The following is a 115,343-nucleotide window of genomic DNA, read 5'->3' as shown; positions in this document are numbered from 1 at the left end:
GATGCGCCGGTAGCCCTGCTCAAGCAGGTGGCGGGTGGCGCGGTAGCCGCCGGCCCGGTCGTCGAGCACCACCGCGTTCACGTCGTGGTCCTCCAGAATGCGGTCGAAGAACACCAGCGGAATGTCGCGCTTGCGTATTTTCTCGAAGTGCTTGAACTCGCGCGTGGTGCGCGAAACCGACACCAGAATCCCCTCCACCTGCGCGTTCATCAGCGTGTCCAGGTTAGTGCGCTCGTGCGCCTGGTTTTCGTTTGACTGGCAGATGAGCACGTGGTAGCCGGCCTTGCTGGCGGCGGCCTCAATGCCCTTAACTACCTGCGAAAAAAAGTTGCCGTCGATGTGCGGCACCACCACCCCCAGCATGTTGCTGCGGCCCTTGCGCAGGCCCGAAGCCAGGCTATTGGGCTGGTAGCCCAGCTCTTTGGCCAGGGCCGCCACCCGCTTAGCCGTAGCTTCGCTGATGGCGCTGTGCCCGCTGAGGGCGCGCGAAACCGTTGAGACGGAGACGTTAAGCTGCCGGGCCAGGTCGGTAATAGAAGCGCGTTTTTTAGCCACAAAGGAAGGTAAAAGACTGGTTGCTACCGTTGACGAATGCGCCTTTTGCCGCAAAAAATTGTGCAAAGGGTGGCGCAAAGGTTGCACAGGATAAGCATAGTTGCTTGTCGGTAAAATGAAAATTTAACTTACCCACCCGTTTGTGCTAGGCAAGCTATTGCTGCTGCCCTGCGGACCCGGCCGGCCCATGCGGTAGCCAAGCAGTAGGAAAGTTGACGCCTAGGGCGAGCTTGCCGCAACTGGCTGACTGACTTAACTTGCGCTCCTTGCTAAATCGTTTAACCAAAGTTAGGGTAGTCTCTTTCAGTTTTAACGCTGGCGCCACTTAGCCTACCACTAGCTTTTCCACCTTTTTCCCACCTGATGTCAAAAACCCGTTATGCCCTGCTGCTGGCCAGCTTGTCGGCCGCGCCGGCCCTGGCCCAGTCTACCCCGGCGCTGCGCCCGCCGGCCTACCCGCTCATCACGCACACGCCCTATTTCAGCGTATGGAGCTTCCAGGATGAGCTGGCCGCTGCGCCCACCCGCCACTGGACCAGCGCCCCCCAGAGCCTGGAGGGCGTGGTGCGCGTCGATGGCCAGGCGTATCAGTTTATGGGCCAGGCCGCGCCCCAGTATCGGGCCATTATCCCGACGGCGCTGGAGCAGCCCTACCAGGTGCGCTACACCTTTCAGCAGCCGGCGGCGGGCTGGGAAAAAACCAGCTTCGCGGCCGCCAGCAGCTGGCAGCAGGGCGCCGCGCCCTTTACCGACAACCAGAGCCAGCGCGGCACTTCCTGGAAAACTAAGGACGTGTGGGCGCGCCGCACCATCCGCCTGGCCAACGCCCACCCCACCGGCGAGCTGCGGGTGCTGATGCAGCACGACGACGACGCCGAAGTGTACCTCAACGGCACGCTGCTGACCAAGCAGGCCGGCGCTAATGGGGCCTACGAGTTCTTTACCATTCCGGCGGCGGCCCGCCAAAGCCTGCACGCCGGCGACAACGTGCTGGCCATGCACGCCGTCAACCCCCAGGGCGGGGCCTACCTCGATGCCGGCCTCTACGAGACGCTGCCCGCTCCGCCCGCGCTGCCCCTGGCCCGCCAAACCAGCGTCGCGGTTACGGCCACCCAAACCACCTACACCTTCTCCGCCGGGCCGGTCACGCTGAAAGTCAACTTCTTGTCGCCGCTGCTGCTCGATGAGCTGGAAACCGTGGCCCGGCCCGTGAGCTACATCACCTACACCGCCACCGCCACCGACGGCAAGGCCCACCCCACCCAGGTGCTGCTGACCGAGGCCGGCACCCTGGCCACTAACACGCCCTACCAGACCGTGGCGGCCAAGCCTGGCCAGGGCGGCAGCCTGCGCTGGTCGGCCCTGGGCACCACCGAGCAGCCCGTGCTAGCCAAGGCCGGCGACGGCCAGCGCATCGACTGGGGCTACGCCTACCTGGCGGCCCCCAGCGCGGCCAAGCTCGGCGTTGGCAACCCCGAAACGCTGAAAACCTCCTTCGCCAAGACCGGGGCCCTAGGGGCTGCCGCGCCCACCCAAACGGGCCAGGCGCAGCGCGTGGCGCAGGCCGCCGTGCTCGACCTAGGCCGCGTGGCTGCCCAGCCCGCCGAACAGCACCTGCTGCTGGGTTACGACGAGCAGTACGCCGTACAGTACTTCGGCCAGAATCTGCGGCCCTGGTGGCGCCGCGACCCGGCCATGACCATGGACAAGGCCCTAGGGGCCGCCGAAGCCGACTACGCCCGCCTGCGCCAAAAAGCCACGGCCTTCGACCAGAAGCTGCGGGCCGATGCCCAGGCTAGCGGCGGCGCGAAGTACGCCGACCTGTGCCAGTTGGCGTATCGCCAGAGCATTGCGGCGCACAGCGTGGTGGCCGGGCCCAAGGGCGAGGTGCTCTTCTTCTCGAAGGAAAACTACTCGGGCGGCTTCATCGGCACCGTGGACGTGACCTACCCCTCGGAGCCGCTGTTCTTGCTCTACAACAATGAGCTGGCTAAGGGGATGCTGCGCTTCATCTTCGAGTACTCGGAGTCGGGGCGCTGGAAGAAGGACTTCCCGGCCCACGACCTGGGCACCTACCCGCAGGCCAACGGCCAGAAATACGGCGAGGATATGCCGGTGGAGGAAGCCGGCAACATGCTCATTATCACGGCCGCCGCGGTGCGCGTCGATGGCAAGCCCGACTTCGCCCGCGAGCACTGGCCCACGCTCACCAAGTGGGTGGGTTTCTTGAAGCGCGACGGCTTCGACCCGGCCAACCAGCTCTGCACCGACGACTTCGCCGGCCACCTAGCGCGCAATACCAACCTGTCGCTGAAGGCCATTATGGGCATTGCCTGCTACGGCCAGCTGGCCCGCCAGCTCGGCGACACCAAGGCCGCCGACGAGCACCAGGCCCTGGCCCGCGAGCTGGCCAAGAAGTGGATGCAGATGGCCCAGGACGGCGACCACTACGCCCTGACCTTCGACAAAACACCCGGCTCGTGGAGCCAGAAGTACAACCTGGTGTGGGACAAGGTACTGAACCTAAATATCTTCCCGCCCGAGGTGGCGCAGCAGGAAATGGCTTTCTACCTCAAGCACCAGCAGAAATACGGCCTGCCCCTCGACAGCCGCAAGACCTACACCAAGTCGGATTGGATAATGTGGACGGCCACAATGGCCAACAACCAGGCTGATTTTGAGGCGCTGGTGGCCCCCATCTGGCAGTTCGCCAACGACACGCCCAGCCGCGTGCCCCTCACCGACTGGCACGAAACCACCAACGCCAAGCAAGTCGGCTTCCAGGCCCGCTCGGTGGTGGGCGGCTACTTCATGAAGCTGCTGAGCGACAAGCTCACCAAATAAGCCCTAGGGGTGCTGGCGCCGGCCGGCACCCCTTTTTTGGCTCGTATCCCCGCTCTTTTTCCAGCCGCCGGGCGAGTGCCCGCTGGCTTTTTTCACCTTTTCCACCCACCCGTTATGTTGACAGCTTTACCGTTTGCCCGCCCCGCGCGCCGGTCCTGGACCAGCGTGCTCGTTCTGCTGCTGCTGAGCCTGCGGGCCCTGGCCCAAACCAGCGGCAACCCCATTCTGGCCGGTTACCAGGCCGACCCGGAAATGGATTATTTCAACGGCACCTACTACATCTACCCCACCACCGACGGCAACTCCAGCGGCGGGCAGTTCCACGCCTTTTCCTCGACCGACCTCACCAACTGGACCGACCGGGGCGTGGTATTCGACCTGGGCCGGCAAACCACCTGGGCCACCTACAACGGCTGGGCGCCCTCGGTAGTGGCCCGCAATGGCAAGTACTACTATTACTACACGGCCCACAACAACGCCACCAATACGCCGTCCATCGGGGTGGCCGTGGGCAACACCCCCCTAGGGCCCTTCACCGACAACGGGCAGCCGCTGCTGACGCCCGCGCTCAGCAACAACATCACCCAGGATGTGATTGATCCCATGGTGTTTGTGGACGACGACGGGCAGGCCTATATCTACTACGGCGGGTCGAGCGGTGCCCGCATGGTGGTGCGCAAGCTCAATGCCGATATGGTGTCGCTAACCAGCGATGAGCCGCGCGACATCACGCCCCAGAACTACACCGAGGCGCCCTACCTGGTAAAGCGCAACGGCCGCTACTACCTGACCTACTCGAACGGGCGCTGGTTCGACGATAGCTACAACGTGCAGTACGCCACCAGCACCTCGCCCACCGGCCCCTGGACCTACGGCGGCTCGGTGGTGAGCAGCGACGCCAACCGCTTCGGGCCGGGGCACCACTCCATCACCCAGTTTCCGGGCTGCGACGACTACTACATCGTGTACCACCGCTACCAGGACCGGACCTACAAGACCCGCCAAGTAGCCATCGACCACCTCACGTTCAACGCCGACGGCAGCATCCAGAAGGTGAACATGACCCCCTACGGCGTGGCGCCGCGCCCGGCCGGCAGCGCCTGCCCGGTTAGCCCCATGCTGGTATCGGGTGGCCTCTACAAGCTCACCCACAAGGACACCGACCAGTGCCTGGACGTGGACAACGGCAGCACCGCGCCCGGTGCCAACGTGCAGCAGTTCACCGACAACGGCACCAACGCCCAGCGCTGGACCGTGACCTTGCAAGCCGATGGCCACTACAAGCTGCTGAACAAAAACTCGGGCCACGCCCTGGACGTGGCCGGGGCCAGCGCCGCCCCCGGCACCAACGTGCAGCAGTGGACCGACAACGGCAACGACGCCCAGCGCTGGCAGCTGCAAGCCATGAGCGGCGGCTTCTACAAGCTGCTGCACAAGGGCACCGACCAGGCCCTCGACGTGGCCAGCAACAGCGTGAGCCCCGGCGCCAACGTGCAGCAGTACACCGACAACGGCAACGACGCCCAACGCTGGCAGCTCACTATCACCGACCAGCCCATCGTGTCGGGCGGCGTGTACCGGCTCACGCACAAGGGCACCACGCAGTGCCTCGACGTGGACAATAACTCGTCGGCGCCGGGCACGCTGGTGCACCAGTACACCGACAACGGCAACGACGCCCAGCGCTGGGTCATTACGCGCATGGCCGATGGCTACTACAAGCTGACGCACCGCAATACCAACCAGTGCCTGGAGGTGGCCAGTAATAGCACCAGCCCCGGCGCCACGGTGCAGCAGTACACCGACAACGGCAACGATGCCCAGCGCTGGCAAATCGTGTCCCTGGGCGACGGCTACTGCAAGCTGGTACACAAGGGCGCCACCCTCTGCCTCGACGTAGACAACAACCTCTCGGACCCCGGCACCGGCGTGCACCAGTGGACCGACAACGGCAACGACGCCCAGCGCTGGCGCCTCGACCTGATGCCCCAAAACGCGGGCAACACCACCCTGAAAGCCAAGAACGCCGCCGAGCTGCTGGCCGCTACGCCATTAACCGTGTACCCGACGCCCGCCACCAGCCAGGTGCACTTCGTGGTAACGCCCACCCAAACCGGCACCCTCACCCTGGATGTACTCGATACGCAAGGCCGCCTGGTGCGCCACCTCGCCACCGACCGCGGCGTGCAAGGCCAAGCCACCGAATACCTGCTCGACGGCAGCACCTGGGCCGCCGGCGTCTACACCGTGCGCCTGAACATGGCCGGGCAGGTATCGCACACCAAGCTGGTGCTGGTGCACTAAGCAGCCGTTAATAATTGAGGTAACAATCAAGGAGGGCGGTTATGCTGAGCTTGCCGAAGCATCTCTACCGCACCGACTGGGTAAGCAGTAGAGATGCTTCGGCAAGCTCAGCATGACCGCCTTTTTAGTAACTCTATACCCATTTTATCGGCCCTAGGGCCTGCACCCACAAAAAAGCCTCTGCTACCATTGTAGCAGGGGCTTCTTTATGCTAGTGCAGCTACTTGTTCGTCAGTTCGAAGCGGCTGAAGGTGGCGGTGCCGCCGGGGCCTTGCGCCACCAGGCCCACGCGCACGCCCCGGTCCCAGGGTGGCAGGAAGCCACCGTCGGCGGCGGGCCCTAGGGGCGTCCAGCTGCGGCCATCGGGGCTGTAGGCGAAGGCGTAGTGGCTGCCGCCCGCGTCTTGCACGCGCAGGTGCAAGGCGGCGGCGGCGGGCAGCGGTGCTTCGGCCAGGGTACGCAGCTTGTTGTCGCGCCGCTCCACGAGCTGCAGCTTGCCGCCGCCGGCCACCAGGCGCAGCGAGTTGGCCGGGTCGCCGAGGGCCGCGATGCCGGCTACGGTGCCGGCGGGCAGGGCGGCCGGGTCGAGCAGCGTGGTGGTGGCGGTGTAGGTGGCGGCCAGCGTGGGGCGGCCCAGCTCGGCGCCGCCCTTGTCGGGGCGGGCCGTGAGCTGCAAGTTGCCGCTTTGCAGGGCAAACTGCGGCTTGTCTTCCACCGGCCACTCCCAGGTAGGCCCTAGGGCGGGACCGGCAAACTCGTCGGCCACCACGGCCGGGGCGGGCGCGGCAGCCCTAGGGGTGCCGTGGTCGTTCAGGAACTCGGGCCAGCCGCTGGCCGTCCACACGAATTCGCTGAGCACGCCCTGGCGGCCTACGTACTGCATGCTGCCGGTTTGGTAGGCGTGGTGCAGCATGTACCAGTGGCCGTTGCGCTCCACGGCCGTGCCGTGGCCGGGGCAGGTCCAGGTGTCGTTTTTGGTGAGGATGGGGTTGCGCTCGTACTTCTCCCAGGGGCCCAGCAGGTTCTTGGCGCGGGCCACGCCGGTGGCGTAGGTGCAGCCGGGCCCGCAGCAGCCGTTGGCGGCGTAAAACATATAGAAGTAGCCGCCGTGGCGCACCACGCTGGGGCCTTCCACCAGGTTGCCCTCCCAGGCGGCGGTGTTGCGAAACAGCTCGGTTTTCTCGCCCACCAGCTTCGTGCGGTCGGCGCTCAGGCGCTGCGCCCAGATGGGGGTGGGCTTGTTCTGGCTGTTGCCGTCCTCCTTCCACAGCAGGTAGGGCTGACCGTTTTCGTCGGGCACCGGGAAGCCGTCGATGCTGCCATCGGGCTGGCCCACCAGCGGGCCGTGGTCGGTGTAGGGGCCCTCGGGGCGGTCGGCGCTGGCCACGCCCACGGCCAGGTTGCCGCCGCGCTGGTGCGCCGTATAAAAGACGTAGGTTTTACCATTGGCGTCGTGGTTTATCTCGGGCGCCCAGAAGTAGTAGTCGGCCCAGGCCGGCCGCTCGCCCGGAAACACGTGCCCCACCAAACTCCAGTGCTGCAAGTCGGTCGATTTCAGCAGCGGAAACGTCGGCCCCCAGTTCGAGGTCGTAGCCGTGGCCCAATACGTGTCGCCCACCCGCGTCACCGACGGGTCGGGGTAGTCGCCGGCCAGCACGGGGTTGGCAATGGGGGTGGGGGCTAGGGCGGTCCTAGGGGCCGCGGCCGCCGAGCGTTTAAGCTTGGCTTTAACCTTTACCGGCGCTTGGGCCGGGGCTAGCAGCGGGGCGGCCGCCAGCAGCCCTAGGGCCACCAGCGGGCGGAAAGAAAAGCGAGTAGGCATAGACACGGGTGATTGCCGACGAAACTACCGCCGGCGAGTGCGCTGGGCGGCTTTGGGAGCCGCCGGCAAGGGCGCGGTTTGGTAATACGCGTGGCAGGCGGAACCTTCAAATTTGAGTGCCACCTCCAGCACCGTGAGGCCATCGGCGGCGGGCAGCAGCTGCGAGCTGTAGTTGGGGCAGGGGTTGTCGCCCTGGTTGGGGGCCGGCACCGGGGCGGACACCTCCACCCAGGCCCCCCGGCCACCCTGGGCGTTGGCCATGTACACCCGGCCGTTGGCGGGCGCCAGGGCATTGTCGCTGTTGTTGAGCAGCACCTGCCCGATGGCCAGCAGCTGGCCCTGGGGGTTGCCGGGCTGCGGCGCCCAGGCCACGGTGGGGGCGTGGGCAAAGTGGTGGCCTTCCGTCGATTCGATGCGCTGGCCGGGGTCAGCGGGGTCGCCCCACTGCACGCCGTCGGGCGAGGTGCGCAGGTAGGCGTCGCAGCCTAGGCCGCAGAGTTCGTAGCTCATCACATAGCTTCCGCCGGGCAGGCGGCGCACCACAGCCATGCCAGGGCGCAGGTGCCCGTCGGCCTTGCCCACGTCCACCACTTCCGGCCCCCAGCTCAGGCCGCCGTCGGCTGATACCTTGTGGGCCAGCAGCTGGTTGTAGCCCGCGGCCTTGTGCTCCTCGCTGCTGTAGTACACCACCAGCCGGCCCTGGGCATCAACCGCAAACTCGGCCTCCCACAGCCCGATAAAGCCGCTGACCGGCGTGCTGAAATAAGCCCAGGTGCGGCCGCCGTCGAGGCTGCGGTGCACCCGAATGCTGCACGGCCCGCGCCCGCCCTGGTCGGTGCCCACCGAGGTGGCCCACAGCAGCGTGCCGGCCGGCGTGGTCCCTAGGGCCTGCGGTACCTCATAAAGCCCGCTGCAGCACAGGCGCGGCGGCGTCGCGTCCACCACGTCGCTCAAGTGCTGCCAGGTTTTGCCGTTGTCGGGGCTCTCGTAGATGGCGCCGGCCCGCCCCGCGTCGAAGCTGGCCAGCAGCCGGCCGGTCCCCGCGCCCTGGCCGAGGCGCACGACGCGGGGGTAGTAGGTGGGCCGGCTTAGGTCGAGGACCTGCTGGGCGCGGGCGGAACTAGCCAGGCCCAGCGCCCCTAGCAGCCCTAGGGTGGTAAGTAGCTTGCTCATAGTGTAGAAAAGACAAAGCGGCGCCTTACTCGCCGGCCGGCTTGGCAAGCGGCACGTTGATGCCGACTGGCGCCCCGAAGTTGGGCGAGCCATCGGTGTTCCAAGTAAACTTCTGCATCCGCGGGTTGCGGGCGTTGCCGCAGCCCTGGCCGGCCTGGTTGTTGGCGTGGTAGATAAGCCAGTCCTCGCTGCCGTCCTTCGACTTGAAGAAGCCGTTGTGGCCCGGCCCGTAGGCCCCGCCGGCCGGGTTTTTCACGAATACCGGCGTGGCCGATTTCGTCCACGCGCCGGCGGCCAGCGGGTCGGTGCCGGTGAGCTTGAGCTGCCCTAGGGCGTAGTCGTCGGTGCTGCAGTGGCTAGCCGAGTAGATGATGAACGTCTGGCCGTTGTGCTGCAGCACCTCGGGGCCCTCGTTCACCTTCGGGAAGCCGTTCAGCTCCCAGGCATACTCGGGGTGGCTGAGCTGGGTGCGGGTGCCGGTGAGCGTCCAGGGGTTGCTCATCTGGGCGATGTAGAGGTTCTGCTGGTCGGAGCCCGCCTCCTGGCCGCTCCACAGCAGGTAGCGCTTGCCGCCCTGCTCCAGCACGGTGCCATCAATGGCCCACAAATCCTGGCCGGGCACCGCAATTTGACCTTTCTCCGTCCAAGTGCCCTGGGTGGGGTCGGCGCTGGCGTTTTCGAGCACCCACAAGCGTTGGCCGCCGCAGCAGTTGCCTGGCCCGGCCGTGTAGTACACGTACCACTTGCCGTCGAGGTAGTGCAGCTCGGGGGCCCACACGTCGTACTTCGAATTGGAGCTGGTGGCTAGGCCCGGCCGCCAGATGGTGGTGCTGGGCGCGCCGTTCAGCTCGGTCATCTTCGCCGTTTTCAGAATGCGCACGTCGCCGCCCGTGGTACTCAGGAAGTAGTAAAACCCGTCTTTCTGCACCACCCACGGGTCGGGCCCGGTGGTCAGCAAGGGGTTCATGAAGGTGGTGCTGACTGGGGTCGGCGTGGGCGTAGGCGTGGCGCCCGAGCCGGTGGCTACGTTTTTCTGGCAGGTAGCCAGGCCTAGGCCCAGCAGCAGGTACAGCAGGGATTTTTTCATGCAAAACGGGGAAAAGGAAGTGGCGCAAAGCAAAAAGCCGCCGGAAGGGCCTAGGCTTCCGGCGGCTCTTGCACTGCGTAAACGATGGGGTAGCCGCGGGCTAGCCTAGTAGCCGGGGTTCTGCTTCAGCGCCGGGTCGAGCGAGGTTTCGGACAGCGGGATGGGCAGGTACATGTTTTTGCCCACCACGAAGTTGACGAAATCGGGGTCGCGGGCCGCAATGCTGCTCACGCCGGCCTGGCTGTCGAGCAGGCCCGAGCGCTGCAAGTCGGTCCAGCGGGTGTTCTCGCCGCACAGCTCCGTCACGCGCTCGTGCAGCAGGCGGGTGCGCAGGCCAGCTTGGTCGTAGGTGCCCACGGCCAGCGGGGCCAGGTTCACGCGGGCGCGCACCTGGTTGATGAGCGGAATGGCCGCCGCTGGCTGGCCCTGCTCGTTCAGGGCCTCGGCCTGCATCAGCAGCACGTCGGCGTAGCGCATCACCCGGAAGTCAATGGGCGAGAAGTAGTTCTCGTAGTTGCGGGTCTTATCGTTTTGGTACTTGCGCCAGAATACCTCCGCCTTGTCAAAGTTGCCGGTGGTGGGGTCGGCGTACCGCTGCTCGTATGTTTTGCCATACACCAGCATGGGGTAGCTGATGAGCGTCACGTCGCGGCGCGGGTCGGGCTTGCCGTCCAGCGTCGTTTCGTTGAACTCGTTGTAGAGCCACTTGCGGGGCTGGCCGTCGCACCAGCCCACCTGGCGCGCGCCGAAGAACTGGGCCCGCTGGCAGCCCTGCGATGAGCCGGCCACGTCCTGCCCGTCGCCCTGGAGGGCGTCGGTGAAGCCAATCTCGAAAATCGACTCCTTGTTGTTTTCGCCCGCCACGTTGAAGTTGTCCTCGTAGTTGGGCACCAGCGCGTAGGTACCCGAGCTGATGACCTTGGCAAACTGCGCCTGGGCATCGCTCCACTTGCGCTGCTGCATGTAGGCCTTGCCCATCAGGGTTTGGGCGGCGCCCTTGGTAGCCCGGCCCACGTCGTTGCCGGTGTACGACACGGGCAGCGCGGTTTCGGCCGCCTTTAAGTCGGCAATAATAAAATCCCAGATTTGCTGGGTGGTAGCCTGGGGGTAGCGGGTGGTGGCATCGCCCGGCTTGTCGGCCAGCGGCACGTTGCCCCACAGCGTCACCAGGTTCCAGTAGTAGAGGGCCCGCACGAAGTGCGCTTCGCCCAGTAAACGGTTTTTCAGGGCCGTATCACTGCCAAAATCAATGTTGGGCACGTAGGCCAGTACCTGGTTGCAGCGGTACACGCCGCGGTACACTTCCGTCCAGGGGCTGGCGTTAGTCACGAAGTTGTAGTCCAGGATAACGAAGCGCGTCGAGTTGGCCAGGTCCGTCCAGGGGCTGTTGCTGAAGCCCTCGTCCGAGCGCAGGTCGTAGTCGAAGTGCAGCCAGCGGCCGTAGCTGCCCTCAAAGTGGAAGACGTCGTAGCAGGCGTTGGTGGCCAGCAGGGCGTCGTTGGCCGTCTTAAAGAACGTGGAGGTGGAGGGCGCGTTGGGGTTTACCTGGTCGAGCAGCTTATCCTGGCAGCCTGTGGTGAGCAGCAGCCCCCCTAGGGCCAGCGCCGACAAAAAGTTAACGGTTTTCATATAGTGAATACTAGCAAAACGGGGTGGGAGAGGAGGCGGAGTTAGAAGCCAACTTGCAGGCCACCCGTGAAGGTGCGTAGGTTGGGGTAGGAGTTGAAATCAACCCCGCGCTGGAAGGCGTTGCCGTTCACAAACTCCGGGTCGGGGCCGGTGTACTTGGTGGCGGTGAAGAAATTCTGGCCCGTCACAAAGAGGCGCACGTTGCTAATGCCTTTGAGCTTCTCGAACATCGTTTTGGGGAAGGTGTACCCTAGCTGCACGTTTTTGCCGCGCAGGTACGAGCCATCTTCCAGGAAGCGGCTGCTGGGCTGCGAGTTCTGGGCCGAGGCCGTTTGCAAGTCGGCCGTGGTGCCGTTGTTGGCCAGGGCCCTAGGGGTGGTGTTCGAGTGGTTGTCGGCCGTCCAGGGCTGGAAGTCCGCGCGGTAGTTGCTGGGGTCGTCGGTGCGGTCCATGGTGGCGCGGGCCACGTTGTACACCGTGTTGCCGTGCGCGCCCTGCAGCAGCACCGTCAGGTCGAAGCCCTTGTAGCCCGCGTTTAAGCTCACGCCGTAGGTGAGGGTGGGGAAGGGGGTGCCGATGTGCACGCGGTCGGCGCTGGTGATGTTGCCGTCGCCGTTGGCGTCGATGTAGCGGGCGTCGCCGGGGCGGGCCCAGGGCTCAATCACCTTGCCGTCGGCCGTCTTGTAGTTATCTACTTCGGCCTGGGTCTGGAACACGCCGTTGAACTGAATCATGTAGGCGCCCCCGATGGGGTAGCCCACCTGCGTTTGCGTCACGCCCTGGTCATACACCGAGTTGATGGCGTCGGTGGCCAGCACGCGGTTGCGCAGCGTCGAGAGGTTGCCGGTGATGCCGTAGGTAAAGGCCCCGCGGTTATCCTGCCAGCCGGCCACAAACTCGAAGCCCCGGTTTTCAATCTCGCCCAAGTTGCCAAACACCGTGGTGTTGAAGCTGCCCGAGTAGATGGGCAGCGAAATAGGCACCAGCGCGTCCTTGGTGCGCGAGATATAGTAGTCAGCCGACAGTGTGAGGCGGTTGTCGAAGAAGCCCAGGTCGAAGCCGTAGTCGGTGAAGTAGCGGCGCTCCCAGCGCAGGTTGGTGCTGGCAAAGCCGGTTTGGATGGCTCCCGGCGTCAGCACGTTGCCGTTGAAGATGGTCGCCGCGTTGATGTTGATGAGCGCCTGGCTAGGGTACGCATCGCCCAGGTTGTCGTTGCCGTTCACGCCGTAGCTGAAGCGCGGCTTGAGGTTGCTCACGAAGGGCGCGGCGCTCTTAAAGAACTCCTCCTCGCTGAGGCGCCAGCCCACCGACCCGGCGTAGAAGTTGGCGTACTTCTCATCGAGCTGCGACGAGCCGTCACGGCGGAAGCTGCCCGTCAGCAGGTAGCGGTTTTTGTAGTCGTACACCACCTGCCCGAAGTACGAGCGCTTGGTATACACCGACTTGCCCCCGGTAGTGGCCACCGGCGTCGAGCCCGAGCTGAGCGTGGGGAAGTACTGGCCGCCGTACTGCGAGTAGCCGTTGGCGCGGGCAAAGGTGTTGGTATAGCGCCGGTACTGCTCGGAGTAGCCCGCCACTGCGTTGAAGTGGTTCTCGCCGAATGACTTGTTGAAATTCAACGTGTTCTCGGCGATGGCGAAGAGGTTGTCGCCGCGGTTTTCGGTGAGGTAGCCCGGCTCGTTGGGCGCGTTGTAGCTGATGATGCCCGGCTTGCGGAACGAGCGGTCCACGTAGTCGAGCGCGTCGATGCCCAGGTTGAGCTTGTACGAGAGGTAGTCGGTGAAGCGGAATTCGGGCGTGAGGCTGCCCTGTAGGCGGTTGTTATACTGCGTCGAGTTGATGTACTCCTGCTCGGCCACGGGGTTGGTGCCGAAGGTGTAGGCCGCGTCCGAGCCGAAGCCGTAGCCGCTGCTGGTGGTAGGGTCGTAGACGGGGATGGTGGGCAGCAGGCGCACGGCATCCTGGAAGGGCTGGCCGTTGGGCAGCGTGGCCAGGGTGTGCGAAAGCTGGGCCGACTCGTTGATGGTGAAGCGCCCGCGGGTAATGCCCGAGTTCAGGCGCAGCGTGTAGCGCTCGAAGTCGGTGCCGATGAGCGTGCCCTTCTGCTTGAAGTAGCCGCCCGAAATAAGGTAGTTGGAGCTGTAGCCCTCGCCGCTGCCGCCGCCCGAAAGCCCCACGTTGTAGTTCTGCACCGAGCCCGTGCGCAGGATGGCACTCTGCCAGTCGGTGTCGGCGTAGTTCTGCGGGTTGGCGGCCGAGGCCAGGGGCGTGCGGCCCGCATTCTGGTAAGCCATGCGGCTGATGGCGGCCCACTGCGCGGCGTTGGTCAGGTTCCAGCGGCTCACCACGTTTTGGGGGCCCGCCGAGGCGTCCACGGTAAAGGTGGGCTTGCCGGTTCGGCCGCGCCGGGTGGTGATGATGATAACGCCGTTGGCCCCCCTAGACCCGTAGATGGCCGTGGAGGAGGCATCCTTCAGAATGTTGAGCGTGGCAATGTCCTGCGGGTTCAGGTCGCGGATGTTGTCAGTCCAGGCGCCATCCACCACGTAGAGCGGGTTGCTGCCCGAGTAGAGCGTGCCGGCCCCGCGGATGACCACGTTGGGCGCTTGGCCCGGCGTGCCGCTGTTGTTGATTTGCACGCCCGGCGTGCGACCCTGAATGGCCTCCGTAATAGTGGCTACGGGTGCTTTCTTGGCCGCCTCCACGTTTACCGGCACCGTGGCGCTGGTCAGGTTCTGGCGGTCCTGGCTCACGTAGCCCATCACCACCACCTCGTTGAGCTGCTGGTTGTTTTCGCTCAGCGTCACGTTAAACGTAGTGCGGCCGTTGATGAGTATTTCCTGGCTGGTGTAGCCGATGGACGAGATAACCAGCGTGCCATTGTCCGGGGCGTCGAGCGAGAAGTTGCCGTTGGCGTCGGTGGTGGTGCCATTCTGGGTGCCCTTCACGAGCACCGTTACGCCGGGTATGCCGGCGCCTTTCACGTCCACCACGCGGCCGGTAATGGCGGCATTGGGCTGGCGGACGGCGCGCTCGGGGAGCAGGGAGCTAGCCAGCACGGGATTGGCCAGCGCGCCCGTCAGGGGCAGGCCACAGGCCAACAAGGGAATCAGCAAACGCCCGGAAGGGGGTAGCAGCTTTTTCATATGGGTGGGATTAGGTAAAAAACAGCGCAAACAAAACAGCCCCTAGTGGGCTGAGGCCGTGCAAACGATTGCACGGAAGAATAAAAAAAAGTGGCCTAGTTGGCAGAATTCTGTTTTGGTAGAAAAACAGCGAGCAATTACAATAGTAATGCTAGGTAGTTTGCGCTCAGCAACGCACCTAGGCACTGGCTATTTGGCCAGTAGCCCGACGCAGATTCAGGCTTCTTGCAAACGTAAAAGTAGCGGTGTTTCGCAAAAAAGCAACTATTAGTCAAGGATAATTGCTAGTTCGGCGATTTTTTTGCCTAGTTTGCTGAAGCTCGCCTGGCAGCCGGATGGCTGCGATTAGCCAGCCCGGCTCGGTAGCTGGGGGTGTCAACAACAGCAGCTAGCAAACCCTAGGGCTGGTCCAGTGCTTGAGGTAGCCACCAAGAGCTGTTGCAGCCGGGCAGCTTGAGATGAGGCGATTCATTTGAATCTGGGCCCACGGTTGACGTCTAATTGACTAGTATAGTTAATATGCTAAAAGATAGTGTGTTATGAACACGCTGGCGCGCATAGCTAAGAGGTAATTTAGCTATAGCTATGCGCAAATGAACGTGCAAACGTTTGCACATGAGCTTAATCGATTTAACTGCTTTACACCGCTTAGCCAAAGCTGAGCGAGCGTTGGCCCGGTAGCTGAGGCGGGTGGGCCGCCTGTGCTAGCCTGGGCCTCCCGTGAAATCACCTTACCTTGCCCGTGTCCTAAGCTGCGCTTCATGTCCACCCGCCGTCACTTTCTTCTGGGCTCCCTCTCGGGGCTGGCCCTGCTTGCCATGCGCCCTCCTGCTGCCGCCGCGGCCCGCACCTACCGCAACCCGGTGGTGGCCCGCAACTTCCCCGACCCCTTCGTGCTGCGCCACGCGGGGCACTACTACGCCTTTGGCACCACCGGCCGCGGGCGCACCCCCGACGGCCGCGTGTTTTCGCTGCTCGCGTCGGATGATTTAGTGAATTGGCGGGCCCTGGGGGGGGCGCTGACGCCACCCGCCGGCAGCGAGGAGTTTGACTTCTGGGCGCCCGAGGTGGTGCTGCACCAAGGCACGTTCTACATGTACTACTCGCGCGGGGGCGGGGCCATCGGGGCCACGGTGGGCCACCAGCTATACGTGGCTACCAGCCCGCGGCCCGAAGGCCCCTACACCGAGGTGGCCGCCCTGCCGGTGGCCGACAGCAAGTTTACCATCGACGCCCACGCGTTTCAAGACACCGATGGGCAGTGGTACCTGTTCTACGCCCGCGACTTCACGGACAGCGACGACGGCTACTACCCCGGCACCGGGCTGGTGGTAGACCGCCTCGCGGGCATGACCCAGCTAGCCGGCCAGCCCCGCACGGTGCTGCGCGCCCGCCACGCCTGGACGCTCTTTGAGGCCAATCGCACCATGCCGCTCTACGGCGGGCGCACCTTTGCCCAGTGGCACACCCTGGAGGGCCCCTTCGTGCGGCGCCACGCGGGCAAGTACTACTGCTTTTTCAGCGGCGCCAACTTCCTCACCGACCGCTACGGCGTAGACTACTGCGCCGCCGACAACGTGCTGGGGCCTTACGTCGACTCGGGCTCCGATGCCGGGGCGCGGGTGCTGCACTCGGTGCCCGGCCACGTGCGCGGCCCCGGCCACCACTGCCACGTGATGAGCCCCGACGGCCGCACCGAATATCTGGTATACCACGCTTGGAACGAGGCCATGACCGAGCGCCAGATGTGCATCGACCCCCTGGTCTGGACGGCCCAGGGCCCGCGCTGCTTGGGGCCCACCTATACCACCCAGCCGCTGCTGTAGCAGTAGAAGCTGCCCTGGAGAATGTTCTGTGGATGACAAAAACCGCTGCGTAAATTATTTTGGGGCGCCGGCTGTAGTAGGCAAGCAGCCTGCTTCCGTATAGTAAGGAGGGCCGGGCGTTAATTTCACCGCCGCCCCGGTCCCTAGGCCCCCTTCGCTCGTTATGAAAGTCGTTGTTGAAAAGCACCCGCTCGCCATTCGCTGGTTTCACTGGTTCAACTTCCCAGTGCTGAGCCTCATGATTTGGAGTGGCCTCTGGATATACTGGGCCAACGACGTGTACCGCCTGGGCTGGGGCAACACTACGCTCTTCAAGTTCTTCCCGCAGTCGTTTTACCAGGCCTTTCACATGGACCACAAGCTGGCCCAGGGCATGGCCTGGCACTTCGTGCTGATGTGGGCCTTCTTTCTCAACGGCCTGCTCTACGTGCTTTACACGGCCTTTTCGGGCGAGTGGCGCTACCTGCTGCCCGACCGCAAGTCCTTTAAGGAAGCCATTCAGGTAACGCTCTACGACTTCGGCCTCAGCAAGACGCCGCCGCCGGTGCAGAAATACAACGGCGCCCAGAAAATCGCCTATACCGCCGTCATTCTCATGGGGTTGGGCTCACTGCTCACGGGGCTGGCCATTTACAAGCCCACGCAGTTTGGCTGGCTCACCCAGCTGCTGGGCGGCTACGAGTCGGCGCGCGTTATCCACTTCGTGCTCACGCTAGGCTACGTGGTATTTTTTGTTATCCACATTGCCCAGGTGGTGCGGGCGGGCTGGAACAACTTCCGGGCAATAGTGGCCGGCTTCGAGGTGGAGGAGGTGAACCCCGCCAGCGGGGCCATCGTGGCCGGCCCCACGGCCCTGCCGGCCGCCTCGCCCTCGCTGGCGCCCAGCGCCCCCCAGTCCCCATCCTAGGTATTGCCCTGCCGCTTACTGCCATGACCTCCCCCGACGCCCCCCACCAGCCTGCCCCCGATAATCCGGCCGAGGCCGCCCGCGCTGCCGCCGACCGCACCCCCCTGACGCCCGCCCAGGCCCAGGCCGAGCAGGCCGCCCTGCGCGGGGCGGCTACGCGCTCGCGCCGCGCCTTTTTGGGCCTGGGGCTGGCGGGCTTGGCGGGGCTGGCCGGCTGGCGCTACCTGCTGCACAGCCCCGACGCCGACGGCATTCCGCGCGACTTGCGCAAAGTGTTGGATTTCAACGGGAAGTTGACTAAGGACTACTTCGCGCACACGCGGCTGGCGCCCGAGTTTGCCCGCTCGCGGGCCCGCCAGCTGCGTTTGAACGGCAACGTGGGCCTAGGGCAGGATTTTGACCCCGCCACCTGGAAGCTGACCGTGCAGGGCTACGCGCCGGCCGGCGCCCCAGCGCGCCGCCAGGAGTTTACCCTGGCCGATATCAAGGCGCTGCCCCGCACCGAGATGACCACCGAGCTGAAGTGCATCGAGGGCTGGAGCGTGATTGTGCACTGGGCCGGTGTGCGGCTCAGCGATTTCCTGGCCCGGTACCCACTAGCCACCAGTTCGGGCCAGCCCATTGCCGACCTGCGCCAGCCGCCCGCCGACGCGGCCAAGTTCGTGGGCCTGGTAACGCCCGACGAGCAGTACTACGTGGGCCTGGAGATGTACGCCGCCCTGCACCCCCAAACGCTGCTGGCCTACGAGCTGAACGGCGTGCCCCTGACCCTGGCCCACGGCGCGCCCCTGCGCCTGGTAACGCCCCTGAAGTACGGCGTCAAGCACCTCAAACGCATCGGCACCATCGCCTTTGCCGACCAGCGCCCCGCCGACTACTGGGCCGAGCAGGGCTACGACTGGAGCGGTGGCCACTAGCGCCGCAGGCGCCCCTAGGGCCCAAATAGCCAGCTACTTCACTCTTAGCTAACTACGCATGAATACCCTGGCACTAGCTGCGCTGGCAGTACTGGGCAGCGGGGCGGCGGCCGCCACCCTGCTGGGGCACCACCACACCCCGCCGGCGGCGGGCCCAGCTGCCGCGCGCGTGCCAGTGGTCGTCGAGCTCTTTACCTCGGAAGGCTGCTCCTCGTGCCCCGCGGCCGACGCGGTGCTGCGCGAGCTAGTCAGCACCCAGCCTGTGCCTGGCGTAGAAATCATTGCCCTCGGCGAACACGTCGATTACTGGAACCGGCTCGGGTGGGCCGACCCGTTCTCGCAGGCGCAGTTTACCCAGCGCCAGCAGGCCTACGCCACCGGCTTTGCCGAAGGCAACTATACCCCCCAGGCAGTGGTGGCTGGGCGCTACGAGCTGGTGGGCAGCCGCCGGGCGCAGCTGCTGCAGGCCGTGGCTGAGGCCGCCCGCGCACCCCGCGCCACCGTGCAGCTCGCTCCGGTTGGCATGGATAGTGTCCGTCTGAAAGTCAGCAATTTGCCCGCTGGCACCAAGGCTGCCAGCGTCTGGCTGGCCCTGACCGAAACAGGCTTAACTACCCAGGTAGGCGGGGGCGAAAACGCGGGTCGCCTGTTGCGCCACGCGCCCGTAGTGCGCAGTTTGCGCGCCTTAGGCACGGTAGCGGCTGGCGGCACCTTTGCGGCTACCGCCCCCCTAGGGCTGGCCGCTAGCTGGCCGGCGCCGAACGTGCGGGTGGTAGCCTTGGTGCAAGCCACCGGCTCGCTCCACCTGGTAGGCGCCGCCAGCCTGCCGCTAGTAGCAGAAGCTGCTGCCAACTAACCAGGCCGCGCTGCCGGCCAAGGCTGCGTAAATAAGCGGTTGGTGTTGCTTAAAAAAGAGGCGATTAAGGCTTTGTGAGCAAGCTATTGAGGGTTGCTAAACTTTTTTAAGAAAAAAGTTCACTTTCCTAAGTCTGACTTTGGAGCTGCTTCGTATGTTCGGGTAGTGAGTGACTGGTTACTTATAAGTTAAGTAAGTAGTTGCTACTGTATAAGCCAGCCTGCTGCTGCTGGCTGCTCCCCGACGTTCCTTTTCCATGCGGTTGCCAGCTTGCCTGGGGCCGCGCTAGCCTATACTAATTGCCGCGGCGGCCCTAGGGCTGGCAGGCGAGGATAAGTGCCCTAGCTGCTGGCTGGCACGGCCGAAACGCTGTGCCAGCCAGTCTGCTGGTTTGTGCGTGCCATAAGTAGTTGGTTGCCAGTCAATCGGATTGGCAGTTGTTTGTTGCCGGGTTCTTCACTTTTCACCTCTGTTGTTTTCTATGAAAAGATTTACTAAACCGCTTCACTGGGTAGGAGGAGCCTGCGCGCTGGCGCTGCTCGCGGCGGGCGGCGTGCTGCTGCGGCCAGCCAGCCTGGAAGCCAGTAGCCACCGCGAAGCCCCGCTGATTGCCGACGACCCGGTGGCCGACAACACCGACGTGTATGCCTTCGTGTCGCCCAGCGACCCTAACCGGGTGATACTCATTGCCGACTACATCCCGTTTCAGCTGCCGCAGGGCGGCCCCAACTACTATACCTTCGGCGAGAACGTGCACTACGAGGTGCACGTGAAAAATAACGGGGCCACCAACGGTGACGACATCACCTACCGCTTCACCTTTCAGCGCGCCAACCAGGACCCGACCACGTTCTTCGACATCCGGCTGGGCAAGCAAAACTTGAAAACCACCTACACCTGCGAGAAAAGTACGGACGGGGGCAAGTCGTTTTCGGCCATCGTAACCAACGGCGTGGTGCCAGCCTACAACATCGGGCCGCGCTCCATTACGACGCCGGTGGGCCTCAACCAGCCTTCCTACACCGCTTTGCGGCAAAGCGCCGTGACGACGGCCAGCGGCGACGGCGGCGAGCAGGTGTTCTGCGGCTCGTCGGACGACCCGTTTTTCGTAGACCTAGGGGCGGTGTTTGACCTGGCGGGCCTGCGCGCCGGCCGTGGCAGCCGCGACGGCCTGGCCAAGTACAATGTCAACTCCATTGCGCTCAGCATCCCCATTAAGAGCCTGCAGAAAAACCACCAGGACGTATCGGCTGCAAAAACGATTCTGGATGCCGACTACGTGATTGGGGTGTGGGCCTCGGCCAGCCGCCCTTCGCTGCGCACCTTGAGCACCGCCGGCGCCGCGCCCGCCCCCAGTGGCGACTACGTGCAAGTGTCGCGCCTAGGGATGCCCCTGACCAACGAGGCCATCAACCCCATCGGCAGCAAGGACGCCTGGAACCGCACCACGCCCTACGCCGAAGCGGCCATCACCGACGACTACCTCTCCAACCCCGAGCTGGCCTTATATATGGACGACTCGCAGTTTGGCGGGGCGGTGCCGGCGCTGGCGGCCCTGCGCATCCAAACCAAGTCGCTGGCGGGCCAGCCGCTGCTGGGCGGGTCCTCGTTTCCAGGCTTCGACTTCCGCAACACCAAGCCGGGCCTGTACCCCTTGAAGGGCAGCGCGGCCCTGAATGGCACGGCGCTGGCCGACGCGGCTTTTGGCAACTACCTGCTAGTGGCCGGCAAACCCCGCTCGGTGGATATCAAGCCCATCTTCCACACCGGCGTGCCCAACCTGCCGCCCTACCAGCTGGCCACCGGCAAAGGCGGCAACCCGCTGGCGGCCGGTAAGCCTTTTGTCAACAACTTTTTGCCCCTAGGGGCCAATGCCAGCGGCAACCCCGGCGGCGACATGCTGCGCCTGAACATGGCCGTGCCCGCCACCCCGCGCACCTCGCCCGACTTCAGCAACGAGGGCCTCTTTGCGGCGGCGGTGCTGGGCCTCACCGACCCGCGCTATAACAAAACCACTGACATTCAGAATATTCCCAATATGGATGGCTTTCCCAACGGGCGCCGCCTGGAGGATGAGATTGTGAAGATTGAGCTGCAAGCCGTGAGCGGGCTGGCCCTGGCGGCCATCGGCCTCTGGTACGACGACTACACGCCGGGCAGCGCCTCGCCGGTGACGCCCCAGCTGCGCGGGGTGCTCAACTTCACCACGGGCGTGGAGCGCAACGACACGACTTTCCGCGCCGAGTTCCCCTACGTGCAGACGCCGTGGCAGGGCTACCGGGTGCGCCGCTAAGTCATTTCCATCACTTTGATTTGCTCGAAGCTCATGAACGCTAAACTTTTACCCAAGCTGCTTTTGCTGCCCGCCGGTCTGGCGGCGGTGCTAGGGCTGTCGGTGTGGGCCAACCTGCACCACACGCCCCTGGAGGCCAGCAGCCACCGCGAGGCGCCGCTGATTGCCGACGACCCAGTGGCCGACAATACCGACCTCTACGCCTTCCGCGACCCCAACCATGCCGACCGCATCGTGGTGATTGCCAACTATATTCCGTTTGAGCTGCCCCACGGTGGCCCCAACTATTCCACCTTTGGCGAGAACGTGCGCTACGAGGTGCACGTGAAAAACGATGGCACCAAGAACGGCGACGACATCACCTATCGCTTCACGTTTAAGCGCGTGAATGAAGACCCGACTACGTTCTTCAACATCCGCCTAGGGAAGCAAAACCTGAAAACTACCTACACCTGCGAGAAAAGCACCGATGGCGGGCAGTCGTTCTCGACCATCGTGACCAACGGCGTGGTGGCGCCCAACAACATTGGTCCGCGCTCTATCAACTCGGCCGTGGGCCTCAACGAGCCTTCGTACACCGACCTGCGCCTGCGGACAATAACGGCCGCTAGCGGTGGGGGCAACGAGCAGGTGTTCTGCGGACCTTCCGACGACCCGTTCTTCGCCGACCTAGGGGCCATTTTTGACCTGGCCAACCTGCGGCCCATGAATGCGACCGACGGGCTGTCGCGCAAGAACTGCCACAGCATCGCGCTCAGCATCCCGATTAGCACCCTGCAAAAAAACCACCAGAGCGTAGCGGCCGCCAGCAGCATTCTGGACCCTAACTACGTGATTGGGGTGTGGGCTTCGGCCAGCCGCCCGGCCATGCAAACCTTCAGCGCCGCCACGGGCGCCGGCGCCAGCGGCGACTACGTGCAGGTGTCGCGCCTAGGGATGCCGCTCACCAACGAGGTGATTAACCCCATCGGCAGCAAGGACCGCTGGAACGCGCTGACGCCCTACACCGAGGACGCCCAAACCGACGACTACCTCTCGAACCCCGAGCTGGGCCTGTACGTGGACCCCCGCCTGTACGGCAACGCCATTCCGCAGCTAGCGGCGCTGGATGTGCAGACCCGCTCGCTGGCCGGCTTCCCCGGCCTGCCGGCCGATGGCTTCGACTTTGGCAACACCCGGCCGGGCCTGTACCCCTTGAAGGGCAACTCGGCCCTGAACGGCACGGCGCTGGCCGACGCCGCTTTTGGCAACTACTTACTGGTGGCCGGTAAGCCGCGCTCGGTGGATATCAAGCCCATCTTCCACACCGGCGTGCCCAACCTGGCCCCGTACCAGCTGGCTACCGGCAAGCCCAAGGGCAACCCGCTGGCCCAGGGTAAGCCCTTTATCAACAACTTTTTACCCCTAGGGGCGAATGCCAGCGGCAACCCCGGTGGCGACATGCTGCGCCTGAACATGGCCGTGCCCGCCACCCCGCGCACCCTGGCCAGTGGTGCCCCTAATCCCGAATTCAGCAACCAGGGCCTGCTGCAAGCGGCCGTGCTGGGCCTCACCGACCCGCGCTTTAATACCACCACCGACATCCAGAACATCCCTAACATGGACGGCTTCCCCAACGGGCGCCGCCTGGAGGATGCCATCGACCAGATTGAGCTGAAGGCCGTGGGCGGCCTGGTGCTGGCGGCCATCGGCCTCTGGTACGACGACTATACGCCCGCCAGCGCCTCGCCCCTCACGCCGCGCCTGCTGGGCGAAGTGACCTTCACGACCGGCGTGGAGAAAAACGACACCACCATCCGGGCCGATTTCCCCTTCGTGCAAACGCCCTGGATTGGCACGGGCTCGGCCAGCGGCCCCACCAACACGCTGGTGGTGCCCGACATGATGATAAGCACGGCCACGACGGTAGATGCCGGCACGTATAACAACATCACCATCATGAAGGGTGGGGTGGCTACCTTCAACGGCCCCATCGTGGTGAACGGCACCCTCACGGTGCAGGATGGCGGCGTGCTGAGCACCCGCGGCACGCTGGCTACCAGCTGCCAGGCCATCACCGGCCCCGGCAGCTTTGTGCTGCAAGCCGGCGGCACGCTGCGGGTGTGCGACCCGGCCGGCATTGCGGCCACGGGCAGCACCGGCGCCATCCAGCTCAGCGGCACGCGCACGTTCTCCGCCGATGCCAACTACGAATACAACGGCTCGGAAGCCCAGCTCAGCGGTCCAGGCCTGCCTAGCCAGGTGCGCAGCCTCACGGTAAACAACGGCGCCGGCCTCACCCTCAACAACGGGGGTGTCAGCATTGTGCAAACCCTGGCCCTCACTAACGGCAACCTGACTACCAGCACCAGCCAACTGCTGACGCTGCTCTCAACCAAAACCGCTGGTACGGCGCTGGTAGTGAACACCAACGGCGTAGTAAGCGGCCCGGCTACTATGCAGCGCGCCATCAACCCGGCCTTCAACGCGGGCCTCGGCTACCGCCACTACAGCTCGCCGGTGAGCAACACCACGCTCAATGACCTGACGAATACGCCCGGCTTCACGCCCATCTACAACACGGCCTACAACACGGCCGGCGATAGCCGCGGCAGCGTGACGCCCTTCCCCAACGTGTTTGCCTACGACCAGGCCCGCGTGATGGACCCCAGCAACTCGGTGGCGGCCTTCGACCAGGGCTTCTTCGTGCCCCAGCCCAGCGACCAGATGGCCGTGCTGACGGGCTACGACCTCAACATCAGCGCCGACGCGCTGGTAGACCTGACGGGCACGCTCAACAACGGCCCCGTGAGCCGCAGCGTGACCAGCGGCACCCTGCCCCAGAGTGGCTGGCAGTTCCTGGGCAACCCCTACCCGTCGCCCATCGACTTCAGCCAGACGGCGGGCGTGGTGCGCACCAACGTGGACGACGCGGTGTACGTGTACCAAAGCACCGGCCAGTACGTGGGCCAGTACCGCAGCTACGTGCGGGGCGTGGGCAACCCGCTGGTGGCGGCCATGCAGGGCTTCTTCTCGAAGGTGAGTGACAAGCAAACCACCGGCAGCTTCGCCCTCAACAACGCCATCCGCGTCACCAGCTTCGCGCCTGAGCCCAGCTTCTACCGCATCGCCGAAACCCGGCCGCTGGTGCAGCTGCAGTTGCAGGGCGCCCAGCTGCCCCTGGCCGACGAAACCTACGTGTACTTCGAGCAGGGCGCCAGCGCCGGCTACGACGCCAAGTTCGACGCCTACAAGCTGCCCAGCTCGTCGGGCCTCAGCGTGAGCAGCCTCATCCAGGGTGGTGAGCTGTCCATCAACGGTTTGGCGCCGCTTAGTGGCCTAGGGGCCAGCCTCACGGTGCCGCTCAACGTGGCGGTGCCCGCCGCCGGCACCTATTCGTTCAACGCCGCCAGCGTGCTCAACTTCACCGCGGGCACTACCAAGGTATTCCTGCTCGACACTGAAACCGGCGCCCGCGTTGACCTCACTACCACGCCCAGCTACAGCTTCACGGCCGCTACCAGGGCTATGCCGGGCCGCTTCAGCCTGTACTTCGGGCCGGCCGCGGCGTTGGCTACTACCAGTGCCGCCCTGGCTCAGCAAGTGCAGGTATTCCCCAACCCCACGCGCGGCAGCTTCACGCTGGTGGTGCCGGCCGGCCTAGGGTCCTCGTCGGCCACGGCCACGCTCTACAACCAGCTCGGGCAGCTAGTGTCGCAGCGCACGCTGCCCCTGACGGCGGCCGGGGCCACGGCGCAGTTTGATGTGTCGATGCTCACGCCCGGCGTGTATACACTGCAGCTCGCGGGCAGCACGGCGCAAGTGGTTAAGCGCGTGGTAGTACAATAGTAATGGGGCCGGCTTGTTTCGAAGCCGGCCCCGCGAGTAGCTTTGCTTTGAGTAGTTCAACTTTTTCACCCCTTCTTTCTATGAAAAAATCGGTTATGATGCGCGCAGCGGGCATTGCGGCCCTCGGCATTCTTTGCAGCGCGGCCGTTGCGCTGGCGCAGCCTGGCTCGGGTGGCCCCCGGCCCACTACAGTGCCCATCGACGGTGGCGCTTCGCTGCTGCTGGCCAGCGGCGTGGCCCTGAGCCTGAAAAAGCTGCGCGACCGCAAGAAGCTGCGCGACAGCCGCCCGCGCTAAGCTCACCAGCAGCTTCGCCTTTTCCCGCACCAAGCAACACCTGGCCAGCCTGGCTGCGCGGGGTGTTGCTTGGTTGTTTAAGAGCGACTGAATGCCAGTAAATACTTGTTTTTCTGTTAATTGCTTAATCTTTCGCCAATGAAGTCCGTGCGTGCGCTAATGCAGGCTCATCCTCAGGCGCGCTTCTGGGGTATTGCCCTGGCGCTGTATGCGCTGTGGTGGCTAGGCTACGAGCAGGTGCTGCGCCCCGACGGCCGCCTCGACGCGGCCCTGTCGGCCCAGGTGGCGTGGGCGGCCGCCTGGGGGCTGCGGGTGTTTGGCTTTGCCGCCGCCGTGGCCCCCGGCAACCTGCGGATGGTGACGATGGCCGGCGACCCGGCCGTGCTGGTGGGCAGCCCCTGCAACGGGCTAGTGCTGTACGCGCTGTTTGCGGGCTTCGTGCTGGCCCAGCCCGACAATGGCCGGCGCAAGGGCCGCTTCATCGTCATCGGCGTTGCCACGCTCTACCTCGTCAACGTGCTGCGCGTGGCGGCGCTGGCCCTCAACCACACGTACTGGTACCATACCGTCGATTTCAACCACCACTACACGTTCACCTTCGTGGCCTATGCCGTTATTCTGGGCCTCTGGGGCTGGTGGGCCCAGCAGCAGCCCGCCGCCCCCACGCCAGCCACCTAAGCCCCTAGGGCCGCTAAGCTCCTGGCCGCGCTGGCTGGGCCTGGCTTTTTTCGGGGCAGTGCTGGTGCTGTTGGGGCAGTTTCAGGAGTTGGTATTTGCGACGTTGGCGCGCGTGGGGCAGGCCTTGGGGCAGCCGGCGGCCCTAGGCAGCACGGGCGGCCTTAGCCAGCATAGCCTGCTTAGCTCGGTGGCGTACCACCTGCTATATGCGGGGGCCAGTATTGGGGCGCTGCACCTGCTGCTGCGCGGGCGCGGTACCCGGCGGGTGGCAGCCGGCTTTGCGGCGGCGCTGCTGGCGGGCACGGGCCTGGTGGCCGCCGGCCGCCTGGCCGCCTGGCCCGCCCTGGCTACGCAGGGGCACTTGCTGCTCGACTTCGCTTCCTCGCCGCTGGCGCTGCTGGCCGGCTACGCCCTGGCTTCGTTTGGCCGCCCCCCATCTAGGCCAAGCGAGCCGGTGTGAAGCTGCTGGACTCTAGTACTGACTAAAGCAAAAAGCCCTTTCCAGCAGGAGAGGGCTTTTTAATGGGACAGTGCAAGCAGTCGTTTTACGTAGCAGCTAAGCCTCTGCAAAACTGCACTATGTTCAGAGTTATCAGGGTTATACAGCAGCTTTGAAGTCAGTGTAAAGTAGTATAGTAGGGGCGGGGCTTGCCCTCGCCCGCTGTTGAACGATAATCGTTAATGCGGCGCGGCCGCCGGGCGGGGGCAAGCCCCGCCCCTACTATACACTGACCCCAAAGCTGCTCTTAGAAGGCAGTTGCGCAATTGCCAGCCCAGCAAAGCGTTCTGCTGCAACTTTCGATGCACTAGGTAGTCGTGCCTTGTGGCTTAGCTGTAGGCCCTGGGGCTGCCGCACGGCCTAGGCCCTTGCTGCGCTACAACTCGGGTAGTAGCACGTCGTCGGCGTAGTCCAGTAGGGGTTGGCTGGTGGTGTGCGTGCGCACCCAGCGAATGGGGCAGCCCGGCGCATCGGCGCAGGCTACCTCAATAAACAGCTCGTGGCCCTTGGCAAGCAGGTGATACAGATTGACGCTGCCCCCCGACTGCCAGCGGCGAGCCAGAAAGGTGCTGGCTTTGAACGCAACCCATAGTTGCTCGGTCTGCGAGAGCTGCTGGAAGGTATCTGCCGTCATGTAGGGTGGCGTATGGCAAAGGTGAAGTAACTCCTGCTACCTCGCCAAGAGCGGCAAATTTAGGAGTTTCGAGAGAGGATACGCACGAGTTAGCCGGCTGAGTTGCAATTTTTTATTGTAATGATTATATAAGCCCGACGGTATAGGCATAAGCGATTTGTAGTCAAGCTAGTGGGTTGCTTCCTGGCAGCCGGGCGCTATTCGTCCAGGTACTGGTGCACGAATTTGATGGCCATGCTGCCCTCGCCCACGGCCGAGGCTACGCGGGCCATAGCCCCCGCCCGCCCGTCGCCGGCCGCAAACAAGCCCGGCACGCAGGTTTCGAGCAGGTAGGGCTCGCGGGCTTTCTTCCACGACGCGCCGTAGCGCGGGTCGGTCACTAGGTCGCGGCCCGTGAGCAGGTAGCCCTTGGCATCGCAGAGGGCGAGGTGGCAAATCCACTCGGTGCTGGGCTTGGCGCCGATGAAGATGAACAGCGCCCGCGCCGGGTGCTCCTGGGGCTCCTCGCCGTCGCGCTGCAGCACCACCGCCTCCAGGGTGTGCTCGCCGCGGGCCTCGCGCAGCTGCGTATGAGGCAAAATCTCGATGTTGGGCGTTTGGCCGATTTGCTCGATGAGGTAGGCCGACATGCTGGCCGCCAGGCTAGCCCCCCGGATGACGATAAACACCCGCGCGGCGTAGGTGGCCAGGTACATGGCCGCCTGCCCCGCCGAGTTGCCCCCGCCCACGATGTACACCGGCTGGTCGGCGCAGCCGCGGGCCTCGGTGCGCGCGGCGCCGTAATACACGCCGGCCCCGCTAAGGCGCGCCAAACCCGGCACGTCCAGCGTGCGGTAGCTCACGCCCGTAGTCAGCACCACGGCCTTGGCTTTTATCTCCTGGTTATCGCTTAGGGTTAGTACCTTGTAGCCATCCTGCACGCACAGGTCCACTACTTCGCGCGGGCCCATAAACTCGGCCCCCAGGCGGGTGGCCTGGGCCCAGGCGCGGTGGGCCAGCTCGGTCCCGCTCAGGCCGGTGGGGAAGCCTAGGTAGTTCTCAATGCGCGACGACGAGCCCGCCTGCCCGCCGGGCGTTTGCCGCTCGATGAGCAGGGTGGTAAGCCCCTCGGAGGCGCCGTACACGGCCGCCGCCAGTCCCGCTGGCCCCGCCCCGATTATCACCACGTCGTACAGCGCCTGCTTGGCATCGGTAGGCAGCCCCAGGTGCTGGGCCAGGTCGAGCTTGCTGGGCCGGGCCGCCACGTGCCCGTCGGGGTAAAGAACAACTGGCAGGTCGTCGGGCCCTAGGCCGGTGCTGGCCAGTAAGGCCGTAGCCTCGGCATCCTTCTCAAAATCAAGCCATTGGTAGCCCACCAGGTAGCCGCTCAAAAAATCCTTCAGCTCGTGCGAGAGCGGCGACCACTGAAACCCAATGAGGCGCAGCCCCGCGAAAGCCGGGCGGTAGGCGGCCTGCCAGGCGGCCAGCAAATCGCGCAGGGTAGGATAGAGCAGCTCCTCGGGCGGGTCCCAGGGCTTGAGCAGGTAGTAGTCGAGCTGCGCCGAATTAATGGCCTGGATGGCGGCCGTGGTGTCGGCGTAGGCGGTGAGCAGTACGCGCTTGGCGTCGGGAAACAGCTCGCGGGCGCGGGTCAACACGGCCACGCCTTCCACCTCGGGCATGCGCTGGTCGCAGAGCACCAGGGCCAGCGGCTCGGCGCGGGTGCGCAGCTCGGCCAGCGTGGTTAGCGCCTCGGGCCCCGAGCCGACACTCAGAATGCGGTAGTTAGGGCGAAACTCCTGGCGCAAGTCGCGAGTGATGGCGGCCAGCACCTGTGGGTCGTCATCTACGGCTAGGATAATGGGCTTTTTCATAAACGTTTACTTAATAAAGGGTAGGTGCTAAGTTTGGCGACCCGCTGCATTAGCTGAACGTCATTCCTCGCCGGCGCGGAATGACTGCCTTTTTGCCTCATAGCTACCCGAGTCGCTCAAGCGCCCCTAGGGCTGGGCCGGTAGCCATACGGTAAACACCGTGCAGCCGGGTGCCGAGGCCACTTCCAGCCGCCCGCCGTGCTCCTGCACGATGCGGTACGCAATTTCGAGGCCCTGGCCGGTGCCCTCGCCGGGCGGCTTGGTGGTGTAGAAGGGCTCAAAAATATGCGGTAGCACCTCGGGCGCGATGCCGCTGCCGTTGTCCTCCACCTGCACCCGCACCTGGCCGCCCAACTGGTCGGCGCGCACCGTTAGCTGGCCGCCCTGGGCCGGCAGCGCATCCAGGGCGTTGTCAATCAAGTTAGTCCACACCTGGTTGAGGCTGCCGGCCTGGCCCAGCACCTGGGGCAGGCCGGGGGCATACGCGCGGCTGAGGCGCACCTGCTGCTGGCGCAGGGGGTAGGCAAACATGTTAAGGGTGCTATCGAGGCCGGCCGTCACGGCCAGCAGCTCGCGGCCCCCGGCCCGGTCCATGTGGGTGTAGGTTTTTACGTTGCTCACTAGCTGGCTGATGCGCTGGCTGGCCTCGTGGATGTCGTGGGCCAGGCGCAGGGCGGCCAGCTGCCCGGCCAGCCAAGCCAGGGCCGGCGGCCGGGCCGGGGCCGGCAGCTGGGCGGCCACCGAACCCAGGGCGGCGGGCCCTAGGCCGGCTTCGCGCAGGGTAGGGGCTAGGGCGTAGCCATCGGGGCAGCCCTGGGTTTCGAGCCAGTCGGCCAGCTCCTCCTCCAGGTCGGCGCGCGCCAGGGCTGGGAGGGCGGGCGCCGGCTCGGCGGGCCAGGCGGCCAGGGCCGTAAGCGCCGCCACGGCTTCGGCGGGCGGGCAGGTAGCCAGCAGGTTTTGCAGCAGCAGCGGCTTGGCGGCCAATGCCTCGGCCAGCCCAGCGGCGGCCCGGCCAATGGCGGCGGCTGGGTTGTTCAGCTCGTGCGAGAGGCCCGCCGAGAGCTTGCCCAGCGCCCGCAGCTTGTCGTCGCGCTCCTGGCCGCGCACCTCGTCGCGGGCCCGGTCGTTCATGAGGCTCACCAGGCGCTGCACCAGCTCGGGGCTCAGTTGCTCGAGGGCCGCAAACTGGCTGCGGGGCAGGGTGAAGAGCACCGTGTCGCCCTCAGCCACGCCCCGGCCCTTAAACACCTGCAGGCGCGAGTAGGGCAGCACCCCGCTCACGCTGCCCGCCGCCGTGCGAAAGACCACCTCGCCGCCTTCGGGCCGGAAATAGTGCACGCTGCCGGCCACCACGGCCAGCAAGCGGTCGGCGGCCTCGCCCGCGCGCACAACGGTTTCGCCCGCCGCGTAGCGCTGCAGCTGGCCGGTTTCGCTAAGCCAGCCAAGCACGGCGGACGGCAGGTTTTGGAAAGCGGTGATGCTGCCGAGGGCAGCCGGGTTGGGGGGCAGGAGCTGAGGCATGGCCCCGGCAAGCTACGCTGCAAACCACCTACCGCGCCACCCAAAACCCGCAGTGGTACCTAGCCCTAGGGGCCGCCGCCCGGCCCTTAGGGCTGGCCAACAAGCAGCCCGCCGGCCCCGGAGAAGCTGCCCTAAGCAGGGCCAGCCCACAAGTGGTTTTTAAGCCGTTGCTTACATTTTGCCTGCGCTTGCCGCATACCTTGCGTGGTGTCATAACTCGTTAGCTGATAGTAATTTAATCAAGAATTTTTTTCTTAATCGGCTGGTCAACGCCGGGCCCGCCGGCTGCTGGGCGTCGGGCCCAGCCTGGCCTAAGCTGATAAGTCGTTATTTTGTACTGTAATGCACCACATCATCTACGGCAGCCGCGCCACGCAGCCTTTGTCCGACGACGACCTCCTGACGCTCTTGCTGCAAGCCCGCAGCCACAACCAGCTGCACGGCATCAGCGGGGCACTGGTGTATAGCAACGGGCAGTTTATGCAAGTGATTGAGGGCGAAGAAGAAGTGCTGGCCGCGCTCTACGAGCGCCTGCTGCGCGACCCGCGCCACACCCAGCTGGTGAAGTACGCCGACAAAGCCATTGCCGAGCGCAGCTTCAGCGAGTGGTCGATGGCGTTTCAGCCCGTGTCGGAAGCGCAGTTTGCCGGGCTGCTGGGTTACTTGCCCGCCCGCCACTTTGCCAGCACCGCCCCCGAGCTGGGCCGGGCCGACGGCCTGCTGCTGAGCATGATGAAGGAGCTGGTGAGCGAGCCGCTGGCCTAGCGCCAGGGCAGGCCGGCCAGGTACGTTTCGGCCTGGCTTTGCTCGGTAAACGAGCGGTAAACCATGGTGGTAGTGTCGGCCGCGCTCAGCATCTGGCTGATGGAAAGGCGCGCCATTACCTCGGTGGGCAGTACCACGGCGCCGTAGAGCGGCGCCGGGCGCGGCACCTTGTGGCCCAGCCACTGGCTGGCAAACCACGCCTTTTCTTCTTCATTCAGCGGCGGCATCTGGCGGTTGTCGGCCAAAAAGCGGTGCCAGCCGCCCCGCAGCAGCAGCTGGCCCAGCGCCGTGAGCAGGCGGGCCAGCTCGCCCGGCTGGCGCTGATTGGGCAGGTAGCGCAAAATGGCGTAGCCGTTGGGGTGCGAAAGCACTTGGCCAGCGGTATTTTCAAAGAAGATAAACGGCGTACTAAGGGCCATCGGAACGAATACGGAAAGACAAAACTAGGGATAAAGCCCGACGGTATGGCATTTTCCCCTTAAAAACATAACATCCTGGTTACTTCAAGGGCCTGGGTCGGCGGCGTACTTTGCAGGTATGAAACCCGTTGCTTTGGCCCTAGGGCTGCTGCTGAGCGCCCTGGCCCCGGCCGCCGCCCAACTAGCTGCCCCCCCCACCCAGCTGCCCACCAACAGCCCCCAGGCGCCTAAGGTGCTGCTGCCCAACGGCTGGAGCCTCACGCCCGCCGGCGCGGCCAGCCTGCCCCTCGGCGACTTGCCCCTGAACATGCAGCTGGCGCCCGGCGGCCGGCGCCTGGCCGTCACCAACAACGGCCAGAGCCGCCAAACCATCCAGCTCATCGACCCCGCCACCCAGCAAGTGCTGGACGAGCAAACAATTGGCAAGTCGTGGTACGGGCTGGCCTGGGGCCCTAGGGGCCAGCACCTGTACGCCGCGGGCGGCAACGACAACATCATCCTCGACTACCCCGCCGCGGGCGCCAAGCTGGGCCACCCCGATACCCTGCGCCTGGGCAAGCCCTGGCCCACCAAGATTGGCCCCGCCGGCCTGGCCGTGGATGCCGCCGGGCGGCGCCTGTACGTGGTAACCAAGGAAGACAACGCGCTGTACGTTATGGACTTGGCAACCAAGAAGATTGTCTCGCGGCTGGGCCTAGGGCACGAGGCCTACGCCTGCCTGCTGGCCCCCGACGGGCGCACGCTCTACATTAGCATTTGGGGCGGTAACCAGCTGCTGGCCTACGACACGGGCACGGGCAAGGTGCGGGCCACGCTGGCCACCCAAAGCCACCCCAACGAGCTGATACAGAGCCGCGACGGGCGCTACCTGTACGTGGCCAACGCCAACGACAACTCGGTGTCGGTGGTGGACGCGCGCAGCTGGCGGGTGCTCGAAACCATTTCGACGGCGCTCTACCCCACGCGCCTCACCGGCTCGACGCCCAACGGCCTGGCCCTCAGTTCCGATGGCAAGACGCTCTACATTGCCAACGCCGACAACAACTGCCTGGCTGTGTTCGACGTAAGCCGGCCGGGTCGCAGCGCCGCCAAGGGCTTTATTCCGACGGGCTGGTACCCTACTTGCGTGCGCACTATGCCCGGCAAAATACTGGTAGCCAATGGCAAAGGTTTTTCGTCGCTGGCCAACCCTAGGGGGCCGCAGCCGGTGAAAAGGAAGGACAGCAGCGGCTACCAAACCGGCACTACCGAGGCCGACGGGCCGGTGCAGTACATCGGGGGGCTGTTCAAGGGCACGCTCTCGTTCATCGCGCCGCCCAGCGAAACCCAGCTAAAAGCTTACACCCAGCAGGTGTACCAGAACACGCCCTTCACGCCCGCGTTGGAAAAGCAGGCCCTAGGGGCGGCTGGTAACCCGGTGCCGCGCCGCGCGGGCGAGCAGTCGCCCATTAAGCACATCTTCTACATTATCAAGGAGAACCGCACTTACGACCAGGTGCTGGGCGACATGCCCGAGGGCAACGGTGACTCGACGCTCTGCCTGTTTCCCGAGCGCGTGACGCCCAACCACCACGCCCTGGCCCGCCAGTTTGCACTGCTCGACAACTTCTACGTGAACGCCGAGGTGAGCGCCGACGGCCACAACTGGAGCACTGCTGCCTACGCCACCGACTTTGTGGAGAAAACCTGGCCTACCAGCTACGGCGGCCGCGGCGGCACCTACGATTTTGAAGGTACCCGCCTGGCGGCCTACCCGCGCGACGGCTTCATCTGGGACTACTGCCAGCGGGCGGGCCTGAGCTACCGCAGCTACGGCGAGTTTGCCGAGAACGGCAAAACGCCCCTCAAGGCCCTGCGCGGCCACATCTGCCCCCGCTCGCCGGGCTTCGATATGGACGTGCGCGATACCGAGCGGGTGCGCATCTGGGCCCAGGACTTCGACTCGCTGCTGGCCCTGGGGCAGGTGCCGCAGTTCAGCACCATTCGCCTCAGCAACGACCACACCAGCGGCCAGCGCCTGGGCAAGCCCACGCCCCGCGCCGCCGTGGCCGACAACGACCTGGCCCTAGGGCAGCTGGTGGAGCACCTGGCCGCCAGCAAGCTCTGGGCCGAGTCGGCCGTGTTCGTGGTGGAGGACGACGCCCAGAACGGCCCCGACCACGTGGACGCGCACCGCTCGCCGGCCTTCGTCATCAGCCCCTACGTGCGCCCCGGCACCGTGGACCACACGCTCTATACCACGGCCGGCATCCTACGCACCATGGAGCTGATTTTGGGTTTGCCGCCCATGAGCCAGTACGACGCGGCGGCCCGGCCGCTGTTCGGCTGCTTTCAGGCCGCGCCGGCCCTAGGGCCCTACCGCGCCCGCCCGGCCCAAATCGACCTCAACCAGCGCAACACGGCCTGGAACCGCAGCGCCGAGCGCTCGGCCCGCTTCAACCTGGCCCAAGAAGACGCCGCGCCCGACCTCGACCTGAACGAGGTAGTGTGGAAGGCCATTAAGGGTGAAAGCTCGCCCATGCCGGCGCCGCGCCGGGGCGCCTTTTTGCGCGCCGCGCCCCTGCGCGACGATGACGACGACTGAGCCCAGCGCGGGGGCTAGAGCTGCTGGCTGAGTTGCTCGGCCAGTAGCGGTGGCAGCTCGAAGAGAAAGTCGCGCTGCAGGGCAATGGCCTGGCGAGTCCCCGCCGGCTGAAAAATGCCCTCTATATTAGAAAAACGCAGCTCACCCTGCTTAAACTGCCGCTCCTCGAAGGGCGGGGCCGAGTGCATGGAAACAAAGGTGAGCGGCGTGAGCTGGTTGCTGGCTGGTACGTAATGCAGCCATTGGTACACCTCGCTGTTGGGGGCCGTAGCGGGCAGGTTGAGGCGCTGAATCTCCAGCAAATGCAGGTCAGCGCTGCTTACTAGGTAAAGTACGCGGTAAAGCATGTAGGAGCGGCTAATGGGCGGGCGCCTGGCGGGGCCGGCCGGTGTGATAGCAGCTACGTAGGCCGCGCAAAAATGATGAAGGACTGCTAAAGCTAGGCGGCCCCTAGAGCCCAGCCGGCGCTACAGCCCCACCACCTTGCGCAGCGTCCAGAGGCTCCAGAAAATGACCATCAGGCCCACGCCGATAAACATCCAGCGGGTGGGGATGCGGCCGGCCAGCCGCGCGGCAATGGGCGCGGCCGTGACGCCGCCCACTATCAAACCCAGCACGATGTCCCAGTGCTTGAGGCCCAGCACCGAGAAGAAGGTGATGGCGCTGGCTAGCGTCACGAAAAACTCCACCAAGCTCACCGTGCCGATGACGTAGTTGGGGGTGCGGCCGTTGGCAATGAGCGTGCTCGTAACCAGCGGCCCCCAGCCCCCGCCGCCAAACGAGTCGAGGAAGCCGCCGGCGCCGGCCAGCCAGCCCGCGTTTTTCACCTTGCGGCGCTGCTGGGCCTGCCGGGTAAGGGCCTTGCTGATGATGCGCACCCCTAGGATGAGCAGGTACACCGCCAGCAGCGGCTTGAGGTAGGTGACGTGCTGCTCGCCCAGGCGCGAGAGCAGCAGCGCGCCCGCGATGGAACCCAGCACCCCCGGCACCAGCAACACCTTGAACAAGCGCTTGTTGACATTGCCAAAACGGTAGTGGTTGTAGCCCGAGGCGCCGCTGGCAAACATCTCGGCCGTGTGGATGCTGGCGCTCACGGCGGCCGGGTTCAGCCCCAGCGTCATCAGGCTAATGGCCGACACGATGCCGTAGCCCATGCCCAGCATGCCGTCAATGAGCTGCGCCACGAAGCCCACGGCCACGAACGTGTAGAACGTGCCCGAGCTGCGCGCCACCGCCCAGGCCTGCTGCCAGGTGAAGTAGTAGGAGAGGATAGTGAGCACCAGAAAGCCCGCGAAGGCCAGCAGCGCCCAGGTGGCCACCCGCCGCCAGTACGTGATGGCGGCCGCCTCGTCAGTGGGCCCTAGGGCTGCCACGGCGTGCAGGCGCCGGGCGGCGGCCCCGGCCCGCACCTCCCCGAGCAGCTCAGCGTCGGGCGTGGCCACCAGCACCAGGTCGTGCTCGGCCAGGTCGGTGGCCGCAAACGTGCGGGCGTGCAGCGTCACCTGCGGGTAGCGGGCGGCAATGCGGGCAAAATCGGGCAGGAAGCTGGGCGCCACCACCGTGAGGTGGGCCGTGGGGTGCTCGGCCAGCACCGCCCGCAGCTGCCCCAGGGCCTCGGGGCCGCCGCCCACCAGCAGTACCCGGCGCTGGTCAAGGTCCAGAAAGACTGGCACGGCCGCGCCCGGCGGGTGCAGCGTTTCCGCAATCAAAGGCGATGAGAGCGAGTCGGTGGACATGGGGAATAAGTAGCAGTTAGCAATAAACAGTGAACACTAAAAAACGTCATTCCGAGCTAGCGAGGAATCTCGCTCGAATGACACGCGAATGACTTGTTCGACGACGCAGGCGAGATTCGTCGCTAGCTCGGAATGACGTTCTGTAGTGGCAAAGACCTACTGACTAAGCTCAAGCGTGAAAATCCAACCCCTGCACCGTGGCCTTCACCACGCCGGTACGCACCACAAAGTCGCCAAACGCCTCGCCGGGCGCTCGCTCGGCAGCGTAGGCGGCCAGCAGCGGCGTCAACTCCGACAGAATGCCGTTTTCATCCAGCATTTCGCGGTAGAGCTTGTTGAGGCGGTCGCCCTGGTGGCTGGCGCCCAGGTAGAGGTTGTAGCGGCCGGGGGCGCGGCCCACCAGGCCTATCTCGCCCAGGTAGGGCCGGGCGCAGCCATTCGGGCAGCCCGTCATGCGAATCAGGATGCTGTCGTCGGCCAGCCCGTGCGCCCGAATAATGGCGTCGAGCTTGTCGAGCAAACTGGGCAGGTAGCGCTCGGCCTCGGCAAAGGCCTGCGAGCAGGTGTTGAGGGCCACGCAGGCCAGCGCGTCGCGCCGCACGGCCGTGAGCTGCTCGGCCCGGGGGCCGGCGCCGTGCCGCTCCAGTACCTCCTGGATGCGGGCGCGGTGGGTGGGGTCAATCTTGCCCAGCACCAGGTTCTGGTTGCCGGTTAGGCGAAACTCGCCGGTGTGAAACTCGGCAATCTCGGCCAGGGCCGCTTTCAAGCCGTAGCCCGGCCGGTCGAGGATGCGCCCGCCTTCCACAAACAGCGTGAGGTGCAGCAAGCCGTCGGGGCTGCTGGCCCAGCCAAAAGCATCGGTCGAGCTGTGGAATTGGAAGGGGCGGCTTTCGCCCAGCGCATACCCTAGGCGCTGGTGCAGCTCGGCCACCACGGCCGGCAAGCCCACCTTATCAATCGTGTATTTGAAGCGCGACAGCTTGCGGTTTTCGCGGTTGCCCCAGTCGCGCTGGATGGTCACGAGCTTCTCGCACACGTCCACCACATCGTCCAGGGCCGCGAAGCCAATCACGTCGGCCAGGCGCGGGTAGGTTTCGGGCTGCCCAAACGTCATCCCCAGGCCCCCGCCGATGGCCACGTTGAAGCCCACTAGCTGTCCGTTTTCCTCGATGCCAATTAGGCCGATGTCGTTGGCGTAGATGTCGGTGTCGTTGTAGGGCGGCAGCGCCAGCGCAATTTTAAACTTGCGCGGCAGGTAGGTATGGCCGTAAATCGGCTCGTCGTCCACGGCTTCGGTCACCTCTTCCGCCTGGCCTTCCCACCAGATTTCGCGGTAGGCCGTGGTGCGCGGCGTCAGGTGCCGGCTGAGGGCCTGGGCCACGGCCACTACCTGCTCGTGCACCGGGCTCTCGTGCGGGTTGGTGTTGCACATCACGTTGCGGTTCACATCGCCGCAGCCCGCAATGCTGTCGAGCAGCACCTCGTTAAAGCCTTGAATAGTAGCCGACAAATGGCGCTTGAGCACGCCGTGCAACTGGAAAGCCTGGCGCGTCGTCAGCTTCAGGGTGCCGTTGCCGTACTGGTCGCTCAGCGCGTTCATGCGCGCCCACTGGCTGGCCGAGCACACGCCGCCCGGCACCCGCACCCTCATCATAAACGAGTAAAGGGGCTCCAGCTTTTGGCGCTTGCGCTCGCTCTCTAGGTCGCGGTCGGTTTGCTGGTACGAGCCGTGGAATTTAATCAGGTGCGTATCGTCGGGGTTGAGCGCGCCCGTGAGCTTGTTGCGCAGGCTGTCGGCCAGCGTGCCGCGCAGGTAGCGGCTGGCAATCTTGACGTGCTCGACTTCGGAGTGATTCTGAGGAATTACAGACATATAGGAGGTAGTAATAATGCTTTCCAGACGGTCATGCTGAGCTTGTCGAAGCATCTCTACCACGCCTCTCGCATCGTTCAACGACGCGGTAGAGATGCTTCGACATGCTCAGCATGACGTCCTTTTTCACTGTTCACATTAGTGTAGTACAGTATTGTCGAACGTCAGCGCCGCGTAATACAATCCCCCGATGGTGGGGCCAGCTGCGTATTGAAAGTAACGATTATTGGTTAAGTTGGTGGCGCCCAGCTTGATGGTGGTTTTGATGGTGGGCACGCGCAAATTCACTTGCGCGTCGAGGGTGCGGTAGGCGGGCACAGTGCCGTTGGCCAGCGGGCTCTCCCAGTAGAAGCTGGTTTGCCAGTGGTACACCACGTTGAAGCCTAGATTGCGCACGATTTCGCGGTTACCGAACGAAGCGCTGCCGGCCCAGCGCGGCGTGTTGAAGCCGGTGATGAACACGTCCTGCTCGTCGTTCTGCGAGAGGGCGTTGTAGTTCACGTTGCCCCCTAGGGTGAATTTCTGGAAGAAGTTGTAAGTCAGGCCCAGGGTCGAGCCGTAGCTGTGGTAGTTCTGGCGCGAGTTGGTGTACACGCGGTAGCGGTTCTGGCGGGCGTCGCGGTTGGTGCGCAGGGCCGCCAGCACGGCGTCGTCGGTGCCCACCGTCACCTGGTTGCCGTTGGCGTCTTTGGGCACGCTCACTTCCACCTGGCCCAGGAAGCCCGAGTACACGTTGTAGTAGGCGTCGGCGTCGATAGATAACTTATTGTCGAACAGTACGCTGCGGTAGCCCACCTCGAAGGCGTTGATTTGCTCGGGCTGCTCGGTGCGCAGGTTGGCCACTTGCAGCAGGGCGCGGGTTTGGGGCAGCAGGGCGGCCTGGGCGGCGGTGCTGCCGGCGTTGGCGGCCACGTAGGCGTTCACGGCCGCGTTAAAGTTGTCGATGCTGGTGCGGGTGTACGAGTTTTGCAGGTAGTTCAGGCCCTCGTTCACGTGGGCCAGGCCGCCCACGCGGCGCACGTTGCCGTTGTTTACGAACGAGAGCGCCTCGAACAGCGAGGGGAAGCGCCAGCCGTTCTGGTACGAGGCGCGGAAATTGTGCTTCTCAGCCAGCGTATACACGGCCGCCACCCTAGGGTTCACCTTGGGCGTAAACTCGGGGTTGTAGTCCACGCGCAGCGAGCCGGTCAGCTTCAGCTTGTCGCTGAGCAGCAGCTTAGTACCCTGGGCAAAGGCGCCGTACTTCTGGTAGTACACGTAGTTGCCGCCCGGTTGATTGCGCTCCTCCAGCGGCCGGCTGAAGTCCACGAAGTTGTTGCCGTCGGGGATAATCTGGTACACCCGCGCGTCGGCGCCCACCAGCACGTCCAGCCACTTGATGCGCGGGCCCAGGTGCCACACGCCGTCGGTGTGGTAGGTGCGGCTGTGCTGCTGCAAGGCCGCCCCGCCGGGGATGGGCGCGCCCGGCACGTTCACGCCGCTGTCCCAGTTATTGATGCCGATAATCTGGCTCTTGAGGGCGTCGAAGGCGGCGGTGCCCGGCTCGGCGCGGCCCGCGTCGGCGGCGGCGCGGGCGGCCTGCATGGCGGGCCCTAGGGCCGTGCCGGCACCCAGCTGGCTTTGCAGGGCCGTGCGAAATTTGTTGCCCCACACCGCGTTCGAGCCGTTTTGCAAATCCAGGTTCAGGGCCAGGGGGTTGAGGTTGTACGAGTTGCCGGTGTTTTCGAGCAGCGTGTAGGCGCGCACCGTAAACTCCTTGTTGCGCAGCTCCAGCTTGTGGCTCTGCACCGTCACCCCGTCGAGCTGAATCTTGTTGCCGCGCTGAAACACGCCGTCCATCAGCCCGAAGCGGTAGCCGTAGCTCAGCTCCAGGTCGTCGGTGAGCTTATACGCCACCGTAGCGTCGGCCTTGATGTTGCGCACGATGGGCTTCACCAGGTCGCGCTCGTAGTAGCCGGTGCGCGTTACCGTAAACGTTTGGTTTTTACCCTGGTAGGGAATGGTGATGGACAGCGACGAATTGGTATCGTCGCCGTAGCGGTTCCATAGGTCGGCGGCTGGGTTGTAGGCACCCGATAGCTCCGGGAAAGCTGGGTTGGAGGTCGAGAGGCCCTGCGGATTTTGGTCAATCTGGGTGTTGGCCAGCCAGTCGGTGCCGCGTAGGTAGTCCAGGTTCACCTTGTAGGCCCAGCGGCTGCCGGCCCCTAGGGTCTGCGCCCAGCGGATAGCCGTTTCGGTGAGCGCGCTGGGGTTGCGGTCGATGCCATCGACGTGGTTGACGCCCACCTTCTGGTACACGCTCAGCCCCTGGTAAGTGAAGGGGCTTTTAGTGGTGAGGTTGGCCAGGCCGTTGATGGCGTTCATGCCGTAGAGCGCCGAGGCCGCGCCGGGCGTGATTTCTACGCTGGCAATGTCCAGCTCGGTCGGCCCAATGGCGTTGCCCAGCGGCACCCCTAGGGTAGCGGCCTGCATGTCCACGCCGTCCACGAGCTGCATGAAGCGGAAGTTGTTGGGTACGTTGAAACCCCTGGTATTCGGCACTTTAAAGGTGAGACTGCTGGTCAGCATCTGCACGCCCTTCACGCTCTCCAAGGCGTCGTAGAAGCTGGGCGCCGGCGTTTCCTTAATAGCCCGGATATCCAGCTTCTCGATGGCCACCGGCGATTTCAGCCGGCTTTCCTCTACCCGCGAGGCCGACACCACCACCTCGCTGGTGAGAATATCCTTGGCTTCGAGCGCCACCGCGACGCGCTGGCTGGCGCTGGTAATTTCCACTTCCTGCACATCGTGCCCAATGGCGTTGAATACCAGCACAAACGGGTAGTGCAGCTTGGCTTTGAGGGCAAACTTACCAGCTCCGTCGCTTTGAGTACCCACGCTAGCGCCTTTCACGCTCACGCTCACGCCGGGCAGCGCCTCGCCGGTGCCCTTTTCGCGCACCTCGCCACTGATGGCAATTAATTCAGTTTGGGCAAAAACTGCCGACACGCTTCCTAAGAGCAGTATCAGCAGCAGTAACAACGAAAAATAGAACGGCTTCATTCCGAAAAGTGACTTGGGTGTTGGGGATGCGGCCCAGGCCCTAGGGCCCCGGCCAGCAGGCAGCCGCAATGGCTTGCCCGAGGCGTCATCAGCAACAACAGCACCCAGCAAGGCAGGCGCGGACAAGTCTTTGCGGGAGGAAGAGGGGTTTCATGAGTTAAGCGGCGCAGACTAAACGGTCTGCGTGTGGAAAAAGAATGGGCTTGTTTTGAGGCTTATAGCGCGCTGCATGACGTTCTAAAATTGGGTTAATACACGTCCTCCAGGTAGCGGCGCTGTTTGCGCAGGGCCTTCACGTAGTCGGCCGCGGCGTCGGCCGAGAGGCCGGCTTCCTTTTGCACCACGGCCCCTAGGGCCTGCTGCACTGCCTGGCCGAGGCGGGTTTTGTCGCCGCACACGTAGAGGCTGGCGCCGCTTTCCAGCCACTCGTACACCTGGCGGCTGCGCTCAAGCAGGCGGTCCTGCACGTAGATTTTCTGCGCCTGGTCGCGCGAGAAGGCCACGTCGAGCTGCGCGAGTTGGCCCTTCTTCAGGTAGTTGAGCCACTCGCTCTGGTAGAGGAAGTCGGTGGTGAAGTGCGGGTTGCCAAACAGCAGCCAGTTGCGCCCGGCCGTGCCCAGCTCGGCGCGCTCCTCCACAAAAGCGCGGAACGGCGCCACGCCCGTGCCGGCGCCAATCATGATAATGTCGGTATCGGAGCTTTGGGGCAGGCGGAAGAACTCGTTTTCCTGCACGTACACCCGCACCTCACTCCCTAGGGCCACCCGGTCGGCCAAAAACGACGAGCACACGCCCTGCTTATCGCGCCCGAAGGCGGCGTAGCGCACGGCGCCCACCGTGAGGTGCACCTCGTTGGGGTGCACCAGCAGGCTGCTGGCGATGGAGTAGGCGCGGCTGGGCAGCGGGCGCAGCGTGTCGGCCAGCGTTTGGGCCGTCAGCTGCTCGCTCGGAAATTCGGTGAGCAAGTCGGCCACGTCGCGGCCGTAGAGGTAGGGCTGCAGGCGCTGGGGGTCGGCCAGCAGGTGCTGCAGCTCGGCGTGGGGGGCTAGGGCGGCGTAGCGTTCCAGCACGTCGCGGGTCAGCACCGTCAGCTCGCGGCGGGTGGCTAGGGCGGCGGCCAGCGGCAGGCTTGCGCCCTCCACCTGCACGGCGGCCGTGTCTGAGAGGCGGGCGGCGCGCAGCACCTCCGCCACCAGCGGCTCGTGGTTGAGGGGCACCACCGCCAGGGCGTCGCCCGGCGCGTAGCGCAGCCCCGAGCCCGCGAGGTCCAGCTCGATGTGGTAGGTTTCCTTGTCCGAGCCGCGCCCGTTCAGCTGAATGCTTTCGAGCACTTTAGCCGACCACGGGTTCTCGGCCGAGTATTCTACGGCGGGCGCGGCCATTACGGCAGCTGGGGTGGCTGCGGGGGCCGCTACCTCGGCCACCAATTGCGCCAATACGTCCTCCACCCACTGCGCGGCGGGTGCTTTGAAGGCCACGTCCACGTCGCGGCGCTCGAGCAGGCGGGTGCCCCCTAGGGCAGCCAGGCGTTCGTCGAAGTCCTTGCCCGTCTGGCAGTAGTGCAGGTAGCTTTTGTCGCCCAGCGCCAGCACCGCGTAGTGCAGCTGGGGCAGCTTGGGAGCCCTAGCGCCGCCCAGGTAGGTGTGCAGCTCCTCGGCGGCCACGGGCGGGTCGCCCTCGCCGTGGGTGCTCACGATTACCAGCAGGTTCTCTTCCTGCGCCAGCCGCCGGGCGGGGTAGTCGTTCATATCGAATACCTCGGGTGCGAGGCCGCGGGCCGTGGCGGCTCCCGCCGCCTGCTGGGCTATTTTCTTGCCGTTGCCGGTGTGCGAGCCGTACAGGATGGTGAGCCGCTGCGGCTTCGGAACGGTGACTGGGGCTAGGGCAGCTGCCGGTGCACCGGTAGCCACCGCGACGCCCGCCGCCGTAGCCTGGCCGTAGAAGTAGCCGCTCAGCCACGTCAGCTGCTGGGCCGATAAGCCCGCCGTGAGCTGGCGCAGGGCCGCCTCGTCAAAGCCAGATGGTAGGGTAGGGAGCATAGGATAATTTGCTAACGGTGTGCCTCACCCCCCGGCCCCCTCTCCTTCAGAGAGGGGGAGCCTAGGCGGCGCGGTACTGGTTTCATCCGGCTCCCCCTCTCTGAAGGAGAGAGGGCCGGGGGGTGAGGCGAGCGCAGAGGGCAAAAAAGGATTAGATAGAATACACGGCCTCGATGGGCATTTCCTGCGTGAAATAGTCGGGGTCGGTGGCTTGCACCAGGCCGGCGGCCAGGGTATTGCCGGTTTGTTCGTCTACCAGGATGAAGGCGCCGGTGGCGCGGTTGGCACGGTAGGCGTCGGCCACCAGCGGCAGGGCCGTGCGCAGCCGCACCCGCACGATGTCGTTGAGCTTGGCTTCCTCGGTGCCCACGCTCTCGAAGGTCTCGATGTTGGTTTTCTGCAAAATGGCCGTTACCGACGCTTTCACCAGCGCCGCGTGGTGTTGCACCAGCAGCTTGCGGCCGGCGCGCAGGGGCCGCTCGTCCATCCAGCAAAGGGTGGCTTCTAGCTCGCGCACCACCGCCGGGTGGGCGCTCACGGGCACGATGGCGTCGCCGCGGCTCACGTCCACGTCGTCGCGCAGGCGCAGCACCACCGCTTGCGGGGCCTCGGCGCTGGGCACCTCGCGCTGGCCTACCTCAATGGCTTCGAGCACCGTCTCGACGCCCGAGGGGTGGATGCGCACCCGGTCGCCCGCGCGGTACACGCCGCTTTGGATGCTGCCGGCGTAGCCGCGGTAGTCGGGCAGCGCCTCGGTTTGGGGCCGAATGACGTACTGCACCTGAAAGCGGGCCTCGCGCGGGTTAGCGTCGGCCGCCACTGGCACGCTTTCCAGGTGCTGGAGCAGGCTAGGGCCACCGTACCAGGGTAGGCTGCGCGCGGGCCGCACCACGTTGTCGCCGTTGAGGGCGCTGAGCGGAATGGCCAGCACGTGCGGCAGCCGCAGCTGCTCGGCAATAGCTTGGTAGTCAGTCTTGATGCGCTCAAATACGGCTTCGTCGTTGCCCACGAGGTCCATCTTGTTCACGGCTAGCACGAAGTACTTAATGCCCAGCAGCGAGGCCAGCAGCGTGTGCCGCCGCGTTTGCTCAATCACGCCCTGGCGGGCATCTACCAGCACAATGGCCAAGTCGGCGTTGCTGGCGCCGGTCACCATGTTGCGGGTGTACTGCACGTGGCCCGGCGCGTCGGTGATGATGAACTTGCGGCGCGGCGTGGTGAAGTACTTGTGCGCCACGTCAATGGTGATGCCCTGCTCGCGCTCGGCCTTGAGTCCGTCGGTGAGCAAGGCGAGGTCCACGCCGCCGCCGTTGCTGCTACCGCGCTTCTCCAGCGTCGCCAGCACGTCCAGGCTCACCGAGTCCGAGTCGTAGAGCAGCCGCCCGATGAGGGTGCTCTTGCCATCGTCCACACTGCCGCAAGTAATAAATCGTAGGAGGTCCATAGTTTTTAAATGTGTGGGATGTGGAGAATGTGGAAATGTGAAAATTGCTATTAGCGCATCGCTGTGTTGCTGTGGCCGTCTGAAATGAGCATGGAAGCTGAAGTAGCTTCGGCCATCATTTTCACATTTTCACATCTCTCATATTTCCCACATTTACTAAAAGTATCCGTTGCGCTTCCGGTCTTCCATGCCGGTTTCCGACAGTTGGTCGTCAAGGCGGGTGGCGCCGCGCTCGCTCACTTTGGCTACCAGAATGTCCTGGATAATGTCGTCGAGGGTAGCGGCGTCGCTGGGCACGGCCGCCGTGCAAGTAGAGTCGCCCACGGTGCGGAAGCGTACTTGGCGGGTTACGACCTCGTCGGTGTCCTCCACCGTAATGTGCTCGCTGAGGCCTAGGAGCTGGCCGCTGGGCAGCACCACGCACTGGCGCTCGTGGGCGAAGTAGATGCTGGGCAGCTCGATGTTCTCGCGCTGGATGTAGTTCCACACGTCCAGCTCGGTCCAGTTCGAGATGGGGAACACGCGCACGTTCTCGCCCTTCTGGATGCGGCCGTTGTAGATGTTCCACAACTCGGGCCGCTGGCGCTTGGGGTCCCACTGCCCAAAGTCGTCGCGCACCGAAAATATGCGTTCTTTGGCGCGGGCCTTCTCCTCGTCGCGCCGCGCCCCGCCGATGCAGGCGTCAAACTCAAATTCCTCAATCACATCGAGCAATGTGTAGGTTTGCAAGGGGTTACGGCTCGGGTACTTGCCGCCCGGCTCCTGCAGCCCACGCTCCCGAATGGTGTCCTCCACCCGGCGCACAATCAGCCGCTCGCCCAGGCTGGCCGCCAGCTTGTCGCGGAAGTCCAGCACTTCCTGGAAGTTGTGGCCGGTGTCGACGTGCACTAGCGGAAACGGAAACTTGCCCGGCCGAAACGCCTTCTCGGCCAGCCGCGTGAGGGCAATTGAGTCTTTGCCGCCCGAAAACAGCAGCGCCGGCCGCTGAAACTGCCCCGCCACCTCGCGCAGAATGTGGATGGCTTCGGCTTCTAACTTATCTAGGTAATCCATTGGTAAATAGCAAAAAAGAACGTCATGCTGAGCTTGTCAAAGCATTTCTGCCGACTTCATTGAACGACCCGCTACTGGCGCGGCAGAGATGCTTCGACAAGCTCAGCATGACGTTCTATGGTCCGTAAATCAGCCCGGCACCCGCTCCACCACCGGGTCCAGGCCCTGGTGCTCGGCCACGGTGGCGTGCAGGCCGCACTCCTTGGCGGCCGCGTCTTCCCACCACCAGCGGCCGGCCCTAAAGTCCTCGCCGGGCTGAATAGCGCGGGTGCAGGGCGCGCAGCCAATGCTCACGAACCCCTTGGCGTGCAGCGGGTTGATGGGCACGCCGTTTTCCTGTGCGAAGGCCAGGCACTGGTCCCAGGTCCAGTCGAAGAGCGGGTGTGCTTTCACCAGCTGGTGGCTGGCGTCCCACTCGGCGCGGTGCATGTGCTGGCGGTTGGCCGACTGCTCGGCCCGGATGCCGGTGAGCCAGATGTGCTGCCCGGCCAGCGCGCGCCCTAGGGGCTCAATCTTGCGAATGTGGCAGCACTCCTTGCGGTTCTCGATGCTCTCGTAGAAGGAGTTAGGTCCCTTCGTGCGCATGAGCTGCTCCACGGCCTCGCGCTGCGGAAACACCACCTCGATGGGCTGACCGTAGCGCAGCAGCGTCTTGTTCCAGGTCGAGTAGGTTTCCTGAAAATTGCGGCCCGTATCAAGCGTAAAGACTTTGATGGGCAGCTGATTCTCGAAGATAAAGTGGCTGAGTATCTGGTCTTCGAGGCCAAACGACGTGCTGAACGCCACGCGGCCCGCAAACTGCTCGGCCAGCCGGGTCAGCGCCGTTGGAATATCGTGCTGGGGTAAATATGCGCGCAGGTCTTCGACCAGCTGGGGAGAAGTAATGTCCATAAAATGAGAGGAATAGGGAGCGGCAGGCGCGGCCGGACCAACCAAATACGGCGCGCGCAACAGTTGCCGCCCGCCTAGGGAGGCTGGCTGCTAAAACGCTTTCTTACCGCGAACTAAGAAATGTGCTTCAACACCCGGCCGTGCCCGCTGCCATGCAGCAGCAGCCCATACAACAACAAGCCCGGCGCGCAGCGGCGGGGGATGGGGCAGTATGGCAGCGATTAAGCGAGGTACGCACGGCGGTATGCTGTTTTTATATGGTCAGGAGTTGGCACCGTTCTAAGAAAGTAGATGGTTGCCGGCGGTTCGTCGAGCCTGTCTCTCCGCGCCTCTGTATAAAAACAATCCTGTGGTGGGATGAAGGAATTGTTAGAGCAAAGATAACAGCCAAACGCGCAAGCTCCCTAAATGTTTACCGGCCGGCTACCAAACGCCGGCACTTAAGGCCCGCGCAGGGCCTAGGGCAGGTACCAGCGAGCGGGCGGTAGCCAAGGCTTAGCGACTGGTTTCGACTGCGCCGACCATTCTCGCGTAAGCAGAGCGCTTGCCGCGCTAAAGGCAAGGTTTTAATTCGTAACGCACATGGAAATTTCCACTACTTCACCCCCAACTAGTACTGCCACTACTTCCCGCATGGCCTACGTGTGGCGGGTGGTGGTGGCCGTAGGACTGGTGCTGCTGGCCTTAGGATTGGTGGGGCTGCTGGGCATGGCCTTCAGCGTGTGGCTGCGGGTGCTGGCAGCTCTGCTCATCGCCTTGCCGCTGCGGGCCGGCGGCGACTGGCTACACCGCCGCACCGGCATGCCCGCCGGCCTGGGGCTGTTGCTCGTGACGCTGCTCGTGGCCGGCACCCTAGGGTGCATGGTGTGGCTGTTCTCGGCTCGCATCAGCGCCCAAGCCAGCGACTTGCAGCAGCAGCTGCCCGAGGCCATTAGGAACGTGCAGACCCGCATCCAGGGCACCGAGTGGGGCAAGTCGCTGGTGGGCGAGGACTTCGACTACACCAAAATAACCGGCGGTACCTCGGAGTGGCTGAGCCGGGCCACGGGCATTTTTTCCTCCACCTTCAGCGTGTTGGCCGATGGCTACGTCATCATTTTCCTGGCTATTTTCCTAGCTTTGCAGCCCAAGGTGTACCGCGCCGGGCTGGTGATGCTGGTGCCCAAGCCGGGGCGGCCGCGGGCCAACGAGGTGCTCGACTGCATCAGCAGCACGCTGGTGAAGTGGGTGGTGGGCCGCCTGGTATCAATGGCCTTCGTGGGGGTGCTCACCTGGGCCGGCCTCACGTGGCTGGGCATGCCGCAGGGCGCGGTGCTGGGGCTGTTTGCGGGCCTGGTCACGTTCATTCCCAACATCGGGCCCATTATTTCCATGGTGCCGGCGGTGCTGCTAGCTTTCTTCAACGGCGGCCCCCAGATGGCGCTCTACGTGGTCATTCTCTACCTGGTAGTGCAAACGCTGGAAAGCTCGGCCATCTCGCCGGTGGTGCAGCAGCGGCTCATTTCGCTGCCGCCGGCGCTGGTGCTCATTGGGCAGCTTATTATCGGGGCCTTCACCGGCATCCTGGGCCTCACGCTGGCCACGCCCATCATCGCTATTCTGGTGGTGCTCACCAAGATGCTGTATGTACAGGATACGCTTAAGGATGAGCAGGTGAAGGTGTAGGGCGCGGACCGCGGCGGGCTGCGCTGGCTGGCGAGCGCGTTATTTGCGCGCCTTATGGAACAATCAACTACTCCGACGGGCTCGCTGACGCGCCCCGTCTATATTCAGCGCGTAGGTATCGCGGTGGGTATTACGCTGGTGGTGCTGCTGCTAACGGGGCTGCTGGGCACGGCCTTCGGCGTGTTTTTGCGGGTGATGGCGGCCCTGCTCATTGCCCTGCCGCTGCGGGCCGGCGGCGACTGGCTGCACCGCCGCCTAGGGGTGCCCGCCTGGCTGGGTTTGCTGCTGGTGGCGCTGCTGGTGCTGGGGCTGCTGGCGGGGGCCGGCTGGCTGTTTTCGAGCCGCCTCGATGCGCAGGTGGGCCAGCTAGAGCAGCAGTTGCCCTCGGCCTACCACTCGCTGCTGCAGCGCGTGGGCAGCACGCGCTGGGGCAAGTGGCTGGCGCAGGAAAACTTCGATTTCAGCAACGTCATGGGCGGCGGCTCGGCCTGGCTGGGACGCGCCACGGGTTTGTTTTCGAGCACTATAGGAGTGCTGGCCGACCTATACGTGATTGTATTCCTGGCGCTCTTTATCGCCATTCAGCCCAAGCTCTACCGGGCGGGCATCGTGATGCTGGTGCCGCAGACGGGGCGCCCTAGGGCCAACCAAGTGCTCGACCAAATCAGTACCACGCTGGTGAAGTGGTTTGTGGGCCAGCTGTTTTCGATGACGATGGTGGGGCTGCTCTCGGCCCTGGGGCTGTGGCTGCTGGGGCTGCCGGCCGTGGCGGCGCTGGCGCTGTTCGCGGGGCTTATCACCTTCATCCCCAACCTGGGCCCGCTGCTGTCGATGCTGCCCGCCGTGCTGGTGGCCTTCTTCAACGGCGGCCCCCAGATGGCGCTCTACGTGGTGGGGCTTTATCTGCTGGTGCAGGCCATCGAAAGCAACCTGCTTACGCCGCTGGCCCAGCGCAGCCTCATTGCCATGCCGCCCGCCCTCATCTTTATTGCGCAGCTGGTTATCGGCTCCTATGCGGGCATTTTGGGGCTGATTCTGGCCACGCCCATCATGGCCATGCTCATCGTGCTGGTGAAGATGCTCTACGTACAGGACGTGCTGAAAGACAAGTCGGTGCAGGTGGGTGCCGGCGGGAACTAGCTCCTGAATTGCGCCGATGCGCGGGCCAACCCTGGCGCCTGCCGGGTGGCCTAGGGCCCAGCGCGGCCGCAACCGTTTTCTGGTGTTTCTTTGCGCCGTAAACTAACGCTTGTTAGTTTTTGTTGAAGCACTATGGAAACGGAAACGCCCACCCTCACCCCCGACGAGCAGTTCCAGGCCCGCATCGATGCCGACGTGCGCATCGAGCCCAAAGACTGGATGCCCGAGGCCTACCGCAAGACGCTCATCCGGCAGATTTCGCAGCACGCGCACTCCGAGATTGTGGGGATGCTGCCCGAAGGCAACTGGATAACGCGCGCCCCCAGCCTCAAGCGCAAGGCCATTTTGCTGGCCAAGGTGCAGGATGAAGCCGGCCACGGCCTCTACCTCTACTCGGCCGCCGAGACCCTAGGGGTGAGCCGCGACCAGCTGCTGGCCGACCTACACTCGGGCAAAGCCAAGTATAGCAGCATCTTTAATTACCCCACCCTGAGCTGGGCCGACATGGGCTGCGTGGGCTGGCTGGTGGATGGCGCCGCCATCCTCAACCAAGTGCCGCTGTGCCGCACCAGCTACGGGCCCTACGCCCGCGCCATGGTGCGGGTGTGCAAGGAGGAGAGCTTCCACCAGCGCCAGGGCTTCGAGGTGATGCAGGTGCTGTGCGAGGGCTCGGCCGCGCAGAAGGCCATGGCCCAAGAATCGCTCAACCGCTGGTGGTGGCCTACCCTCATGATGTTTGGCCCTCGGGATGCCGAGTCACCCAACACCGAGCAAAGCATGAAGTGGCGCATTAAGCGCTTCACCAACGACGAGCTGCGCCAGAAATTCGTGGATATGATGGTGCCCCAGGCTGAGTTTCTGGGCCTCACGGTGCCCGACGAAAAAGTAAAGTGGAACGAGGAGCGCCAGGCCTACGACTTTGGCGAGGTGGACTGGGACGAGTTCTGGCAAGTAGTAAAGGGCAACGGCCTTTGCAACCACGACCGCCTACAGGCCCGCGTGCAAGCCCACGAGCAGGGCGCCTGGGTGCGCGAGGCCGCTCTGGCCCACGCCGCTAAGCGCAAAGAGCGGGAGGCCGTAGCGGCCTAGGGCTATGAAGACCAGAAAAGGCGGTCATGCTGAGCTTGTCGAAGCATCTCTACTGCGTTACTAACTTCTAACGATTAAGATTACTGGCGCGGTAGAGATGCTTCGACAAGCTCAGCATGACCGCCTTAAATATTCCAGGCATGACTCAAGCTGAATGGCCTCTCTGGGAGGTATTTATCCGCAGCAAGCAGGGCCTTGACCACAAGCACGTGGGTAGCCTGCACGCGGCCGACGCCCCGATGGCGCTGCAAAACGCCCGCGACGTATACACGCGCCGGCTGGAGGGCGTCAGCATCTGGGTGGTCGAGTCGCAGCACATCCACGCCTCCAACCCCGACGACGCGGCCGAGCTGTTCGACCCCGCCGCCGATAAGGTGTACCGGCACCCCACGTTCTTCCCGGTGCCCGATTCCATCAAGCACATGTAGCGCCGCCCTCGCTCAGCATCTACTGCGCAACCCCTGCATCTTCTGCGGAAATCGTACCCCGCGCCATCTATGGCCTCTTCCCATTCCCACCCCCTGTTCGACTACCTGCTGCAAGCCGCCGATACCAGCCTGGTGCTGGGCCACCGCCTCAGCGAGTGGTGCGGCCACGGCCCCGTGCTGGAGCAGGATTTGGCCCTGGCCAACATTGCCCTCGACTTGCTGGGCGAGGCCCGCAGCTACTACCAGTACGCCGCCGAGCTGGAGGGCCTGGGCCGCACCGAGGACGACCTAGCCTACCTGCGCAGCGCCGTGGAGTACCGCAACCCGCTGCTGGTGGAGCAGCCCAACGGCGACTTTGCCCACACCGTAGTACGCCAGTTTTTGTTCGATAATTACCACTACCACTTGCTAAAGGCGCTGCAAGCCTCGCCCGACGCCACGCTGGCCGCCATTGCCGAGAAGGCCGTGAAAGAAGCCGCCTACCACCTCAAATGGAGCAGCGAATGGCTAATTCGTCTGGGCGATGGCACCGATGAAAGCCGCCGCCGCCTCGACAAAGCCATCGCTACCCTCTGGCGCTACCAGGATGAGCTGCTGGCGCCTACGCCCGCCGAGGCCGCCCTGCAGGCCCTAGGGGTGCTGCCCGCCTACCACGACCTGCAGCCCACTATGCAGGCCCACGCCGCCCACGTGCTGGCCGAGGCTACCGTGCCCGCGCCCACCGGCCCCGGCTACCAGGGCGCCGGCGGCAAGCTGGGCCGCCACTCCGAGCACCTGGGCTACCTGCTGGCCGAATTGCAATACTTGCAGCGCACCTACCCCGGCCTACAGTGGTGATTGAGCAGTTGTTAGCTATTGGCTGTTAGCTGATAGCTTTTCTGAAAGAAGTTATGAACGAGTCGCTAACCGCCAGTCGCCAGCCGCCCACGACGAAAAAAATATGGGCGCTGCTGGAGGAGGTGCTGGACCCCGAAGTACCCGTGCTCAGCATTCTGGACCTGGGCATTGTGCGCGACGTGCGCGTGGACGGCGCGCGCATTACGGTCACCATCACGCCCACCTACTCGGGCTGCCCAGCCATGAGCGCCATCGGCACCGATATCCGGCTGCGGCTGCTGGCCGAGGGCTACCCCGACGTGGTGATTAAAAACCAGCTCAGCCCTGCCTGGACCACCGACTGGCTGAGCGAGGCGGGCCGCCGCAAGCTGGTCGAATACGGCATTGCCGCGCCGGTGCCGGGCACGGCCACTGGCCACGCGCTCAAACTGTTTGGCCAGGACACGGCCGTGCGCTGCCCGCTCTGCCAGTCCGAGAATACCAGGCTTATCAATCAGTTTGGCTCGACAGCCTGCAAGGCGCTCTACCAGTGCCAGGACTGCCGCGAGCCGTTCGATTACTTTAAGTGTCACTAAACTCGTAACGCCAAGCTCCAGCTTGGTGCACCGGCCGCGCCGCCTAGCGTCGGTGTAGCTGCCTCGTTCAACGATTCACCAAGCTGGAGCTTGGTGCTACATTTTATGCTCGATTTCACCATTTCCCAAGGCATTGCCACGCTGCGCCTCAACCGGCCGCAGGTGTTTAATAGCATCAACCGCGAACTGGCGCTGGCCCTGCAAGCCCGCCTGCGCGAGTGCCAGGCCGACGCCAGCGTGCGGGCGGTGGTGCTGACGGGTACCGGCAAAGCCTTTTGCGCCGGGCAGGACCTAGGGGAGATAACCGGCCCCAACCGGCCCGAGGTGGCCGACATCGTGGAGGAGTTGTATAACCCCATCGTGGTGCTGCTGCGCGAGCTGGAAAAGCCCGTGCTGGCGGCCGTGAACGGCGTGGCGGCCGGCGCCGGTGCCAACCTGGCCCTGGCCTGCGACGTGGTGGTGGCCTGCGAGTCGGCCGCCTTCGTGCAAGCCTTCAGCAAGATTGGGCTGGTGCCCGACAGCGGCGGCACGTACTTTTTGCCTAGGCTGGTGGGCCTGCAAAAAGCCACCGCCCTGATGCTGCTCGGCGACAAGGTAACGGCCGCCGAAGCCGAGCGCATGGGCATGATTTATAAGGTATTCAGCAACGAAGCCTTTGACCAGGAGGTGGCTACGCTGGCCCAGAAGCTGGCCGCCCTGCCCACCAAGGCGCTGGCCTACACCAAGCAGCTGCTCAACGGCACCTTCGGCAACGATCTGGCGCACCAGCTGCGCGCCGAGGGCGACTACCAGCTGCGGGCCAGCGCCACCGCCGACTACCGCGAGGGCGTGGCGGCTTTCATCGAGAAGCGCCAGCCCACTTTTACCGGCCAGTAGCCCTAGGGCGCTTTTGGTAGAGGGGCGCCGCCACCCGCCCCTGCCCCTGAATTACGCAAGTATATGATGACGATTGGTATTGTGGGTAGCGGCGCCATGGGGGCCGGTATTGCGCAGGTGGTGGCCCAGGCCGGCCACCCGGTGCGCCTCTTCGACCAGGACGCCGCCGCCCTGGCCCGCGCCACCGCCGGCCTGGCCGCTACCCTAGGTAAGTTGGCCGAAAAGGGCAAGCTGACTCCTGAAGTAGCCGCGGCCACCAAAGCCCGCATCAGCCCCGCGGCCAGCCTGGGCGAGCTGGCTGGTTGCGGCCTGGTACTGGAGGCAATTGTGGAAAAGCTGGAAGCGAAACAGCAGCTTTTTCGCGAGCTGGAGGTGGTAGTGGGTGAGGAGTGCCTGCTGGCTACCAATACGTCGTCGCTGTCGGTAACGGCCATTGCCGCCGCTTGCCAGCAGCCTGAGCGCTGCGTGGGCATTCACTTCTTCAACCCCGCGCCGGTGCTGCCGCTGGTAGAAGTAGTGGCTGCCGCCCAAACCCGCCCCGGCCTGGCCGACGAGGTGCGCACCCTGGTGCAAAGCTGGGGCAAGCGCCCCGTGCTGGCCCAGGATACACCCGGCTTCATCGTCAACCGCGTGGCGCGGCCGTTCTACGGCGAGGCGCTGCGCATTCTGGAAGAAGGGCTGGCCGACATTGCCACCATCGACTGGGCGCTCACCGAGCTGGGCGGCTTCCGCATGGGGCCGTTCGCGCTCATGGACTTCATTGGCCACGATGTCAACTTCCGCGTCACGGAAGCCGTGTTCGCCGCCTTCTTCTTCGACCCGCGCTACCGCCCGTCTTTCCGCCAGCAGCAGCTGCTACTAGCCGGCTACCTGGGGTGCAAAACCGGGCGCGGCTTCTACGACTACGCGTCCGGCGCCGTGCCGCCCACTCCCACCCGCGACGCGGTGCTGGGCCAGCGCCTCGTGCAGCGGGTGCTGGCCATGCTTATCAACGAGGCCGCCGATGCGCTCTACCTGGGCGTAGCCTCGGCCGCCGACCTGGAAACGGCCATGACGGCCGGCGTCAACTACCCTAAAGGCTTGCTGGCCTGGGCCAACGAGCTGGGCCCAGCGCACGTGCTGGCCACCCTCGACGGCCTGTTTGCCGAGTACCACGACCCGCGCTACCGCGCCAGCCCGCTGCTGCGGCGGCTGGCCCGCACCCACCAGCTGTTTGAGCTAGCTTAAGCAACGGGTCTAGGCTGGCCGATTCAGCACCCAGTCTTACCGCGGATGCCGGGCATGGTGTTGCCCTAGGGATAGCTGCCGCTACTACCCGCCAACCAAGGAGAAAGGCAAAAATCTTGCGGCAAATTCGGGCGATTCAGCGCGTAGCCGCCACGCGGAAAAAAAGCTTTGCCAGAAATGGGACAGCCTGAACAGCTACGCTATTTTTTGCTTTGAAAAGTGCAATATTTTGGCTTTTCTTGTTTTGTAATTGATTGAACTTGGGTCGCTTGATAAATATTTTTTTGATACATATAGTATTGAATATGAATAATTTGTGTAAAATGCTAGTTGTATTATAGAGATAAGATTTAGTAATGTCCGAAGAGGGTAATTAGCGGCGATAAAGTTCGCTTTATATTTAGAATGTGTTGTAAGTCACGTTGCTACAAAGCCGTCGCTTGCCGCTAATGAACTAAAAGAAAGCGTGTTGTTTTTTTAGAATTGATTCTTAGATAAAAACAACTGCTTTGAATAAGCGTACTAAAATATAGCCGGGGTTAGTTATTAGGTTTCTACGCTCAGCTGACTTTTCCCACCCTCCTCATGCTGCACAAACTGAATTATCCTTTGCTGGCGCTGATGGTTCAATCAGTCGTGGGACCCTTGCTTATCCTACTCAAATTCCTGAATGTGGTGACCTGGAGCTGGCTGGCAGTTATCCTCGTGCCCATTTCCCTGGCCGTTGGCTCGGTGCTGCTAGGCTTAGCCGAGCACCTGTACACGCAAGCGGCCCCCACTATTACCCTGGAGCGTAAGCGGCGGCCGCGCCACATCCTGTAAGTAGCTATAATAATAGAAAGTTATTGCACGCAAAAGCCCGCCTTGCCACTAGCTGGCAAGGCGGGCTTTTGCGCTTTTGAGGGGCTAGTCGCGCACCTGCTCCAGGCTGCTGCCGCTGCTCAGGTTTTGCTCGATGCGTGGGTCGCCGGCGTATTTCATCTGGCTGCCGCTGCTCAGGTCCACGTCGAGGGTTTCGGTGGCGCGCACGCTGGCTTGCGAGGCCTCGTGCAGGTTGGCCTTCACCTGGTTGGCGCTCAGGCCTAGGGCCTCTACCTGGCTGGCGCCGTGGCCTTCGAGGTCGAGGCGCTGGGCGTGGCCGGTGAGGTCGGCGCGGCTGGCGCCGCGCAGCTCCAGGGTCAGGGTAGGCACTTCGGCGGCCAGGCGCACGGCCGAGGCGCCGCGGGCCTCCAGGTGCAGGTCTTCCGACTGCGTGAAGCCGGACACGTCGGCCTGGCAGGCGCCGTTCAAGATAAGCTCGCGCAGGCGGGGCAGGGTCACGGTCACGAGTATTTCGTGGCTGCTATGGCTGCCGAGCGAAAACAGGTCGAAGTCGCCGCTGCTTTGGCCCAGAATTACCCGGTTGCCGTCGCGGCGCAGGCGCAGCTCGCGCAGGTCGGCGGGGCGGCCGGCGGCTTCTACCTTGTACTCGTTGCCAGCGCGCACCACCACGTGCAAGGCGCCGCCAGCTTCTATTTCCGAAAATTCGCCGGGGTCGCTCAGGGTTTTGCGCTCGCTGCCGTAGTGGCCGGGCTCGGTATTGAAGCTGGCCGCGTCGGTTTCTACGCTCACGCGGGGCTGGTCGCCGTCGGTGTTCACGCGCACCCGCATCCGGTTGCCGTTCACGTCGAACTTCACCACCTCGTCGCCGTCGCTGTTTTCATCGTCGCCCTCGTCGTTGCTACTAGCATCGCTGCTGCTGCTGCACCCTAGGCAGGTAAAGCGACCCTGGCGGGTGAGGCGGGCGCGGTAGGGCTCGTCGGTATCGGGCCGGTGGCGGTCGGTGAAGTCGTCGTCGTCAAGCAGCTCCAGGAAGGCCGGCGTGAGGGTGTACACCTTGCCTAGGGGTAGATGCAGGGTCAGGGTCAGCTGCTGGTTGCGGAAAGGCATGTTCTCCTTCAGCTCAATGCCCCGGTCGAAGGTCAACGTTGAATCCTGCTGGCTGTAATTGTAGCTAATGGAGTTTTGGGCGGTGAGGCGGGCGGCGCTTTGGCTGCGGCCACGGGCCGAAAATTCCTGCTCGACGCGCACTGCCGCGTTGCTATCGGCCGGCGCCAGGCGCAGGCGCACTTGGCGCAGATACTCGCTGTGGTCGCGGGCATCCAACACCAGGCCGGGGCTAGGGATATAGTCTAGCTCTTGGGTAGTGGTGTAAGAAGCGTGAGTCTGGTAATTGCGGGCGTACTGCGCCGTGGCGGCGGCCGTGCCCGCCAGGCCGGCCAGCCATAAGCCCAGCAGCAGCAGGCTGCCGGTTTGGTTGAGCACCGAGCGGCGCAGCAGTAGGCGCAAGCCCAGCAGCAGCAGTGCCAGCGATGGCACCCCTAGGGCCAAAAAGGCCGACACAATGCCCCAGGTAGGTACGTCGTGCAGCAGCAAATACTTGGTGCCAGGTTCACCTAAATCCATCGTATCGTGGGGCAGCAAGCCTAAAATAACGCCGAAGGACAAGGCCAGCCATATTAATAGGAAACCCGCAAGCAGCAGCAGAGAGGCCCCCACTACCACTCGGAGCGCGCCGCCTACAAAGCCCAGGGCCGGGCGAGCCTCGCGGGCGGCGTTCTCAAAAAAAGTGCCTACCGGGCGGTTAGGGCCCGCCGGGCCATCGGTTGCATTGCTGCGCAGGTTGCTGTCGATGCCCGACAGCGTGACGGCGTCGCCGCGCATCTGCATCTTTTCCGACACGGTGCGAGCCTCCGGCACTACTATCCACAGGATGATGTAGACCACGAAGCCCGTGCCGCCCACCAGCGTCGTGGCCAGAAACAGCACTCGGATGAGCGTGACGTCCACGTTGAAATACGCCGCCAGGCCGGCCGATACGCCGCCCACCTTGCCGGCGTCGGTGTCGCGGTAAAACTTGCGCCCCGCCAGCGGCCCGCTGTTGCTGAGCGTGTCGATGGGCTCGGGGGCGTCGTAGCGCTTGGGCAGGGCTATCCACAGCACCACGTAGCTCCAGAAAGCTACCTGGCCCAGGCCAAAGTGTCCGCGCCAGTCGCCAAAGCCCCAGTGGCCTACGTTGATGAACAGGTTGGGGAGCAGCAGCGCGGCCAGGAAAACGAGGCGCACCACCAGCGGGTTGACCATGAAGTACTGGGCCAGGCCGGCGCACACGCCCGCAATCTTGCGGTGGGCCAGGTCGCGATACAGGCGGCGGGGCTGGCCATCGGCATCGTGGGTGGCAAAGCCGCCGGCCGGTGGGGGCGTGCGGCCGCTGGCAGGGCGCCCAAAGCCGGCCGACTGCTGGCCGGTGCCAGCGTAGGCGGGCTCTTCCTCATCCTCGTCGGGCGAGGTGTTGAAGTCGCTGACGCGGCCCATCTTGGCGGTCATCTCCTGCACGTCGGCCAGGGTGATGACCTGCTTGGCGGGCGAGATGCGCGCCGCAAACAGCTCGGCGATGCGCCCCTCGATGTCGGCCACAATCTCCTCGTGGCCCTGGTAGCTGGCAAAGTGCGCCTTTACCTCCTGGAGGTAGCGGCTAAGCACTTCGTAGCCATCATCTTCGACGTGGAAGATGATACCCTGCAAGTTGATGCTGATGTTCTTTTTCATGAGAAAGGCCGCAGGCGCGAGCGCGGCAGTTTAAGCTGAGAAAGGCGGGTTGGCGGGTAGGGGCGAGGAACCTAGGGGGTGCGCGGCGGCTGCCGGATGATGCCCACCGAGAGGGCCATTTCCTCCCAGGTCTGGCGCAGCTCCTCCAAAAACTGGCGGCCGGCCTCGGTGAGGGTGTAGTATTTGCGCGGCGGTCCGGAGGTCGATTCCTTCCAGGTATAGTCGAGCAGCGCGGCGTTTTTGAGGCGCGTGAGCAGGGGGTAGAGGGTGCCCTCCACCACTATCATGCGGGCTTGCGTCAGCTCCTCCAGCATATCGGAGGCGTAGGCCTCGCCCCGGCCAATTATCTCCAGAATGCAGAATTCGAGAATGCCTTTGCGCATCTGCACCTGGGTGTTCTCCAGTTTCATAGGCGTTGCGGGGGTGTAGTGGGTGTGAAACAGTACAAATGTAATGCAGGTACTTTGTATTGCATAATACTTGGTGTAAAATTTTTTGTTACACTAAGCGAGAATTTTTCTACCTAGGGTATAAAGTGTGGCTGAAGCACTTAAAAAAGAGGCGGTCATGCTGAGCGCAGTCGAAGCATCTCTACCGCATCGTCTGGGTGACGTTTGGTAGAGATGCTTCGACTGCGCTCAGCATGACCGCCTTTCTTTCAGCTGGTTGCCTTCTAGTAGCTACTCCGCCTTTAGTAGGCGCAGATGCTGGCGCGTGGTGCCTTCCAGCGTCAGCACGTAGCTGCCGGCCGGTAGAAGCTGCGTGTTGAGCGTCAGCTCGTTGGGCCCCACTTGCTCGCGCAGGCTGCCGGTACGCACCACCTGGCCGGTCGCATTGGTGAGCAGCCAGTGCCCGCTGCCGACCGCGGCCGCTGGCCACTGCACCGTCACGGCCCCGGTGGCCGGGTTGGGATAGAGGCTGGCCCCGGCCGGGGCCGCGGTGGCCGCCGCGGTGCCTAGGGCCGTGGCCAGCCCAAAAGCCTCTACCTCGTACAGGGAGTAGCCGTAGGTGGTGGCCCGCTGGGTGGCGTACACGCGCAGGTAGCGGGCACGAGCCTGCAAGCCGGGCAGGTCGTCGAGGCCGCCATCGCCGTTGGTCACCGTTTGGATAGTGGTCCAGCTTTGGCCGTCGAGCGAGGTTTGCAGCTGGTACTGCTGGGCGTAGGCGGCCTCCCAGCTTAGCTGCACCCGCGCAATAGCTTGCGGCGCGCCAAAATCGAGCTGCACGTACTGCGGGCCGGCCCCTAGGGCACTCGCCCAGCGCGAATTGATGTCGCGGTCGGCCGCGTTAGCGGGGCCGGTCGTAGTGGTTTCCTGCGACGAGGCGGTGACGGCCACCGGCACCAGCCGGCCGGCTTCCCAGCCGGCGGGGCGGCCCACGTAGAGCTGCCCCAGGGCCGTGAGCTGCCCGTCGCTGCCGAGCAGGTTGATGTTGGGAATCTCGTTGTTGCGGCCCGAAAACCAGGCGTAGCGAAACACGGCCGGCTCTTTTTCGAGGTAGTTCACGGCGTCGAGCAGGTATTTCTGCTGCACGGCCGCCGTAATCTGGCCGGCGGGCATGTCGCCGCAGGCAAACTCGGTTACCCAAATCGGCTTGTTGTACTTCTTCAACTCGGCCACCTTCTGGCGCAGGTACTGCTCCTGGCACACGTAGGTATGCACCGCAATGTAGTCGACCTGGCAACTGGGGCAGGCCGCAAAAAACGCGTCCAGGTACTGCGTGGGCGTGTAGTACGTCACGCCATTCTCACTCACGCAGTCGCCGCAGTAGTTCACCGAGGGGGCTACTAGCTTCAGGCCCCGGCGGCGGGCCACCTCCTGCAGCGCAGGCCACACGGCGGCGGCCTGGCTGGGTGTCAGGTTGGCCTGGCTCCGAAAATTGGGCTCGTTGAAGCCCAGCAGGTACTGGACGCCGGCCGAAATTTTGGCATCCAGCCGGTCGGCCGTCACCGGGCTGCCGTCGAGGCTGCCGTTCCACTGCGTGGGCACGTACTCGACCCCTAGGGCCTGGTACACGCTGGCCGCGCCGGTAGCGTCGGGGGTGGGGGCCCAGTTGTACCACCAGGCCACGCCGGGGGCCAGTGCCCGCAGGTCGGCCGCCGAGTTGTAGCCGTAGGCCTCGCCCCGCTTGGCGCTGCGAATAGTTTGGGCCTGAGCGGTTTGCCAGGCTGGGCCGACCAGTAGCCCTAGGGCCAGCAAGCACCGGTAGCGGGGGGGGAGCGGCGTAAAAAAAGGCATGCGGCGAGTGGGTGGGGAAAGAAAGTAGCCCCCAAGATAGGCACGCTAACCTGGTCGTTTAGAGTTGGCTACGCGGCGGCCCGCCGGGCGAAAAACCAGGCGGCAGCGGTTTTCATGGAATGACGTACTTTCCGGCCGTAACTTGCGTTGCCGCTCCGATTATTTCCTATTGCTACGTTAATTCTATGCTCTCTTTATCTACTACGCAACGGCTAGGTATTGGGCTGGCACTAAGCGCCTTCGTGCTGGGTATGGCCCCGGTGGCCCGCGCCCAGTCCAACACGCCCAAGTACAGCAACGAGTTTATGAACCTGGGCGCGGGCGCCCGCTCGCTAGGCATGGGCAAAGTGCAGGTGAGCCTGGCCAACGACGCCACCGCCGGCTATTGGAACCCCGCCGCCCTCACCAGCGTGGCCAACAAGTACGATGGGGTGCTGATGCACGCCGAGCTGTTTTCGGGCATTGTGAAGTACGACTACGCGGCCTTTGCCTTACCCCTCGACGAAAAAAGTGCCCTAGGGGTGACGCTGCTGCGCTCGGGCGTGGACAATATTGCCGACACCCGGGCGCTAGTAAACGAGTACGGATACATCGACTACAGCAAGATTACCTACTTCTCGGTGGCCAACTATGGGCTGCTGCTGAGCTACGCCCGCCAGCTGGGCCCCGAGGGCCTGAGCGTGGGCGCCAACGGCAAGATTATCTACCAGAATGTGGGCAACTTCGCCAACGCCTACGGCTTCGGGGTGGATGTGGGCCTGCAATACAACCACGGCGGCTGGCGCCTGGGCTTGATGGCGCGCGACATTACCACCACCTACAACGCCTGGAGCATCAACGCCGACCAGTTTAAAGCCACGGCGGTGCCCGGCGAATCCCTGCCGGGTCATTCGACCGAAATAACCCTGCCCCGGCTGGTGCTGGGCGCGGGCCGCCAGTTTACGCTGCCCGGCCAGTTTTCGGCCCTGGTAGCCGCCGACCTGGAGGCCACCACCGACGGGCAGCGCAACGCCCTAGTGTCGGCCAAGCCGGTGAGCGTGGACCCGCGCGTGGGGGTGGAAATCGGCTACCGCAAGCTGGCCTTTTTGCGCGGCGGGGTGGGCAACTACCAGCGCATCACCAACTTCGACCAGCGCCAGATGTGGAAGGGCCAGTATAGCCTAGGGGCGGGCGTGGCCATTAGCGGCCTGCGCATCGACCTAGCCCTCTCGCGCCTCGACCTGGACGCCAACGGCGGCACGGCCGCCCAAACCAACTCGCTTATCGTGAGCCTGGGCTACGGCCTGGGCAGCCGCACGGCGGGCCTGGGCGGCTTGCCCAGCGGCCAGTAGGCTATCCTAAAAAACTAGTAGCGAATTAATTATACTGATTGAAACATCTATAACCGTCTAATATTTATGAATCACGCTTACCGGGCCCTGGCCGGGTGCCTGCGCCGTTGCTGGCGGCCGGCTCTGCTGCTGGTTTTGCTGCTGGGCAGCGCCCTAGGCAGCCGGGCGCAGTCGGGCCCCTATGGCAACGAGTGGATAATGTCGGGCCAGCCCTACTACAAGATAAAAGTGTGGCGCAACGGCCTCTATCACCTCGACTACGCCTACCTCAGCAAGCTGGGGGCGGGGACCACGGCGCCCACGCAGCTGCAGCTATGGCGGCGCGGCAAAGAGGTGGCCGTATACCAAGGCGGCAACTCGGCCGCGCTCGATGCCAGCACCTTTCTGGAGTTTTATGGGCAGCGCAACGATGGCGCCCTCGATAAAGACTATTACAAAGACAGCCGCGACCAAGCTAATCCGCATTTCAGTTTCTTCACCGATACGGCGGCTTACTTTATAACCTGGGGTAGCCGGCCCGGCAAGCGCATGGCCCAGCCGGCGGCCACTGGCGGCGCTCCTCACGCCTGGCGCCTGCAAACGACCCTCAAGCTGCACACCGACGGCTACCTCGACGCGCCTAACACCACCTACCTGCCCTGGCTGGAGCCGGGCGAAGGCTTTTTCTCGGGGCTGATTTACCAGCGGTCTTCTTCCTCCGTCAACGACTCCTTGCTGCGGGCGGTGGCTACCACGGCTACCACGCTGCCGCGGGCCGAGGTAGTCATATCGGGTTCCAGCGACCCTATCAATGGCCACCACGTAGTGGTGCGGGCCGTGTCGGCGGCCGGCACGCAGCGGGAGCTGGGCCGGCTTACTTTTCCCGATTTTACGTATGGCAAGGGCAGGTACGTGCTGCAATTCGGCGATATAAAGCCCAGCGGGCAGGTTGAGCTAAATGCAGAAGTGTACCAGAATCCACCTTCCGGAGTAGGTGATGGCTGGCGCTATGCTTACTCGCGCCTGGTGGTGCCGCAGCAGGTGGTGTGGTTCAGCGACCGGGCCAGCGTGGCCTTCGAAAATGACTCGCTGCTAACCGGTCCCGCCACGTACGAGGTCGACAACGTGCCGGCCGCCGTGGCGGGCTTCGACGTGCACGACCCTTGGAACGTGCAGCGCGTCGCGCCGGCCGCCGCTCAAACCCTAGGGGCCACCGCCCGGCGCTACGTGTTTCCGAGCGCCACCGAGCAGCAAACGCGCCGCCTGCTGCTGGCCGATGAGAGCCACCCGCTGACGCCCGCCCCGGCCCAGCGCGTAGTATTCCGCACCCTGGACCCGGTGAAGCCCAACTTCGTCATCATCACGCACCCGGCGCTGCAAAAAGCCAGCGGCGCGGCCCCCAACGCCGCCCAGGCCTACGCTGCCTACCGCGCCTCGGTGGCGGGCGGGCGCTACGATACGCTGATGGTGACCGCTCCGCTGCTCTACGACCAGTTTCACTACGGCGAGCGGTCGGTGCTGGCCCTACGCCACTTCGCGCTGTGGCTGGCCGATAAGTCGCCCGTGGCGCAGGCCAAGTACCTGCTGCTGCTGGGCAAGGGTATTTCGCCAGGTACTCCCCTAGGCTCGAATGACTACGGCCTGGGTTATTTCGGGCAGCCCTCGTATAACACCACCCGCTTCCAGGGCGAAGCCGGCCTCGACCTGGTGCCTATTTCTACGCGGGCTCCCTCCGACATCTTTCTGTCTAGCGACTGGCCGCACAGCAACTATACCCCGCGCCTGATAACGGGTCGCCTAGTGGCGCAAACACCCGCCGAGGTGATGGCTTACCTAGGTAAGCTGAAGGAGTACGAGCTTAGCCTGGCCACCAACCTGGATGCGTGGCACAAAGACGTGGTGCAGCTGGTGGGCGGCCACTCAGCCGCCGACTTTGCGGAGTTTGGTGGCTACATGGACCACTACAAGAAGCAGATTTCGAGCCCCTTGTTTGGCGGCAACGTGACCACCTACCGGCGCACCGCCACGGATGGCGGCACCGTGCCGTTCCCCATTCCCAAGCAAGTAAATGCGGGCCTGCAGCTCATCAGCTACTTCGGCCACGGCTCGCCCAACTACGCCGAGCTGCAAATTGGGGATATTAAGGACGTGACCATCGGCTACAACAACGCCGGCCGCTACCCCATTATGCTGTACAGCGGCTGCGGCGCGGGCGCGTGCTTCTTTCCCACGCCCACCTTTGGCTCCGACTGGGTGCTGGCGGCCAACAAGGGCGCCATCGGCATGCTGGCCGAAACGGGCTTCTCCTACGCCTACCTCATCCACCCCATGGAGCAGCTTTCCAACCAGCTGCTCTTCAACGATGCCACCTGGTTTGGGCGGCCCCTGGCCGAGGTGCAGCGCGAAGTCATTCGCCGCCTGCCCACTATAGCGCCCACGGCAGACTTTAACAACGCCTTCTTTGCCAACAATAGCCCCGAAGCCGTGCAGCAGCTGCAAACCCAGCTGTGGCAGGGCGACCCGGCCCTACGCCTGTTTGCCCCCCCTAGGCCCGACCTGATTGCCAGCAACGCCACGCTCTCCATTGCGCCGGTGGCGGGCCAAACCAGCGTAATGGCCACCTCCGCCAGCTTCGTGCTGAACGTGGGCGTGAGCAACCCGGCGCGCATCACGCGCGACTCGGTGGAAATTCGCGTCACGCGCCGCTACCCCAACGGCAACACGGATACCTATTTTTTCAACGGGCTCACGGCTAGCACCAAGGCGTTTCCGCAGGCCTTCAGCCGCGATACGGTATATGCCATCACGCTGCCCAACGCGGGCAACGTGTTCGGCGACAACGTGTTCACCGTCGACCTCGACTACCGCAACAAGATTGCCGAGCTGAGCGAAACCAACAACACGGCTACGCTGCGCTTCTCATTTTTGCAAAGCGGCATTACCCTGCTGGCCCCCAGCGAATTTGGCATCGTAAATAGCACCCAGCCCCGGCTGGTTGCCCAGAGCAACAACCTAAACGAGGTTCTGCGGGGCTACGACGTGCAGGTAGACTCGGTGGCTACCTTCGACAGCCAGGCGCTGAGGTCGAGCACCGTGACGGCCAATACGGTCGTTAACTACGTGCCGGCTACCTTGCGTAGCACCCGCGACTCCACGGTGTGGTACTGGCGAGTGCGCTTCAGCACGCCCTCGGCCACGGAGGATAAGAGCTGGGTAACCAGCTCCTTCCGGGTGATTACGGGCGCGGTAGCCGGCAGCTGGTCGCAGAGCCACAGCGGGCAGTTTAGGCGCGACCAGCTGCAGGGCGTGGCCGTGGCGGCGCCCACCAACCGCTGGAGCTTCCAGGGCCAGCCGGTGCCCGTGCAGCTGCGCACGGCGGGCGGCGGCCTGCCGGGCAGCGGCGCCACCTTCCTCACGGCCGGCGGCAGCATCTTCACCGACATTTCGCGGCCTCCCTACGTGAGCGACTGCGCCGTGAACGTGCCCAACCTGCTGGCCGTGGTGCTCGACCACAATACCCTGCAGCGCATCACGGTACCCGGTACGGGCTACCCCACCTGCGGCCAGGGCGGCCAAACGTTCTACCACTTCGCCTACGGGGGTGACACTATCTCGAACATTAATGCCAGTCAGGGTACCCGCGATTTGCTGAGCCGCTTTATGACCAGCGTGCCCGACGGCGCCTACGTGCTGCTGGTGAGCGAGAACCGCGTGCGCTTTGCCGACCCCGCCCTGGCCAGCGTGCGTCAGCTGCTGGCTACCACCCTAGGCAGCAAGCTCATCGGCCAGCTCAAAAACGGCGAGCCCTGGGCCATTGTGGCCGAGAAGCGCGCCAGCGGCGGCCGGCTGCTGCGCGAGCTGGGCCCCGATGCCAGCCTCGGCACGCCCACCTACAGCCAGCAGATTAGCCTGGTGGATACCCTGAGCACGGTGGGTACTTCGGGCCAGGTGTTGAGCACCCTCATCGGCCCGGCCCGGCAGTGGCAGTCGTTGTTCACCCAGATAAAGCGCGAGTCGAGCACCTCGGCCTACACCCTGAGTTTGCTAGGCGTAGATGCTAAAAACAACGAAACGGTGCTTCAGGCCGACATTAAAGCCAAGCGCCTCGACCTGAGCGGCTACTCGGCCACCACCTACCCTAGGATGCGCCTGAAGCTGACCCTGCGCGACTCGGTGAACCGGGTGCCGCCGCAACTGCGGCAGTGGCTACTCAGCTACCGCGGCCTGCCCGAGGGCGTGGTGCGCCGCGACTTGGTGGCGGCTACCGCTTACGACGCCGCCACCCTGGCCAAGCAGGCCGTGAATGACGGCTACCTGCACTTCCCCGTTAAGTTCGACAACGTGGCGCCCGACCCCTTTGCCAAGCGCCTACAGCTACGGGTGTCGCTCTACGATGCGGCTAACAAGCTCGTAACTTATCCTGGTAGCACTACGCCGGTGCAAACGCTCATCACGGCCCCGCGCGATTTAGGGGCCAGCGACAGCGTGCTGACTTTTCCGGCCGCGCTGGTGAGGCTCAAAGTGATTGGGGTGTTTGGCACCTTCACGCCGGTGGCAATGGTCAATCCGCAGGATAGCCTGCAAAATGCGCAGGGGCAGAAAATTCCACTGGGGCAGCCCGAGCAGATTTACTTCAACAACGAGCTGCGCCTGCCGCCCATTACGGTGGTTGATACCAACGTGCCGCCCACGCTCGACGTGGCCGTGGATGGCCGCCACATCCTCAATGGCGAGCTGGTGTCGCCCACGCCGGTTATCGCCATTCAACTCAAGGACGAAGACCGGCTGCGCGCCATCAAGGACGCGTCGTACTTCACGGTGTACTTGCAGCGGGCCGACCAAGCCACGGCCACAGTAGTGAACGTGCGGGACTCAAACATCATCCGCTTCACCGTCGACTCGACCTCGCAGAAAGGCAGCGTGGCCAAGCTGGAGTACTACCCTGGCAAAACCGGCGCCCTGCCCGATGGCGTGTATACGCTGCGGGTGCAGGGCCGCGACCCCTCGGGCGCCAGCTCGGGTACCCAGGACTACCAAGTGAAATTTGAGGTGGTGCAGGCGTCATCGATTACCAACGTCTTCCCCTATCCGAACCCCATCACTAGCAAGGCAAAATTCGTGTTTACCGTGACAGGCGAAACCCTGCCCACCAACATGAAAATCCAGATTATGACGCTCACGGGCAAGGTGGTGCGCGAAATCTTCATGGCTGAGTTGGGCCCGCTGCACATCGGCAACAACATCACTGACTACGCCTGGGACGGCACCGACCAATACGGCGACCGCCTGGCCAACGGCACTTACCTCTACCGCGTGCTGCTCGACGACCCCGGCAGCAAGTTCACCCAGCGCGCCACCGCCGGCGACAAGAGCTTCAAGAACGACTGGGGCAAGCTGGTGCTGCTGCGGTAAATGAGTAAGTGAGTAGATGAGTAAGGGCCCGGTACTGCTGCTTGACTGCGCAGTACCGGGCCCTTACTCATCTACTCACTTACTCATTTACCGCGCTAGCGTCGCCGCAGCGTCACGAAACTGTAGGCGTGGGGATTCTGGTCGTCGGCCTCGTGGCGCTCACGGGTTTCCTCGCGCCACTGGGCGGGGGCCAGGGTCGGAAAAAACGTATCGCCCGCGAAGGTGCCGTGCACCTCAGTCAGGTACACCAGGTCGGCGGCGGGCAGCGCTTCGCGATAAATCTCACCGCCCCCAATAATGCACACCACGCCCTCGGCGCCGGCCAGCTCGCGGGCGCGGGCCAGGGCAGCCGCCACCGTGGGGTAGGCCTCGGTGCCGGCCGCCTCCCAACTCGGCTGGCGCGTTATTACGAGGTTGGGGCGGCCGGGCAGGGCGCGCCCGATGCTGTCAAACGTTTTGCGCCCCATCACCACCGGGTGCCCTAGAGTCAGTTGTTTAAAATGCCGCAGGTCGGCGGGGAGGCGGCCCCAGGGCAGCTCGCCTGCCCGGCCGATAACGTTGTTGCCGTCGGCCACGGCTACCACTAAAGCTATCATATAGAAAGTCGGAAAAGCCCGGTTGGAGGGCGGCAGTAATTACTCGGCAAAAGCCAGTTTGTTGCCGCGCAGTAGCTCTTCCGCGCTCATGCGCTTCTTGCCTTCGAGCTGCACGTCCAGCAAATCAAGCCAGCCGCTGGGGGTAGCCACGCGCAGGTAGCGGCGGCCGTCGGTAGCCCAGGTGCCGGGGGCGGGCAAGGTGTTAGCAGGCAAGGCATCGGCGGGCCCTAGGGCCTGGGCGCGCAGCACTTTCAGGCCGCGGCCGTCGGGCAGGGTGGTGTAGGCGGCGGGGGCGGGGGCCAGGCCGCGCACCTGGTTGACGAGGGCGGTGGCGGGGCGCCCAAAATCGAGCCGGCCGGTTTCCTTGGTCAGCTTGGGGGCAGCGCGCAAATCGGGCGGGTTGGCCTGGGGCGTGCTGGGGGCCTGGCCCGCCGCCAGGGCCAGCACCGTGCGCCGCGCCAGGTCGGCCCCTAGGTGCTTGAGCTTGTCATAGAGCGAGCCAAAATCGTCGGTCGGTGCGATGGGTAGCTTCTCTTGCAGCAGCAAGTCGCCCGTGTCAATCTCGTGGCGCAGCAAAAAGCTGCTGACGCCCGTTTCCTGGTCGCCGTGCATGAGGGCCCAGTTGATGGGGGCCGCCCCGCGGTACTGCGGCAGCAGCGAGGCATGGATGTTTACCGACCCCAGGCGCGGCATGTTCCATACCGCCTCGGGCAGCATGCGGAAGGCCACTACCACCTGCAAATCGGCCCGGTAGCCACGCAACTCCGCCTGAAACTCGGGCGACTTGAGGTTGGTGGGTTGCAGTACCGGCAGGCCGTGCCCTAGGGCCGCCTGCTTCACGGCCGAGGCTTGCAGCTGGCGCCCGCGCCCGGCGGGCCGGTCAGGCCCGGTGATAACGGCCACTATCTCGGCTTCGGGCAGCGCCAGCAGGGCTTCGAGGGTGGGCACGGCAAAATCGGGCGTGCCCATAAAAACGATGCGGAGGGGAGAGGGAGGCATATAGAGTGTGTAGCGCAAGAACTAGACGGTCATTCCGAGCTTGCTGAGGAATCTCGCTTGCGCTATTTACCAATCGGTCGGTTATCGTTGGGCGATACAAGCAAGGTTCCTCGGCAAGCTTGGAATGACGTCCTTTTCGTGGTAAAAACTACTTTTCCGGGTATAGCAAGTACTTCTGCCGGGCGACCTTGTACTGCCCTAGGGCCGGCTCCCAGCTGGCGCGGATGCTGGCCTCGGAGCGCCCAGCTACTACCTGCGCCCGCAGCGAATCGGTGCCAGCCAGCTGCTCGAAGTACTTGGTGAAAAAATGGGGCTTGTCGGTGCTTTGCTGGTAGAAGTCAAGCAAATACCTGAGCGTGAAGAACTCGGCCGGCTGGCCGGGCGCGGGCTGGCGCAAGTCGAGGCCGTAGCAGAGGCGGCCGTTTTGGGGCGGGCTGGTCGAGCCGGCGTTGGGGCGGGGCGTAAACTGGTAGGGCCGGCTGGCGGGCTGGTTGGGGCTCCCCGCCACCTCGAAGGGGCTAGAAGTGCCGCGGCCCACGCTCACGTCGGTGCCCTCGAGCAGGCACAAGCTAGGGTAGAGGGCCACCGCCCGCGCCGTGCGTAGGTTGGGCGAGGGGCGCACGGGCAGGGCGTAGGGCGTGGCGTGGGTGTAGCCGCCCGCCATGGGCACCACTTGCAGGCGCGCCCGCGCGCCGCCGGCCAGCCAGTGCTCGCCATTGAGCATGCGGGCCAGCTCGCCCACCGTCAGGCCGTGGCAGATGGGCAGCGGGTCGAGCCCCACGAACGAGCGGTGCTTGGGCTCCAGCACCGGCCCATCAACCACCGCGCCGTTAGGGTTGGGCCGGTCGAGCACCACCACCTGTTTGCCCTGCTCGGCGGCAGCTTCCATCACGTAGTGCAGCGTGCTAATGAAGGTGTAGAAGCGCGTACCCACGTCTTGAATATCGAACACTAGCACGTCCACGTCGGCCAGCATGGCGGGGGTGGGCTTCTTGGTGGCGCCGTACACGCTGCGCACCGGCACGCCCGTGCGGGCATCGCGCCCATCGGCAATGGTGGCCCCATCGGCCGCCTCGCCCCGAAAGCCGTGCTCGGGCGCGAAGATGGCCGTCAGGTGTACCCCTAGGGCCTTTAGGGTATCGGCCAGGTGGGTGCGCCCCACCAGCGAAGTTTGGTTGACTACCAGCCCCACCCGCTTGCCGCGCAGCAGCGGCAGGTACTGGGGCAGCCGCGCCGCGCCCACTTGCAGGGCGGCCGGGGCCAGGGGCGTGGGTGGGGGAGGGGGCGCGTCGGCGCCGGCCTGGGCCAGTAGCAAGCCGGCTGCCAAAAACATCCGCGTCATCATGCCCCAAAAGTAGGCTTGGGCGGCCGCGCCGGGCCCTAGGGGGCGGAGCGGGGTGCAAACCCGCCGTAGCTTTACGCCAGCTGTGAACATCGCCCGCTACATATCGAGCCGCATGGACGGCGCCGACACCGGCTCGTTCACCCATTCCGTCACGCGCATCGCCACCGTCAGCATTGCCCTGGGCATTGCCGTCATGGTGGTTTCGTTCGCCATTCTGCACGGCTTCCGCGAGCAGATTCAAAACAAGATTTTCTCCTTCGGCGCCCACATCCAGCTCTCGCGCTACGACACCAGCAACTCGCTGGAAGTGGCGCCTATCTCGGAGCCTGAGCTGCGGCGGCAGTTGCTACGCTACCCGCAAGTGGCTTCGGTGCAGTCGTTTGCGCGCAAAACGGCCATCATCAAAACCACCGACGAGGTGCTGGGCGTGGTGCTCAAGGGCGTGTCGGAAAAGTATGGCCCCAGCGCCATGCGCCAAAACTTGGTGGCCGGCAAGTTCCCCACCTTCGCCGATACGGCGGCCAGCAACGACATCGTGATTTCGCGCAAAATCGCCGATAAGCTGCGCCTGGGGGTCGATAGCTCGGCTTTGTTCTACTTCATTCAGCAGCCGCCGCGCATCCGCAAGTTTCGGGTGGCGGGCATCTACCAAACCGGGCTCGATGAGTTCGACGAGGTGTACGTGCTCGGCGACCTGCGCCAGATTCAGGAGCTGAACGCCTGGCCCGATTCGCTGGTGGGCGGCTTGGAAGTGCGGCTGCGCGATTTTCAGCAGCTCAACCCCACCTTCGACAGCTTCTACCAGCAGCTGCCCTACGAGATTCGGGTCGAGAAAATTACCGACCAGTACGCGCAGCTCTTCGATTGGCTGCAGCTGCTGAATCGCAACGTGGTTATTTTTCTAATACTCATCATCTTCGTGGCTACGTTCAACATGGTATCGACCATCTTCATCATGATTTTGGAGCGCACCAAGATGATTGGCATTCTAAAATCGGTGGGTGCCACCGACAACCAGATTCGCCAGATGTTTTTCTTCCGCGGGCTGGGCATCACCCTGCGCGGGCTGGTCATCGGCAATATTATTGCCCTAGGGTTCAGCGCCTTGCAATACTACTTTAAGCTCATTCCCCTCGACCCCGAGAACTACTACATGGACCGCGTGCCCATTGCCTGGAGCCCGGTTGTGTTTGCGCTGCTAAACGGGGCCACGCTGGCGGCCGGGCTACTGGCGGTGCTGCTGCCCACCATCCTCATTGCCCGCATTAAGCCCATGGTAGCCATTCGCTTCGACTAGACCGCAGATTTAACGGATTTAACGGATTTCGGGGATACGCTTGGCTGCGCCAAGCTGGCTACGTGAGCGGCGGCGGTTAGCCGGGGCTGGCGCGCTGGGTGGCCGGAAAAACGAAAAAAAAGGGGCTAGGCCGCGCGCCACCGGCGGCTAAAAAACCAACTAAAAATCTCGGCAGCACACACCAAGCGCTACCTCTACGCGTTTGGCAAGCCAGCCGGCGCAGTAAGCATTTCTGCGAAATCCGTTAAATCCGTTAAATCTGCGATTACTTTTGTGGAGCCAATCATAGCCCCTGCGCGTTGCAGCGCCATTGCTGCGATGCAACCACTTGTTGAGTGGTTGGCTCTGAGTGGTAGTTCAATTTTACTTTTTTTCATGAAAAACCTCGTTCAGCGAGCTAGCCGGTTACTGCTGGCACTAGTCCTACTGGGCAGCTTTGGCCTCAGCAGCTGCCACAAAGACGATACTACCACCGTTTACGGAAACTGGACCAAAGGAAGCAGCTTTCCGGCGGCGGCCCGCCGGGGTGCCGTGAGCTTCGTCATCAATAACGTAGCCTACGTGGGTACGGGCATTGACGTAAATGGAACCAGATACAATGATTTCTACTCGTATAACCCTACTAATGGCAGTTACACGACGCTAACCTCGCTACCCGCCGTGGCCCGCTACTACGCCGTGGCCTTCACGGTAGGCAACTACGGCTACGTGGGCACCGGCTACGACGGTACCAACTACCTGGCTGACTTCTGGCGGTTCGACCCCTCGGCCAATACGCAGACCACGCTAGCCAACGGCACCACGGTGACGACGGTGGGCAAGTGGACGCGGGTAGCCGACCTGACCACCGCCCTAGGCGGCACCGCCCGCTACGGCGCGGTGGCCGGCAGCGTGGGCAACTACGGCTACGTGGGCTGCGGCTTCGACCTCAACTACAAAAAGGACTTTTACCGCTACGACCCCACCTCCAACACTTGGAGCACGTTTGCGGGCTTTCCCGGCGATAAGCGCATGGGCGCGGTAGCCTTCACCATCAACAATCAGCTCTACGTGGGCACGGGTATCAACAACGGGGCCGTAAACACCGATTTCTGGTCGTATAACCCCAGTGGTGATACCTGGACGCAGAAGCGCAACACCGCCAACCAAACCACCGGCTCGGATATTTACGACTACAGCGCTGTGGCTCGCAACAATGCCGTGGCCTTCGTGGTGGGCAACTACGGCTACATTGTTACGGGCAGCAACGGTGGTGCCGTGCGCTCCGATTGCTACCAGTACGACCCCACGATGGATACCTGGACGAAGATGAACCCCTTCCTGGGCACGGCGCGCAGCTACGCAGTGGGCTTCGGCATTGGCAACTACGGCTACGTTGGCACCGGCGCCAATGGCACTGCTTCGTACGATGACTTTTGGCGAATTGACCCCAGTGCAGAGCAGCAGTAACCTGACATCGGCCTGGCGCCACCTGCTCGGGCTAGTAGGGTTGGTGATGTTGGTGGGGGCTTGCTCCGCCGATATCACCGGCATTGGCGTGGGCTTGCCCGATGCCAATGCCAACACGGGGGCCTATTTGGTTGACACAATTACGGTGCGCGCTTCCACAGTGCTGCGCGACTCGGTGCCCACCAGTACCTCCAGCTACCTGCTGGCCGGGCGCTACACCGACCCGCTGCTGGGTACCCTGGAGGCCCGCAGCTTTTTTCGGGTAGGCCTAAGCACCACTTTCACTCCCGACGCCAGCTACCTGCTCGACTCGGTGGTGCTGGTGCTCAAGCCCGATACCTACCGCTACGGCGACACCACGAAGACGCAAACGCTGTTTTCCATCTACCCGATGAAAACGCCTGTGTCAAACACGCAGGTGTCGTATGCGTCGCCGAAGTACACCAAAGCTGATTTTGATTCAACGACCCTGCTGAACGAGCAGGCCGCGCCAGTGCGCCGGGCCCGCCCCAACCTCACCACGCTGCGCATTCGCCTGAAGAAATCCTTCGGGCAGAGCTTGCTAGACGCCGGGCAAACGGGCCGCATTGCCACCCAGGACGAGTTCCAGGCATTCTTCCCAGGGCTGGCCGTGCTGCCGGGCGCTACCGATAATGCTGCCCTGGTGCGCATGAGCGCCACCAGCACCGACGCGGGCTTGTTTCTGTACTACCATACTGCCGCCGATGCGAGCACGGAGCAAAATATAACGCTCCAGATTGCTACCGGTAACGGCCACTACTTCCAGGTGCGGGCCAACCGTCGAACCGGCTCGGTGGGCGCGGCGCTGCCCACGCAGCCGCTGCAAAAAGTGAGCGCCTCACTCACGGGCGAGCAAACGTTTGTAGAAGGTGCCCTAGGCCTGCAAACCAAGCTGGAGTTTCCGTATCTGTCCAGTATTCGGCAGTTCGGCCAGAACCTCACCATCACAAATGCGCAAATAACGGCGCAGGTACCGGCCACTTCGCTTACGCCTTATCTGCCCACGCCGCCCAGCTTCAATATATATCTTTCGAACGCCAACAACCAGCCTGTTAGCACGACGACCTACGCTACGGCCAATTATACGCCAGGCGTGTCGACCCTCACCGGACTCGACCAAGGCACGTATAACTGGACGATAACTAGCTACGTGCAGGCCGTGCTGGCCAATACCACGCCTAATAACGGCATGCTACTGGCCTCGGGCACGCCGGAGCTACCCACGCGGGTGGCCCTGGGTAGCCAGCGCAGCGTGCTTAATAAGCTGCAGCTGCGCCTCTACCTCATTAGCCTGAACTAGCCAGCGAGTGGATAATAAAAAGCCCCGGTGCCCCGCACCGGGGCTTTTTTGTGCCTGGGGGCGGCGGAATACCCTAGGGCAACGGATACTTTTTTCGCTAAATGCAGTTATACTGGCCGTGCCCGACTCCCTTACCCCTCGCCCCGACTTACTGCGCGTATCCTACGATGACTACCGCGCCCTGCCCGCCATTGCTAACTCCGACTTGTCGCGCCTGCGCGATGCCCTCGATGGCAAGCTGCCCCGCCGCGATTCGGGCTCGGGCGCGCTTAGCTTTGGCACGGCCTTCCACACCGCCCTGCTGGAGCCCGACGAGTACGTGGCCGGCCAGCCGGGCCTGAATGACACGCTCATTTGGTGGCTGGTAGAGGGCGTGCAGCTCAACACCGAGCTGAGCCGCCTGCTGGCGGGCGGCCTCACCGAGCGCAGCGCGGTTTTTACCGAGCCCGTCACCGATACCCTGTGCAAGCTGCGCGCCGACCTGGTAGTGGACCTGCCCGGCGAGCCCTACACGGTCATCGACTTTAAAACCACCCTGGCTCGCGATGCCGACCATTTCCGCTGGCAGTGCGCGGCCTATGACTACGACCGGCAGGCGGCCTTCTACACCGATGCTCTGCGCGCCGACCGCTTCCTGCTGGTAGGGGTGCAAAAGGTAGAGCCCTTCGGCGTATTTCCGCTCGAAGTGCCCGCCGACATGCTGGCCGAGGGCCGCCGCAAGTATATGCACCTACTGCGCCTGCTGCGGGCGCCCGCCACGGCCCCCGCTTACCGCGCCGAGGCCGTGCGCGCCGCCGTCGAGCGCCTGAGCCTGGGCGAATAGCCCTAGGGGCAAATAGGCGCAAAACAGCGTTCGAAAAGCACTGCCTATAAGCTTACGGCGAAGTTTTTGCCAAGGCCAAGCACAGAGGGCTGGGCTCCGGATGGAGCCTTGTTGCCCCCTAGGGGCTAGCTGGCGCTATACCCCGGTCTTGGCCAGCTCGCGTAGTGCCAGGCGCAGTGAGGCTGGCTCGGCTAGCTGCCGCTGCAAAAGCGCCAGGTAATCGATTTCGGCCCGCAGGCTGCGCTTTACTTCGCGCAAGCGGGTGCGCTGCTGCTTAGGGGTACCGCTCCAGGGGGCATCGGCGGCGGGCACCTGTGCGGCGGCTAGCTGCTGGCTTAGCTGAGTGCGCTGCTGGGTTAGCGCCTGCGTGTAGCGCGCCAGCAGCTCCTCGCTAGCTTCGCTGGTGGTTTCCTCGGCCAGCAGGGTGAGCAGGGCGGCCAAGTCGCCCGCCGCGTAGGCTGCCGTAATGCGCTGCATCAGGGCAGTTTGAGCTTGCTGGGTCGCGGTGTCGGCCTGGGCGGCGCGGTCGGGGTGGTGCTGGCGGGCCAGCTCGCGGTAAGCGGCCTTGGTGCTGCCCAGCAGGGCATCATCGGCCGTGCGGGCCTTTTCGGCGGCGGCCTGGGTCCGTTGCTGCCGCCGTTGCTGGGCAGTGGGGCGCTCGGGGGGGCTAGGCGTGGTGGGCTCGGTAGCAGGAAGCGGCCGCTCGGGCTCCTCAGTGGGCAGCTCTACTGGGGCGTAGCGGGCCAGCACGGCTGCTTCGTCTTCCCCAAAGCGCGCTTCCAGGTCGCGGGCAATGGCCACCAGCAGCTCCGTCACCTGCTGCTCCTCGGCGCGGGTGAGGTAGCCGCCCGGCAGGGCCGCTTCGAGTGGCTCGTAGAGCGCCCGGCGCGCCGCCACCGTAGCGGCTGCCAGCGGCCCCACCTGCCGCCAGTAAGCTAGGCGGGCCTGCGCTTGGGCATCGCGCAACGCCTGGAGCTGCGTGCGAAGCGTTGCCACTGCTTGCAGGGCCTGTCGGAATGCTTCTTGCGTAGGGCTGCCTAGGGTTGGCCTGGCGGTGCCAAGCGTGGGTAGCAGCTGGCGAAGTGGTAGAGTCGTCACAGTTTGCAAATTTACCAACTGGCTGCGCACCTCTCGTGATGGATAATAGTTACCGGTGAACAGGATGATTAGTGTTGTTTTTTTGAGTGGATTAAATAACTTGCTTTAATATTATTAGATAGAATAAATCTTGATAAAAAAATAATTGAAAATATTTTTGAAATTAGTTGCAACAATAAAAAACTTGCTGCACCTTTGTCGTACTAAACCGCCAACGCCATGTACCACCTCCTGAATAGTTTCCGCAATTCGGATAAGATGCAGCCAGAAGGACTGCATTGGCTCGGTGCACGCAACCGGTAAGTAGCCCCGCTGCTACTGCTGCGCCCGAGCCCACAAGCTCGGGTTTTTTATTGTTCATCAAGCGCTTATCAGCTGCTTAGTGAGCGCAATGCCTACTGGCCATGGGCCAGCAGCCGCTAATTAATCCCAGCCCCATGTCCGATAGTCGCCCCCTCCTTCTGCCTCATCTGCCGCAGCTAAGGTTCGCCAAGGGCGAACTACTGCGGTGTGGCCTCGCTTTTTTCATTCAGGATAAACGCTGATACTAATTGGCTATTTATTCGGGAAATGAAAAAGCCTGGCTTCTGCAAGCCGGGCTTTTTTGTACTTTTTTATAGAATAAATAATTGATTTTATTCGACTAGGAAAAGTGCGTCCGGCTGCTAGTGAAATTAATTGATGTGATAAAAATTACTCACGCCATTCGTTTGCGCGAATGGTTATTTTCCCACCCCCATGCGGTTCAATTTCAACTTCCGCAAAGCGTCGGCGCCCGTGCGCAACCACGAAGGTGCCCCGGCCTACACCCTCACCCCGGCCCTCGAGCTGTACGCCGCCGTCGCCACGGCCGGCCTCAGCGACCAGTTCTACGAAAAGGCCGACACTCGCCTGGCCCGCTTGCGGGCGCTGGTGGCCCAGAACGAGCCGCAGTTCGTAGCGCAGCTGGCGGTGTATGCCCGCGAGCAGCTCTACCTGCGCTCGGTGCCGCTGGTGTTGACCGTGGAACTGGCCCGCCAGCACCGCGGCGACAACCTGGTGAGCCGCTTGGTAGCCCGCGTGGTGCAGCGCGCCGACGAAATAACGGAGTTGCTGGCCTGCTACGCTCAGGCCAACAACCGCACCCAGGGCCGCAAGACCCTAGGGCGCCTTTCGAAGCAGGTGCAGCACGGTTTGGCCTTGGCCTTTAATAAGTTCGACGCCTACCAGCTGGCCAAGTACAACCGCGACGGAGCCGTGCGCCTGCGCGATGCCCTATTCCTGGTGCACCCCAAGCCGCGCGATGCCGGCCAGCAAGCCGTGTTCGACCAGCTCGTGGCCGGCACCCTGCCCACGCCCTACACCTGGGAAACCGAGCTGTCGGCCATCGGGCAGGCCACCTACGCCACCCCGGCCGAGCGCCAGGCGGCCGTAGCGCGCACCTGGGAAACCCTAGTGGCCAGCGGCAAGCTGGGCTACATGGCCCTGCTGCGCAACCTGCGCAACTTGCTGGAAGCCAACGTGAGCGCCGACGCCCTAGGGCAGGCCTGCGCCACCTTGGCCGACGCCCGCCAGGTGGCCCGCGCCCGGCAGCTGCCCTTCCGCTTCCTGGCGGCTTACCGTGAGGTAGCGGCGCTCGACAGCGGCCGGACGGCCCCGGTGCTGGCCGCTCTCGAAAGCGCCATTGCGGCCAGCGCGGCCAACCTGAGCGGCTTCGGGCCCGACACCCGTGTGGTGGTGGCCTGCGACGTGTCGGGCTCAATGCAGCAGCCGGTGTCGGCGCGCAGTAAGGTGCTGCTCTACGACGTGGGCCTGGTGCTGGGTATGCTGCTCCAGAGCCGCTGCCAGCACGTCGTCACTGGCATCTTCGGCAACACGTGGAAGCGTATCAGCCTGCCCCAGGGCCAGGTGCTGCGCAACGTGCAGGAGCTGTACCGCCGCGAGGGCGAAGTGGGCTACTCTACCAACGGCTACCTGGTGGTGCAGGACCTGCGCCAGCGCCGCGAGGTGGTAGATAAGGTGATGATTTTCACCGACTGCCAGCTGTGGAATAACACTGGTACTGGCAACGACCTAGCCCAGGAATGGGCCGCCTACCGCGCCAACGTGGCCCCGCAAGCCCGCCTCTACCTCTTCGACCTGGCCGGCCACGGCACGGCCCCGCTCGAAGTGAACGAGGCCAACGGCGTCGCCCTCATTGCCGGCTGGTCCGACAAGGTGTTCGACGTGCTGGCGGCCCTCGAAAACGGCGGCAACGCCGTGTTCGAAATCCAGAAGATTGAGCTGTAACCAAGCAACCCGGCCGGGCAAACAAGCGGAACCCCCGGCCGCTACAACTCAATTCAGAACCGGTGCCGTAGTTAGGGCTTACTTCGGGGCCGTAGTGGGTAAATAACCCATGCGGCAGGCCGCAAGGCCAGTAGCCCCAGCGCTTATTGCTCGGTTTTGTAATAAACAATTCATAAACAAAATTTTACGATGAACCGCGAGCAACGTCAGCAATTGGCGCACGGAACCTTAGCGGCCCTAGGGCGCGGCAGCTACCCAGGCCCCCAAGGCCCGGTGGAGTTTGCCGCCGCTCAGCGCGCCGCCGAGGCCGGCAGCATCCTCTACCGCCCCGACGATGCGCCCAGTCTGCTCCGCGAGCTGACCTGGCCCGCCGGGCCGCTGGCCACGGTGCGGGTGCACCAAGCCACCACCTTGGAGGCTGCCGCCGCACTCACCGGGCATTACCAACGGGTGGGGGTACTCAATTTTGCCTCGGCCCGCAACCCGGGCGGCGGCTTCCTAGGCGGCAGCCAGGCACAGGAAGAAAGCCTGGCGCGCTCGTCGGGCCTGTACCCGTGCCTGACGCAGTTCGAGGAGATGTACGCCCACAACGCCCAGCCCGACAGCACGGCGCTCTACAGCGACTACCTCATTTACTCGCCCCAGGTGCCCGTGCTGCGCGCCGACGATGGCCAGTGGCTGCCCCGCCCGGTGCTGCTCGACATCATCACGGCCCCCGCCGTGAACGCCGGCGCCCTGGCCCGCAACTCGCCCGACTTGCTGCCGCAGTTGGTGCCCACCATGCGCCAGCGGCTACGGCTAGTGCTGGCCGCCGCCGCCCGTCACGGGGTAGAGACGCTGGTGCTGGGGGCCTGGGGCTGCGGGGTATTCGGCAACGAGCCCCGGCAAGTGGCCCAGCTATTTGCCGAAGCGCTGGCTGAGCCCGGCGTGCGGGGCTGCTTTCGGCAGCTTGACTTCGCCATCTTCGACCCCAAGCCGCCGCACGCCGTGCTACAGGCATTTGCAGAGGCGTTGGAGCTGATAACTACTAATTAAATAATGGCTTGGGCCTGCGCCTGCCCAAACGGGGCATTCGCTGGGCCGGGGCGGCCGCCGGGCCCTAGGCCGGGCGGCTCGTTCCGAAGCCGTTATCGATAGGTGGGTGCCGTAGGCGGGCGCTACTTTGGGGCTGGTTTTCGGGGGTAGCTGCGGCTGCCTCACGCGGGTTCGAATCCCGCCACTGGCCCTCGGGCTGGTGGGCGAAAACGCTGCGCCGCCCGCCCGTAGCCCCATACAAATAGGAATGCGGCCGGGTGTCGTAGCCAGGCGCTCCTTCGGGTTATAAGTTCGATTCTTATCACCCCGCCAAATTCAGTACCAGGGGTGTAGCTCAACGGTAGAGCAGCAGTCGCCGGCGACTCATTACCCCAGTTGCATTTCCGCACGCGGGCCCTAGGGCCTCAACATTCTTTCTGACTTGAAAACAACTTACGCTTTCTAAACTGCTTACAACGAGTGCCGTAGGCTAGTCTTACTTCGCTGGGTCTTGTGCCGCAAGGTGTGCAGGTTCGAGTCCTGCCCGCGGCCCTAGGGCCCGGTGGCGAAAGTAGTAGACGCGCAAGAGATAAGTGACTAGCCGCCTTATCGCCTCGTTCAAGCTGCACTACTACGTGGGTGCCGTAGTTCGGCCATACTTCGATTACGATTCGCCAGGTTGCGGGTTTGAGTCCCGCCGGTAGCTGCTGCGGCAGCGGCCGTAGCTCAACTGACAGAGCAGGAAAGGCTGGGCGCCCGTTGCCCCACTACTGATTGTTAAACCCAGTGCCGTAGGTCGGCGCTACTTCGCTTGGTGACATCTGACTGTTAATCAGAGAGGGGGTTCGAGTCCCCACGCCTGGGCCCCGGCCCGGGCACTGCCGCCGGCCGCCTATTGCCTGGGTTTATTCTAGCACTTACCACAAAGCCGGTGCCGTAGCAGCGTCATACTTCGCTAGGGGCGATGGGGTCGTGGGTTCGAATCCCACCCGTCGGCCAGGCCGGCGGTAGCGCAGCGGTTAGCGCACATCAACGTAGGCGTTGCGCTTGTTGCCCGGCTTTGGGTAGGCTGCCTTGGGTGTCGTAAAGCGGCGCTACTTCGCACGTCTCGCGCCCTAGGGGTGCCGCAGGTTCGAATCCTGCCCGGGCCGGCCACTGGCTGGCGCGGTGGCTGAGTGGCTGAAAGCAAGATGCCTCCCGCGCGCCGCTTGCCTGTTACCCCAAGCTGCGGCTTAATAGTTCTCTCACGCACAAACACATTGTATTGACATGCAAAAAGATACTCCCGCCACTCGACCGCTTCACATGAGTATTCACCCCCGATATCCGGTGGCGGGCCTAGGGCGCCGCGCCGGCCCCGCATGGCAAACCGACACAAACCCTTGCCCGCCCGTGTGCGCACGGCGCAAGCAGCTGATGCTGCCCTGGCGCAGCACCTGAGCTGGCACAAGTGGCCCCTGGCCCGTCAGCTCGACTTTATTTTCTCGGCCGAGGCCCCGGCCTACATCGGCAGCCGCATCGAAACCGGCACCGCCCTGGCCGAGCTGTACCAGTGGGCCGTGGCCGCCTGGCCCCACGACGTGCAAAACCGCATTCGGCACTGCTTCCGGCAGCTGGCCGCCTATTCTACCACGCTCTTCACGCGCGCCGACCTGGCCCTGGGCCTGGCCCACGTGGGCCTGCACTACCACCGCCGCGTGCGCGAGCTGGCGGGCTGGCAGCCACCGTCTAAGAATCCGTTTCGGCAGCTTGATAGCCTGGTGCGGCACCTATTCGACCGCTACGGCGACGTGCCGGCCTGGGTGCTGCACCGCTGGGGCCGCCTGCCCGACCCGCGCAACGGCCTCTGCCTGAGCGAGCTGGCCGTGCACCTGGGCGGGGGCGGGGCGCTGCGGGCCTTCCGGGGCCTGCCCGTGGCCCTGAGCAAGCGCCAGGAGCACTTGATGCGGCAGGCCCCGGCCGGCTGCACCTTCCACGAAGCCTACCGCTACGCCCAGGTAGCCGAGCGCGACGCGGCCGAGTACCTGGGCGTGGCCCTCGACTCGCGCCTGGGCCGCGAGGTCCCCGGCCCCGACGATGCCCTGTGGCTGCAAGTGCTCGACCTGTTCCGGGCCGAGCCCGAGGTCGATGCCTGGCAGTTCGGCCCGGTCTGCGACTGGATTCACTTCCGCCGCCGGGTGGGCTCGCCCGCCGAGCCGGCCCAGCCGGGCTTCTCGGTGCGAGGCCGCAGCCTGGCTTCGCTGCTGGCCCACACCGCCCGCTGGCACCGCTGGCTGGGCCGTGAGCAAACCAGCCCGCACTACCTGAAGCTGCTCGAACAGCACTGGGCCGGCTTGCCGGTACCCGGCTTCGTGGGCGGCGAGGGCGAGTGGGTGCGCATCCAGCAACTGCTCAATTACCCAGCCCTGCTCGAAGAAGGCCAGCAAATGCGCCACTGCGTGGCTTCCTACGTGCACCAGTGCACCAAGGGCCGCGCCGGCATCTACTCGCTTACCTTCAACGGGGCCCGGATGCTGACCCTGCAGCTCGCGCCCGACCGCCGGCTGGTGCAGGTGCGCGGCAAGCACAACCGCCGCCCCTCGGCCGAGGAGCGGAACTGGGTGCTGCGCTGGCTGCAAGAAAATCACCTCACCGCCCCCGACTACGTGTGGCAGTAACCACCGAAAGCGGTGCCGTAGCGCTGGCTTACTTCGACCACTCCAGAATCCAAGCCCGCGCACTTATTGCCCGTTTCAGCCTGAAAACCTACCGGATGCCGTAGCGCGGCGCTACTTCGACCTGTCCCGTTGCATCCGTGCGCCGCACGCCCATTGCTCCGGTAGGCTCAGACGATGAATGCATTAGCCATTCATGCTTCCTAATTTCTACTTCATAATTCAACAGTCATGGCCTCCCAACTACGCGGCAACGACTTGCGGCAACTCGGCTTTCCCGAGGGCCGCGCCATTGGGCTAGCGCTGGCCCAGTTGCAGCGCAAAGACTACAAGCGCCTCTCGCAAACCGACCAGCTTGCCCTGCTCAAAGCCGTTCTGACAACCCCTAATGATTACCTCACCGACCTGGCCTGGAGCCACACGGCCGCCGCGCTGCTGCCGGCTCCCAGCCGCCACGTGGCCCTAGGGCCGCGCCAACCCTACGCCACCTTCGGCGCCGAGCACATCAAGCCCAGCGCCATCCACCAGATGGAAACCGCCATGAAGTTGCCCGTGACGGTGGCCGGCGCCCTCATGCCCGACGCCCACCACGGCTACGGCCTGCCCATCGGCGGCGTGCTGGCCACCGACAACGCCGTCATTCCCTACGCCGTAGGCGTGGACATCGGCTGCCGCATGGCCCTGTCGGTGTACGAGCTGCCCGCCAAGTACCTCACCCAGCGCACCCAGGAGCTGCGCCACTTGCTGCTCGAAAACACCCGCTTCGGCGGCGGCCGCAGCTGGGAGCGGGGCCAGCGCCTGCCCCACGAGGTGCTGGACCGCGACGAGTTCACGGTCATCCCGTTCCTGAAAAACAAGCTCAGCACGGCCGCCGAGCAGCTGGGTACCTCGGGCTCGGGCAACCACTTCGTCGAGTTCGGGCTGGTGGACATCACCGACCCGGCCAACGAGCTGGGGCTACCCCTGGGGCAGTACGTGGGGGTGCTTTCGCACTCGGGCTCGCGGGGCTTGGGCGCCAGCATCGCCCAGCACTACACCGGCCTAGCCAAGGATGTGTGCAAGCTGTCCGCCGAAGCCCAGCACCTGGCCTGGCTGGGCCTCGACACCGAGGCCGGCCAGGAGTACTGGGCCGCCATGAACCTGGCCGGTGACTACGCCTCGGCCTGCCACGAGCATATCCACCGCCGCCTGGCCAAGGCCCTAGGGCACAAGCCGCTGGCCAAGGTTGAGAACCACCACAACTTCGCCTGGCAAGAAACCCTAGCCGACGGGCGCGACGTGGTGGTGCACCGCAAGGGCGCCACCCCGGCCGGCGCGGGCGTGCTCGGCATCATCCCCGGCTCGATGACGGCGCCCGGCTATATTGTGCGCGGGCGGGGCCACGCCGCCTCGTTGGCTTCGGCCTCGCACGGGGCCGGCCGGCTGCTCTCGCGCACCCGCGCCAAGGCCGAAATCGGCGAGGCCGAGCTGCGCCGCACCCTAGCCGACCACGGCGTGGAGCTGCTCGGCGGCGGCCTCGATGAGGCGCCGATGGCCTACAAGGACATCCGCACCGTCATGGCCAGCCAGACGGAGCTGGTGGACGTGCTCGGCACCTTCACGCCCAAAATTGTGCGCATGGATGGCGCCTAACCCGCCGTGTGCTTGGAGCTTGTTTAGATTTCCATAAACAATAGAAGAACGTCCTGCTTCGGCAACCCCAGCAGGACGTTCTTCCAATTTTTAAACATACTCCCAGGCTTTGTAGCCGAGCGGCGGGCCGCGAAGTATCCTGCTCGGCCACAAAGCCCAAGCCTACAAAAGTTTTTTATCTGACAATCACGAACCTATTGGGGAACTAAAAAGATTTTTTACTGTAGTGGTAAATCCACTAGGCCAATCCACTCCGTAGGTTCTAGTGGCTCGCGAGAGCCGTGTTTTCATAGCCCTCGAAAAACCCGCCGCCCTTGGCCGCGGGTTTTTTGGCGTTTAGGGGCCTAGGGCTGCGGCGCGTCGAGCACCCGCACCGCGTCGCCCACCCGGATGGTGCCGCCCTGCGCAATGTGGGCCGTGAGGCCGCCGTGGCCGCGCATGGCGTTGTAGCCGCCGGGCCCTAGCTCCTCCTCCATGCGCGAGCAGGGGTGGCACTCGCCCGTCACGTCCAGCACCACCTCGTCGCCAATCTGAATCTGCCGGCCCTTGAGCGCTAGCAGGTTAAGGCCGCTCACCACCAAGTTGCGGCGCAGGCGGCCGGGCTCTACAGGCGCGGGCAGCCCTAGGAAACCCGCCACCGCCGCCAGGTGCTCGGCCTGGATGAGGGTGATTTGCCGCTTACCGCCGGGCTTGGGGCTGGCGTGGTCGCCGGCCAGGTGCCGGTTGGTCATTACCTCGGCTGCTGGCACCGCCTCTAGCTCGGCGCGGCGGGCCGGGCGCAGGCCTATCCACTCCAGCCGCCCCTGCTGCGGCAGCGTAGCCAGCAGCTGCGCGATGGTTGATTTGGAGTCGCCGAAGAAAGGGTAGGGCATTTTTTAATGAGTAACGCTTAATGGTTAGTGATTAATGCGCTTGTAGAGTACAAAAGAACGTCATGCTGAGCCTGCCGAAGCATCTCTACCGCACGATACAGCGTGGTAGAGATGCTTCGGCAGGCTCAGCATGACGTTCTTTTTAAGCGGTAGCAAGCGCTACACGGCGCCCAGCTTCCAGCCCTGGCGGTAGTCGCGCTTCACGAACTGGTTCACGTCGTCGAGGTTGGTGATGCGCATCTGCTGGTTATCCCAGAGCAGCTTGCGGCCGCGGCCGGGGTAGTCGAAGCCGCCGCCGGGGCCGGTGGCGCGGGGCTTCTTGATGTCGTAGCCGCGGATGGCCAGGTTGGCCATGAGCAGGGCCTCGGTGAGGGGGCCGGCCAGCTCGAAGGGCGAGCTGACTTTCATCTTGCCGGGGCCGGCGATGCAGGCCTCTACCCACTGGCCGTAGTGGCCGTTGGCTTGGCCGGGCACGCGGGCCAGCGTCTGGGGCACCTTCACCTCTTGGTTGCGCGAGAGGGGCAGCAGGCGCGGGTCTTCGGCGTAGGTGCTGGCCATCATCTTGCCCTTGTCGCCGATGAAGAGCATCCCATTGCCGCCGTCGCCAAACAGCTCGTTGGGGCCCAGCTCGTCGGGGCGCTCGGGCTGAATGCCGCCGTCCATCCAGTGCACGGTAATATCCTGCTTGGTTTTGGCAGTTTTGGGGAACGTGAGCGTGACGTGGCTGCTGGGCGGGCAGCTGTCGGGGAAGTAGCCGCGCTTAAACTCATCCACGTACACGCTACCCACGCTGGCCTGCACCGAGTTGGCATATTGCAGGTCGAGCACCCGGAAGGGCGCCTCCAGCAGGTGGCAGCCCATGTCGCCGAGGGCGCCGGTGCCGTAGTCCCACCAGCCGCGCCAGTTGAAGGGAATCAGGTGGTCGACGTACTCGCGCTGGGGCGCCGTGCCCAGCCACAGGTCCCAGTCCAGCTCGGCGGGCACGGCAGCCGTGGTAGTAGGCCAGGCAATACCCTGGGGCCACACCGGGCGGTCGGTCCAGCAGTACACGGTGTGCACGTCGCCGATAACACCGGCATCGTACCACTCCACGAGCTGGCGGGCGCCGTCGTTGGAGGCACCCTGGTTGCCCATCTGCGTCACCACCTTGTACTTACGCGCCGCGTCGGTGAGCACACGGGCCTCGTAGATGTCGTGGGTCAGCGGCTTCTGCACGTACACGTGCTTGCCCAGCTGCATGGCGGCCAGGGCTGGCATGGCGTGGTTGTGGTCGGGCGTCGACACCGACACGGCGTCGATGTGCTTATGCTCCTTATCCAGCATCTTGCGCCAGTCCTTGTAGTACTTGGCCTGCGGAAACGCCTTGCGCGAGTTGGCGGCGCGGCGGTCGTCCACGTCGCAGAGGTAGGCGATGCGGGCCTTGCCAGTCTTGGCGAAGTTGGCGATGTCGCTCTGGCCCTTGCCGCCCACGCCAATGCCAGCGACCAGCAGCTGGTCGCTAGGGGCGGTGTAGCCCTTGCCGCCCAGCACGAAGCGCGGTACGATAAGAATGCCGGCCGTGGCGACCGCGCCCTGCTTGAGAAAGTCGCGCCGGGAGGCGCCAGGAAGTTTTTCGCTCATGGAAAAGCTACTGTAGAGTGGGAAAAGTTGGGAAAAGGTACGGCATTGAATCCGCTTTTTTCAAAGAAAATTACAATGGGTAATTATTTGGCAACGGGTTGATTTCAACCAAGTAGCTAATTTGCCGCCGCCGTAGCTAAATCGTTTAACCAAACTTTGCGTTAAAGATGGGGCCACCGCGGCTTAGGCTGCACCGACCAGCCCTAGGGCCGCAAGAAAATGCGCAAGCAAATGCGTCCCGGTCCGGCGCCGGCTGTCCTTTACGCACAAATGTTTCCTTTCCCACCCCCTTTATGCTCCGTACTCTATCCTGGCTTTCGGCGCTGCTAGTGGCCCTAGGGCTGCTAGCTGGCCCAATGGCCCACGCCCAAGCCCGCCCCGCCGCCCCCTTGCGGGTCGGCATCGCCAGCCTCACCCATGCCCACGTGCACGGCATCCTGAGCGAGGCCAAGAAGGGCAACGTCCTCATTGTGGGCATTGCCGAGCCCAACCGCGCCCTGGCCGAGCGCCTGCTCAAGCAGTACGGCCTGCCCATGAGCCTGGTGCACAACACCCTAGACGAGATGCTGAAGAAAGCCAAGCCCGAGGCCGTGACGGCGTTTGGCAGCATCTACGAGCACCTGGGGGTGGTGCAGGCCTGCGCCCCGCGCGGCGTGCACGTGATGGTAGAAAAGCCCCTGGCCGTGAGCGTGGACCACGCCCGCCAGATGGCCGCCCTGGCCAAGCAGCACCACATCCACCTGCTCACCAACTACGAAACCACCTGGTACGGTTCTAACCGCCAGGCCTATCAGCTAGCCGACGAGCAGCACGCCCTCGGCGACCTGCGCCGCCTGGTGGCGCACGACGGCCACCAGGGCCCCAAGGAAATCAACGTGAATCCCGAGTTTCTGAGCTGGCTCACTGACCCGGTGCAGAACGGGGCCGGCGCCCTCACCGACTTCGGCTGCTACGGCGCCGACCTCTTTACCTGGTTTATGCGCGGCCAGCGCCCGCTGTCGGTGCAAGCCAGCGCCCTGCACATCAAGCCCGACGTGTACCCTAAGGTGGAGGACGACGTGACCATCCTCGTCAATTACCCCAAAACCCAGGGCGTGATTGAAGCCAGCTGGAACTGGCCCTACGCCCGCAAAGACCTGGAGGTATACGGCCAAACCGGCTCGGTCGTGGCCCTCGACCGCGACCACCTGCGCGTGCGCCTCAACGAGCAGCAGCCGGCCCAGGAGCAAACTGCCCCCGCGCCGCCCGCGCCCTACAACGAGCCCTTCGCCTACCTCACCGCCGTAGTGCGCGGCACCGCCCCCGAAGACGTGCTCTCCTCGCTGCCCACCAACATGCTGGTGGTCGAGATTCTGGAAGCCGCCAAGCAGTCAGTGCAGTCGGGCAAGGTAGTGATGCTGCCCGCTACTGCGCCATATTAATGTTCAATGGTTAATGGTTAGTGCTGAACGTCATGCTGAGCTTGTCGAAGCATCTCTACCGAACAAGGCCCCTAGGGGTATCCAGGCGGCGCGGTAGAGATGCTTCGACAAGCTCAGCATGACGTTCAGCACTGACCACTAAACGTTATTCTCCCGGATAGCGCAGGCCGATTTGCGCGCGCACCGCGTCGAGCAGCTCCATCAGCTCCAGGCTGAAGCTGAGGGGCAGCAGCGGGCTCTCGGTGAGGCCCTGGGCGAGACACTCCTGCACATGGGCGGCCTCGAAGTGGTAGCCGTAGCCGCTGATGGGGTAGGGGATTTCTTCGGGCGCCGCGCCGGTTAGCCGCAGCTGCACCCCCGTGGCGGCGTGGAAGCGCCCGCTTAGCTGCAGCTGCCCTAGGGTGCCGTAGAGCACGCAGCGGTTTTCGGTGGTGGCGGCGATGGTCGAGAACAGCGTGGCCGTGGCGCCGCTGGCGTAGGCTAGGGCCATGGCGCAGTTTTGGTCGACGCCGGTAGGCGCCGGGGTGGCTACGGCCCGCACCGTGGCTGGCGTGCCCAGGAATAGCTTGCTAATGAACAGCGGGTACACGCCAATATCGAGCAGCGAGCCGCCGGCCAGCGCGGGATTGAACAGCCGGCCCTCCGGCTTGTAGTCGGTGATAAAGCCAAAGTCGGCCACCAGGTGCCGCACCTCGCCGATGCGCCCCGCCCGCACCTCGGCCAGCGCCGCGATGATGGCCGGGAAGAAGCGCGACCAAAACGCTTCCATCAGAAACACGCCCTTGGCGCGGGCCAGCGCAATCAACTCCTGCGCTTGCTGAGCATTCTGCGTGAAGGCCTTTTCGCAGAGCACCGGCAGGCCGCCGTTCAGGCACAGCCGGGCGTGGGCGTAGTGCTCGGAGTGCGGCGTGGCCACGTACACCGCGTCGATGCCCGGCACCGCCACCAGTTCCTCGTAGCTGCCCACGGCGTGCGCCGCCCCAAACTCGGCGGCAAAGGCCTGCGCCCGCTCCAGGCTGCGCGAGGCTACCGCGTGCAGCCGGGCGCCGGGCACCAGCTTCAGGTCTTCGGCAAACTTGCGGGCAATGTGGCCCGGCCCCAGGATGGCCCAATTGAAGGTGCGCATGTGCAATTAAAAGTGGTGATTGCTGGTAGTTGCTTATTAAAATAGAACGTCATGCTGAGCTTGCCGAAGTATCTCCACCGCGCCGTGTTGTGCGGTAGAGATGCTTCGGCAAGCTCAGCATGACGTGCTGATTATTGAGCGAAGCAGGCCCTAGGGCAGCTCGCGCACCCAGATATTGCGGAAGCTCAGCGGCTCGCTCTTGTCGCCGTGGGCCTGCAGCTTGATGGGCGAGGGGCCGTGGGCCTTGCCTTCGTAGCTGGGCTTGCCGATGTACTGGGTGGGGCCGTCCAGCTCCACGTTGTCCTGCACCAGTACGCCGTTGAAGAGTACCGTTACGCGAGCTGGCGTTTGCACCTTGCCATCGGCGGCGAAAACGGGCGCCCGCCAAGCCACGTCGTAGGTCTGCCACTCGCCCACCTTGCGGGCGGGGTTAGCCGCCGGCACGCGCTGCTTGTAGATGCTGCCCGCCATGCCGTTCACGTAAGTCTTATTCTCATACGAGTCCAGAATCTGCAGCTCGTAGCCCGCGTCGCCCTTGCCGATGGAAGCCAGAAATACGCCGCTGTTGCCGCGCGCCTGGCCGGTGCCGGTGAGGCTGGTGGGCTCGCGCCACTCGATGTGCAACTGGTAGTTGCCGAAGCTGCGCTTGGTTTCGATGTTGCCCGTCGTCTTGTCCACCGTCAAAATGCCGCCGGCTACCTTCCACTTGGCGGGCGTGTTGTGGTCATCGGTCATCACCCACTCATTCAGGTTCTTGCCGTCGAACAGCACCACCGCGTCGGAAGGCGGCGCGCCGGGCGTGGCGGCGGGCTTCACCACCTTGGGCACGGGCTCATACACTTCGGTGTCTTCGGGCTTGCCGCTTTGCTGGGCGTGGGCCAGCGATACAGCCCCTAGGGCCAGGGCGGCGGTGAAAGCAAGGTTTTTCATGGATTGGAAAAAGTAGGGTGATGACTAATGGCGGGCCCTAGGGCCTACACGTTGCAAATGCGCACCGCCTCGCGCAGCGAACCCAGCTTGTCGGCCTTGGTGGGGATGAACTCCTGGGCCACGAAACCCTGGAAGCCGGTGGCCTTGATGGCGCGCATAATGGCCGGGTAGTACAGCTCCTGCGAGTCGTCGATTTCGTGGCGGCCGGGCACGCCGGCGGTGTGGTAGTGCGCGATGTAGGGGTGGTAGTCGCGGACGTTGCGGATGATGTCGCCCTCGTCAATCTGCATGTGGTAGATGTCGAAGAGCAGTTTGAAGTGCTCCGACCCCAGGCGCTTGGCCAGCGTGGCGCCCCAGCTGGTGCGGTCGCACTGGTAGTCTTTATGGTCGATTTTGCTGTTGAGCAGCTCCATCACCAGCACCACCTTGTGCTGTTCGGCCAGCTTCACGAGCGGCGCCAGGCCCGTCACGCAGTTCGTCCAACCCTGCTCGTCGCTCAGGCCGCGGCGGCTCCCGCTGAAGCAGATAAGGTTGGTGTAGCCGGCCTTAGCCACCTTGGGTATCATCTCGCTGTACTGCTTCTGCAGCTGGGCGTGAAAGCGCGGGTCGTTGAAGCCGTCGGTGAGGTTAAGCTCGGCCCCGTTGCACATCGGCGAGTCCAGGCCGTGCTTCTTCAACGTGGCCCAGTCGTTGGGCCCAACCAGGTCGATGCCCTTGATACCCATGCCCTTGGCGGCTACGCACAGGTCATCGAGGGGCATATCCTGAAAGCACCAGCGGCAAACCGATTGCTTGATGGGGTTGGTCACGGGCGGGAGGCTAGGGGTAAGCTGGGGCTGCGCGCTAGCGCCGGCCACGCCCAGCGCGCCCACCGTGGCGGCACCGCTAAGCAGGCCTTTCAGGGCCGAGCGACGGGTTGGAAGCGATGACGAAGGCATGGGCTAGCCGGCGGGTGCCAGCGAAGTAGGCGTGTAAGGAGTTTCAGTTTCGGTGAGCTGGCCCTGGCGGGCGCGCTCACGGAAAAGTAACAGGAACAGCAGCAGCACCACTGCCGCAATGCCAGCCGGAATCAGCCAAATCATGCGCCAGTTGTGGGCGCCATCGGCCAGCTGGTAGTTGTCAAAAATGCGGCCAGAGAGTAGCGTGCCAATCAGCATGCCCACGCCGTAGGTAGCCAGCGTGATGAAGCCCTGCGCTGCGCTCTTAAACTGGTCGCCGGCTAGGTTGTCGGTATAAATCTGGCCCGTTACGAAGAAGAAGTCGTAGCATACGCCGTGCAGCACAATGCCCACAATCAGCATCCAGTAGTTGCCTAGGCCATCGCCGTAGGCAAAGAACAGGTAGCGCAGCACCCAGGCGCCCATGCCGATAGCTAGCATTTTCTTGACGCCCAGCTTGCTGAAAAACAGCGGAATAGCTAGCATGAATAGCAACTCCGATACCTGCCCCAGGCTCTGTACGCCAGCAGCCGACTTCATGCCCACTTCGTTGAGGAAGGGATTGGTGAAGCCGTAGTAAAAGGCCAGCGGGATGCAGATGGCGATGGAGGCCAGGAAGAAAATCAGGTACGAGCGATTCTTGAGCAGCCCAATGGCGTCGAGGCCCAGCATGCTGCCCAGCGACGCGCCAGCCTGGCCGCTCTTCATGGGCGGCGTGGCTGGCAGCAGGAAGCTGAACACGCCCAGGATGGCCGAGGCGCCGGCCGCCATGAGGAAGGTGGCTTGTAGGTTGTTGGTTTGCTCCCAGCTTAGCCAGCCGATGGTGAGGCCGGCGATAATCCAGCCTAGGGTACCTAGCACCCGAATGGGCGCAAACTCCTTCTGCGGGTCTTTCATCTGCCGGAATGCCACCGAGTTGACCAGCGCCAGCGTGGGCATGTACAGCACCATGTAACTGAGGATATTGGGGTAGAAGCTGCCAAAATCGGGCGCTTGCGAGGCCCGCCACAGCAGCGCCGCTCCCGCTAGGTGCAGCACCCCTAGGATTTTTTGGGCCGAGAAAAACCGGTCGGCAATCAGCCCCACGATGAACGGCGCCACGATGGCCCCGATGGACTGCGTGAGGAAAGCCACGCCCACTTCTACCCCCGTGGCCTTGAGATTGTGCAGCAAATAGGTTCCCAGCGTTACAAACCACGCGCCCCAGATAAAAAACTCTAGGAACATCATGATGGACAGCTTGATACGGATGGAGGTAGGCATGGGTGGGATGATGGTTACAGCAAGAAAAAGAGGTGCTCATGCTGAGTTGGTCGAAGCATCTCTCCCGCACTGATTTAAGATAATAGGTATGTGGTAGAGATGCTTCGACCAGCTCAGCATGACCGCCTTTTCTGCGCCGATGGCTTACTTGAGGCTGAGAATGTACTTTACCATTTCCTTGGTGTCCGTCTCCGACAGGTTGGGGTGGGGCGTCATCGGGATATCGCCCCAGTGGCCAGCGCCGCCTTTGATGATGTGCTGGCTGAGCATGGCAATATTTTCGGGCGTAGCGGGGTATTTAGCCGCAATTTGCTTGTAGCCGGGGCCAATCAGCTTCTCATTTTCACGGTGGCAGCTGGCGCAGTCCGAGGCGGCCATCAGCTTAGCGCCGGGGCTATCGGGGGTACCCTTGTCGGTAGTGCCCAGGTGGGTCATACTCGTGTCTACCTGCACTTGGTTGGTCACGGCCGCTAGCTTGCGCTCGGCGGTGCTATCGGGGTTGAGGCCGGTGGGGGCCGTGTCGGCCGGGGTTTGGCGCTCCACGCTGGTGCGGTCGCCGCCGTCGGGCTGGTAGCCCGAATTGCAGGCCGCCAGCAGGGCCGTGGCGCTCAGGAAAAGAAAAACCTTTTTCATAGGGAAAAGAGATGAAATGCTTACAAACCTAGCAGGCGCTTATTCTGGGCTTCATCGATGCCCGAAGCGGCGAAGTCGTCGAAGGCCCGGTCGGTGACGCGGATAATATGGTCTTGGATGAAAGGCGCGCCTTCGCGGGCCCCGTCCTCACTGTTTTTGATGGCGCACTCCCACTCTAGTACCGCCCAGCCGGGGTAGTTGTACTGGGCCATCTTGCTAAAGATGGATTTGAAGTCGACTTGCCCATCGCCCAGCGAGCGGAAGCGCCCGGCCCGCTCCAGCCATGACTGGAAGCCGCCGTACACGCCCTGCCGCCCGGTGGGGTTAAACTCGGCATCCTTGACGTGGAAGGCCCGGATGCGCTCGTGGTAAAAGTCGATATACTGCAAATAATCAAGCTGTTGCAGCACAAAGTGCGAGGGGTCGTAGAGCAGGCAGGCCCTAGGGTGCTGGTTTACCTGGTCTAGAAACATCTCGTAGGTGGTGCCGTCGTGCAGGTCTTCGCCGGCGTGCGCCTCGTAGCACACGTCCACCCCGCAGCGGTCAAACTCGTTCAGGATGGGCCGCCAGCGCTTGCCCAGCTCCCCAAAAGCCTCCTCGACCAAGCCGGCTGGGCGCTGGGGCCAGGGGTACACGTAGGGCCAGGCCAGCGCCCCGCTAAAGGTGGCGTGCGCCGCCAGCCCTAGACGCTGCGAGGCCTGGGCGGCGTACTTGAGCTGCTGCACCGCCCACTCTTGCCGAGCTCTAGGGTTGCCGCGCACCGCCTCGGGCGCAAAGCCGTCGAACAGCGTGTCGTAGGCGGGATGCACGGCCACCAATTGGCCCTGCAAATGAGTTGAAAGCTCGGTGATTTCCAGGCCCGCCGCCTGCACGGTACCGCGCACTTCGTCGGCGTAGGTTTGGCTTTCGGCCGCCTTCTGCAAGTCGATAAAGCGCGGGTCGAGCGTGGGCAGCTGCACTCCCTTGTAGCCGAGGCCCGCCGCCCACTCGCAGCTGGCCGCTAGGCCATTAAACGGAGCCTGGTCGCCAATAAACTGGGCCAGAAAAATTCCGGGTCCTTTCAGAGTCTTCATACACTAAAAACTAACAGGCTGTTTAAAAAGGCGGCTACGCGGAGCTTGTCAAAGCATCTCTACCGCGTCTGCCTAGGGGTGTGTTCAGTAGAGATACTTCGACAAGCTCAGCATGTCCGCCTTTTTAAACCCATTTAAACTAGCTCTCAATAGTTGGAAAATCAGTCCATTTCTGCTCCGAGCGGCCCGAGGCGATAACGGTTTCGATAAAAGCCATGCCGCGCAGCCCGTCGGCAATGCCGGGGTAGTCGCGCATTTCGGGCGTGGCGGCCTGGCCGGCGTGCGCGGCCTGCAGCGTTAGGGCGAAGTTGCGGTAGATATTGGCAAAGGCTTCGAGGTAACCCTCGGGGTGGCCGGCGGGCACGCGCGTGTTGTGCGCGGCGGCCGCGCTCACGTAGGCGCCGCCCGTGCGCCGGGTTTCGGCCGGCCGGTCGGGCCAGCGCACCACTAGGCTGTTGTTGTCTTCCTGCTGCCAGTCGAGGCCCCCTAGGGTGCCGTACACGCGTAGACGCAAGTTGTTTTCGGCGCCCGCCGCCACCTGGGTGGCTACCAGCACGCCGCTAGCCCCGCCGCTCAGGCGCAGCAGCACCGCCCCGTCGTCGTCGAGCTGGCGGCCCGGCACTACCGTGTTAATATCAGCGCATAGCTTCTCCACTTGCAGGCCCGTCACGTACTCCAGCAGGTTGAAGGCGTGGGTCCCAATGTCGCCCATCGCGCCCGCGATGCCGCTTTTGCTGGGGTCGGTGCGCCAGCCGGCTTGCTTATTGCCGCTGTCGCCTTCGGCAAAGGTGCTCAGCCAGCCCTGCGGATACTCCACGTATACCTTACGAATCTGCCCTAGGGCCCCGCTGGCTACCAGGGCCTTGGCCTCCTTCACCATGGGGTAGCCGGTGTAGGTGTGCGTCAGGGCCAGGTGGCGGCCGGTGGCTTTCAGCACGGCGGCCAGCTCCCGCGCCTCGGCCAGCGAAAACGTGATGGGCTTGTCTACCACCACGTCGAAGCCGCTTTCGAGGGCCAGCTTGGCCGGCGCGAAGTGTAAGTAGTTGGGCGTTACGATGCTGATGACTTGCACCCGCTCGCTTTCGGGCCGGGCTTTCTCTTGCTCAATCAGCTCCTGGAAGCTGCCGTACACCCGCTCGGGCGCCAGGCCTAATTCGCGCCCAGTGGCCCTGGAGGTATCGGGGTTGCTGCTGAAAGCACCCGCCACCAACTCGTATTGCCCATCCAGGGCGGCCGCTAGGCGGTGCACCGCGCCAATAAAGGCGCCCTGGCCACCGCCAATCATGCCGAGGCGTAATTTCATTTTTTAGAATGTGAAGATGTAAAAATGTAGAAATGTAAAGATGGCTTCCTTTGCTTCGCACCTAGGCCGAGGCCTAGGAGTCAGCGCAATGTGCTCATTCTTTACATTTCTACATTTCACACATTAGTACATTTATTACGAAGTGGCCCAGGCCCGGTCGCCCTTCTTATAGGGTACGTTGCCGTCGTAGCGGCCTGGCACGGCCACGTAGCGCAGGGCCTTGGTAGCCCCAATCTCCGACGTGAAGAAGCCGAGCATCGACAGTTCCTTCATCATGCGGAAGTAGTGGTTGGGGTCTTCCGGCTTCTTGGTTTTGGTGTATTCCCGCTGCTCTTTATCGAGGGCCGTGAGCAGGGCGGTGCGCTCGGCCGGCGTGCTCTTAATAAAGCCTTTGCCGCTCGCCTTTTGGCTGGCCGCCTCCAACTTATCCAGGCCATCCATAAAGATTTTCTGGTCTTCCGGGGTGTAGCAGTCGCGCACCATCACCGCCATAAAGGGGCCCACGTTGGCGGCTTTGGCGCCGGGGGTTTTGGTGGCGGGCAAAATGGTGTCGGCTACCTCCGTTAGGTAAGCCGTCTGCTCGGGGTTGAGCGCCTTAAAGTTATTGGCGACCTGCCCCGGGTTCTTGCTGTCCTGGGTGCCGGCCTGCTTGTCGGAAGTGGACGGGCTGCACCCGGTCAACATAAATTCGGCTCCGATTACGGTGCCGCCCATCAGTAGGGCGACTCGAGCCACGGCATCACGTCTGGTCATGGTGTTGCTACTGAAAGGGTTAGATGTTTTGCTTCTTCATTTCGCCCACCGCGTGGTCTACGGCGCGGGCCGTGAGGGCCAGGTACGTGAGCGAGGGGTTCACGCAGGCGGCCGAGGTCATGGCGGCCCCGTCGGTCACGTACACGTTGGGCGCGTCCCACACCTGGTTATTACCGTTAAGCACCGACGTTTTGGGGTCGCGGCCCATGCGCGCGGTGCCCATCTCGTGGATGCCGCCGCCCATGTTGTAGCCGCCGTTGTAGGTCTTCACGTTCTTCAGGCCCGCGGCTTCCAGCATGTCCTTGGCCTCGCTCATCATGTCCACGCGCATCTTGTTCTCGTTGTCGCGAATCACGGCGTCCATCGTCAGCACGGGTAGGCCCCAGGCATCTTTCTTGCTCTTGTCGAGGTAGATGCGGTTATCGTGGTAGGGCAGCGTTTCGCCAAAGCCCGTGATGCCCATCGTCCAAGCGCCGGGTTCGGTCAGGGCGTCCTTCAGGTCGCCGCCAATGCTCATTTCGGCAATGTCGCGGCTCCAGCCCTGGCGGCCAGCGCTGCCCTGGTAGCCAAAGCCGCGCAGGTAGTCGCGCTTGTCGTTGCCCACGTTCTGGAAGCGCGGGATGTAGATGCCATTGGCCCGGCGGCCATACACGTACTTGTCTTCATAGCCCGGCATTTCGCCGCTGGCCCCCGCCCGGAAGTGGTGGTCCATCACGTTGTGGCCCAGCTCGCCGCTGCTGCTGCCCAGGCCCTCGGGCCACACGTCGGTGGCCGAGTTCATCAGCACCCAGGCCGAGTTCAGGGCCGAGGCGTTCAGGAAAATGACCTTGGCGAAGTACTCGTAGGTCTTGTTGGTTTCGGCATCCAGCACCTCTACACCCTTGGCGCGCTTGGTATCCTTATCGTACAGAATTTTGGTAACGATAGAAAACGGCCGCAGCGTGAGGTTGCCGGTGGCCATGGCCGCCGGCAGCGTGGCCGACTGCGTGCTGAAATAGGCACCGAAAGGGCAGCCCAGCCAGCACTTGTTGCGGTACTGGCAATTGACGCGGTTGTTGTGGGGCTTGGTGATGTTGGCCGTGCGGCCAATAATCATGTGGCGTTGGTCCTTGTAGTGCTTTTTGATGCGAGCGGCCACGTCCTTCTCCACCACGTTCATTTCCATGGGCGGCATAAAGTCGCCGTCGGGCAGCACGGACAGCCCGTCGCGGTTGCCGCTAATGCCGGCAAACTTCTCGGCGTGGCTATACCAGGGTGCAATGTCTTTGTAGCGAATAGGCCAATCCACGGCGATACCCTCTTTAGCGTTGGCCTCAAAGTCGAGGTCGCTGTGGCGGTAGCTTTGGCGGCCCCACATCAGCGAGCGCCCGCCCACGTGGTAGCCCCGAAACCAGTCAAAGGGCTTGGCTTCCACATAGGGGCTTTTGCGCTCATCCACCCAGTAATCGAGGTTGCTCTCGTTCAGGGTGTAGTCGCGCTTCAGCACCGGGTGGTCGGCTTTCATCTGCTGGGTGGCGTTGCCGCGGTGGGGCAGCTCCCAGGGCGCCTTATTGGCGTTGGTGTAGTCCTTAATATGCTCGATGTTGCGCCCGCGCTCCAGCATAATGGTCTTCAGACCCTTCTCGGTCAGCTCTTTGGCGGCCATGCCGCCCGAAATACCGGAGCCAATGACGATAGCGTCATAGGTATTCTGTGCCATAACAAATTAGGTGGGAAAGTGAAGGGTGGCCTGGCAGGGGGCAGGGCCCTACACCAGCGCTTTTTTAATGTAGCTGATGCTCTGCTGAATGCTGTCGAAGGGCGAGCCGGGCGTGCGGTCCTGCTCCACGAAGAAGTACTTCATGCCCGCCAGATTCTTTTCGGCGAATATCTTCTTGAAGTCGATGGTGCCATTGCCTACTTCCGTAAAATCCTTCTTGTCGGTCTTATCCATATCCTTGACGTGCCAGAGGGGGAAGCGGCCGGGGTGGGCCTTAAATAAGGCGATGGGGTCGTGCCCAGCCTTGGTGGCCCAATAAAGGTCCAACTCCATTTTAACCAGTTCCTTGTCAGTCTGGTTGAGCAGCGTGTCATAAGGCAGCTTGCCATCCTGGGCCGCAAACTCGAAGTCGTGGTTATGGTAGCAGAGCTGAATGCCGTTCTTCTTGCAGCGCTCGCCGGCCTTGTTCAGGTGGTCGGCTATCTGCTTGTAATGGTCGAGGTTACCGCGCTCACTATCCATGAGGTAGGCGCACACCATGTATTTCACGCCCACCTGGGCGGCATCGTCCACGGCTTTGTCCCAGCCGTGCAGGATAGTGCCCGGTATGGCCTGGCCGTTGTTCATGGCCTCGCCCAGAATGTAGTGGCTGCTGGGCATTATCAGCCCGTTCTTCTTCAGTACTTTGAGGAACTCTGGCGGCGTCATGCCGTAGAACAATTGGCTACCCGTGTAGGTAGCGCCCTCCACCGAGTTGTAGCCGAGTTGGGCTACCTTGGCCAAGGTGCCGGCCGGGTCCTTGGCCATGGCATCGCGCACGGTATAAAGCTGTAGGCCAATGGTTTGCTTGCCGGCGGCGAGCAAAGGCGGACTAATCAGGGCGCCGGCTGAAAGCAGGGCGGCAGACTTCACGAAGGCACGACGGGACGTCATAGGGAACTAGGGTGGGATAGTAGAAAGACAACGAACGCGCGGGGGAGTTGCCCAGCGCCAGTAATCCTGAGCAATAAAAGCGCAGGCTGGCGGGGCTGCTCCAAAAACTAACTCACTCACTTTTACCCGGCACCTAATTGACTTTGCAGCCCTAGGCGGCTGCTAATGTAAAGCCATTTGGGCGTACTTCCGGCCCTTTTTTACAAATTCTGCTTGCTGGGCTTCCCAGTTTTGGGCGGCTACCGCACACGTTTGCACAGGTGGCTCGCCAAAGCTGCCAGCTTAAAGCCTAATCCAGTTGGGCCTGGGTTTACTACCAAAAAGCAGTTGCTATCTTTTGCCCGGCGCTCCGCTTAGCAACTTTTGCCGCGGGGCCCTAGGGGCCGCCAAGCTAGCCAAGCAGCGCGCCCCGCAACTAGGCTATAGCTCGTCGGGTGTGCCGAAGCCCTCCCGAATTTCGGGGTGGTGAATTTGGCCGCCCAGGTTAGCCGAACGCGCCAGTAGGCCGTAGGCCAGGGCCGCCACTACCAGCGTGAGCCAGGCCAGCTGGCGGGCCCTAGGGGCTTGCTGGCGCAGCATCAGGACGCAGAGCAGGGCCAGCGTGGCCGCCCCCACCAGTACGTAGTAGCCTAGGCGCGCCGCCTGGGCGTGGTTGTGAATCAAGGCCTCGCTCACGCGGGGCATATCCTTCACCACTTGGGCCGCGCCCGAACCGGTGAGCAGCGCCGGCAGCCCCACAGCCGTAGCCAGCACCAGCGCCCATAGGCCCGCCGCCAGCAGTGCCTCGCGCCGGCCCAGCAGGCCAGCTAGCAGTAGCAGCACCCCCGCCAGCGCCCCAAAGATTGGAGCATGGTTCAGCAGTAGGTGCCAGTGGGCTTGGTTCATGGTAGGTAGGGTGCAAGTGATGCAAGTATAGAAGCAGGTAGCTCAGGATGAACGAAAATTAGCCGGTCGAAGGTTGCGCCAGCCTTAACCTAGCGGCAGGCTTTGCGTACAAACAAACCGGCCTTGGCTTCGCAAAAGCTAATCCTGTTCTTGTTTCTTCCATCTCTCTTTGTTGTTACATATGGCTACTAAAGCCCCCGCCAAAACGGCTACTAAAACGGCCGAAAAAGGTGTTACCAAAATGGAAGGCGCCGGCCTTCCCCAAACCAACTCGGCCGTGAACGTGCAGCCCCTGCTCAACCAGCAGATAAAGGCGCCCGCGCCCATTCAAAAATTCGGCACCGTGAGCCAGCGCCTGCCCAACACGCTATCCGACGAGGTGCGCCTCGATAGCGTGCAGCAGCTCAATCAGTTGCTGGCCGATACGATGACTATGCGCGACCTCTATAAGAAGGCGCACTGGCAGGTAACGGGCCCTACTTTCTACCAACTGCACCTGCTTTTTGATGCGCACTACGAAAAGCAAGCCGAGCTGATTGATACCATTGCCGAGCGCATTCAGATGCTGGGCGGCGTGACGGTGGCCTTGTCGTTTGACGTGGCCGAGCTAACTAGCATTCCGCGCGCCCCGCGCGACCGGGAGGAAGTGCCCGTCATGATTTCGCGTCTGCTGCAAGCCCACCAGATTATCCTCAAGCAGTGCCACGATATTGCCAAGCGCGCCGACGAAACCGGTGATGACGGCACTAATGACTTGGCCGTGAGCGATGTAATGCGCGAAAATGAGCAGGAAGTGTGGTTTATCTCCGAGCACCTTGTAGATAGCCCCCTGCTGCAAGCCAAGTAGAAATTGGCTGCTAAGTAAAAAAGCCCGGCTGCTCACTTTGAGCAGCCGGGCTTTTTTGGTTGGTGGCAGGCTAGGCGCGGTGCGCCGCCAGCTTTTCGTGGTGGTTGTCTTCCGCTTCTTCCACCGAGTGGGTTTCGCCTAGGTCGTTGTCTTCTTTCGCTTTCTCGGCCAGCAGGCAGTAGAAATCGTGGATGAGCCGGATTTCCTTCTCCGAAAAATCCTGGGCGTTGATGAGGCGGTTGCTGGCGCCTTTGGTAGCAGCAATCAACTCGTTCAGCTTCAAATGAATGGCTAGAGAATCTTTGTTCTGAGCCCGCTGAATGAGGAACACCATCAAAAACGTGATGATGGTGGTGCCGGTATTGATGACGAGCTGCCAGGTTTCGGAATAATGAAAGACCGGCCCCGTGGCGGCCCACAGCAGCACGACGGTAAAAGCGCCTACAAAGACGCCCGTCGAGCCCGCGTACTTGGACGTTTTCTCGGCGAAGCGGTCGAAAAAGGAGGAATCGTTAACTGACTTAGCGGGCGTAGCCATGCGAAAAGGAGAAAAACGCGTCTGGTAGGAGAGTTCTAAAACCTTGCCAAGTAAGTGGTAAGCACGGGAAACTTCCGAGCAGCCAGCGTTAAGCGGGCAGTAAAGCAGGCAAACAGTTGCGCCAATAGCCAGCTTGGTAGTACCTTTGCACCCGCTTCGCCGCCTCAGCGGGGCCGGCCCTGGGCCGCTAGTTGGTTTGCCGATTGCCTTCTGCGCACGTGGTGAAACTGGTAGACACGCCATCTTGAGGGGGTGGTGCCTTCGGGTGTGGGAGTTCGAATCTCCCCGCGCGCACAACCAACCTACAAAAAGCCCGCCCTACCCGGCGGGCTTTTTTAGTGCCTGGCCCTAGGCCCGGCTACTCGCCAAAGGGGTTGCCGGGTACCACCAGCACCACCCGTTCGCGCTCAACCAGCACCTGGCCGGGCAGCGCACCTTTGGGCTTGCGCACAAATTTTTTGGGCGTCACCGTCACGGGGCACAGCGAGTCGTGCTGGCGGCGCGAATACCAGGCCGCCAGCTGCGCGGCGTGCTCCACCACGGGCTCAGGCACGGGCTGCCCCGCCCGGTGCCGAATAACGACGTGCGAGCCGCTCACGTCTTTGGCGTGCAGCCAAAGGTCGTCTTTGTGGGCGTAGCGCTGGGTTAGCAAGTCGTTGTTCTGGGCGTTGCGGCCCACCAAAATAGTGAAGCCCCGGTCCTGAAACACTTTGAAGGGCAGTTCGTTGGCAGGCTTTTCGACGGTGGCGGGGTCTAGGCCCTGCTGCTTGCGCCAAGCGCGCAGGGCGCGCAGCTCGGTGAGGGCGGGCTGGGTGTCCAGGGCCTCCAGCTGCTCCAGGGCCTGCAGGGCCTCGGTTTCGCGCCGCTCGATGCGGGTGCGCAGCTCGGTTTCTTCGCGCTGCTGGTTTTTGGCTTTGCGGTAGAAGTTGGCGGCCGTTTGCTGGGGCTTTTCGAGGGGCTTGAGCTTGAGCATTACCAACTCATCGGTCAGGAAATCGCGCACTTCCACCTGCGCGGCGCCCACCGGAATCTCGTGCAAATGCGCCATGATGAGGTCGGCGCGGTGGCGGTAGCTAGCTTCGTGAGCTAGCGCGTGCAGGCGCCGACGGGCCAGTTGGGCGCTGGTGCTGGCCTCCTCGGCGCGGCGCGTCAGCAGCTGGTGCAGCTGGCGGCGCTCGGCTTCGAGGGCGCGGCGGGCCAGAGTTAGCGGCACGTAGCGGCGCAGCGCCCCGATGGGGTCGGCGCCGGGCAGCGTTTCCAGCACCTCGCCCAGCGGCAGCAAGCTCAGCCGGGTGCGCCCATCCAAATAAATGATATAGTAGTGCGCCGGGCTTTCAAGCTGGCCCACCACGGCTTGCACTAACGCTTGCTGCTGCAAGGCAGGGGCGGAGTCGTAGCCTAGGGTGCGCAGGTAGCGCAACGGCAAGTCGGCCAGCGGGGGCGGCAGGCGGCCGGGCGGCGGCACCAGGGGCGGCGGCGCGGGCCCTAGGGACGCGTCGGCCTCGTAGCGCTGGTGAAACAGCTGCACCGCCGCGTCCGCCGCCGGCCGAAAAATAGCGTTTGGCCGCGGTCCGTAAAGCTTAAAGGCCAGCGTGGCGCCGTGCTCGGCAAAATTGAGCTGCAGCACCCGGTCGCCGGGCCAGGCTTCGGCGCTGGCTACGGTGCAGCCCAGCAGCTCGGGCAGCAAATCGACCGAGTTTTGGCGGGCGCGGTGAAAGTGCTCGGGCAGCGCCAGCGTGGGGAAGGCCGCGCCCAGCTGCGCCCGCAACCAAAACTCGCCGCCCTCGGCCAGCACCAAGCCCACTACCAGCTCGTCCTTTTCCTGCGAGAAGCAGTTCGTGACGTGCGCCCCGCGCAGGCGCTCGGTGAGGCCTAGGGCCAGCTGGCGCAGGAAATAGTAGTTGGTATGCATGGCAGGAGGTTGAACTAGGCCGAGGCGGCTGGCTTTAGTCGCAATAGCTTTACCAGCGTGAGGGGTGCCTGATGCACCTCTAGCCAAAAAGGAAGCAGCGTAAAGGCTAGCCCCAGGGCAAATAGGCCAACAGGCGCCAACGTGTTGTTCGTACCAGTATCATGCAGCCAGTCATTGCGGAGTAATGGTACGCTTGCCGTACCATTAAGGCCGGGCCTATACTATTGCAAATAAGATAGTTGATGCTAGTAAGCGGTATTGTAGACGTAGCCGGCAGCCCCCGGCACCCGTACTGCTCATCCTGCCTGCCAGTATCAATACTAGTGATTTGGTGATGCTCGTGAGGAGTTAAAGCGTGAAGGTCGCCACGTCGCCCTTAACGGTGCGGTTGCTTTTGGGTGCGCCAAGGCCAACGGACCCTGGTAGAACGGAATTATTTCGTATGCGGCGCAACGCCTCATCCGACGATAGCGGCGAATGATACTCTTCCGTGAACCAGAGCAAGAAGCGCATACCGCTTAGTCCTGCACCTCCACCGTCAGCCCGTCGTAGCCCAGCCGAATCCAAGGGGGCAGGGTGGCTTCTACCTCGCGGTGGCGGCCCAGCTGGTGGCTGATGTGGGTGAGGTAGGCGGCCCTAGGGGCCAGCTCTTCTAGAATCTCTAGGGCCTCGCGCAAATTGAAGTGCGACAGGTGCGGCTCGTGGCGCAGGGCGTTCAGCACGACGACGTCGGCCCCGCGCATCTGCTCCAGAGTGCTGGGGGGCAGCTTGTTAGCGTCCGTCAGGTAGGCCAGGCCGCCCACCCGGAAGCCCAGCACTGGCAGCTTATGGTGCAAAGCCCGCAGCGGCTGCACGGCTAAGCCCAGCACGTCGAAAGGCGCGTCGTCGCGCTCAATGGGGTGCAACGCCACCTGCGGCACACCAGGATACTTGTGCTCGGCAAACACGTAGGCAAACTCGACCCGTAGCTGCTCTACCACCCTAGGCTCGGCAAAGACGGGCATCTCCTGCTGCTGCCGAAAGTTGAAGGCCCGCACATCGTCGAGACCGGCCGTGTGGTCCTTGTGGGCGTGGGTAAACAGAATGGCGTCGAGCTGCGTGATGTTGGCCCGCAGCATCTGCTGCCGAAAGTCGGGGCCGGTATCAACTACCACGCTGCGGCCACCCGCCGCCAGGTGCACGGCCGCGCGCAGGCGCTTATCGCGATAGTCGAGCGAGCGGCATACCGGGCAGCTGCACCCAATCATGGGTACCCCCGACGACGTGCCGGTACCCAAAAAAGTGAGTTTCATAGAGTGATGTGAGAATATAAAAAAGTGGAAGATGAGAAGAAATAGCCCAGCCAACGCTAGTATCTACTTCTGCCATCTTTCACATTTTCGCATTTCCACATTAGCAAGCCCTACCCAATGTACTGGCGCACGGCGCGCACCAGCGCGTCAAAATCGAGCGGCTTGGGCAGGTAATCGGTAATGCCGGCCTCTTGAAACTGCGCCAGCGAAAAATTGTGTGCGTTGCCAGTGATGGCAATAATAGGCAGCTTCCGGATAGCGGCATCGGTGTGCTGGCGAATCTCGCGGGTGCACTCCAAGCCATTCTTCATGGGAATATTTATATCCATCAGTACCCCATCAAAAGGCTGGCTCTCGATTTGGCGCATCACTTCATTACCGTTTTTGGCCACTACGATGCGGTAGTGCTGCTGCTCCAGAATCTTGCGCGTGAGGCTTTGAATAACTGAGCTGTCTTCGGCAATGAGAATAGTTTTAGGGGAGTCTCCGTGTGCCATAGGGTAGGTAAAAACGAATTAAAAACAGAGAGTAGGGGGAATAGCTGGAAAAGTCGATGTTTTTTTTGTAAATAAAAAATTAGCGGACTCATTTTATCTAGCTAGTCTCCTACTCGGCCGCCAAGCAAATAAGTGGCAGCAACTGCCCCATAGGTTGGCCCTAGGGGTAGGCAAAGGTCGTTAGTAGTTGCCAGCGAGCACGCTCAACTTGGTCATCTGGCTGCTGCTTCTTGGTATAGTTCTATAATGCTGCCTGCCCCGTTCCTAGCCTCCTAGGGGGTGCCGCCGGCCCTAGGACCGGCGGCACCCCCTAGGAGGCTAGGGCCAGCAGCGCGGCCGACTGGTCGACGAACTGCTCGAAGCGGTGCTTAAGCTCGGCTAGGCCGGCGCCCAGGTCTTGGTCTTTGTTGTGCTTAATGGCTTGCTCCAACGTCAGCGCCTGCTCGGCCAAGGCGGTAATGCCCAGGGTGCCCGCCGTGCCCTTGAGCTGGTGCAGCAAGGGGTGTAGGGCGGGCAGGTCGTCGGCGTGCCAGGCAATATCAGCTTCGGCCAGCAGGCCAGCGGTTTCTTCCGTGAATTCGGTGTAGAGGTCGGCGGCAAAATCGGCGCCCCCTAGCTGGCGCAGCTGGGCCAGCACGTCGGGGTCGATGGCGGGCTTCACGACCGGGGCCGGCTCTTGGCTGGCCTGGGCTTCGGGGCTGGTGGGCAGCGGGCCCATCACCCAGCGGGCCAGGGTTTGGGCCAGCTGCTGCTGTTTCACGGGCTTGGCCAGGTAGCCATCGAGGCCGGCCTGGATGAAGCGCGCCGCATCCTCGGGCATCGAGTAGGCCGTCATGGCTACCACCGGGGGGCAGGCCGAGCCCAACTGCTCGCGAATGGCGCGCGTGGCCGACACGCCGTCGAGGCCCGGCATCTGGATGTCCATCAGAATGAGGCGGTAGTCGGCCACGGGCGCGGTGGCGCGGGCAATGGCCTCGTAGCCATCGCTGGCCACGTCGACGCGGCAGCCAAGCTTGGTGAGCAGCCGGGCCGCCACTTTTTGGTTAATGAGGTTGTCGTCGACCAGCAGAATACGCGGCCCCGCATTTTCGTGGAACGTCGCCGGGGCGGGCAGCGCCGCGAGGGGCTCGTTGGTGGGCACGGGCGCCAGGCGCTCGGCCGTGCGGCAGCGAATGGTAAACCAGAAGGTGCTGCCCTGGCCCACATCGGAAATAACGCCGATGGTACCTCCCAGCAGCTCGGCCAACTCCTTGCTGATAGCCAGGCCCAGGCCGGTGCCGCCGTAGGCCTTGCTAGGCGTGGTATCGAGCTGGGTGAAGCTGGTGAAGAGACGGGCTGCATCATCAGCCGAGATGCCAATGCCCGAGTCTTGCACCGCAAAGCGCAGCACGCACCAGTTATCGTCCGGCTCCTGGCTTTCCACCGATACCACTACGCTCACCGTGCCCTGGCTGGTAAACTTGATGGCGTTGGCCACCAGGTTGGCCAGTATCTGCAGCAGGCGCACCTCGTCGGAAATGATAAGGGCCGGGGCCTTCGGCGTGAGGTGATACGTGAAGCGCAGGTCTTTCTGAATGGCCCGGTAGGTGAAGAGCGAGTACAGGCGCTCCAGCACCTCGGCCAGGGCTAGGGGCGCGTTGTGCAGGCGCATTTTACCAGCCTGAATTTTCGACAAGTCCAGGATGTCGTTCAGGATGGTGAGCAGCGCGTCCGAGCTGGTGCGCAGCGTATCGGCGTAGTCGGCCTGCTCCGTATTGAGTTCCGTTTGCCCCAGCAGGTCAATCATGCCGATGATGCCGTTCATGGGCGTGCGCAGCTCGTGGCTCATATTGGCCAAAAACTGCGTTTTGGCGGCCGAAGCAGCTTCGGCTTCTTCCTTGGCCAGGCGCAAGTCGTCCTGAATGCGCCGAATCTCGGTGATGTCGCGGGCAATGCCTTCGGTGCCAGTGGCCGTGCGGCGCACGTTGATGAGCATGCTTACCGGGTGGCCGTCGCGGTGCCGAAACTGGGCCTCGAAGTTGCGCAGCTCGTCGGTTTGGGTCAGCTCCATCACCAGGGCGCGGTGCTGCTCGGGGTTCCAGAACGAGTGGCGGGCCGGCTGCCCCAGCACCTCGCCCAGCTCGTAGCCCAGCACCTGCTGCACCGAGGGACTGACGATGGTGAAAAGTCCCTGCTCGTTGGTGCGGTAAAAAATGTCCTGGAACGACTCGAAGATGGAGCGGAACTTCTCTTCTTGGGCCGCTAGCTCCAGCTGCGAGTTTTTGATGCCCGTAATATCCTGAGCCTGCGCGCTAATCTCCTCAAACGAGCCGTCGGCCAGGTAAATCGGGCTGAGGGCCACCGACAGCCAGCGGCTGCCCTCGTTGGGCAGCGCCACTTTTATCTCGAACTGCTGCCCCTGCCCCTTATTGGCCTCGCGGTAGTAACGCAGAAAAGCTTCGCGCTCCTGTACCGGCTCGTTGCTTAGGGCTTTATCGGCCTCTACCAGGCTGGCGCCCAGCACAGGCAGCGTACCGTTGCGCAGCAAAAAGAAATCGCCGTAGTTGCGGTTGAACGATACCAGCCGGCCGCGGCGGTCCACGTTCCACATTAGCTGGCCGCCGCTTTCAAAAATGGCGTTCAAGCGCGCGTTTTGGCGGGCCAGGTGCTCTTCCTGGCCCTTGCGGTCGATGGCCAGCGCCACCTGACTCGAAATGAAGTGCAGAATGTCGAGGTCGGCCGGCGTGTAGAGGTCGGCCCGCTCGTACTCCTGCACGGTGAGCACCCCGATAATGCGGTCGCCCACGCTCAGGGGCGAGGCCAGCAGCACGGCCGGCAGGCGCCCAAACGAGGTAAGCTCACCGCTGCGCATCAGGCGCAGCAAGTCCTGCTGGGTGAAAAACATGGGCACCCCCTGCTGAATGACGTACTCGGTGACGCCCATCGAGAAGGGCCGCCCGCCGCCCTGCTCGAAGTAGGCGTGCTGGTCGACGTAGTACACAAACTGTACCTCGGTGCGGGCCTCGTCGCAGAGGGCAATGAAGATGTTGTTGGTTTCGATGACCTTGCTCAGCTCGCGGTGAATGGCCCCGTAGAGCGCCGGCAGGTCGTGGGCCGAGATGGCTAGGTTGGCAATGCTGTAGTACACCTTCTGCAGGCGCTCGGCCTTGATGCGGTCGGTAATGTCGTGCAGCACGGCGCGGGCGGTGGGCGCCTGGCCCGGCAGCTGCTCGCGGCTCACCGAGCCGATGAGGTGCACCGGGCGGCCGGCGTGGGTCAGCAGCACGGTCTCGAGCTTGTGCAGGGCCTGCCCCTCGTAGAGGCGCCGCAGCTGGTAGAGCAGCTTGGCACGGTAGTAGGGGTGCACGATGTCGATAAGCGAGCGGCCCAGCAAGTCGGTGTCCTGGTAGCCTAGGGTCTCCTGCCCGGCCTTGTTCACGTAAAGCAGCGCGTTGTCGGCGCTCAGGTGCAGAATCAGGTCGTGCGAGCTGTCGAAGAAATTGCTCAAATCTACCAGCTCGGGGCTGGCACTAGCCGTGGCGCTGGCGTCGGGAATAGGCGCGGAGGCCGGCTCGGCGGGCGGGGTGGCCGGCCGCACCTGGCCCGCGCCCCACAGGCCCGGCGCCGGGCCAATGCCAGTGCGCGAAGGCAGGCGCTGCCACTGCCAGTTGAGGCGCAGCACCTCGCCGCGCTGGGTTTGTAGCTCCACTTCCTGGTAGGCCACCGGGCCCGCGGCGCTCACTAGGCCGCGCTGGGTGTAGCGCTCGTACTCGGCGCGGCGGGCGGGCGGCGTAAAGAGCTGGTGAAACGAGCGGCCCAGTACCTGCTGGCGCTCGTAGCCGGTGAGCAGCAGCAGCTGCTCGTTTACTTCCTCAATGATACTTTGCTGGTTGATAACCACATAGACCATGCGAAGCTGGTCGAACATGGTAGCGGCAGTAGGTAAGGGTAGCGCAGACATAGAGGAGTAAAGGAAGCGATAAAGCTGCTAGCAAATGGGCCTCGGGAAATGGGTAGCGTAGTTTTGCACTAAAAATACTATCTGTTGGGCTTTCTTTCCACCATGGCGGCGCAAGTTGGGGTGCGGCCACCCGTCCGGCTGGTGCTGGCCGCCACCACCGACCTAAGCTACGACCAGCGGATGCAGCGCATTTGCGGCAGCCTGGCGGCGGCTGGCTACCAGGTGCAGCTGGTGGGCTGGCAGCGGCCGGCCTCGGTGCCGCTGGTGCCCGGCCCCTACGCCCAGCACCGGCTGCGGGGCTTCTTTCAGCGCGGCAAGCTCTTTTACCTCGAGTATAACCTGCGGTTGCTGCTGTACTTGCTAGGTGAGCGCGCCAGCCTCTGGGCGTGCGCCGACCTCGACGCGGCCCTGCCCACCTGGCTGCGCGCCCGCCTAGGGGGGCAGCCGTTCGTGTACGATGCCCACGAGCTATTCACCGACACGCCCGAGGTGGTGGGCCGGCCGGCCGTGCGGCGGGTATGGCGCTGGGTGGAAGATTTTATTGTGCCCCGCGCCCGGCTGCGCTACACCGTGGGCCCGGCCCTGGCTCGGCTGTTTGAGGCGCGCCACCCCGGCTGCTCCTTCGCCGTGGTGCGCAACGTGCCGGTGGGGGAGGAGGCCGCCCAAGTGGTTCCGGTTGGCCCAGCGGCCCTAGGGCCAGGCGCGAGCCCTAGGGCCATTTGGCCCGCCACGCTGCTCTACCAGGGTGCTTTGAACGTGGGGCGGGGCCTGGAGGCGCTGCTGGCGGCTATGCCCCAAGTGCCAGCCCGGCTGGTAGTGTGCGGCGAGGGCGACCTCTCGGCGCAGCTGCGCCAGCAGGCGGCAGGCCTCGGGCTGCTGGCCAGCGGGCAGGTCGAGTTCAAGGGCTACGTGCTGCCGGCCGAGCTGCGCCGCCTCACCGCCCAGGCCACGGTGGGCATTATGCTGCTCGAGAACGCGGGCCTGAGCTACTATTACTCGCTGGCCAACAAGTTCTTCGACTACGTGCAGGCCGGCATTCCGCAGCTTTGCATCGACTTCCCCGAGTACCGCGCCCTGTGCCAGCAGTACCCGGTGGCCGAGCTGGTGCCCGACCTGGCGCCTGCCACGCTGGCCGCCGCCCTGGGCCGGCTGCTGCCCGGCGGCCAGCCCGGCGCCCACTACCAGCAGTTGGCCGCCGCCTGCCGCCAGGCCCGCCGCGAGTGGGCCTGGCAGCGCGAAGAGCAAGTATTGCTGGAGCTGTACCGGCAGGTTTTGTCTTGAAATTTGCAGCGGCTACCCCTAGGGCTCGCCTTGGCGACTACCAGCCATAACCTACTTCTATGCTTTTGCCCACCATCCTGCCCCAGCTGGCGCCCACCGCTGCTGACCCGCGCCCGGTGCTGCTGGCCGTGGCCGGCCCCACGGCGGTGGGCAAAACCGCCCTCACCGTGGCCCTGGCCCAGCAGCTAGGCACCGAGATTATCTCGGCCGACTCGCGCCAGTTCTACCGCGAAATGCGCATTGGCACCGCCAAGCCCACGCCCACCGAAATGCAGGGCGTGCCGCACCACTTCATTGGTTCGCACAGCATTGCCGAGGACTACAGCGCCGGCCGCTTCGCCACCGATGCCCTAGGGCTGCTCGCTGAGCTATTCCGGCGCCATGCCGTGGTCATCGCCACGGGGGGCTCGGGGCTGTACTTACAGGCTCTCACCGATGGCCTCGACGAACTGCCCCCGGTGCCGCCCCAGGTGCGCCAGCAGCTGCAGCACGAGCTGCAGGCCCTAGGCCTGCCCGCGCTGGTAAGCGAACTGGCCCGCCTCGACCCGGTAGCCCACCAGCGCCTCGACTTGCACAACCACCAGCGCGTGCTGCGCGCCCTCGAAATAGTGCGCGGCACGGGCCAGCCCTTTTCCAGCTTCCACCGCGGGCCCGCCGCCGTGGCCGAAGCCGCCCAGCGCCCCTTTCGGGTGGTGAAAGTGGCCCTAAGCCGCCCCCGCGAGGAGCTGTACACCCGCATCGACCAGCGCGTGCTGCACATGCTGGCCGAGGGCCTGGTGGCCGAAGCAACCACCCTGCTGCCCTACCGCCAGCACAACGCCCTGCAAACCGTGGGCTACCAGGAAATCTTCGGCTACCTCGACGGCCTCTACGACTACGCCGAGGCTGTGCGCCTGCTCCAGCGCAACACCCGCCACTATGCCAAGCGCCAGCTTACCTGGCTGCGGAGGGACGCTGAGTATCAGTGGCTAACTATTGACGAGTAAAAAAGCACGTCATTCCGAGCCGGCTCGGAATGACGTGCTTTTTTATGCAGTTACTTACACGCTTAGGATTTCCACCATGCGCATAAAGCTCTGGTTGATAACCTTGCGCTTGGTGATGGTATCGTTGAAAGGCGTGTACATGAGTTTGCGGTCCACGATGCCGGCCATCACGTTTTTCATGCCGTTAAGCAGGCCTTCGACGGCGGCAATGCCAAGCTGCGAGGCCAGCAGGCGGTCGGCGGCGGTAGGCGAGCCGCCACGCTGAATGTGACCCACGATGGTAACGCGGGTGTCGAGCTGCGGAATGGCCTCCTTCACCCGGCGCGCGATGGTGTGCACGTTACCTTCCTCCTCGCCCTCGGCCACAATCACGATAAACGAGGTTTTGTGGCGGCTGTAGCTGGCTTGCAGGCTCTCAATCACGGCTTCCACGCTCATGGCCGTTTCGGGCACAATCACGATTTCGGCCCCGCCCCCGATGGCGCACGGAATGGCGATGTAGCCCGAGTCGCGCCCCATCACTTCCACAAAAAAACAGCGGTCGTGCGAGTCGGCCGTGTCCCGAATCTTGTCGATGCAGTCCAGGGCCGTGTTCACGGCCGTGTCGTAGCCAATGGTGTAGTCGGTGCCAAACAGGTCGTTGTCGATGGTGCCCGGCGCGCCCACCGTCGGGATGCCAAACTCCTGCTCGAAAAGCGTGGCGCCCGTGAAGGTGCCGTTGCCGCCAATGGCTACCAGGCCCTCAATGCCGTGGCTGCTAAGCTGCTCAAACGCCTGCTGCCGCCCCTCCTTGGTCATAAACTTTTGCGAGCGGGCCGACTTGAGGATGGTGCCACCGCGCTGCACCGTGTTCGACACCGACGCCGAGTCGAGCTTCACCATCTCGCCCTTAATCATCCCGCTGTAGCCTCGCACGATGCCGTAGACCTCTACGCCGTGGTACACGGCGGCCCGCACTACGGCGCGGATGCAAGCGTTCATACCTGGCGCATCGCCGCCGCTGGTAAATACCCCAATTCTTTTCATCATACCTAATCAAAGAGCAGCCGTCCGCCCCGGACCAGCTTTAAGTCCGCAAAGGTCGTAATTACTTTCCCAACTGATACCGGCCGCAATGGTTTGGGGTGTTACATTTTTCGGGCGGCTGCGTATAAGCGGGCGGGCCGCCTAGGCAAGCCTGTTGGTTTTAAGCAGATTTTGCTGTACTTTTCGCTTACCTCTCGCCCACCTTCACTCTCTATTGTCCTATGTTTGGTTTTTTCGAAAACGAGCAGGCTAAAAAAATAAAAGGCCACCTGTTCAACCTGGCCGCTCTGGCCAAGGCTGACGGCCACGTCGACGACCGTGAATTGAATTTTATCATCACCGTTGGCAAAAAGAATGGGGTATCGGCCGGCGAGGTGCGCAAGATTATTGCCGGCAACGCTACCAATAACTCTGACCTGCCCCACAACGACTCAGAGCGCTTCGACCAGATTTTTGACCTCGTGGACATGATGCTGGCCGACGGCGTGGTGGACGAAACCGAGATGGATTTCTGCATCGACATGGCCGAAAAGCTGGGTTTCCGCAAAGCCATCGTGGGCGTGCTGGTGCGCAAAATCTCGCAGGGCGTGAAAGATGCCGTGCCGCGCGACCGCATCAAAGACGAGAGCCTCAGCTTCCTGAATTACAACAATACGGCCACCCGCTAGAATCGCTGATTAGCGTGGATTTCGGGGACGATTTCCTTCTTATGTAACGCCGGTAAGGCCGCCCATTAGGCGGCCTTTTTTTATGACTACAAAATCCGTGAAATCCGCTTAAATCCGCGCTAATCAGTGGTCTCGGCTGCGATGGCCCGTAGCAGCCCCGCGCAGGCTTGGTCAATTTCAGCTTCCGTAATGGTGAGCGGCGGGGCGATGCGCAGCGAGTTATCGCAGAACAGAAACCAGTCGGTGAGGATGCCCTCGTGGGCTAGGGCGTGGTCGATGATAGGCTTGAGCACCGCAAACGACTCAAACTCGACGGCCATTAGCAGCCCCTGGTTGCGAATTTCGCGAATGGCGGGGTGGCGCAGCTGCTCGCGAATGCGCGCGGCCTTGGCTGGCACCTGGGCCAGTAGGTCTTCCTCCTGAATGACTTGCAGCGTGGCTAGCGCCGCCGCGCAGCTCACCGGGTGGCCCCCAAACGTGGTGCAGTGCCCGAGGATGGGGTTGGTTTGGAAGCCGGCCATGATGGCGGGCGAGGAAATGAACGCCCCGATGGGCATGCCGCCGCCCATGCCTTTGGCGCACACCAAAATATCGGGCACCACCCCAAACTGCTCGAAGGCCCACTGCGTGCCCGTGCGCCCAAAGCCGCACTGAATTTCGTCGAGAATGAGCAGGGCGCCCACCTCGGTGCAGCGCTGGCGCACGGCGGGCAGGTAGCCGGGCTGCGGTGGGCGCACGCCGGCCTCGCCCTGCACGGTTTCGAGCACCACGGCGGCCGTGAGCTCAGTAATGAGGCCTAGGTTGGCCAGCTCGTTGTAGCGCAGGTGCGTGACGCCAGGCAGCAGCGGGCGGTAGCTGTTCTTGAAGTCCTCGGAGCCGGTAATGGACAGCGCCCCGTGCGTAGAGCCGTGGTAGGCGTTGAAACTGGAAACCAGGCCCGTGCGCCCGGTGTGGCGCTTGGCCAGCTTTAGGGCGCCCTCAATGGCTTCGGCCCCCGAGTTGGTGAAGTACACCGTGTCGAGCGGGGCGGGCAGGGTGGCGGCCAGCGCGTGGGCCAGCCGGGCGGGCGGGGCCTGCACCAGCTCGCCATACACCATCAGGTGCAGGTACTTGTCAAGCTGGTCCTGAATGGCTTGCAGTACCCTAGGGTGCCGGTGCCCAACGTTGCTGACTCCGATGCCCGCAATCAAATCCAGGATAGGCCGGCCCTCGGGCGTGTACATATACACGCCCTCGGCCCGCTCAATTTCGAGCAGCAGCGGAAACTCTGAGGTTTGGGCCTGGTGGCGCAGAAAAAGTTGGCGCGGGGTAAGCATAAGCGCCGCAAAGGTACGGCCGGGGCTAGCCCTGGGGCCGGTGCAGGGCCCTAGGCTACTCTACGCCGGTGTAGGGCGCGGGACTGGCCTGCGCGCCGGCCCGGTTGCCGGCCACGCGCTGCAATACCTCCTTGGTAAAGTCGCGCTCGGCCTGGAACAGCTGGGCAATCTGGCGCAGCGAAATCACTTTTTGTAGCTTGTCGAAGTACTCTTTCTCCAAGTTCAGCTGCTGCTGGCGGGTGCTAAAATCCTGGGTGAAGTAGTCGCGCAGCTGCGCGTCGGTGAGGGCGGGGTTGGTGGCATCGCGGCGCAGCAGGCGGGCCGAGCGGTTCAGCTCGCGGCGGCGCTGCACAAACTCGTTGTAGATGGGCCAGAAGCGCTGGGCTTGCTCCTGGCTGAGCGTGAGGCGCGAGGTGATAAAGGCAATTTTAGCGTTGTCGAGTTGGTTGAGCCGGGCGCCAGCCTGCCGGCCCAGCCGGGCGCGGCCCTGGGCCAGCGCAGGCGCCGTGCTGGCCAGCCCTAGGGCCAGCAGTAGAAGTAAGGTGCGGATAGACATGGACTTAGCGGCAAGAAATAAAGAGCGTGGCCTAAAGCGCGCCGGGGTCATCGGGGGTCGGCTGGCCATCGAGTGCCTCGTTTAGCTCGCTGGCCGAGGCATGTAAGTATGGTGAGGCCGCACCGGCGCGCGGGGCCGGCAACTCCGAAAGGTCGAGCATATCCACGTGCGTTTCGCCGCTGGTGAGGTAGTCGATAAGCTGCGCCTGGGGCACTTGGTCGAGGCTGGTGGCCGTAGTAGGAAAGCTGGTGGCTGGGCCGCCACCCAGCCACAGCGAAGCGGCGAAGGTACCCAGCAGCAGCGTGCTAGCTAGGCCCGTGCGCAGGGCGGCCGGCGCGCGCAGCAGCCAGGCTAGCGGCGCCGGGCGGGCGGGCGGCGCCACGCGCGCCATCACCTGCGCGGGCAGGCGGTCGAAGTAGCCGGGCGGCGGGCTACTCAGCGACTGCCCGGCGCGGCGCGGGTACTGACTTAGGGAAAAAGGCGTTTTCATGAACGTTAGATGCAAAAGCAACCCTAGGGTTTAAGCGGACTCGTCGCTGGATAGCGCCGGGTCGTCGGCGTTAGTAATATATTCCTCGATTTTGCGGGCCGCGTGGTGGTAGCTGGCCTTGAGGGCGCCTACGCTGGTGCCCGTCACCTCGGCCATCTGCTCATAGGGCATCTCGTCGTAGTAGCGCAGGTTGAATACCAGGCGCTGCTTGTCGGGCAGGCGCAGCATGGCGCGCTGCAGCTTCAGCTCAATGGCATCGCCGGCCACGGCGGGGTCGGCCTCCACCTTGGCCAGCAGCTCGGCGCCCACGTCGTTGAGGGGCAGGAAAAACTTGCGCCGCTTGCTCTTCAAAAAGCTCAGGCACTCGTTGGTAGCGATGCGGTAAATCCAGGTGAAAAGCTGGGCATCCTGGCGGAAGTTTTCCAGGTGCTGAAACACCTTCACGAATACGTCCTGCGTGAGGTCGTCGGCATCGTCGTGGTCAATTACCATCTTGCGCACGTGCCAATACACCTTCTGCTGGTACTTGCGCACCAGTTGGTTGAACGCCAGGTTGCGGCTGGCTGGCTGCTGAAACTTGCTGAGGATTTCGTGGTCTTCCACGCGCGGGAGAGGGGCAAACGTGGGGTTTGGACGCCGCCGGGGGCCTAGGGTTTAATCTGGCTTTTGTAAGCGAACTTGCTGCTCAATGGCTCAGCGGCTACTTATTCAATCGTTAGGAGAAGGTTGGCACGACCGTGATTCTATCCTCCTGCACGCTTGCTTTCAATGCCTTATTGACTGCGTAGAGCAGGAAAACCTGCTCGATGGTCACGTTTCCTGGCATCACGACGAGCACAAACAAGCCATTTATCAAGAGCTGACCGCACTGTACCACTGGTGGAAAGCCAGGGTGGTAACTTTAGCCGCGGAGAGCGGTCTGATTAATCCCGAATCGCCCGCTTACCAGGATGATAATGCGATGCTTATCCGCCTTATTAAAGTCAGAAGCTATCTGTGGACTTAACTACTTGATTTGCAAGTGGCAAGAATGAGTACTTCGCTAGGACGTGTATACAGTTACTAGCAGAACGTCATGCTGAGCTTGCCGAAGTATGACGTTCTGCTAGGGCTCTTCATCGACTGTGAACAGTTCCTAGTTACCGCCCAAA

Annotated in this window: 88 protein-coding genes, 2 tRNA genes and 1 riboswitch (2 of these 91 only partly in view); of the genes, 40 read left to right on the top strand and 50 right to left on the bottom strand. The window is 63.7% G+C overall.

Features of this window, described 5'->3' with window-relative positions; all coding sequences use genetic code 11:
• Positions 1–555, bottom strand: the 5' portion of a protein-coding gene (locus HHL22_RS09420; protein ID WP_169530704.1) for a LacI family DNA-binding transcriptional regulator. 477 nt of this gene lie to the left of the window's left edge; 555 of the gene's 1,032 nt are visible here — the first part of the coding sequence; the start codon lies at positions 553–555; its stop codon lies off the left edge, out of view.
• Positions 556–918: 363 nt separating this feature from the next.
• On the opposite strand from HHL22_RS09420, the gene HHL22_RS09415 reads away from it, so the two are divergent.
• Both HHL22_RS09415 and HHL22_RS09410 read left to right on the top strand, forming a co-directional pair.
• Entirely contained in the window at positions 919–3,399 is a 2,481-nt protein-coding gene (locus tag HHL22_RS09415) for a glutaminase family protein (protein WP_169530702.1), read from the top strand.
• Positions 3,400–3,513: 114 nt separating this feature from the next.
• The gene (locus HHL22_RS09410) at positions 3,514–5,703 is read left to right on the top strand and encodes an RICIN domain-containing protein (protein WP_169530700.1); all 2,190 of its coding nucleotides are present in this window, start codon (positions 3,514–3,516) and stop codon (positions 5,701–5,703) included.
• A gap of 220 nt (positions 5,704–5,923) precedes the next feature.
• On the opposite strand, the gene HHL22_RS09405 is transcribed toward HHL22_RS09410, so the two are convergent.
• The 5 genes from HHL22_RS09405 to HHL22_RS09385 form a co-directional block, all read right to left on the bottom strand.
• Positions 5,924–7,525 (bottom strand): family 43 glycosylhydrolase, encoded by a 1,602-nt coding sequence (locus HHL22_RS09405; protein ID WP_169530699.1) that lies wholly within the window; start codon positions 7,523–7,525, stop codon positions 5,924–5,926.
• A 24-nt stretch (positions 7,526–7,549) separates the two neighbouring features.
• Positions 7,550–8,698, bottom strand: coding sequence for a sialidase family protein (locus HHL22_RS09400; RefSeq protein ID WP_169530697.1), 1,149 nt, complete (start codon positions 8,696–8,698; stop codon positions 7,550–7,552).
• A 25-nt stretch (positions 8,699–8,723) separates the two neighbouring features.
• Positions 8,724–9,785 carry a glycoside hydrolase family 43 protein gene (locus tag HHL22_RS09395; protein ID WP_169530695.1) on the bottom strand — a complete coding sequence of 354 codons (1,062 nt, stop codon included), beginning with the start codon at positions 9,783–9,785 and terminating at the stop codon, positions 8,724–8,726.
• Positions 9,786–9,890: 105 nt separating this feature from the next.
• Positions 9,891–11,414 (bottom strand): RagB/SusD family nutrient uptake outer membrane protein, encoded by a 1,524-nt coding sequence (locus tag HHL22_RS09390; protein ID WP_169530693.1) that lies wholly within the window; start codon positions 11,412–11,414, stop codon positions 9,891–9,893.
• Positions 11,415–11,455: 41 nt separating this feature from the next.
• Entirely contained in the window at positions 11,456–14,560 is a 3,105-nt protein-coding gene (locus tag HHL22_RS09385; protein ID WP_169530691.1) for a SusC/RagA family TonB-linked outer membrane protein, read from the bottom strand.
• Positions 14,561–15,321: 761 nt separating this feature from the next.
• Here HHL22_RS09385 and HHL22_RS09380 point away from each other — a divergent pair.
• The 9 genes from HHL22_RS09380 to HHL22_RS09340 all read left to right on the top strand — a co-directional run bounded on the left by HHL22_RS09380 (position 15,322) and on the right by HHL22_RS09340 (position 26,621).
• Positions 15,322–16,386, top strand: coding sequence for a glycoside hydrolase family 43 protein (locus tag HHL22_RS09380; RefSeq protein WP_206680701.1), 1,065 nt, complete (start codon positions 15,322–15,324; stop codon positions 16,384–16,386).
• Between the two features lie 163 nt (positions 16,387–16,549).
• Positions 16,550–17,293 (top strand): cytochrome b/b6 domain-containing protein, encoded by a 744-nt coding sequence (locus tag HHL22_RS09375; RefSeq protein ID WP_169530689.1) that lies wholly within the window; start codon positions 16,550–16,552, stop codon positions 17,291–17,293.
• Between the two features lie 23 nt (positions 17,294–17,316).
• Complete coding sequence (locus HHL22_RS09370) at positions 17,317–18,210, top strand: molybdopterin-dependent oxidoreductase (protein ID WP_169530687.1); 894 nt, start codon at positions 17,317–17,319, stop codon at positions 18,208–18,210.
• A 58-nt stretch (positions 18,211–18,268) separates the two neighbouring features.
• The gene (locus HHL22_RS09365; RefSeq protein ID WP_169530686.1) at positions 18,269–19,066 is read left to right on the top strand and encodes a DUF1223 domain-containing protein; all 798 of its coding nucleotides are present in this window, start codon (positions 18,269–18,271) and stop codon (positions 19,064–19,066) included.
• Positions 19,067–19,547: 481 nt separating this feature from the next.
• Positions 19,548–21,359 carry a DUF4331 domain-containing protein gene (locus HHL22_RS09360; protein ID WP_169530683.1) on the top strand — a complete coding sequence of 604 codons (1,812 nt, stop codon included), beginning with the start codon at positions 19,548–19,550 and terminating at the stop codon, positions 21,357–21,359.
• A gap of 33 nt (positions 21,360–21,392) precedes the next feature.
• A complete protein-coding gene (locus HHL22_RS09355; protein ID WP_169530681.1) occupies positions 21,393–25,187 on the top strand; it encodes a T9SS type A sorting domain-containing protein in 3,795 nt (1,264 codons plus the stop codon).
• Between the two features lie 80 nt (positions 25,188–25,267).
• The gene (locus HHL22_RS09350; RefSeq protein ID WP_206680717.1) at positions 25,268–25,483 is read left to right on the top strand and encodes a PID-CTERM protein-sorting domain-containing protein; all 216 of its coding nucleotides are present in this window, start codon (positions 25,268–25,270) and stop codon (positions 25,481–25,483) included.
• 138 nt (positions 25,484–25,621) lie between these two features.
• Positions 25,622–26,161, top strand: a complete 540-nt coding sequence (gene xrtX / locus HHL22_RS09345) for an exosortase X (protein ID WP_241738002.1) — start codon at positions 25,622–25,624, stop codon at positions 26,159–26,161.
• Positions 26,091–26,621 carry an XrtX-associated membrane protein gene (locus tag HHL22_RS09340; RefSeq protein WP_169530680.1) on the top strand — a complete coding sequence of 177 codons (531 nt, stop codon included), beginning with the start codon at positions 26,091–26,093 and terminating at the stop codon, positions 26,619–26,621. Before xrtX ends, HHL22_RS09340 begins: the two co-directional genes overlap by 71 nt.
• 415 nt (positions 26,622–27,036) lie before the next feature.
• Here HHL22_RS09340 and HHL22_RS09335 read toward each other — a convergent pair whose 3' ends face one another.
• The 3 genes from HHL22_RS09335 to HHL22_RS09325 all read right to left on the bottom strand — a co-directional run bounded on the left by HHL22_RS09335 (position 27,037) and on the right by HHL22_RS09325 (position 30,668).
• Complete coding sequence (locus HHL22_RS09335) at positions 27,037–27,294, bottom strand: hypothetical protein (RefSeq protein ID WP_169530679.1); 258 nt, start codon at positions 27,292–27,294, stop codon at positions 27,037–27,039.
• A 197-nt stretch (positions 27,295–27,491) separates the two neighbouring features.
• Complete coding sequence (locus HHL22_RS09330) at positions 27,492–29,147, bottom strand: FAD-dependent oxidoreductase (protein ID WP_169530678.1); 1,656 nt, start codon at positions 29,145–29,147, stop codon at positions 27,492–27,494.
• Positions 29,148–29,273: 126 nt separating this feature from the next.
• Positions 29,274–30,668: an ATP-binding protein gene (locus HHL22_RS09325; RefSeq protein WP_169530677.1), complete on the bottom strand. Its 1,395-nt coding sequence runs from the start codon at positions 30,666–30,668 to the stop codon at positions 29,274–29,276.
• Positions 30,669–31,010: 342 nt separating this feature from the next.
• Here HHL22_RS09325 and HHL22_RS09320 point away from each other — a divergent pair, with 342 nt between their 5' ends.
• Positions 31,011–31,433, top strand: a complete 423-nt coding sequence (locus HHL22_RS09320; protein ID WP_169530676.1) for a BLUF domain-containing protein — start codon at positions 31,011–31,013, stop codon at positions 31,431–31,433.
• Here HHL22_RS09320 and HHL22_RS09315 read toward each other — a convergent pair.
• The gene (locus tag HHL22_RS09315) at positions 31,430–31,852 is read right to left on the bottom strand and encodes a hypothetical protein (RefSeq protein ID WP_169530674.1); all 423 of its coding nucleotides are present in this window, start codon (positions 31,850–31,852) and stop codon (positions 31,430–31,432) included. The two genes, HHL22_RS09320 and HHL22_RS09315, sit on opposite strands and share 4 nt — an antisense overlap.
• A gap of 67 nt (positions 31,853–31,919) precedes the next feature.
• On the opposite strand from HHL22_RS09315, the gene HHL22_RS09310 reads away from it, so the two are divergent.
• Positions 31,920–34,436: a bifunctional YncE family protein/alkaline phosphatase family protein gene (locus tag HHL22_RS09310; RefSeq protein WP_394354451.1), complete on the top strand. Its 2,517-nt coding sequence runs from the start codon at positions 31,920–31,922 to the stop codon at positions 34,434–34,436.
• A 14-nt stretch (positions 34,437–34,450) separates the two neighbouring features.
• On the opposite strand, the gene HHL22_RS09305 is transcribed toward HHL22_RS09310, so the two are convergent.
• The 8 genes from HHL22_RS09305 to HHL22_RS09270 all read right to left on the bottom strand — a co-directional run bounded on the left by HHL22_RS09305 (position 34,451) and on the right by HHL22_RS09270 (position 46,514).
• Positions 34,451–34,783, bottom strand: a complete 333-nt coding sequence (locus tag HHL22_RS09305; protein ID WP_169530670.1) for a hypothetical protein — start codon at positions 34,781–34,783, stop codon at positions 34,451–34,453.
• 120 nt (positions 34,784–34,903) lie between these two features.
• Entirely contained in the window at positions 34,904–36,172 is a 1,269-nt protein-coding gene (locus HHL22_RS09300) for a TSUP family transporter (protein ID WP_169530668.1), read from the bottom strand.
• Positions 36,173–36,341: 169 nt separating this feature from the next.
• Positions 36,342–38,045, bottom strand: a complete 1,704-nt coding sequence (locus HHL22_RS09295; RefSeq protein WP_169530666.1) for an NADPH-dependent assimilatory sulfite reductase hemoprotein subunit — start codon at positions 38,043–38,045, stop codon at positions 36,342–36,344.
• Between the two features lie 138 nt (positions 38,046–38,183).
• On the bottom strand, positions 38,184–41,087 hold the full coding sequence (locus HHL22_RS09290; protein ID WP_169530664.1) for a TonB-dependent receptor: 2,904 nt from the start codon (positions 41,085–41,087) through the stop codon (positions 38,184–38,186).
• A 248-nt stretch (positions 41,088–41,335) separates the two neighbouring features.
• Positions 41,336–43,126: an assimilatory sulfite reductase (NADPH) flavoprotein subunit gene (locus HHL22_RS09285; protein ID WP_169530662.1), complete on the bottom strand. Its 1,791-nt coding sequence runs from the start codon at positions 43,124–43,126 to the stop codon at positions 41,336–41,338.
• A 151-nt stretch (positions 43,127–43,277) separates the two neighbouring features.
• A complete protein-coding gene (locus HHL22_RS09280) occupies positions 43,278–44,570 on the bottom strand; it encodes a sulfate adenylyltransferase subunit 1 (RefSeq protein ID WP_169530660.1) in 1,293 nt (430 codons plus the stop codon).
• A 156-nt stretch (positions 44,571–44,726) separates the two neighbouring features.
• Positions 44,727–45,623, bottom strand: a complete 897-nt coding sequence (gene cysD, locus HHL22_RS09275) for a sulfate adenylyltransferase subunit CysD (RefSeq protein ID WP_169530658.1) — start codon at positions 45,621–45,623, stop codon at positions 44,727–44,729.
• A gap of 129 nt (positions 45,624–45,752) precedes the next feature.
• Positions 45,753–46,514, bottom strand: coding sequence for a phosphoadenylyl-sulfate reductase (locus tag HHL22_RS09270; RefSeq protein WP_169530656.1), 762 nt, complete (start codon positions 46,512–46,514; stop codon positions 45,753–45,755).
• A 250-nt stretch (positions 46,515–46,764) separates the two neighbouring features.
• Positions 46,765–46,856, bottom strand: a riboswitch (SAM riboswitch).
• A gap of 240 nt (positions 46,857–47,096) precedes the next feature.
• Here HHL22_RS09270 and HHL22_RS09265 point away from each other — a divergent pair.
• From HHL22_RS09265 to HHL22_RS09225, 9 genes are all read left to right on the top strand, one after another.
• Positions 47,097–48,179, top strand: coding sequence for an AI-2E family transporter (locus tag HHL22_RS09265; RefSeq protein ID WP_241738001.1), 1,083 nt, complete (start codon positions 47,097–47,099; stop codon positions 48,177–48,179).
• A gap of 54 nt (positions 48,180–48,233) precedes the next feature.
• Positions 48,234–49,319 carry an AI-2E family transporter gene (locus tag HHL22_RS09260; protein ID WP_169530654.1) on the top strand — a complete coding sequence of 362 codons (1,086 nt, stop codon included), beginning with the start codon at positions 48,234–48,236 and terminating at the stop codon, positions 49,317–49,319.
• A 132-nt stretch (positions 49,320–49,451) separates the two neighbouring features.
• Entirely contained in the window at positions 49,452–50,408 is a 957-nt protein-coding gene (gene paaA, locus HHL22_RS09255; protein WP_169530652.1) for a 1,2-phenylacetyl-CoA epoxidase subunit PaaA, read from the top strand.
• A gap of 140 nt (positions 50,409–50,548) precedes the next feature.
• Entirely contained in the window at positions 50,549–50,836 is a 288-nt protein-coding gene (gene paaB, locus HHL22_RS09250) for a 1,2-phenylacetyl-CoA epoxidase subunit PaaB (protein ID WP_169530650.1), read from the top strand.
• A 69-nt stretch (positions 50,837–50,905) separates the two neighbouring features.
• Positions 50,906–51,673, top strand: coding sequence for a 1,2-phenylacetyl-CoA epoxidase subunit PaaC (gene paaC, locus HHL22_RS09245; protein WP_169530649.1), 768 nt, complete (start codon positions 50,906–50,908; stop codon positions 51,671–51,673).
• A 53-nt stretch (positions 51,674–51,726) separates the two neighbouring features.
• Positions 51,727–52,248: a 1,2-phenylacetyl-CoA epoxidase subunit PaaD gene (gene paaD / locus HHL22_RS09240; protein ID WP_169530647.1), complete on the top strand. Its 522-nt coding sequence runs from the start codon at positions 51,727–51,729 to the stop codon at positions 52,246–52,248.
• 105 nt (positions 52,249–52,353) lie between these two features.
• Positions 52,354–53,124 (top strand): enoyl-CoA hydratase-related protein, encoded by a 771-nt coding sequence (locus HHL22_RS09235; protein ID WP_169530645.1) that lies wholly within the window; start codon positions 52,354–52,356, stop codon positions 53,122–53,124.
• A gap of 63 nt (positions 53,125–53,187) precedes the next feature.
• Positions 53,188–54,351 (top strand): 3-hydroxyacyl-CoA dehydrogenase NAD-binding domain-containing protein, encoded by a 1,164-nt coding sequence (locus tag HHL22_RS09230; RefSeq protein ID WP_206680700.1) that lies wholly within the window; start codon positions 53,188–53,190, stop codon positions 54,349–54,351.
• A 585-nt stretch (positions 54,352–54,936) separates the two neighbouring features.
• Complete coding sequence (locus HHL22_RS09225; protein ID WP_169530643.1) at positions 54,937–55,173, top strand: hypothetical protein; 237 nt, start codon at positions 54,937–54,939, stop codon at positions 55,171–55,173.
• An 84-nt stretch (positions 55,174–55,257) separates the two neighbouring features.
• Here HHL22_RS09225 and HHL22_RS09220 read toward each other — a convergent pair whose 3' ends face one another.
• The 3 genes from HHL22_RS09220 to HHL22_RS09210 form a co-directional block, all read right to left on the bottom strand.
• Positions 55,258–57,939 carry a PspC domain-containing protein gene (locus HHL22_RS09220; protein WP_169530641.1) on the bottom strand — a complete coding sequence of 894 codons (2,682 nt, stop codon included), beginning with the start codon at positions 57,937–57,939 and terminating at the stop codon, positions 55,258–55,260.
• 71 nt (positions 57,940–58,010) lie between these two features.
• The gene (locus HHL22_RS09215) at positions 58,011–58,349 is read right to left on the bottom strand and encodes a PadR family transcriptional regulator (RefSeq protein ID WP_169530639.1); all 339 of its coding nucleotides are present in this window, start codon (positions 58,347–58,349) and stop codon (positions 58,011–58,013) included.
• Between the two features lie 270 nt (positions 58,350–58,619).
• Positions 58,620–60,176, bottom strand: coding sequence for a glycosyl hydrolase (locus HHL22_RS09210; protein WP_169530637.1), 1,557 nt, complete (start codon positions 60,174–60,176; stop codon positions 58,620–58,622).
• Positions 60,177–60,361: 185 nt separating this feature from the next.
• Between HHL22_RS09210 and HHL22_RS09205 the strand changes: the two genes are divergently transcribed.
• Both HHL22_RS09205 and porU2 read left to right on the top strand, forming a co-directional pair.
• Positions 60,362–61,507, top strand: coding sequence for a putative type IX sorting system protein PorV2 (locus HHL22_RS09205; protein ID WP_169530635.1), 1,146 nt, complete (start codon positions 60,362–60,364; stop codon positions 61,505–61,507).
• Positions 61,508–61,573: 66 nt separating this feature from the next.
• Positions 61,574–66,898, top strand: coding sequence for a putative type IX secretion system sortase PorU2 (gene porU2, locus HHL22_RS09200; RefSeq protein WP_169530633.1), 5,325 nt, complete (start codon positions 61,574–61,576; stop codon positions 66,896–66,898).
• Between the two features lie 95 nt (positions 66,899–66,993).
• Here the strand turns inward: porU2 and HHL22_RS09195 are convergent, their stop codons facing one another.
• From HHL22_RS09195 to HHL22_RS09185, 3 genes are all read right to left on the bottom strand, one after another.
• Positions 66,994–67,494, bottom strand: coding sequence for a dihydrofolate reductase (locus tag HHL22_RS09195; protein ID WP_169530632.1), 501 nt, complete (start codon positions 67,492–67,494; stop codon positions 66,994–66,996).
• Positions 67,495–67,533: 39 nt separating this feature from the next.
• Entirely contained in the window at positions 67,534–68,493 is a 960-nt protein-coding gene (fmt, locus tag HHL22_RS09190) for a methionyl-tRNA formyltransferase (RefSeq protein ID WP_169530630.1), read from the bottom strand.
• 148 nt (positions 68,494–68,641) lie between these two features.
• Positions 68,642–69,928: an exo-beta-N-acetylmuramidase NamZ family protein gene (locus HHL22_RS09185; protein ID WP_241738000.1), complete on the bottom strand. Its 1,287-nt coding sequence runs from the start codon at positions 69,926–69,928 to the stop codon at positions 68,642–68,644.
• On the opposite strand from HHL22_RS09185, the gene HHL22_RS09180 reads away from it, so the two are divergent.
• Positions 69,921–71,135, top strand: coding sequence for an ABC transporter permease (locus HHL22_RS09180; RefSeq protein WP_317172642.1), 1,215 nt, complete (start codon positions 69,921–69,923; stop codon positions 71,133–71,135). The two genes, HHL22_RS09185 and HHL22_RS09180, sit on opposite strands and share 8 nt — an antisense overlap.
• A 194-nt stretch (positions 71,136–71,329) precedes the next feature.
• Here HHL22_RS09180 and HHL22_RS09175 read toward each other — a convergent pair whose 3' ends face one another.
• Positions 71,330–71,512 (bottom strand): hypothetical protein, encoded by a 183-nt coding sequence (locus HHL22_RS09175; RefSeq protein ID WP_169530628.1) that lies wholly within the window; start codon positions 71,510–71,512, stop codon positions 71,330–71,332.
• Here HHL22_RS09175 and HHL22_RS09170 point away from each other — a divergent pair.
• The 3 genes from HHL22_RS09170 (at position 71,511) to HHL22_RS09160 (ending at position 74,728) form a co-directional block, all read left to right on the top strand.
• A complete protein-coding gene (locus HHL22_RS09170; RefSeq protein WP_169530627.1) occupies positions 71,511–72,584 on the top strand; it encodes a Kelch repeat-containing protein in 1,074 nt (357 codons plus the stop codon). The two genes, HHL22_RS09175 and HHL22_RS09170, sit on opposite strands and share 2 nt — an antisense overlap.
• The gene (locus HHL22_RS09165; RefSeq protein ID WP_169530625.1) at positions 72,526–73,905 is read left to right on the top strand and encodes a DUF4270 family protein; all 1,380 of its coding nucleotides are present in this window, start codon (positions 72,526–72,528) and stop codon (positions 73,903–73,905) included. Before HHL22_RS09170 ends, HHL22_RS09165 begins: the two co-directional genes overlap by 59 nt.
• A gap of 118 nt (positions 73,906–74,023) precedes the next feature.
• Positions 74,024–74,728: a PD-(D/E)XK nuclease-like domain-containing protein gene (locus tag HHL22_RS09160; RefSeq protein ID WP_169530623.1), complete on the top strand. Its 705-nt coding sequence runs from the start codon at positions 74,024–74,026 to the stop codon at positions 74,726–74,728.
• Between the two features lie 135 nt (positions 74,729–74,863).
• On the opposite strand, the gene HHL22_RS09155 is transcribed toward HHL22_RS09160, so the two are convergent.
• On the bottom strand, positions 74,864–75,724 hold the full coding sequence (locus HHL22_RS09155; RefSeq protein WP_169530621.1) for a J domain-containing protein: 861 nt from the start codon (positions 75,722–75,724) through the stop codon (positions 74,864–74,866).
• An 840-nt stretch (positions 75,725–76,564) separates the two neighbouring features.
• Between HHL22_RS09155 and HHL22_RS09150 the strand changes: the two genes are divergently transcribed.
• From HHL22_RS09150 to HHL22_RS09130, 5 genes are all read left to right on the top strand, one after another.
• Positions 76,565–78,094 carry a TROVE domain-containing protein gene (locus HHL22_RS09150; protein WP_169530619.1) on the top strand — a complete coding sequence of 510 codons (1,530 nt, stop codon included), beginning with the start codon at positions 76,565–76,567 and terminating at the stop codon, positions 78,092–78,094.
• A gap of 189 nt (positions 78,095–78,283) precedes the next feature.
• A complete protein-coding gene (locus tag HHL22_RS09145; RefSeq protein ID WP_169530618.1) occupies positions 78,284–79,129 on the top strand; it encodes a TIGR02452 family protein in 846 nt (281 codons plus the stop codon).
• A gap of 906 nt (positions 79,130–80,035) precedes the next feature.
• Positions 80,036–80,106, top strand: a tRNA-Pro gene (locus HHL22_RS09140).
• A gap of 384 nt (positions 80,107–80,490) precedes the next feature.
• Positions 80,491–81,765 carry a PcfJ domain-containing protein gene (locus HHL22_RS09135; protein WP_169530615.1) on the top strand — a complete coding sequence of 425 codons (1,275 nt, stop codon included), beginning with the start codon at positions 80,491–80,493 and terminating at the stop codon, positions 81,763–81,765.
• 228 nt (positions 81,766–81,993) lie between these two features.
• On the top strand, positions 81,994–83,394 hold the full coding sequence (locus HHL22_RS09130; RefSeq protein ID WP_169530614.1) for an RtcB family protein: 1,401 nt from the start codon (positions 81,994–81,996) through the stop codon (positions 83,392–83,394).
• A 344-nt stretch (positions 83,395–83,738) separates the two neighbouring features.
• Here HHL22_RS09130 and HHL22_RS09125 read toward each other — a convergent pair whose 3' ends face one another.
• The gene (locus HHL22_RS09125; RefSeq protein WP_169530612.1) at positions 83,739–84,266 is read right to left on the bottom strand and encodes an MOSC domain-containing protein; all 528 of its coding nucleotides are present in this window, start codon (positions 84,264–84,266) and stop codon (positions 83,739–83,741) included.
• A gap of 159 nt (positions 84,267–84,425) precedes the next feature.
• Positions 84,426–85,886 carry a Gfo/Idh/MocA family protein gene (locus HHL22_RS09120; protein ID WP_169530610.1) on the bottom strand — a complete coding sequence of 487 codons (1,461 nt, stop codon included), beginning with the start codon at positions 85,884–85,886 and terminating at the stop codon, positions 84,426–84,428.
• A gap of 293 nt (positions 85,887–86,179) precedes the next feature.
• Here HHL22_RS09120 and HHL22_RS09115 point away from each other — a divergent pair, with 293 nt between their 5' ends.
• The gene (locus tag HHL22_RS09115) at positions 86,180–87,307 is read left to right on the top strand and encodes a Gfo/Idh/MocA family protein (protein WP_169530608.1); all 1,128 of its coding nucleotides are present in this window, start codon (positions 86,180–86,182) and stop codon (positions 87,305–87,307) included.
• Between the two features lie 145 nt (positions 87,308–87,452).
• On the opposite strand, the gene HHL22_RS09110 is transcribed toward HHL22_RS09115, so the two are convergent.
• The 11 genes from HHL22_RS09110 to HHL22_RS09060 all read right to left on the bottom strand — a co-directional run bounded on the left by HHL22_RS09110 (position 87,453) and on the right by HHL22_RS09060 (position 98,843).
• On the bottom strand, positions 87,453–88,433 hold the full coding sequence (locus HHL22_RS09110) for a Gfo/Idh/MocA family protein (protein WP_169530606.1): 981 nt from the start codon (positions 88,431–88,433) through the stop codon (positions 87,453–87,455).
• 150 nt (positions 88,434–88,583) lie between these two features.
• Positions 88,584–89,363 carry a 3-keto-disaccharide hydrolase gene (locus HHL22_RS09105; RefSeq protein WP_169530604.1) on the bottom strand — a complete coding sequence of 260 codons (780 nt, stop codon included), beginning with the start codon at positions 89,361–89,363 and terminating at the stop codon, positions 88,584–88,586.
• Between the two features lie 44 nt (positions 89,364–89,407).
• Positions 89,408–90,301, bottom strand: a complete 894-nt coding sequence (locus HHL22_RS09100; RefSeq protein ID WP_169530602.1) for a hydroxypyruvate isomerase family protein — start codon at positions 90,299–90,301, stop codon at positions 89,408–89,410.
• Positions 90,302–90,304: 3 nt separating this feature from the next.
• Positions 90,305–91,564: a nucleoside permease gene (locus tag HHL22_RS09095; RefSeq protein WP_169530600.1), complete on the bottom strand. Its 1,260-nt coding sequence runs from the start codon at positions 91,562–91,564 to the stop codon at positions 90,305–90,307.
• Between the two features lie 144 nt (positions 91,565–91,708).
• Positions 91,709–92,197, bottom strand: a complete 489-nt coding sequence (locus HHL22_RS09090; RefSeq protein WP_169530598.1) for a c-type cytochrome — start codon at positions 92,195–92,197, stop codon at positions 91,709–91,711.
• 20 nt (positions 92,198–92,217) lie between these two features.
• Positions 92,218–93,270 carry a sugar phosphate isomerase/epimerase family protein gene (locus HHL22_RS09085; RefSeq protein WP_169530597.1) on the bottom strand — a complete coding sequence of 351 codons (1,053 nt, stop codon included), beginning with the start codon at positions 93,268–93,270 and terminating at the stop codon, positions 92,218–92,220.
• A gap of 139 nt (positions 93,271–93,409) precedes the next feature.
• The gene (locus HHL22_RS09080; protein WP_206680699.1) at positions 93,410–94,573 is read right to left on the bottom strand and encodes a Gfo/Idh/MocA family protein; all 1,164 of its coding nucleotides are present in this window, start codon (positions 94,571–94,573) and stop codon (positions 93,410–93,412) included.
• Between the two features lie 135 nt (positions 94,574–94,708).
• A complete protein-coding gene (locus tag HHL22_RS09075; protein ID WP_169530595.1) occupies positions 94,709–95,326 on the bottom strand; it encodes a gluconate 2-dehydrogenase subunit 3 family protein in 618 nt (205 codons plus the stop codon).
• Between the two features lie 19 nt (positions 95,327–95,345).
• Positions 95,346–97,025, bottom strand: a complete 1,680-nt coding sequence (locus HHL22_RS09070) for a GMC oxidoreductase (RefSeq protein ID WP_169530593.1) — start codon at positions 97,023–97,025, stop codon at positions 95,346–95,348.
• A 48-nt stretch (positions 97,026–97,073) separates the two neighbouring features.
• Positions 97,074–97,958: a sugar phosphate isomerase/epimerase family protein gene (locus HHL22_RS09065; protein WP_169530591.1), complete on the bottom strand. Its 885-nt coding sequence runs from the start codon at positions 97,956–97,958 to the stop codon at positions 97,074–97,076.
• Between the two features lie 420 nt (positions 97,959–98,378).
• Positions 98,379–98,843: a DUF2231 domain-containing protein gene (locus HHL22_RS09060; RefSeq protein ID WP_169530590.1), complete on the bottom strand. Its 465-nt coding sequence runs from the start codon at positions 98,841–98,843 to the stop codon at positions 98,379–98,381.
• 181 nt (positions 98,844–99,024) lie between these two features.
• Here HHL22_RS09060 and HHL22_RS09055 point away from each other — a divergent pair, with 181 nt between their 5' ends.
• Entirely contained in the window at positions 99,025–99,690 is a 666-nt protein-coding gene (locus HHL22_RS09055; RefSeq protein WP_241737999.1) for a Dps family protein, read from the top strand.
• A 70-nt stretch (positions 99,691–99,760) separates the two neighbouring features.
• Here the strand turns inward: HHL22_RS09055 and HHL22_RS09050 are convergent, their stop codons facing one another.
• Positions 99,761–100,228 carry a low affinity iron permease family protein gene (locus HHL22_RS09050; protein WP_169530589.1) on the bottom strand — a complete coding sequence of 156 codons (468 nt, stop codon included), beginning with the start codon at positions 100,226–100,228 and terminating at the stop codon, positions 99,761–99,763.
• 212 nt (positions 100,229–100,440) lie between these two features.
• On the opposite strand from HHL22_RS09050, the gene HHL22_RS09045 reads away from it, so the two are divergent.
• Positions 100,441–100,522, top strand: a tRNA-Leu gene (locus tag HHL22_RS09045).
• Positions 100,523–100,586: 64 nt separating this feature from the next.
• On the opposite strand, the gene HHL22_RS09040 is transcribed toward HHL22_RS09045, so the two are convergent.
• The 4 genes from HHL22_RS09040 to HHL22_RS09025 all read right to left on the bottom strand — a co-directional run bounded on the left by HHL22_RS09040 (position 100,587) and on the right by HHL22_RS09025 (position 107,869).
• The gene (locus tag HHL22_RS09040) at positions 100,587–102,140 is read right to left on the bottom strand and encodes an NFACT RNA binding domain-containing protein (protein ID WP_169530588.1); all 1,554 of its coding nucleotides are present in this window, start codon (positions 102,138–102,140) and stop codon (positions 100,587–100,589) included.
• A 518-nt stretch (positions 102,141–102,658) separates the two neighbouring features.
• Positions 102,659–103,432 carry an MBL fold metallo-hydrolase gene (locus HHL22_RS09035; RefSeq protein ID WP_169530587.1) on the bottom strand — a complete coding sequence of 258 codons (774 nt, stop codon included), beginning with the start codon at positions 103,430–103,432 and terminating at the stop codon, positions 102,659–102,661.
• Between the two features lie 110 nt (positions 103,433–103,542).
• Positions 103,543–103,929: a response regulator gene (locus tag HHL22_RS09030; RefSeq protein ID WP_169530586.1), complete on the bottom strand. Its 387-nt coding sequence runs from the start codon at positions 103,927–103,929 to the stop codon at positions 103,543–103,545.
• Between the two features lie 310 nt (positions 103,930–104,239).
• A complete protein-coding gene (locus HHL22_RS09025; RefSeq protein WP_195809235.1) occupies positions 104,240–107,869 on the bottom strand; it encodes a PAS domain S-box protein in 3,630 nt (1,209 codons plus the stop codon).
• A 102-nt stretch (positions 107,870–107,971) separates the two neighbouring features.
• On the opposite strand from HHL22_RS09025, the gene HHL22_RS09020 reads away from it, so the two are divergent.
• Positions 107,972–109,150 (top strand): glycosyltransferase, encoded by a 1,179-nt coding sequence (locus HHL22_RS09020; RefSeq protein ID WP_169530585.1) that lies wholly within the window; start codon positions 107,972–107,974, stop codon positions 109,148–109,150.
• A 59-nt stretch (positions 109,151–109,209) separates the two neighbouring features.
• A complete protein-coding gene (gene miaA, locus HHL22_RS09015) occupies positions 109,210–110,136 on the top strand; it encodes a tRNA (adenosine(37)-N6)-dimethylallyltransferase MiaA (protein WP_169530584.1) in 927 nt (308 codons plus the stop codon).
• Positions 110,137–110,190: 54 nt separating this feature from the next.
• On the opposite strand, the gene pfkA is transcribed toward miaA, so the two are convergent.
• On the bottom strand, positions 110,191–111,162 hold the full coding sequence (gene pfkA / locus HHL22_RS09010; protein WP_169531036.1) for a 6-phosphofructokinase: 972 nt from the start codon (positions 111,160–111,162) through the stop codon (positions 110,191–110,193).
• A gap of 221 nt (positions 111,163–111,383) precedes the next feature.
• Between pfkA and HHL22_RS09005 the strand changes: the two genes are divergently transcribed.
• Positions 111,384–111,830 (top strand): tellurite resistance TerB family protein, encoded by a 447-nt coding sequence (locus HHL22_RS09005; RefSeq protein WP_169530583.1) that lies wholly within the window; start codon positions 111,384–111,386, stop codon positions 111,828–111,830.
• A gap of 119 nt (positions 111,831–111,949) precedes the next feature.
• On the opposite strand, the gene HHL22_RS09000 is transcribed toward HHL22_RS09005, so the two are convergent.
• Genes HHL22_RS09000 through HHL22_RS08985 form a run of 4 tightly spaced genes read right to left on the bottom strand, consistent with a single transcriptional unit; the run spans position 111,950 to position 114,795 of the window.
• Positions 111,950–113,146 (bottom strand): aspartate aminotransferase family protein, encoded by a 1,197-nt coding sequence (locus HHL22_RS09000; RefSeq protein WP_169530582.1) that lies wholly within the window; start codon positions 113,144–113,146, stop codon positions 111,950–111,952.
• A gap of 55 nt (positions 113,147–113,201) precedes the next feature.
• A complete protein-coding gene (locus tag HHL22_RS08995) occupies positions 113,202–113,702 on the bottom strand; it encodes a hypothetical protein (protein ID WP_169530581.1) in 501 nt (166 codons plus the stop codon).
• 31 nt (positions 113,703–113,733) lie between these two features.
• Positions 113,734–114,192, bottom strand: a complete 459-nt coding sequence (locus HHL22_RS08990; protein WP_169530580.1) for a hypothetical protein — start codon at positions 114,190–114,192, stop codon at positions 113,734–113,736.
• 30 nt (positions 114,193–114,222) lie between these two features.
• Positions 114,223–114,795 carry an RNA polymerase sigma factor gene (locus HHL22_RS08985; RefSeq protein ID WP_169530579.1) on the bottom strand — a complete coding sequence of 191 codons (573 nt, stop codon included), beginning with the start codon at positions 114,793–114,795 and terminating at the stop codon, positions 114,223–114,225.
• A gap of 85 nt (positions 114,796–114,880) precedes the next feature.
• Between HHL22_RS08985 and HHL22_RS08980 the strand changes: the two genes are divergently transcribed.
• Positions 114,881–115,198, top strand: coding sequence for a hypothetical protein (locus HHL22_RS08980; RefSeq protein WP_169530578.1), 318 nt, complete (start codon positions 114,881–114,883; stop codon positions 115,196–115,198).
• A gap of 133 nt (positions 115,199–115,331) precedes the next feature.
• On the opposite strand, the gene HHL22_RS08975 is transcribed toward HHL22_RS08980, so the two are convergent.
• Positions 115,332–115,343 carry the final stretch of a vWA domain-containing protein gene (locus tag HHL22_RS08975; protein WP_241737998.1) on the bottom strand. It continues 1,389 nt past the right edge of the window, so only the last 12 of its 1,401 coding nucleotides appear in the window; its start codon lies beyond the right edge, outside the window; it ends in the stop codon at positions 115,332–115,334.

The organism is Hymenobacter polaris, from assembly GCF_012927305.1.
Taxonomy (GTDB): Bacteria; Bacteroidota; Bacteroidia; order Cytophagales; family Hymenobacteraceae; genus Hymenobacter; species Hymenobacter polaris.
This window is presented reverse-complemented; position numbering and strand designations above follow the sequence as displayed.

Bases quoted from the DNA above. Each gene is read 5' to 3' on its own strand.
- HHL22_RS09050 (WP_169530589.1), bottom strand. From the start codon at position 100,228: ATGGCTACGCCCGCTAAGTCAGTTAACGATTCCTCCTTTTTCGACCGC.
- HHL22_RS09000 (WP_169530582.1), bottom strand. From the start codon at position 113,146: ATGCTTACCCCGCGCCAACTTTTTCTGCGCCACCAGGCCCAAACCTCA.
- HHL22_RS09035 (WP_169530587.1), bottom strand. From the start codon at position 103,432: ATGAAACTCACTTTTTTGGGTACCGGCACGTCGTCGGGGGTACCCATG.
- HHL22_RS09325 (WP_169530677.1), bottom strand. From the start codon at position 30,668: ATGCCTCAGCTCCTGCCCCCCAACCCGGCTGCCCTCGGCAGCATCACC.
- HHL22_RS09330 (WP_169530678.1), bottom strand. From the start codon at position 29,147: ATGAAAAAGCCCATTATCCTAGCCGTAGATGACGACCCACAGGTGCTG.
- cysD (WP_169530658.1), bottom strand. From the start codon at position 45,623: ATGGATTACCTAGATAAGTTAGAAGCCGAAGCCATCCACATTCTGCGC.
- HHL22_RS09040 (WP_169530588.1), bottom strand. From the start codon at position 102,140: ATGCATACCAACTACTATTTCCTGCGCCAGCTGGCCCTAGGCCTCACC.
- HHL22_RS09315 (WP_169530674.1), bottom strand. From the start codon at position 31,852: ATGGCCCTTAGTACGCCGTTTATCTTCTTTGAAAATACCGCTGGCCAA.
- HHL22_RS09280 (WP_169530660.1), bottom strand. From the start codon at position 44,570: ATGGACCTCCTACGATTTATTACTTGCGGCAGTGTGGACGATGGCAAG.
- HHL22_RS09410 (WP_169530700.1), top strand. From the start codon at position 3,514: ATGTTGACAGCTTTACCGTTTGCCCGCCCCGCGCGCCGGTCCTGGACC.
- HHL22_RS09415 (WP_169530702.1), top strand. From the start codon at position 919: ATGTCAAAAACCCGTTATGCCCTGCTGCTGGCCAGCTTGTCGGCCGCG.
- HHL22_RS09400 (WP_169530697.1), bottom strand. From the start codon at position 8,698: ATGAGCAAGCTACTTACCACCCTAGGGCTGCTAGGGGCGCTGGGCCTG.
- HHL22_RS08980 (WP_169530578.1), top strand. From the start codon at position 114,881: ATGGCTCAGCGGCTACTTATTCAATCGTTAGGAGAAGGTTGGCACGAC.
- HHL22_RS09320 (WP_169530676.1), top strand. From the start codon at position 31,011: ATGCACCACATCATCTACGGCAGCCGCGCCACGCAGCCTTTGTCCGAC.
- HHL22_RS09235 (WP_169530645.1), top strand. From the start codon at position 52,354: ATGCTCGATTTCACCATTTCCCAAGGCATTGCCACGCTGCGCCTCAAC.
- HHL22_RS09095 (WP_169530600.1), bottom strand. From the start codon at position 91,564: ATGCCTACCTCCATCCGTATCAAGCTGTCCATCATGATGTTCCTAGAG.
- HHL22_RS09365 (WP_169530686.1), top strand. From the start codon at position 18,269: ATGAATACCCTGGCACTAGCTGCGCTGGCAGTACTGGGCAGCGGGGCG.
- HHL22_RS09385 (WP_169530691.1), bottom strand. From the start codon at position 14,560: ATGAAAAAGCTGCTACCCCCTTCCGGGCGTTTGCTGATTCCCTTGTTG.
- HHL22_RS09395 (WP_169530695.1), bottom strand. From the start codon at position 9,785: ATGAAAAAATCCCTGCTGTACCTGCTGCTGGGCCTAGGCCTGGCTACC.
- HHL22_RS09025 (WP_195809235.1), bottom strand. From the start codon at position 107,869: ATGTCTGCGCTACCCTTACCTACTGCCGCTACCATGTTCGACCAGCTT.
- HHL22_RS09220 (WP_169530641.1), bottom strand. From the start codon at position 57,939: ATGAAAAAGAACATCAGCATCAACTTGCAGGGTATCATCTTCCACGTC.
- HHL22_RS09225 (WP_169530643.1), top strand. From the start codon at position 54,937: ATGCTGCACAAACTGAATTATCCTTTGCTGGCGCTGATGGTTCAATCA.
- HHL22_RS09090 (WP_169530598.1), bottom strand. From the start codon at position 92,197: ATGAAAAAGGTTTTTCTTTTCCTGAGCGCCACGGCCCTGCTGGCGGCC.
- HHL22_RS09355 (WP_169530681.1), top strand. From the start codon at position 21,393: ATGAACGCTAAACTTTTACCCAAGCTGCTTTTGCTGCCCGCCGGTCTG.
- HHL22_RS09305 (WP_169530670.1), bottom strand. From the start codon at position 34,783: ATGCTTTACCGCGTACTTTACCTAGTAAGCAGCGCTGACCTGCATTTG.
- HHL22_RS09030 (WP_169530586.1), bottom strand. From the start codon at position 103,929: ATGGCACACGGAGACTCCCCTAAAACTATTCTCATTGCCGAAGACAGC.
- porU2 (WP_169530633.1), top strand. From the start codon at position 61,574: ATGAATCACGCTTACCGGGCCCTGGCCGGGTGCCTGCGCCGTTGCTGG.
- HHL22_RS09020 (WP_169530585.1), top strand. From the start codon at position 107,972: ATGGCGGCGCAAGTTGGGGTGCGGCCACCCGTCCGGCTGGTGCTGGCC.
- HHL22_RS09170 (WP_169530627.1), top strand. From the start codon at position 71,511: ATGAAAAACCTCGTTCAGCGAGCTAGCCGGTTACTGCTGGCACTAGTC.
- HHL22_RS09260 (WP_169530654.1), top strand. From the start codon at position 48,234: ATGGAACAATCAACTACTCCGACGGGCTCGCTGACGCGCCCCGTCTAT.
- xrtX (WP_241738002.1), top strand. From the start codon at position 25,622: ATGAAGTCCGTGCGTGCGCTAATGCAGGCTCATCCTCAGGCGCGCTTC.
- HHL22_RS09125 (WP_169530612.1), bottom strand. From the start codon at position 84,266: ATGCCCTACCCTTTCTTCGGCGACTCCAAATCAACCATCGCGCAGCTG.
- HHL22_RS09195 (WP_169530632.1), bottom strand. From the start codon at position 67,494: ATGATAGCTTTAGTGGTAGCCGTGGCCGACGGCAACAACGTTATCGGC.
- HHL22_RS08990 (WP_169530580.1), bottom strand. From the start codon at position 114,192: ATGAAAACGCCTTTTTCCCTAAGTCAGTACCCGCGCCGCGCCGGGCAG.
- HHL22_RS09370 (WP_169530687.1), top strand. From the start codon at position 17,317: ATGACCTCCCCCGACGCCCCCCACCAGCCTGCCCCCGATAATCCGGCC.
- HHL22_RS09075 (WP_169530595.1), bottom strand. From the start codon at position 95,326: ATGACCAGACGTGATGCCGTGGCTCGAGTCGCCCTACTGATGGGCGGC.
- paaD (WP_169530647.1), top strand. From the start codon at position 51,727: ATGAACGAGTCGCTAACCGCCAGTCGCCAGCCGCCCACGACGAAAAAA.
- HHL22_RS09405 (WP_169530699.1), bottom strand. From the start codon at position 7,525: ATGCCTACTCGCTTTTCTTTCCGCCCGCTGGTGGCCCTAGGGCTGCTG.
- paaB (WP_169530650.1), top strand. From the start codon at position 50,549: ATGACTCAAGCTGAATGGCCTCTCTGGGAGGTATTTATCCGCAGCAAG.
- HHL22_RS09380 (WP_206680701.1), top strand. From the start codon at position 15,322: ATGTCCACCCGCCGTCACTTTCTTCTGGGCTCCCTCTCGGGGCTGGCC.
- HHL22_RS09005 (WP_169530583.1), top strand. From the start codon at position 111,384: ATGTTTGGTTTTTTCGAAAACGAGCAGGCTAAAAAAATAAAAGGCCAC.
- HHL22_RS09340 (WP_169530680.1), top strand. From the start codon at position 26,091: ATGCCGTTATTCTGGGCCTCTGGGGCTGGTGGGCCCAGCAGCAGCCCG.
- HHL22_RS09295 (WP_169530666.1), bottom strand. From the start codon at position 38,045: ATGTCTGTAATTCCTCAGAATCACTCCGAAGTCGAGCACGTCAAGATT.
- HHL22_RS09100 (WP_169530602.1), bottom strand. From the start codon at position 90,301: ATGCCTTCGTCATCGCTTCCAACCCGTCGCTCGGCCCTGAAAGGCCTG.
- HHL22_RS09265 (WP_241738001.1), top strand. From the start codon at position 47,097: ATGGAAATTTCCACTACTTCACCCCCAACTAGTACTGCCACTACTTCC.
- HHL22_RS09110 (WP_169530606.1), bottom strand. From the start codon at position 88,433: ATGCGCACCTTCAATTGGGCCATCCTGGGGCCGGGCCACATTGCCCGC.
- HHL22_RS09215 (WP_169530639.1), bottom strand. From the start codon at position 58,349: ATGAAACTGGAGAACACCCAGGTGCAGATGCGCAAAGGCATTCTCGAA.
- paaA (WP_169530652.1), top strand. From the start codon at position 49,452: ATGGAAACGGAAACGCCCACCCTCACCCCCGACGAGCAGTTCCAGGCC.
- HHL22_RS09175 (WP_169530628.1), bottom strand. From the start codon at position 71,512: ATGAAAAAAAGTAAAATTGAACTACCACTCAGAGCCAACCACTCAACA.
- HHL22_RS09145 (WP_169530618.1), top strand. From the start codon at position 78,284: ATGAACCGCGAGCAACGTCAGCAATTGGCGCACGGAACCTTAGCGGCC.
- HHL22_RS08995 (WP_169530581.1), bottom strand. From the start codon at position 113,702: ATGTCTATCCGCACCTTACTTCTACTGCTGGCCCTAGGGCTGGCCAGC.
- HHL22_RS09335 (WP_169530679.1), bottom strand. From the start codon at position 27,294: ATGACGGCAGATACCTTCCAGCAGCTCTCGCAGACCGAGCAACTATGG.
- HHL22_RS09375 (WP_169530689.1), top strand. From the start codon at position 16,550: ATGAAAGTCGTTGTTGAAAAGCACCCGCTCGCCATTCGCTGGTTTCAC.
- HHL22_RS09350 (WP_206680717.1), top strand. From the start codon at position 25,268: ATGAAAAAATCGGTTATGATGCGCGCAGCGGGCATTGCGGCCCTCGGC.
- pfkA (WP_169531036.1), bottom strand. From the start codon at position 111,162: ATGAAAAGAATTGGGGTATTTACCAGCGGCGGCGATGCGCCAGGTATG.
- miaA (WP_169530584.1), top strand. From the start codon at position 109,210: ATGCTTTTGCCCACCATCCTGCCCCAGCTGGCGCCCACCGCTGCTGAC.
- HHL22_RS09165 (WP_169530625.1), top strand. From the start codon at position 72,526: ATGGCACTGCTTCGTACGATGACTTTTGGCGAATTGACCCCAGTGCAG.
- HHL22_RS09085 (WP_169530597.1), bottom strand. From the start codon at position 93,270: ATGAAGACTCTGAAAGGACCCGGAATTTTTCTGGCCCAGTTTATTGGC.
- HHL22_RS09290 (WP_169530664.1), bottom strand. From the start codon at position 41,087: ATGAAGCCGTTCTATTTTTCGTTGTTACTGCTGCTGATACTGCTCTTA.
- HHL22_RS09065 (WP_169530591.1), bottom strand. From the start codon at position 97,958: ATGACGTCCCGTCGTGCCTTCGTGAAGTCTGCCGCCCTGCTTTCAGCC.
- HHL22_RS09060 (WP_169530590.1), bottom strand. From the start codon at position 98,843: ATGAACCAAGCCCACTGGCACCTACTGCTGAACCATGCTCCAATCTTT.
- HHL22_RS09150 (WP_169530619.1), top strand. From the start codon at position 76,565: ATGCGGTTCAATTTCAACTTCCGCAAAGCGTCGGCGCCCGTGCGCAAC.
- HHL22_RS09120 (WP_169530610.1), bottom strand. From the start codon at position 85,886: ATGAGCGAAAAACTTCCTGGCGCCTCCCGGCGCGACTTTCTCAAGCAG.
- fmt (WP_169530630.1), bottom strand. From the start codon at position 68,493: ATGCCTCCCTCTCCCCTCCGCATCGTTTTTATGGGCACGCCCGATTTT.
- HHL22_RS09300 (WP_169530668.1), bottom strand. From the start codon at position 36,172: ATGTCCACCGACTCGCTCTCATCGCCTTTGATTGCGGAAACGCTGCAC.
- HHL22_RS09055 (WP_241737999.1), top strand. From the start codon at position 99,025: ATGGCTACTAAAGCCCCCGCCAAAACGGCTACTAAAACGGCCGAAAAA.
- HHL22_RS09130 (WP_169530614.1), top strand. From the start codon at position 81,994: ATGGCCTCCCAACTACGCGGCAACGACTTGCGGCAACTCGGCTTTCCC.
- HHL22_RS09105 (WP_169530604.1), bottom strand. From the start codon at position 89,363: ATGAAAAACCTTGCTTTCACCGCCGCCCTGGCCCTAGGGGCTGTATCG.
- HHL22_RS09185 (WP_241738000.1), bottom strand. From the start codon at position 69,928: ATGTTCACAGCTGGCGTAAAGCTACGGCGGGTTTGCACCCCGCTCCGC.
- HHL22_RS09210 (WP_169530637.1), bottom strand. From the start codon at position 60,176: ATGCCTTTTTTTACGCCGCTCCCCCCCCGCTACCGGTGCTTGCTGGCC.
- HHL22_RS09080 (WP_206680699.1), bottom strand. From the start codon at position 94,573: ATGAAATTACGCCTCGGCATGATTGGCGGTGGCCAGGGCGCCTTTATT.
- HHL22_RS09205 (WP_169530635.1), top strand. From the start codon at position 60,362: ATGCTCTCTTTATCTACTACGCAACGGCTAGGTATTGGGCTGGCACTA.
- paaC (WP_169530649.1), top strand. From the start codon at position 50,906: ATGGCCTCTTCCCATTCCCACCCCCTGTTCGACTACCTGCTGCAAGCC.
- HHL22_RS09285 (WP_169530662.1), bottom strand. From the start codon at position 43,126: ATGCTCCCTACCCTACCATCTGGCTTTGACGAGGCGGCCCTGCGCCAG.
- HHL22_RS09360 (WP_169530683.1), top strand. From the start codon at position 19,548: ATGAAAAGATTTACTAAACCGCTTCACTGGGTAGGAGGAGCCTGCGCG.
- HHL22_RS09070 (WP_169530593.1), bottom strand. From the start codon at position 97,025: ATGGCACAGAATACCTATGACGCTATCGTCATTGGCTCCGGTATTTCG.
- HHL22_RS09390 (WP_169530693.1), bottom strand. From the start codon at position 11,414: ATGAAAACCGTTAACTTTTTGTCGGCGCTGGCCCTAGGGGGGCTGCTG.
- HHL22_RS09115 (WP_169530608.1), top strand. From the start codon at position 86,180: ATGCTCCGTACTCTATCCTGGCTTTCGGCGCTGCTAGTGGCCCTAGGG.
- HHL22_RS09270 (WP_169530656.1), bottom strand. From the start codon at position 46,514: ATGGACATTACTTCTCCCCAGCTGGTCGAAGACCTGCGCGCATATTTA.
- HHL22_RS09230 (WP_206680700.1), top strand. From the start codon at position 53,188: ATGATGACGATTGGTATTGTGGGTAGCGGCGCCATGGGGGCCGGTATT.